This window comes from Thermopirellula anaerolimosa (genome assembly GCF_054657335.1).
In genome coordinates, this window is sequence record NZ_BAAHYX010000004.1 from 54,918 (window position 1) to 170,260 (window position 115,343).

Here is a 115,343-nt window from a genome sequence, read left to right on the forward strand (position 1 = left end):
GCATTCATCTTAACTTCATCAATGGGGAGATATCCGGATTGCAGCAAGCCGTTGAAAAAGCCGACGTTCTGATTGAAGCCTTGCGGTGGATTCGCCAGTTCCGCGGAAAGGTGACCGTCATCAAGCTCGGCGGCAGCGTCTTGGAAGACCCGCGTGCCATGACGCATCTGCTGCTCGATATCCTTTTCATGGAGACGGTCGGGATGCAACCGGTCGTCGTCCACGGCGGCGGGGCAGCGATTTCTCGCGCCATGGAAAAGGCGGGGCTGCAACCCAAGTTCGTCCAAGGTCGTCGCTATACGGATGAGGCGACCCTGGCCATCGTGGAACAGGTATTGGCGGGGGAGTTGGCCCCGCGGCTTGCTCGCGAAATTCAGGACCTAGGCGGTGCCGCCGCCTCTCTGAGCGTGCGGACCAAGAACGTCTTGTTTGGCAAGAAGACCTGCCTGACCGGTCCCGGCGGCGAATCCATCGATCTGGGATTTGTCGGAGAAGTAACGCGAGTCGACGAGGAAACCATCACCGAGCTTTGCCGTCGCGGTGTGGTACCCGTCATCCCTTCGCTCTGCGTTTCCGAGAACGGCGACACGATTCTGAACGTGAATGCCGACCTTGCCGCCATGGCGGTGGCGGTGGCGATGCGGGCGGAGAAGCTGGTCTTTCTCAGCGACGTGAACGGCGTTCGTGCGAACAAGGACGATCCCGACTCTCTCATCGACTCGCTCTCGGCATCGCAAGCCCGAGAGCTGATTCGATCCGGCGCCATTCAAACCGGCATGCTGCCCAAGGTCGAGGCCTGTTTGGATACCCTAGAGAAAGGTGTCAACAAGATTCACATCATCGATGGTCGCATACGTCACTCGCTATTGTTGGAGGTGTATACGACCAAAGGAATTGGGACGGCCATCGGACGGAACGGCGTACCTGAAAACGCCTAAAGGCCCGTCGCAATTCGCGGCCCAATTCCAATTCGTCGCCCGTTCGTGATTCCCGAGGTACATCCGGCCTTCGCATGCACGATCCGAATCGCAAGCTCCCAACCGAGGAGACGATAATCTCGAAACCATGGCAACAACGACCAACCTTTCCACGGACGAAATAATCGGCTTATTCCAGCAGTACGTCATCCCAAATTACCGGCGGTATCCTGTGGTACTTGTGCGGGGCGAGGGCGTGCACGTTTGGGATAGCGAGGGCAAGCAATACTTGGACCTCTTCCCGGGTTGGGGTTGCAATCTGCTGGGCCACTGTCCGGCGCCCGTGGTTGCGGCGGTTCAGGAACAATTGGCGCGGTTGATCCATGTTCCGAATACTTGGTTCACCGAAGCTCAAGGCCGTTGGGCCAAAGCGCTCAGTGAGCGTAGTTTTCACGGCATGGCCTTTTTCTGCAACTCCGGTGCGGAAGCGAATGAGGCGGCCATCAAGCTCGCGCGATTGCACCAGGGGCCGGGACGTTACAAGATCATCGTCTTCGAGGGCGGCTTCCACGGTCGCACGATGGGATCGCTGTCCGCTACAGCCCAACCGAAATACCACGAAGGCCTGCATCCTCTCCTGCCGGGTTTCTCGTACTGCCCTTACGGCGATCTCGACGCCGTTCGAGAGCGGATCGACGGCGAAACGGCGGGTATCATGATCGAGCCGATCCAGGGAGAAGGCGGCGTGGTCCCGCCGCCCGATGGATTTCTGCAAGGTTTGCGAGAATTGGCCGACGAGCATCAACTGCTGCTCATTTTCGACGAAGTCCAGACGGGTTGCGGTCGAACCGGGGAATGGTTTGCCTACCAACGCTTCGGGGTGGTTCCCGACATCATGACGCTTGCCAAGTCGCTGTGCGGGGGACTGCCGGGAGGCGCCATGCTTGCCCGAAAGGAGATCGCTCCATCCCTGCGCGCGGGAATGCACGCCTCCACATTCGGCGGGAACCCCATTGCCGCCGCCGCCGGACTGGCCGCCATCGACATGATCGAAACACAATCATTGCTGGAACGCGCCCAAGTCATCGGAAACCTCTTCCTCGAAAGGTTCCGCGATTTGGCGCAACGCTGTTCGATTGTCCGCGAGGTCCGAGGCGCCGGCCTGATGATTGGACTGGAGTTGGTCGTGGATGGTGCGCCGGTGGTCAACGAATGCTTGCAGCGCGGCCTGCTCATCAATTGCACGCACGGAACCGTGATTCGACTGCTTCCCGCCATGACGATGACGGACGATCAAGTCCGGCAGGGCTGCGACATCTTGTGCAGCGTAATCGAGGATTATGCGCAAGGCGGCCTCGAATCCAAGCCGAAGGCCGAGTAGCATATCGGACTTGCGATGCTAAGTGACGATAGTGCAACCGATCAAGGAACGGAACCGCGATGACGCCCCTTAAGCCCCGCCATCTGCTGACGCTCCGGAGTCTTTCCCGCGCGGAAATCGATCGCATCTTCTCGATATGCGAAGACTTGAAGGCGAAGTACGCGGCGGGCGTGCGCGAACCGCTGTTGCCGCACCGTGTGCTGGCTCTGGTGTTTGAAAAGCCCTCACTGCGGACCCGAGTCAGCTTCGAAGCGGCCATGGCCCATCTGGGAGGCAGTTCGATCTTTTTGGGCGAAGACGCGGGCTTCGGAAAGCGAGAGACGGTCGCCGATTTCGTCCGCGTCCTCAGTTCCTATGTGGATGCCATCGTCTTCCGCGGAAAGCGCCACGCGGTTTTGGAGGAAATGGCCGAACACGCCACGTGCTCCATCATCAACGGATTGACGGACCAATCGCACCCGTGCCAGGCCCTGGCGGACCTGTTTACCATGCGCGAGTTGGCGGGCAGGCCGGCGGGCCACACGCTGGCCTGGATAGGTGACGCGAATAACGTCGCCAGAAGTTTGGCCGAAGGCTGCGCCAAGTTGGGCGTACGATTCGTGATGGCTACCCCCGAAGCATACCGCTTCGAACCGGAATTCCTTCCCGGCTTGAAGGCCGAAAACCCGGGCTTTGAGTTCGAGGTCACCGACGATCCCGCTGAGGCCGTCCGAGATGCCTTGGCGGTGTACACGGATGTCTGGACCAGCATGGGCCAAGAAAGCGAGGCGGAACGTCGACGGCGGGATTTCGCGGCCTTTCAGGTCAACGCGGCCCTCATGTCTCACACGCAAAAAGGTGCCGTCTTCATGCATTGCTTGCCCGCCAAGCGCGGCGAAGAAGTAACGGACGACGTCATCGACGGTCCTCAGAGCGTCGTGATCCGGCAGGCCGCCAATCGAATGCACGTTCAAAAGGCGGTACTGGCGTGGCTGCTAGGTTCGCAGGGTGGTTGAGGGCGCCATAACACCTCGACGTAACCGGAGATTTCGGCTGGGAGCTTTAGCGATGGCGGTCGTCAGGGCGGATGGTCGTCGAGCCGATGAGTTGCGACCCTGCCTCATGCAAAGCGACTTTGTCGGGTCGGCGCTGGGCAGCGTCTTCGTCGCCGCCGGTCGAACCAAGATTCTGTGTACGGTCTCGATCGAGGAACAAGTTCCCGCCTGGCTGGCAGGTTCGGGGAAGGGGTGGCTGACGGCCGAATACAACATGCTGCCGGGCAGCACCCAACCTCGCAAACCGAGAGACCGATTTCGCGCAGACGGCCGCGCCGCGGAAATTCAACGGCTAATCGGCAGAAGCCTCCGCGCCGTCGTCGATCTCACGGCTTTAGGTGAGCGAACCTTGACCGTGGACTGCGACGTCTTGGAGGCGGACGGCGGTACCCGAGTTTGGAGCATCAATGGGGCGTGTGCCGCTTTGATCGCGGGCGTCCGCCGATTTTGGGGGCAGGAAGGACGAGACCGGTTCCCGATCCGAGAGAACGTGGTGTCCGTCAGCGTTGTCCTTCAAGATGGTTCCCTGCTGCTCGATCCGTGTCGCGACGAGGATTCGGCCGCCGCCGTCGATTTCAACATCGTCATGACCGGCAGCGGACGCCTGATCGAGGTTCAAGCGACCGGGGAAAAATCAACTTTTGACGAAGAAACCCTGGCAAAAACCTTGAACCTCGCGAAAGGTGCGGTGCGACGCATCAGCGACGTGCAGCGTGAGTGCCTTGGCGCGGACTGGCCTTGGGATTGACCCGCGGGGCGTTGCCCGCGTTCCAAATTGACTGCATTCACCCCCCAACGGCGCGCACGGCGATGCCAAACAGGTGAAATGGACGAATGTCGCCGGCGTTGAATCTGTAAAATCACCCCTTTCGAGCGTATCCGTGGGTGGCTTCTGAGGTTCGATCCGCGGCGGTAAAATATATCGTTTTAGTTCAAAGGAACGTCCCACGGTCTCCGTCGGGGCGATCCTCGATTCCGGAGAGGGATTGCAATCTTGAAAACAGCCAAACACGAAGAGGATGTCATGGTGAACGCACTCGCAACGCCGGAAAGACCGAACACCAATATCAAACGGGTTGCCATGCTGTTCTCGGGAGGGCCGGCACCTGCCGCCAACGCCGTGATTGGAAGCGCAGCGATCGCCTTCTCCAAGAACGGTATTGAGGTTTTGGGAATCCGACACGGCTATTCCCACCTGATGAAGTACAGGCCCGAAGAGCCCCTCCGTGAAGGCCACGCGTATCGCATCCTCCGCTGGAACGAAATGGAGTTGGTTCGCAGCAGCGCGGGGATCATCATCGGGACGGCCCGCGCGAATCCCGGCAAACTCCTCAAGACTGAGGATGACCTGCAAGACGAACAAAAGACGGCACCCTTGAAGACGGTCTACGAGGCACTTCGTTCCTTGCAGGTCGACGCCTTGATCTCGATCGGCGGCGACGACACGTTGACCACCGCGGCCAAATTCAAATTGTTTCAGGACCGTCTGCCCAAGGATCAGCCCCGCATCGCCGTCGTCCACTTACCCAAGACGATCGACAACGATTATCAGGGCATCGACTTCACGTTCGGCTATTTCACGGCGGTAGAAATGCTGGCCACGCAAGTCCGTAATCTTCTTGCGGATGCAAAGGCTGCGGGAGCGTATTACTTGGTCCAGGTGATGGGCCGAAAAGCGGGTTGGCTTGCATACGGCGCCGCTATCGCCGGAGAGGCGGCCCTCGTCATTAGTCTGGAAGACATTCCGGCCGAATGGTGGAAGAAAGAGGTCACGGTCAACCCCAAGACCGGCAAGGAGGTCATCGATGAAGATTCCGGCAAGCCGCAACTCCGCGACGTGATCGACGTCCGCGCCATGGCGGCGAGAATCGCCGACACCATCGTGGCGAGAAGAAATGAAGGCAAGGCCTACGGCGTGATCGTGTTGGCGGAGGGCATGGGCGAGTATTTCCCCCTTGAGGAATTGCACAAGTGCGTTTCCGAGGACGAGTTCGCCGTCCTGGAGCCTGACTCTTTCGGCCACTTTCCGGTTTCGCAGATCAAGTTTACCGGTCGGGTAGCCCGGTTGGTCAACCAAACCCTGGCCGACCGCGGCGAGAAGCCACTCAAGATCAACGCCCTGCAATTCGGTTACGAGGTCCGCTGCCATCACCCGACGGCCTTCGACATTATCTTGGGCAGCCAACTGGGCGTCGGCGCCTACCGCGCGCTGGCCGAGAAAGGTCTGAACGGCGTGATGGTCTCGGTCGGGGGCGACTTGAATCTTCTCTATCCAACCTTTGAACAACTGATCGACATGTCGAGACTCCGCGCAAAAGAGCGGCTTGTGGCCCCCGAATGCGATTTCCACCAACTGGCGCGCTATTTGGAATATCCGGTCTCCTAGCCTTTGCTGATGCCTGCCTTTCGTCCTCTGCGCCGGTCCGAGGCTTTCAGTCGCGGACCGGCTTTTGTTTGATCGGGCAACTATTTGAGCGTCTCTTTGTTTATCGCGGTTTTCGACATTGAGCCCGAGATTCGTTCCGGCACTCCGGCGCCGCCATCACTTGATCGCCTCGCGGCGATGCCCGCCCAAGCCGAAGACGTCGCGGTGCCGCGTCTTTCATCGATGGGTTTATGCGGTCGGTGACAAAAACAGGGATCATAACCGTCGCAACGCCCGCGCGCATCCCGCAGGAAACGGCGATGCGACTTGCATTCCACGAAGCGCATATCCGAATAACAGGGAAAGAGTACTTACTCGAAAAGGAGCGAACCGTGCCGCAGGCGGACGTCTTTCACCCCGCCGGAATGCCGCCGATCCAGCCCGAACCTGGGTTCCAACGTCGTTTGGAATTCGGAGATTGGCTTGCGCGCGCATTGATCGCCGTCGGCAATTGGAGCACGGTTTATCGCGCCGCCCCCCGCACTTCCCCTACAACCGACACATACGTCCTCAAAGTTCTCCACCCCCACTTGGAGAATGACCCTCTTGCCGTCTCGTTGTTTCGGACGGAAGCGCGGATCGGGCGAACGGTATCCCATCGACACGTCGTCCCCATCTTGTCCGAGCACGTGGACGATCGCCCCTTCTATTTGGTGATGCCGTTCCTATCCGGCCAAACGCTGGACCTGAAAATGCCGCTAGGCGTCGCCCATCCCGTCGTCGAATCCTTGTGGATCATCCGCCAAGCCGCGGAGGCGCTCGAGGCTCTCTGGTCGGCAGGCTGGATGCACGGCGACGTAAAACCCTCCAATCTTATGATTTCCGACGCCGGTCATGTCACATTGCTTGACCTGGGCTTCGCGCGGCGATTGGATGAAAACACCCGCGGCGGCGGACGTCCATGGGTGGCGGGAACCATCAACTATCTGGCCCCGGAATGGATCCTAGGGACGACACCACCTGACATCCGCAGCGACATCTACAGTTTGGGCGTGATTCTTTACCAACTGCTGACGGGAAAGCGCCCGTATCGGGCTCAATCGCCCGGCGACCTCGTCCGGGTTCATCGCGACATCCGTATCCCAGGCCCCCGAACATGGGCACCGTGGATCGGGAGAGAGGTTGCCCGACTGGTTAGCTCCATGCTGTCCGGAGACCCCCTCCGCCGGCCTCAAAACCCGCGAGAGTTGCGTGACCGTCTAATCCGATTGGAGATCGACCACCTCGCCGAGCGATGGACCTAACGCCCGGGTGCGATTCTCGCGCGCCCACGATCGTGGCGGGCTCGCCCTTGATCGCTTTTTGGCCGCCCGATCTTGAAACTGATCTGATTGCATGCGCTATCGCACCCGGCTAGAATTCGGGCGAGTCGCAGTTCCCAAATTGGAACTGCAAGGGGGACATCGCGCGGGCAAAGGAGACAAAACTCCATGTTATATCGCCGCCGATTGGTGCCGGCGTTGTTCTTGATTGTTCCCATGGTCTTCCCGAGCGTTTTGAGTGCCGCTCAGCTTCGCGTCGGATCGGCCCAAATCGACATCACGCCGGACCGACCGACGGCCCTCGACGGACAAATGCACGTGAGGATTGCTCGGGAGGCGGCCACTCCCCTCACCGCCGGCGTTGTCATTATCGAAGCCGCGGAAGAGGGACAAGCCCGGGAACAAGCCGTACTCATCTCCTGCGACTTGGTCCACATTCATCCCGACGTGCTCGCGGCGGTGAGAGAAAAGATCACGTCTCGAATCCCCGATATCGCGTCCGATCGAATCGTCATCACTGCGACGCACACGCACACGGCGCCGGTCACCGGTGAGGGAAAATACGACATTCCGACCGAAGGGGTCATGCAACCGCACGAATACGTACAGTTCCTATCGGATCGGCTCGCAGAAGCCACGGCACAAGCTTGGCAAGCCCGGCGTCCCGCCAAGGTGGGCTGGGGGCAGGGCCACGCCGCAGTGGGACAGAATCGCCGCGCAGTCTATGCCGACGGTTCAGCCCAAATGTACGGCAGCACGCAGGCGGAGCAATTTCGCGGCTTGGAGGCCCGCGAGGAGCATACGGTGGACGTCCTTTTCTTCTGGGATATGGAGGATCGCTTGATCGCCGCGGCGATCGATGTCGCGTGCCCCGCCCAAGAGATGGAATCCCTTTCGGTCATTCACGCGGATTATTGGCATCCCGTTCGACAGACGATCCGCCAAGAATTCGGTGATCAGGTCGTGATCCTCGGCTGGATCGGCGCCGCCGGCGATGTTAGCCCTCATGCGATGTACGAAAAGGCAGCCGACGAGCGGCTTTACAAGTTGCGCGGTACCTCGCGACTGGAGGAACTGGGACGACGGATTGTGCACGCCTTTCGCGAGGCTTACGAAGTTGCTGCACGCGACGTGCGGAACGACGTGCCCTTTCGCCACGCTGTGGAGGAATTGGTTCTGCCGTATCGCATCATCACGGCGGAAGAGGCCGATGCCGCCCGCACGGCGATGGAAAAGGTCGCCGACGATCCGGCGCAACGCTGGAGTTTCCTCTGGCACCAAAGGGTGGTTTTTCGCTTCGAACGACAGCAGGCGGGCATCGAGGACAACTTCAAGATGGAGTTGCACGTCTTGAGGATTGGCGACGTCGCGGTGGCCTTCAACCCGTTTGAATTGTTCGCAGAATACGGCCTGCGAATGAAAGCTCGCAGTCCGGCGGTCCAAACGTTTGTGGTTCAACTCGCCGGGGCGGGCGCGTACTCCGGCGGCTATCTACCCACCGAAAATGCCGTGCGCGGCGGCGGATACAGCGCCGTACCCCAAAGCACCCTCGTCGGTCCGGAGGGGGGCCAAATGCTCGTGGATCGTACGGTCGAGCTGATCGGTCGCTTGTGGGCGGGGCCGTAAATACCACTTCGACACGGCGCGGGCAAAACCGCTTTCGACGACGAGTTCGGCTCCCCAATCGCCACGTTTCTTTCCCCAAATTCGAGCCTCACCATGACTTCCCGATCAGCCAGCCCCTTCAGAATCGGCGCCGTTTCGTCCATCCCGGCGCTGCTGATCTTCGTCCTATCAATTTGGGTGTATTCACCCGGCGCCGTTGCTTCGCCCACCCGCCCCAACATCATCATCGTTCTGGCCGACGACATCGGCTTTTCCGACATTGGGTGTTACGGCGGTGAAATCCAAACGCCGAATCTCGATCGTTTGGGAAGTCGAGGAATTCGTTTTACGCAGTTCTATAACACCGGGCGATGCTGCCCGACTCGGGCGTCGTTACTGACTGGGCTTTATCCGCACCAGGCGGGTATAGGCTGGATGATGACGGATCGCGGGTACGAAGGCTATCGAGGAGATTTGAATCGCCGTTCCGTGACCATCGCAGAGGTCTTGCGGCAAGCGGGCTACGCCACCTACATAGTCGGGAAATGGCACGTCACCAAATACATTCAGCCTGAGGGACCCAAGGACAATTGGCCCCTGCAAAGGGGTTTCATGCGATTCTACGGCACGATTACCGGAGCGGGCAGCTATTTCGATCCGGGGACTCTGGTCCGAGACGATACCATGATCTCTCCCATGGCGGACCCGCAATATCAACCGGAAACCTACTATTACACCCACGCCATCTCGGACCACGCCGACCGCCTCATCCGCGAACATGTCGCGACGCATCCGGAGCAACCGTTCTTTCTCTACGTCGCCTATACCGCGGCACACTGGCCGCTTCACGCGTTGGAAAAAGATATCGCCAAATACCGCGGTAAATATGACGCGGGTTACGCGGCGATTCGCAATGCAAGGTTCGAACGCTTGAAGGCAATGGGACTGATCGACGGCGATTGGGATTTAAGCCCCCAGACCGGCGATTGGGATAGTGTGGAACACAAGGAATGGGAATCCCGTTGCATGGAGGTTTACGCCGCTCAAATCGACAGCATGGATCAAGGCATCGGTCGAATCATGGAGGCTCTCAACGCGACGGGACAGTCCGAAAGGACCGTGTTTTTCTATCTTCAAGACAATGGGGGTTGCCAGGAGGCCATCGGTAGAACCGGGGAGTGGAGACGCCCGGTCGCTTCCACCATGCCGCCCATCCCCCCGGAGGCCATTCGCACGCAAGGGCGCCCCTCTCAAAATAGGGCGGGTGTTCCCACCTTGACGGGCCCCAACATCATGCCGGGTCCCGAGGATACCTACATCTCTTACGGTATCAATTGGGCCAACGTCTCCAACACGCCGTTTCGAGAATACAAGCACTTCGTTCACGAGGGCGGAATCTCGACGCCGCTGATCGTTCATTGGCCCGAGGGAATCGCCCGACCGGGTCGCCTCGAAGCGCAACCGGCGCATCTCATCGACCTGATGCCCACCTGCGTCGAACTGGCGGGCGGCGCATATCCCGCGGAATTCCAAGGCGAGAAAATCAAGCCTATGGAGGGAGTCAGCCTCGTCCCGTTGCTGCGAGGCGAGAAGTTGGACCGGAAGTCGCCTATCTTCTGGGAGCACGAAGGCAACCGGGCGGTCCGCGACGGAAAGTGGAAACTCGTCGCCAAGGAAAACCGACCGTGGGAACTGTACGACATGGAGGCCGATCGTACCGAAATGCACGACTTGGCCGGTGAACATCCGGAAATCGTGAACCAATTATCCGCAGCGTGGGATGCTTGGGCGGAACGAGCGGACGTCTTGCCCCTGGGTGCATGGCGCGCACCGAAAGAGCAGCTCTCCGAGAAACGATCTTTCAATTTGCGGCACGGCGATACGTTGCCCAGGAACGAAGCCCCCAACGTCGTCGGGACAGGGGTCCGCATCGTGGCTCGAATATCGAAAATGGGGCAAGGCGTTGTCCTGGCTCAAGGCGGGTCGTCTCAGGGCTACGCCTTGTATTTCACGGAAGGGCGACCCCGCTTCGCCGTTCGAAAAGGCGGCAAGGCGACGGTGGTTGCGCCCGCATCCGAAGTCTCCTACACCGGTGCAGGCGAGATCACGGTGGATTGGGAGCGTAACGGGCGAGTCACCTTGCGGTGGAACGGAGAGGTGTTGGGCGAACGGGATGGTATTTCCCCGCTCGACGTCATGCCGCAAGACGGCTTAGAGGTTGGGTTTGACGACGGCGGCTTGGTGGGCGATTACGGCGTCGACAACGCGTTTTCCGGTCGCATCGAATCGGTCACGGTGGAGCTTCGCCCATGATGAAGGTTCCAATCCTAAAGCTGATTCGAGACGTCCAATAGGTAATCCAATCGCGAGGTTTTCCATGCTCCTGCGAATCTACAAACGCATCCTTGTTCTCACGGCCGTCACCACGATTGGGCTTTGCCCGCCATCCGCTGGGAAATCCGCGATCTCCTCCGCCGAGCAACCGGGGAAACCCAATGTGATCCTCATCTTGGCGGACGACTTGGGCTACACGGATCTGGGTTGTTACGGCAGTCGCTACTATCAAACCCCCAACATCGACCGCATGGCGGCCGAGGGGTTGCGTTTCACAAGCGGATACACCTGCGGACCGAATTGCCAACCCACTCGGGCCGCGATGATGTCGGGCCAATACGGCCCGCGGACCGGCGTCTACACCGTCGGTAGCATCGAACGGTTCCCATGGCGTACGCGATCACTTCGCCCGGTGGACAACGTCGAGAAACTGCCCACGAACAAGGTGACGTTGGGCCAAGCCATGAAAGCGTGCGGCTACGTGACGGGACTGTTCGGCAAGTGGCACTTGGGCGAGGATGCTGAGCATCACCCCCTGGCAAGAGGATTCGACGAGTCCGTCGTCAGCATGGGAAAACATTTCAACTTCAACACCAACCCGAAAACGGAATATCCCGAGGGCACCTATCTGGCTGACTTTCTGACCGACAAAGCGACCGACTTCATTCGCCGCCACCGTCAGGAGCCGTTCTTTTTGTGTCTCCACCATTTCGCCGTGCATTCACCCTGGGAGGCAAAGGCGGAATGGATACGGAAGTTCCAAGGTCTTCCTGCCGCGGACGGCCATCACGACCCGGTCTACGCCGCCATGATCGCGAGCGTGGACGAGAGCGTGGGGCGGGTTCTGGCGACGCTCGATGAGCTTCATCTCGCCGAAAACACGCTCGTGATATTCACCAGCGACAACGGAGGCGTGGGAGGCTATGCACGCGAAGGCATCGGAGGCACCGACATCACCGACAACGCCCCACTGCGAGGCGGAAAAGGAATGCTGTATGAAGGCGGAATCCGGGTCCCGTACATTTTTCGGCGACCTGGGACGGTTCCCGCCGGGAAAGAGTGCGACGTCCCGATTTGTAGCGTCGACCTGTTCCCTACGCTGCTCGATTTGGCCGGCGGCACTCCGCCCGACGACTATCCATTGGACGGCGTTAGCTACGCATGCATTCTCACAGGACAAAGCGGGGAAGCTCTGAAGGATCGTGCGATATTCTGGCACTTTCCCGGTTACTTGGGCGCAGGCAAAGGAACGTGGCGCGCCACCCCTTTGGGGGCGATACGACAGGGGGACTGGAAGCTTCTTCAATTCTTCGAAGACGGTCGCATTGAGTTGTACAATCTGCGGGAAGATATCGGCGAAAGGCATGATCTCGCGGAGCAACAACCGCAAAAAACCGCCGAGTTGATGGCTCGATTGCGAGCCTGGCAGGCCGAGATTCACGCCCCCATGCCCACACCGCATACCCCGGAAAAGGGCGCCGACGCTCCGCCGCCGACAAGAGCGCGCAATCCCCGGCGCGCGGCAATCCAAGATCCGTGAATTGCCAAGAGACTTTTCGCAAGACTTGTTTTGCGGACTCCGACATCCGGATTCTTGGGAATAGTCTTCTAAGATTGTTGCCCCGCGGGATCCGCTTCATGACACCGCGCGGTTCCTACCACCTGAGCTCAGATTAATCGCCGAAGCGCGGCATCCTTGCGTTCGAGCGTCGCTTCAATGCCGGCTAGCGCCCAGCCCGTGCACCGTGGTATAATCCAGAATTCCATTGATTGGCCCGACCTCGGGAAAGAGCGTCTTTTCCCCCACAAGCTGCTTCCGAGAAAAGACTGCCGCCGCCCGATTTCTCAACATTCGACGGAAGAACCCTTTATGGACTCAGCATTAAGCGAATACTTGGAGGCCGCGAAAGAAGCCGCATGGCGAGGCGGCGAAATCTTGCTCGAAAAGTTGGGAACCGCCGTCGTCCGCGAAAAGGGTTACGCCGATTTCGTTACCGAAGCCGACTTGGCCTGCCAAGAAGCAATCGTCGGCAGACTTTCGGATCAGTTTCCTAACCACCGTTTTCTTTGCGAGGAGGGGACGCTGGCCTCCCGCCCGCAGTCAGCTTCTTATGTCTGGATTCTCGATCCGCTGGACGGCACGACGAACTATGTCCACCAAATTCCGTTCTTCTCGGTATCGTTGGCTCTTGAGATCGACGGCTCGTTGGCGGTGGGGGTGATTTTGGATCCTTCGCTGGGAGAGTTATTCTGGGCGACGACCGGGGGAGGGGCATTCCTCAACGGTCGACCTATCCGAGCGAGCCGATGTCGGGACTTGTCCGACGCTTTGGTATCCGTCGGCCTGCCCGCCCGGATATCACGAGATTCGGTCGACATCGCCGTCATGACGGCCTCAGCGGAGCATTGCCAATCTTTGCGGAGAACAGGCTCCGCCGCCCTGAATCTGGCTTACCTGGCCGCCGGAAGACACGATTTGGCCTGGGCCTTCACCACAAAACCTTGGGATGTGGCTGCCGGCGCCGTCCTTCTTCGCGAGGCGGGCGGCGTGATCACCGCTCCGGATGGCGAAGCCTTGAATCTGCAACAAGAGCGCACGCCCTACGTGGCGGCGGCGACCTCCCAGCTTCAGAGCGCATTTTTGGAATTGATCCGCCCCATCCTGCCGAATCTTTGAACCGGCATGGAATTTAAAACACACCGACACCCCACTTCATGGGGAATGCATTGGCATATCATGGGGGCAAAATTTGGGGGTCGAGTGCATTCAAGATAAAATAGATGTTTGACCGCACCTCCGGTCTGAGCGCGGAACCTCAGCCGTAAACATGTATTCCTTCAAAACTAGGACGGGTGCGATTCCCGGCAACGGACGTCTCCGTGGCGGAAAAGCATCACACGCTTTCGGGGGTTTGGACCCGATGCACGTTTGCATCCAAAGCGGCGCGTCTTAGGCCATGAAGGCAACAACCGCAGTCCGTCGAAAAACCCGCTCGGCCTCGCGGTATCGACCGACCTCAAATCCCATGGGATTTTTATGAATCTGCGGCGTACGAAGATAGGGTTTCGGGCAGAAGTGGGGCACAAGATTCGACTTCCAATTGAATGGGGTAAAGCATGAGAACCGTCAATCGGCGATTCGTTGTCATCTTTACGGTTTCGCTAATACTTCTGGGAATTGCCGTTTATTTCCTCCAGAGATTCCAGGTTCGGCGCAACGCCCGCTTCTTTTACGATCGCGCACTGCAAGCCCAGGCCGAAGGCAAGGTGCCGGATGCCATTCGTAACTTGCAGTGGTACGTGGAATTCGTCCCGACGGACACGGAGGCGGCGGCCCGTCTGGGATCGCTGCTCGTCGATGCCAAGGCCTACGGAGCAGCCTTTTTCCGCTTGGAGAGCGTTTTGCGCCGGGATCCGTCGCGGAGCGACTCGCGGCGATTGCTGGTCGATATCTTGCTGCGGATGGGAAGGTTTCGCGACGCCCAGGAGCACCTGGAACAGTACTTACTGAAGGAGTTTCCCGAGGATGCCGACCTGCTCGCCAAGTGGGCCCGATGTCTGCGAGGCCTTCGGCAGCCTGAGCGTGCTCTTTCGGTGCTCCAGCAGGCGATCGAAAAAGACGCCGCCTTGGAGGACGCCTATCTCCTGGCCGCTGCGATAACGCGGTACGACCTCAAGCGGCCCGAGGAGGGCGACGCCTGGATCGATCGTCTACTGAAGGCCGTCCCGGAATCGCCGACCGCCAAATACGCCGCCGCCGTTTACTTCTACGAACTGAAGGACTACGCCAAGGCCTACGAATTGGTTTCTCAATCGGCTGAGCAATCGCCGCAAGACGTCCAGACCTTGCTTTTGGCGGCGGATACCGCCCTGCGATTGGACAAAGCCGACGAATGCAAGCAATGGGCGGAACGCATATTGCAAATCGAACCGGATAACGCCGACGCTCATGCACTCTTGGCCAATGCGAGCCTGCGACTGGACGGCATCGACGCGGCCATCAAGATACTGGAAGAGAGTATTACTAAAGTCAAGCCGCGAGACCGGGATCGGTTGCTTTGGACGCTTGCGAGCTTGGAATTGGACGTCGGTCGTGCGGACTCGGCTGAGGCCCGCGTGGAGGCTCTGACCAAAAGTGCCTACGATCCGCCTCGCGTGCGATACTTGCGGGGCAGACTCTTGGCCCAAAAAGGTCAGTGGTACGAGGCCGTTCAGACGCTGGAGCAGGCTCGAACCAGTTTGGTCGAGCAACCGGATCTCCTGAAACAGGTCGATTTTTGGCTAGGCGTGTGCTACGGCCAGTTGGGTAATTTCGACCAAAGCTTTGCGTCGTACGCCAAAGCCGTCAATCAGGATCCGCTTTGGCCGCAAGCACGTTTGGGCCGAGCGGCGGCGTTCACCGAATTGGGTCGCGTCGATGAAGCGGTCGCCGAATACCGAACTTTGGTACAAATGAATCAGTTGAGCACCTCCGGCCTGCTCGACTTTGCCAGGCTATTGGTGTTGCAAAACCTGGCGCGCTCGCGTTCGGAGCGTGATTGGACGGAAGTCCGTCAAGTATTGGACGCGGTGGATAAGCAAGTCCCGAATTCGCCCGATACCGCCATCCTGCGAGCCGAGATCGCGGCGGCGGACGGTGACAACGCCGAGGCGGAGAAGACCCTCGAAGACGCGCGAAAAAACGCGCCGGACTCCCTCGACCTTGTGCTGACGCTCACGGCGTTGGCTTACCGTGGCGGTGACGCCTCCAAGGCAGAGCAACTCCTTCAAGAGGCGGAGCAAAAATTCGGAACGACGGCGGGGGTGCTGTCGGCCAAGGCCCGCTTTCTCGTCGGTACGGACGCCGCCCCCGAACAACTGGACGCGGGTCTATCGGAGATCGCGGCCCAAGGAGAATCGCTTCCAGCGGCGGAGCGGCAGCGTCTGCTCAACTCCCTGACGGTCTACGCCATCCAGGCCGATCGCATCGAATTGGCGAAGCGATTTTGTCGTGAACTCTCGTCTCTTGCTCCCAATTCCCTTCGTGTTCGCTTGTTGCTGTTCGATTTGGCGATTCGGGCACAGGACTACCAAACGGTCGAACCGGTCCTCGACGAGATCGCGAAGATCGAAGGGCGCGGGCCGCTCTGGAATTACGGCAGGGCGGTGTACCTCTTCCTCAAATCCAAAGGCGAGGACCGCGCGGCCTTGCGGTCGGCGCTCGGCCACCTCGACCAGGCGGCAGCGCAGCGCCCCAACTGGGCCCGTCTTCAGTCGCTCCGAGGCATCATTTACGAACAGTTGGGCGACGAACCCGCCGCGCTGAACGCCTATCTCGGCGCCGTCGAACTCGGCGATCGCGATCTGACGACCATTCGTCGCGTGATACCCTTGCTGTACAAGCAACAACGATTCCTGGAGGCGGACCGGATCGTCCGTTCCATGGAGGAACGCCAAGTGCCGCTTTCCGCGGACGTGGATCGATTGGCATCCACCATCAATCTTCAATTGGAAAACTACGACCGCGCTCTCGATATGGCGCGTCGCGCCGCCGAAAACAGTTCGGACTATCGCGATCATGCATGGTACGGCACCGTGCTGAGCGTTTTGGCCAATCGCGCCCAAACCTCCGGCCAATCCGCCGACGTCGACCGCACTTTGAAGCTTGCGGAAGCCGAATTTCGCAAGGCCGTGGAACTTTCCCCCAAGACGCCCGAGGCCTGGGTGGCGTTGATGCAGTTCTACGCGCGCTCGGGGCAAAAGGAAAAGGCTGAGGCGGTAATCGAAGAAACTCGCGCTGCTTTGGAAGGCGGTTTGGCCCCCTTGGCGTTGGGTCAGTGCTACGAGACCTTGCAAAACTTGGACGAAGCCGAACGCTACTACCAAGAGGCCCTAACCACTTCCCCTTCCGATCCGCAAGTTATCCGGCAAGTGGCGGAGTTCTACCTGCGAACCGGGCGAACGGAATCGGCGGTCACGCAAATCAGTCGTCTAACGGGCGGCGAGGTGCCGGCCAAACAAGAGGACGTGGCTTGGGGACGCCGCGCCATGGCGCTGCTTCTGGCCAATCGCGGCGGGTACGAGAACCTTCAAAAGGGTCTCTCGCTGATGCAACAGAATCGAACCGGCGGTGTCGGCACGATTCAGGACGCCCGCGCGGAGGCCTTGCTCCTCAGTTCTCACCCGCTGCGGCGTGAGCGAAACAAAGCCCGCGAGATACTGGAGCGGTTGATCGCGGAATCTCCCCAAGTGACGCCCGATGATCGCTTCGTGTTGGCCCAGCTTTACATGGCCGACGGTGACGTCGTCAACGCCGCCCGGCACATGCGATCCTTACTCGCCTCTCATGGAAATGAACCTCGCTATGTGCAAAGATTCGTCTCGTTCCTGATTCAACAGGAGGATTACTCCGAAGCGGAGGTCTGGCAACGCCGCCTGGAAACCCTCGCCCCGGATGCGTTTTCCACGGTTTCGCTGCGTGCCCGACTCCTGGTCGAACAGGGGCAAGACGACGCAGCTTTGAACCTATTGAAGACCTACGCCGAACAGGCTCCCGCCGATAATGTCGACGCCGCGGATGCAGCATCGGAAAAAGGCTCCGAAACGGGCGGCGATGCTTCGGGCGCTCAAACCGCCGACGACGCCAAGACCGCGGAAACGCCAAGCGCCGACGGTTCCGAAAGGCTGCTGCAACTGCGGCGCGCCGTCGTGGGCGATGCCTTGGAGGGCTTGGCCCAAGTGCTCCGCCGCAAAGGACGGCAAGAGTCGGCGGACCGATTCCTTGCCGAGGTCGAATCGGTTTATCGTGACTTCGTCGAAAAGTACCCCCAAGCGACGTTGCTATTGTCGGCTTTCTTAGCGCGGCGGGGTAGAGCCGACGAAGCGCTCGAGCTGTTTCGCCGGCACTGGGCCGAAAGCGATCCCAACATCATGACCGCCGCTGCAACCGTCTTGCTATCGCGCGTTTACGAAGACAAGTCCCGCGCCGCCGATTTGGAGGCCGTGATCCTCGAAGCCCTGGAAAAGCTGGAACGACCGCAAGGCCTCCTGCTCACGCTGGCCGACTTCTACGGCCTGCAAGGCCGGGTGGACGAGGCCGCCGCCCTTTATGAAGAGGTGTTGCGCCGCGATCCGCGCAACCTCTTGGCCTTGAACAACTTGGCTGTGATCTCGGCCCTTGGCCGCAAGAATCTGGACAGGGCTTTACAATGCATCGATCAGGCGCTGGCCATCGCGGGCCCGGTTGCCAATGTCCTCGATTCCAAGGCTATCATCCTAATGGCCCGGGAAAACCCGCAAGAGGCCCTGCGGATCGTGAACGAAGCCATTTCCGATCAACCCACGGGCCTGCTTTATTTCCGGCAAGCCCAAGCCCTGTTGGCGCTCAAGCAGACCTCCGCCGCCAAGAAAGCGTTCGAAGAAGCCTTTGCCATGGGATTCTCTCGCGATGCTCTGCATCCGCTCGAGCGCAACTCGTACGATCGATTGGAGGCCGCTTTGGGGAAGCCGGAGCCTAAGTCTTGACGGTTCCTATGCGAACCAGGGGTGGGGAAATTCCGTCTTGCCGAGGACCAAGCGCGAAGCCTCGCACCTCCGGCGTTGAGCCTGGGTGTAGCCCTTCTTCACCGCTAATTCCGCGGCAATGAATTGGCGTTCGTAAGGCGCTATAATGAGGCAAGCCTTAGGACCACCTCAGAGCACGGGCGGACGTAATCCGAAGGAAGCGGGAACATGATTGTGATCGTCGATTACGGCATGGGCAACTTGCGCAGCGTGCAAAAAGCCGTCGAACGCTGCGGTTCGGAGGCGTTGATCACGGATGACCCCGACGTAGTCGCCCAAGCAAGCAAGGTGATCCTCCCCGGCGTGGGCGCGTTCGGCGATGCCATGACCGAATTGGAACGGCGAAGGATGGTGAAGCCGATTCTCAAGACCATCGAGGCCGGCAAGCCCTTTCTCGGCATATGTCTGGGTCTGCAATTGCTTTTTGAGACCAGCTACGAGAACGGCCAACACAAAGGTTTGGGCATCCTTCGCGGGGAGGTTGTGCGTTTCGATCTACCGAAGGAGTTGGCGGTTCCTCACATGGGCTGGAACCAAGTCCGACTGGAGTGTCCGAATCCCCTCTTTCGTGGAATCGCCGACGAGAAGTACTTCTTTTTCGTTCATTCCTATTATGTCGTGCCGCGGGATACCGAGATCATTGCCGGGACCACGGAATACGGTATTCGCTTTTGTTCCATGGTGCGCCAGGACAAATTGTTCGCCGTGCAATTCCATCCTGAAAAGAGCCAAGCTCTAGGACTGAAGATCATCGAGAATTTCGTCGCTCTCGGTGTTTGAAAGCCTTGCCGCACGCCGGCATGGATTAACCCGGCGGTTTCTTTCGGTCCACTTCCAAAAGCAGCGCGGCCTCAAGCCGTCACAACTGTAATTGGCAACGCGGGTCCCGTCTTGCCCGCGGCACGAAGCAGTCCGGCATCTTGAACGAAAGTCCTAGCTGTGTCATATTACAGGGTTTACTGACCCGTGTTGGCACCGGCGAGGACTCGCGTCGTGCAAATCTGGCCCGCGATCGACCTACGAGGGGGGAGATGCGTACGTCTTCGGCAGGGGGACTACGAACGGGAGACCGTTTTCGGCGATGATCCCGCGGAAATGGCCCGCCGATGGGTATCTTACGGCGCCAAACGCCTCCACTTAGTAGATTTGGATGCCGCCCGCGAAGGAAGCTTAGCAAACCTCGAAGCGGTGCGTCGAATCCGCAGCGCGGTTACCGTCACCATACAACTGGGCGGGGGCGTGCGAACCGAGGAGACGATCCGCAGGTTATTGGACCTTGGCGTGGAGCGGTTGGTCGTCGGTACCGTCGCGATCAAAGATCCCGACTGGTTCCGAGCGATGGCGCGGTTATTCCCCGGCAGGTTGGTTCTGGGCTTGGACGCACGGGAGGGACGACTGGCCACCGATGGCTGGCAACAGACCTCGACGCAGCGTGCCACCGAGTTCGCGGCCCAATTTCAAGACGACCCCATCGCCGGCATCGTCTACACGGATATCAGCCGGGACGGCATGCTGACCGGCCCCAACGTGGACGCAACCGCCGCTATTCAGAGGGCGGTTCGCGTACCCGTCATCGCGTCGGGGGGCGTCTCACGTATCGAGGACGTTCGCGATTTGGCCGAGGCCGGCCTTGCCGGGTGTATCATCGGCAGGGCACTTTACGAAGGCCGCGTTTCGTTGAACGAGGCGATGAAGTTCGAAACGGAGGTGGCCGCGTGATGGAATCGCGTCCGACCCCGTGCGTTCGTCGGCCTGTCGGCGCGGATAACGTCGGTCGCGGTCGAAGACTTTCAACTCAACACGTTAGTTTAACTAACCCATTAAGGACGGTTCGATGACGATGTTTCCTGTAGACAAGATTCGCAATGTGGCGCTTTGCGGGCATGGTTCCGTCGGCAAAACGACGTTGGTGGACCGAATCTTGGGATTCACGGGAATGGTCACTCGACCCGCCAACGTCGATGACGGCACCAGCATTTGCGACTTCGACGAAGAGGAAAAGTCGCACCGCTACACTGTTGAAGCCAAGGTCGCCTACTGCGACTACGAAGGATACCGATTTCATCTCTTCGACACGCCGGGCTACCCCGATTTCATCGGTCAAACCATCGGTGCAATGCGCGGGGCGGATACCGCGGCGATCGTCATCAGCGCGCAGTCGGGTATCGAAGTCAACACGCGCCGGGTATTCAACGAGGCGGAAAAGGCCGGAATCGGGCGTGTTATCATCCTGAATAAACTGGACGCGGAAAACGTTGACTTCGAAGGCGTACTAGGCCAAATCAAGGAGGCGTTCGGCGACCGCTGCATGCTGATCAACGTACCGATCGGCTTGGGCGCCTCGTTCTCGGGCGTGGCCTCCGTTCTCAACGCCGAACAAAACATCGCCGGCGCCGTGGTGGACCCGACCTCGCTCAGCCAAGCCCTCATGGAATCCATCGTCGTGGCCGACGAAGAGGTTTTGAATCGATACTTCGAGGGCCAAATGCCGAGCGAGGATGAAATTGCCCGGCTTATGAGCCGATCGGTCGCCGAGGGGACCGTCATTCCCATTCTGTGCGTCTCCGCGAAAAGTGGGATCGGGCTGAAGGAACTGCTGGACGGACTGCGACTGTGCGGACTGGCTCCCAATACGATCGTGCGCAAGGCCAAGCGACTGGACAACGGCGAAGAAGTCGAGTTGTCAGCCGATCCCAACGGGCCGCTCGTCGCGCAGGTTTTCAAGACGCGAGTCGACCCTTTCGTACAAAAGCTGAGCTTCCTGCGGGTCTTTTCCGGAACGCTGAAGAGCAACAGCACGGTTCCCATGGCGGGCGAGCGCAAGGGAGTCAAGATCACGCAACTGTTCCGAGTCCAAGCCTCCGAGACCGCGCCTATCGAGGAAGCCGGACCGGGCGAAATCGTAGCCGTGGCCAAGGTCGAGGAGCTCCGGACCGGTTCGACCATCGGCGAATACGCGATGCCGGCGATCGAATTCCCCACTCCAATGACCAGCCTCGCCATCACGCCCAAGAGTCGCGGCGACGAGCAAAAGCTTTCGGGCGCCCTGGCCAAGATCTGCCAAGAGGATCCCACCTGCCGCCTGGACCGTGATCCGCAGACCAAGGAATTGGTCATCTCCGGCATGAGCGAGCTTCACCTGCAATTGCTCCGGGAACGGCTCAAACGTCGCGATAAGGTGGAGGTGGACGTCAAGGAACCGAAAATCCCGTACCGCGAAACGATCCAAGCCAAAGCCGAAGGCATGTATCGGCACAAAAAGCAGACGGGCGGCCGAGGACAGTTCGGCGAAGTGCACATCCGCATGCAGCCCTTTCCCCGCGGCACCAAGGTGGAGGAGTTCGCCACCAAGGACCGCTTCCCCGAAATGAAAGAGGTTCACTACCACGAGGAATCCAACTTCCTGTGGATCGATTCGATCGTCGGGGGGACGATCCCCAGCAACTTCATGCCCGCGGTTGAGAAAGGCTTCTTGGAGCGAATCACCAAGGGCGTCATTGCCGGGTATCCCGTCCAGGACGTGTGCGTGGAGGTCTTCTTCGGCAAGCACCATCCCGTGGACAGTTCCGAGCAGGCCTTCAAGACGGCAGGCTCCATGGCGTTCCGCAACGTTTTCCAACAGGCCAAACCCGCCCTTTTGGAGCCTATCGTCAAAATCGAAGTCACCATTCCCAGCGACAAGGTCGGCGACATCAACAGCGACATGTCGGGACGCCGCGGCCGGGTGTTGGGTATGACTTCGGCGGGAGGTAATTTCCAGACCATCTCCGCGGAAGTGCCGCTCGCCGAGGTGATCACATACGGTCGGGCTCTGTCGAGCATCACGGGAGGGCAGGGGAGCTACACCCTAGAGTTCAGCCACTACGACGTCGTGCCCGGCAACGTCCAGAAGGAAATCATCGAGAAGTCGAAAGTGCAAGAGGAAGAAGAAGAGTAGTCGGCTTCCCGTTGGACAGGCGAATTTCGGACGCCCCACCGTGCGATGCTCAAACGCGGCGGGGCGTCCGGAAATGGTTTTGGATCACTCAAGAGCAATCCCAATCCCAGGAATTCTACGGCTTAGCTTAAGCGTGTGCGCTGAGCTTCTCTCGAATGAATTGCTTGGCGCCGGAGAGCGCGTCTTGCAACCTTTCGGGCGACTTGCCTCCGGCCTGAGCCAGGTCCGGACGCCCGCCTCCGCCGCCTTGTACCTGTTTGGCGGCGGCCTTAACCCAGGCTATCGCATCGGCCCCGCGTTGAACCAGGTCCGCCGAAAGCCCGGCAATCAGCGTCACCTTGCCCGCCTCCTTGTCGGCGGTCCCCAGCATGACGGCGACGCCCTTTTGGTTGCGCCGTAACCCGTCGATCGCCTGACGCATCCACTCGGGCCCGACATCCGGGACCTCGGCCACGATCAGCGTCACGCCGTCGAACGTCTCGGCTGATTGTCGCAGTTGTTCCACGCTAATTGTCGCCGCTTGTCCCCCGTGCGCGGCTTGTTTGCGTAATTGACGCAACTCGCGGAGCGCCGCCGAGACCCGCTCGGCGACCGCATGAGGCGGAACGTTCAGCAAGGCGCCGACCTCGCTCAGAGTACGTGCGGTATCGCGTGCAAATTCGTAGGCGCGAAGGCCGGTGTATGCGGTGATGCGACGCGTCCCCGCCGCCACGCTCTCCTCGGCTACGATCTTGAAAAGCCCGATCCTGCCAATTTGCTCCAAATGCGTTCCGCCGCACAATTCTCGACTGTACTCTCCGACTGAAACGACCCTGACGACATCGGGATACTTCTCGCCGAAGAGCATCATCGCGCCGATTTTCCGGGCCTCCGGCAGCGGCATGAAGGCGACCTGCACCGGGGCCCCCTCCAGAATTCGCCGATTGACCTCTCCCTCGATCCGATCCAGTTCCTCTTTGGTGACGGCAGCGTGATGGGAGAAGTCGAATCGCAGCCAATCGTCGTCGACCTTGGAACCCTGCTGCTGAGCGTGCTTGCCCAACACGTTCTGTAGAGCGTAGTGCAGGATGTGGGTCGCGGTATGGGCTCGCCGGATGCCTTCGCGCCGAGGAACATCGATTTCCGCCTTGAGAACTTGCCCGAATCGCAACTCACCCCGGCGCAATACTCCGTAGTGGACCGTATATCCGCTTTCGACTTTGGTGTCTTGAATCTCAAAGAGCGCATCGTCGGAGCTTAGGCGACCGTGATCGCCGACTTGCCCGCCCATTTCGCCGTAAAAGGGAGTTCGATCTAAAACCACCGCGACGGGATCGTCCGAACCGCCCGCTTCGACATGATCGGAGAGTCTGCCCTGGACGATGATGCCGATGACCTTGGCATCCGGTACGACCGCGGCCTCGTAGCCGACGAATTGGCTTTCCAGACCGGCCTTTTTCAACGAGTCCAATGGTCCGGAATAGAAGAGTTCTCTCTTCTGGCCCGCCCCGGATTCGATACCGTGGCGTTCCATCTCTCGGCGGTATCCCTCCCAATCGAAGGCCAGATTCCGTTCGGCGGCCAAGGCTTCCAACAACTCGGGCGGAAATCCGTAGGTTTGATACAGTTCCGCGGCTTCGCTCCCGGAAACGACGCCCCGATGCGATTTTTCCATATCGCGAAACATGCGTTCGATGCGTTCCAGGCCCGTCTCCAAGACCGTCAGGAAGTTCTCCTCCTCCGCCTTGATCACGGCCGAAACGCGTCCTACCGTCTCGCCCAACTCGGGATAGGGGACCTTCATGACTTCGGCAACAACGGGCACCAAGCGATGCAGGAACGGATCTTTCACACCCATGCGATTGCCGTCCAACACCGCCCGTCGCAACAAGCGGCGGATGACGTAGCCTTGCTTGTTCGGCCCCGGCGTCACGTTTTCGTGAATCGCAAACGCGCAAGCCCGAATGTGATCGGCGATGCGCCGCAACCGCCGCCCGAAATCCGATCCCGGATCGTAGCTCGTGGCGCACACTTCGGCCGCGGCATCCACCAAAGGTCGTAGGATGTCGATATGGAAATTCGACTCCACGTTTTGCAAGACGGCGGCGGTACGCTCCAAACCCATTCCGGTATCGATGTTTTTGCTAGGGAGCGGTCGCAGATTATTTGGCGGAGGTCCTACGCGGTTGAATTGGGTAAAAACGAGATTCCAAATCTCGACCTTACCCCAAGGGGTTTCGTAGTAGATTTCGGAACACGGACCGCAAACGCCGTCAGGACCCTGGCTCGGTGCGTTGGCCGGCCAGAAGTTTTCGTCCTCGCCCATGCGAGTCACTTTGGCGGGGGGAAGCCCGATTTCCTCGGTCCATATCGCCGCGGCTTCGTCGTCGTCCACGTAAACGGTTGCCGAAAGTTTCTCGGGGTCCAATCCGAGCCACTGCTTGGAAGTCAGGAATTCCCAAGCCCAATGAATGGCCTCTCGTTTGAAGTAATCTCCGAAGCTGAAATTCCCCAGCATTTCGAAAAACGTGTGGTGATAGGCGGTTCGCCCCACGTTTTCGATATCCCCCGTCCGCAAGCACTTCTGGCAAGTCGTCGCCCGCGTAAACTCCAGCTTGCACCGCCCCAAGAAGTGGTCCTTGAACTGGTTCATGCCCGCCGGCGTGAAAAGCACCGAGGGATCCCACCGCGGAACTAACACATCGCTCGGGCGGCGGACGCAGCCCTTGGATTCAAAAAACGTCAAGTATTTTTCTCGAAGTTCGTCGGTTTTCATCGCACGTTCCAAGCACACAAATTGAAGCGGAGCGTCGGCTCCAAGCGATCCTTTCCAGTTCCGCGCGACCAAAGGTCCATCATATCGGACGCTTGCGAAGCGGAGAAGTCCACTGCCGACGGGGTGCAGGGGAGCACACTAGCGCGAAAGCCCACACCCGACCGCGAAGTAGGCTCAGCCAGCCGCAAAGCAAAGCTGTAAAGAACGCCGGACTCGGCCAGAGCAGCACCAAGACCGTTCGCGTGCAAGCTACGGTCCAATAGGCAATCCAACCTCAACCGGCAAGGAGGAGTCGCGGCACCGATCCTTTATCGGCCGTTTGTCGTCAATCCGCGGAGAAATGGTGAACCGTCACCTCGTGGTACTTCTCACCAGGGCGCAGGACCGTCGAGGGATAATCGGGGCGGTTGGGGGAGTCCGGGAAATGTTGGGTTTCCAAGCATACGGCGCCGTGCTTCGGATAAGACCTTCCCGCCGCTCCCAAGCTGCCGTTCAAACCGTTTGCGGTATAGACTTGCACGCCCGGTTGCGTCGTAAAGACCTCCATCGTCCGACCGCTCTTAGGATCGCGCAAGGCGGCGCAAAACTCCAAGCCGCCGACTTGAGTGCGATTGAGCACGAAACAATGGTCATAGCCGCCGTCCGTACGTCCAATGTCTTTTCCGATCGCTTTCTCTTGCCGGAAATCGAAGGGCGTGCCTTCCACCGAGGACGGCGGACCAAGCGGAATCAACGTTGCATCGACGGGCAAATATCGGTCTGCATTGATCCGCAGCAGGTGGGCCAACACGTCTCCCTCGCCCGCCCCGGCCAAATTCCAGTATGCATGATTCGTCAGATTCACCACGGTGGGCTTATCCGTCTCGGCCTCGTATTCCATGATCAAGCGATTGTCGGGAGTCAGCCGGTACGTCACCGCGACCCTTAACTTGCCGGGATAGCCTTCATCACCGTCGGGACTTTCCAGCGAGAATCGCACTCCAACGTATCCGTCCCCTTCAACGGCCCGGCCCGTCCAGTTCTTTTTATGGAAACCCTCGATGCCGCCGTGAAGATGATTCGGGCCGTTGTTTTGGGCCAATCGGTACTCGACACCGTCCAACACGAAGCGCCCCAGCGCTATTCGATTGGCATATCGGCCGCAAACGGATCCGAAACACGGGTGGCCTTTGACGTACTCTTCCGCCGTCTCCAAATAGAGGGTGACATTATCCCGCTTTCCCGTCCGATCGGGAACTTCGACCGCCGTCAGCGTGGCACCCAAGGTCATCGCTCGAACGACCATGCCGCCGGCGTTCTCCAGGGTGAAAAGCTCGATGGGTGAACCATCTCGCGCAACTCCGAAAACCGATTGAGTCACCTGCATCTCGTGTTTTCCTTCCATTGCCGACGCAAGACCTCCTACCGCGGAGGCCGCGATAACTATAAACAACGGCAGCCAAATTGGGAAGGCACGCATCCGCCGCACGAAACTTCGAAAGCGAATCATGATCGGACCCTTGGAAACCTTGGGCGGTTCAACGCAAACCGTCGAGTAGTTCGCCGTTGAAGCCAAGCTTAGCCCAAGCGAGGCGGCACATGCAAGCGCTGGACGGCCAAGCGTTTCCCTTCCCGGGCGAGCAGAAGGTCCTCTCGACTCTTCACGACGAGAATTCGTCCCGGCGACTCCTCGCGAGAAACATCGCAGTCCGGCGAGGCCTGCGCATTGGCCGCCTCGTTTAATTCCAATCCGAGGCACTCCAGGCCGCGGCAGATGTCGCATCGCAGTCCCGCCGCGTTTTCACCGATTCCGCCGGTGAAAACCAAGGCGTCCACACCGCCCATGGTCACCGCCAGAGAACCGAGCATCGCCCGAACCCGATAAGCGTACATTTCCAAAGCCAATCGCGCCCGATCGTTGCCGCTCTTGGCCGCCTTTTCCACCTTGCGAAAATCGCCGGAGATTCCTGACACGCCCAGCAATCCCGAGTTGCGATGCAGGATATCCTCGATCTCATCCGCCGAGAGTCCCGCGATCTTTTGGACGTACGTGATCAATCCGGGATCGATCGTCCCGGATCGGGTCCCCATCATGAACCCTTCCAGCGGAGTGAAGCCCATCGTATTCGTGACGGCCTTGCCCGCCTGAATTGCCGTCGCCGATGAGCCTTGCCCCAAGTGACAGGTAATAAGCCGAAGTTCGGCGGGAGGTCGCCCCAGCATCTCCGCCGCGCGCTCCATGGCGTAGGCGTGGCTCGTTCCGTGATAACCGAACCGGCGAATCCCCCAACGTTCATACCATTCGTAAGGCACTGGATAGAGGTAGGCGGCCGGCGGAATGTCGGCGAAAAACGCTGTGTCGAACACGCCGGTTTGCAGTGCTTGGGGAAATGCTTCCTCCGCCGCCGCGATGGCTTCCAATCCCGCCGGTATGTGCAATGGCGCCAAAGATGTGAACTGCGAAATGATCTGCTTGACACGATCGTCAATGACGACCGGTTCGCGTAACGATTCTCCACCGTGAATCAGCCGGTGGGCGACGACGGCTACTCCATCGCCGGATCGCAAGAAACCGCGGCTCTCGAGATAGCGGAATGCAGCAACCACACCCTGCCGGTAACCTCGCACCGGCAATTCTTCATCAGTTCGATCGTGCTCCGGCCAAGTGATGCGTATTCGGGCGGAATCGCTCGAACCGTTCAACTCGACGATGCCGCCCGCTTGAAGGGTCAACCGGTCCCAATCGAATGCGGCAAACTTGACGCTGCTAGACCCCGCATTGAGGACGAGTATCTTCGTCATCGCTCAACCGGCCCTTCAAGAGCCGCAACATGGGGTGAACTTGATCTCGGCGTTCGCTTCGCCCGCCGACACCGGGCCGAGGTCAACGTTCCGCCAACGTTTTCACCGCCTGGCTTAACTGCTTACGGACCGCCGGACCGTATTCGATATCCATCCACGCCACTTTTCCTGCGCCGTCGAGCACATATAGGCACGGCGGCTTCTTTGTGGTCAATTGTGTCAAAACCGTATCGTTCGCATCCACCAGAACGGGAAACGTCACCGCTGCGCTTTTCAGCACCTCGTCCAATTGGGGAGAGGCCTCTCCCACGCAAATCCCAAGAACGGCGATCTCCTCGGCCGAGTATTGCGACGCCACGTCGCTCTGAATGTCGAGAAGCAGGTTTTCGGCGCGAAGTCGACTCATCGCGTCGTCGCCGAGTTGAAAGAACACGATGACGGTTCCTTTTCCGCCCAATGAGCCTTGAAGCGAATGCGACTGTCCAGCCACGTCGTTCAGGTCGAAGGACGGAAACGGATCACCGACGAAAACCTTGCAGGCGTTTCGATCGGATGCCGCCATCACAACCCCTGGAAGAGGTGAATCGGCAGCATCGGCGGTGTCGATCTTGGGTTGCTCCCCTATGGGCGGGGAAGGGGTTACCTCCCCGGTCGTGTCGGAGTCGGGGGGAACTGGCTGTCCCGGCGGCGTTTGAGGTGCAACAGGCGACTCAACGCCGCCGTCCATTTGCGACATCTTAGGCCCATCCGTAGCGGGGCGATTGCAACCGACGATCACCAAACTTGCCAGCAGACACCCGTAAGAAAATACTCGCAACGCCGACCCAGCCATTCGCGTATCCTCCTTAAGGGGATATCTCGGTATTTCGCCCTCTGCCGTCGCAATCATTGTAGCCCGACGACTGCACCGGCCATTACCAATCCGCCATTTAATTAACACGATTATAGCCGCATAGGACACCGTCCAACTATGACGGCAACCTCATGCGCCGTTGGCAATCTCTGATCACCGGAAGCGCGCAGGCGCCTTCCCGCGTCGCAACTACTTCTCGATCCGGATGCCCAATTCCTTCAATTGTTTGGGATCCACCTCACCGGGGGCGCCTGTCATCAAATCCACGGCGCGCTGTGTCTTCGGAAAAGCGATGCAGTCGCGAATCGAATCTGCGCCCGAGAATATCGCCACCAAGCGATCGACTCCCAACGCGATCCCCCCGTGCGGCGGAGCACCGTATTGCAGCGCCTCCAACAGAAAGCCGAAGCGGTCTTGGGCCTGCGCAGGATCCAGCCCGATCAAGCGAAATACCTCTTGCTGGAGTTCCTGATCGTGGATTCGCACGGTGCCCCCGCCGACTTCGGAACCGTTCAGGACCAAGTCGTAGGCTTGCGCTCGGCACTTGGCCGGATCGTCCCGCAACAGTTGGCGATCCTGTGGGCGAGGCGATGTGAAGGGATGGTGCATCGCCGTCCACCCGCCCGTCTCTTCGTCGATCGCGAACATGGGGAATTCCACGATCCACGAGAGGTGCATGGTCGCGGGGTCGTAAAGCTTCAACTCCGCACCGAATCGTTTTCGTAATGCGTACAAAGCGCGGCACGTAATTTCAAAGGCATCCGCTACGAAGAGCAACAAATCTCCCGGTCGGGCCTCCAGACGCTCCGCTATTCGTTGCAAGTGCGATTCGCTGAAGTTCTTGGCCGTGGGAGAACTGAGCTTGCCGTCCGCGTCCGCTTTGAACCACACCAAGCCCTTAACCCCGAAATCCTGCTTCAACCACTCGGTCAGATCGTCGAGGTTCTTGCGAGAGTAGCCCGCCGCGGCGCCCTTGGCATTGATGCCGCGTACCCGCTGCCCGTTTTCCGCCGACTCGCGAAAGACGCGAAAATCGCACTCCCGGGCGATGTCCGTGACGTCCGTCAATTCCATTCCGAAGCGAAGGTCGGGCGCGTCGTGGCCGAAACGTTCCATGGCCTCGTCGTAGGTCATCCGCGGTAACGGCAGGGTCAGGGGGATGCCCAACACCTCACCGAAGAGACGCTCCATCAGTCCCTCAACCACCGCCATCACGTCATCCGCCTGCACGAACGACATTTCCAAGTCCAGTTGAGTGAACTCCGGTTGCCGATCCGCGCGGAGATCTTCATCGCGAAAGCAACGAGCGATTTGAACATAGCGGTCGTATCCCGCCACCATCAGTATCTGCTTGTAAAGCTGGGGAGATTGCGGCAAGGCGTAGAAACTTCCCCGTTGAACGCGACTGGGCACCAAATAGTCGCGAGCACCCTCGGGGGTGCTGCGACCCAGCATCGGCGTTTCCACCTCGACGAATCCGTGGACGTCGAAATAGTCACGCATCAGCTTGATCATACGATGGCGGAGAAGAAGCGTCCGCTGCATCTCCGGGCGACGAAGGTCGATATAGCGGTATCGCAGTCGTACCTCCTCGCCGGGCAGGTCTGGAGCGCTCGGCATGAAGGGCGGCGTCAAGCTGCGGTTGAGAATCTGACATTCCAGGGCGCGGACTTCGATTTCGCCCGTCGCCAACTTCGGGTTCTCCGTTCCCGCAGGTCGCCGTTCCACGACACCTTTCACTTGAATCACGAATTCCGACCGCAGCGACCTGGCCGTGTCCATGAGGGCGCCGTCTTGATCGGGCGCATCCGGATTCGGCGAGAAGACGATTTGCGTCTTTCCGTAACGGTCGCGCAGATCGACAAAAAGGACGCCCTTGTGATCGCGGTAGGTATCGACCCAACCACAAACGATCACTTGTTGACCGGAATGTTCCAAACGCAATTCACCACAGTTGTGCGTGCGTAGCAAGGACGGCGCTCCTTTTCCGCAATTCAGACCTCAAAGCGTTTGCGTCCCGAGAAGTCGGCGGCGCCATATCGGCAGGGAACCCGGAACCATTAGCGGTTCCAACAGTCCCTGTCCCCGTCATGCCGCATAGCGTCCCCTGACCGAAAGGGTCGTTATTGCGACTGAACGACTTGGGAATCCTTGATTCTAGGCACGCCGACCGTGCCGTGCCTAGCGGATGCAACGAACCGGACCGATTCTTGTCAGTCGAAAGTGAATATTATGTCGCGTGAACGGGCGGCGGACGATCCTGTAGAGCTTCGCCGACGTCAGCTACGAGAGAGCGGCAAGGTCCGACGCCGTTCCAAGTCCGAACCTTATCCTCCCAAAACGGTCACAATGACGGTCCGCTGACGAGGCCGAACGTCGCACTCCAGATGGAATACCTGTTGCCATTGTCCCAAAAGCAACTCTCGCTCCTCGATGGGTATGGCCACGGACGGCCCCAAAAGCGTCGCCTGCAAGTGCGAGTGCCCGTTGCCGTCGTGCCACATTTGCTCGTGCCCATAGTGCCTGCCGGGGGGGATCAGTCGATCCAAGTTTTCCGGCAAGTCCTTCGCTAAACCCGGTTCCAATTCGATCGTCCCCACGGCGGCAGTACTACCTACCGCAAAGACATGCACGACACCGGCATCGATATCGGAATTACGAACGATTTCCCTGATGTCCGGCGTCAGGTCGCGGATGGCACCGTGCCCCGAGGTCGAAAAGATAATCCGCGTCCGCCGCATCATCCAGTCCACCTCGTCGAAAAAGCCGGCCCGTGCGCCGTTTCCTTGGTCAAGATCGACCGCGATCCCATCACGGTGCCGAAGTCGTCATTTGCGTCCCAACGACCATGTGACCGCGTACAACGAAACCACGGCCCCGGTGGACATCAAACTCCAGGGAACCCAAGGTTTCGGTTCCAAAACGCGCCTTGCACCCGGCGTTGCGTCGCTCGCTGCGGCGACCGGTGGGGCGCTTTCCCGCGTTTTGAGGGTAAAACGCTGAACACCGAGCGTCTGTACCCCCAAAAACACCACGAACAAACCCACGGCGAGAAAAAACGCTCGCATCATTTCCGAGTCCTCCCCAGAAGGCTCCTCGACTGCCGATAGTCCAACATCACCGCTTGCCGAAGAGAGACGCTGTGCTGCTCGACCGACCCTCTTCGCGCAAGCGTCGTTCTTTTCTTCAGCGTGATCTTTTTCCGATTCTGCCGAGCATTGCGACGGCTACTCCCCGGAAGCATGGGAGAGCACATTCGCGGAAATGTTTGCTCCATACCGAAGCCGGCACCGACGACGGCGCCACCGCCTTGTGTTGTCATCGGCGCCGCCCGCCGCACGGATCGCGGAATCCACACGTTTTGACGTTCGAAACGATCGTAGCGGCCCGAAGGACAAAGCTGGGCCGTAATCTTCGCAAGAAGGCATTGAGCCGACTCAATCGTCGGCCACAGTTCTCAATCGAAATCGGCAACTGTGAAAACCGTCGAACCGTTCACATCCACTCCCGTACGTGCTCACGCAGAATCAGCGGCTACGCACACCCCGGCACTCTCCGTCCGAGCGTTGCCCTTGCGAACCGATTGCCATCATTGCCGCAAAGCGACCGGGCGATCCCGATTTTCGCGGCCCTTCATCGCAGTTCTCGAATGACGCTTTCGGCTTCGTTGGCAAGATCGACTGTCGCCGTTAGAATGAGTAAGCGGTCAAGAACCGTCCGCGGCCGAATCGAAGTGTGATGTTTGCGCGATTTCCGCAGGAATGAGCGAAAGCAATCACGGCATCTTTATGGCGGGTTCGGCTAAGCATCAGCTCAAGGTCCCGTCCTATGTTCCCTTCTCCCGAGTCCCCATCGCCTCCGCCGAATCCGTGTTGCGATCAGACCGATTGCCCCACTCACCTTTTGAATGCCCAAACCGCCCCGCCTCAAACCGCCGAGGACTCGGCGTGCCGTCCTTGTCCGGTGCTGGAAGATGTACCGGCAGGATTGGTGATGGTCGATCGCGGTCGCCGGGTGCTTTGGGCGAATCGGCAAGCCGAAGTGTTGTCACAAGCGGAAGCGCCCTTGGTCGGAAAACAGTTCTACCGAGACCTGTTCCCCAATGTCCGCCTTCTGCACGCGGATTTCGCTCCGCTGAGTTTCGCTTTTCGTCAACGCCGTACAACCTCGACCAGCCTCGCCACCCCGGACGGCAAGATTCTGCTCCTGGAGGTCGTTCCTCGCATCGTCGGCGAAGGGCCCCCCTCGTGTGCTCTGGCCGTACTGCGAGACGTCACCGAGGAGCGCGAACCGTGGCAACGACTGAACGTGATCTATGAGGCCGGCCTGCAACTGGCCGAGATCGCACCTCAGGATTTGATCCACCGTACATCCGAGCAGAGGATCGGATTATTAAAAGAACGCTGCTTGAGTTTTTTGCGCGACGTCCTGCATTTCAAGGTGTTCGAGATTCGGCTCGTTACGCCGGAACCTTCGACCGGACGGATGAAACTGGTACAGTTGATTGCGGATGGCATGAGCGACGCGGCCAGCAATCGAACCTTGTACGTCGAATTCTCCGGCAGTGGGATCACGGGCTACGTCGCCGCCTCCGGCCTCTCGTACATCTGCGATGATACCTTGACCGACGGTCTCTACTTGCCGGGTACCGGTACCTCTCGCAGTTCGCTAACGGTTCCTCTCATCAAGTATGAAGCCGGACTGCGGAAAAAGACGGTCATCGGCACCGTCAACGTGGAGAGCGACAAGCCTCGCGACTTCAACGAAAAGGACCGTCTGTTCTTGGAGTTGTTCTCGCGCGATCTCGTGGTGGCGCTCAACGCCTTGGATTTGATCGCGGTCGAGGAACAGCAGGCCCGCAGCAGCATGTTGGAGGCGGTTCACGCCGCGATCGCTCAGCCCGTCGAGACCATTTCCAATACCGCGGCGCGATTGTGGGAACGCTTGGAAACGCCGGAGATGCTCCCGTTGGCGGAAGAGTTGCGGGAAAGATTGCGCAACGAAGTGCGAGAAATCATTCGGGCGGCCCGCGGCATTAAGGAAGTCGTCTGGAAAGTCGGCGAAACGCTCCCGCCCACGGAAGCAACCCCCACGCCGCCGGAAACTCAAGAGTCGCGACGATTGACGGGAAAACGCTTCTTGATCGTCCACGAGAACCCTTCCGTTCGGACCGATGTCGATCGTATCCTTTCGGCGGGCGGCGGTCTGGTCGAAACGGCCGGGCGGGGAGCGGACGGGTTGCGCATGGTTCGAGCCACCGGACCGGAAGGGGATTATGCGGCCATCTTGGTGGCGAATCTCCTGCCCGACATGGGAGGCGCCGACTTCATCCAGAAGGTCAAGGATATTCTTCGCCGAGAGCCGACGCACTGCGTCATGATCATCACTTTCGGCGTCTATGATCCCGATCACAATCAGGTCAAAGCGCGGCGACTCGGTGTGACGCATTTCGTGGGCGACCACGTAGACGCGCCGCGCTTGATGATGGTGATCGACCAACTCTTGTCCGAAGAGGCGAAGTCTAGGACCGCCGAAAGCGGTTCCGCCTCGGCGTGATCGTCCCCGGCAGGCCCCTTTCGAATAGCAATAGGCCGGCGGATGTGAAAGAGTAGCTCGCGCAGTTGCACATTGAGAGAGGAATGAGGCGTGGAGCTTTTGGCACCGGCGGGAGATCCATCGTGCTTGGAAGCGGCGGTAAGGGCGAGGGCCGACTCGGTTTACCTGGGTCTGCGCGACTTCAACGCGCGGAGGCGCGCCCGCAATTTTTCTGCGGAAGAACTTCGAGAAGCCGTATCCTATGCTCATCGGCACGGCACGAAGGTTTATCTGACGCTCAACACCGTGTTCGCCGAGCGCGAGTTGCCGCGGGTTCTGGAGGCGTTTCGCTGCGCTGCGGACGCCGGAGTTGACGCCGTCCTGGTGCGCGATCCTGCCGTTCTCGCGATCCGAAAACATCTTCCTCAGTTGCCCCTCCATCTCAGCACGCAAGCCGGGACGGTCAATTCCGCGGATGTGGCGGCAGCCGCCGAGTTGGGATTCAGTCGCGTGGTGCTTGGGCGTGAAATGTCTCTCGAGGAAATTCGGGCGACCGCAGCGCCCCACCAAATCGAAACCGAAGTCTTCGCCCAAGGCGCTCTCTGCTTTTCCGTCTCCGGCCGATGCCTGATGTCAAGCTGGGTCGGCGGACGAAGCGGCAATCGCGGCACCTGCGCCAGCCCCTGCCGCGTGCCGTGGACGGTCTCAGGCGAACCGGCGGGAAATCCGCTCTCGATGCACGACCTGTGCACGCTGGAGCAAATGACGGCCATCCACCAAGCCGGAGTCACTGCGCTGAAGATTGAAGGACGATTGAAGAACGCCCGCTGGGTCGAGACCGCCGTCTCGCTCTATCGGCGAGCACTGGACGGCGAAGATGCCGGTTATCTTGCCGAGCAGGCCGCGCGCTTGGCCGACTATACGGGGCGCAAGTTGACTGCCGGATTCCTGGAAGGCATGTACTCCGATTTGACCGGCACGGATTCAGGGCGGCTAAGTTCCCGAGAGGACGAGGCGACACCGTTTTCCGATGCGCCGACCGACGGCGATGAGACGCCTTCGCGTGAATCGCCGCCGCAAACCGGTGCAACTGAAAACGGCCGCGGCTTCATCTTCGAAATCCTGTGCGAGCTTTCCGAGATCCGCTGTCGCGTGGAGTGGGGCAAATGGACAGCCGAGTGGCAATACCCCAAGACTCGAATCGTTCGACCTCACAAGGCGATTCCGGTTTCGCAACTCCTGGAAGCCGTTGCCTCCCGTACCTTTCACGGCGTGTCGGCCGAAGCGCTGCGAACCGACCTGCCGGACTATCTCTTGGTACCGCGGACGGCGAACGCCGCCGTGGAGCGATTGGCCGCCGAAATCTTTCGAGCCAAACGCAGCGAAAATCGGCAAGCGGCGTGGCAACCGCCGACGGAAATCGAGGAATGGCTCGGGAAACCCGGCGACAACAACCCCAACAATCGAGCGCTCGGGTCCATGCCCAATCGCGTTCGTCTGGCGGCCGATCAAGTGGCGGCTTTCGTGTCGGAAGTTTCCGGAGTGGACGTGATCGTGGAAAACGCCGATCCGGAACAAATTCCGGAACTTGCGGCGGCGTGTCGCAAGCGTCGTCTGATCATCGCCACGCCTCCGGTGTGCTTTGAACCGTACCTCGATGACATGATTCGGCTCATGGAACGGTGCCGCAAAGCTCGGTGCGGTTTGGAGGTCAATAGCTGGGGAGCATGGCACCTGGCCAGAAAGTCCGGCATGGCATTGGAAGCCGGCCCCGGCTTGGCCGTCCTAAACAGTCTCGCCGCGGGCGTCCTCCGTCGCCTCGGAGCAAGCTGCGTCGCCGTCTCGTGTGAAGCGGATCGCCGACAATTGGAATCCTTGTCCGCTACGTGCCGGGTCCCCATGTCACTGTGCGTTTTCGGCAGACCTCCCTTGGCTTTCAGCCGCGTGGAGCTTCCGCCCGAGTATTTGGAACGAGAATTTGCCGACCGTCGCGGGCTCCGCATGATTCCTCGCCGGGAAGCGGGCATCTGGACGTTCCGCCCCGTGAATCCGTTCGATTGGCGAGACCTGTCCAACGAGAGGATACGTGCACGACACCTGGTCGTCGATCTGACGGCCTCGCCCGATCCCATATCCGAATGGCTCGATCGACGACCGCGATTCCACCGTTTTCGGTTCAATTACGACCGAACACTCCACTAGGCGGGACCATGGGAGTTTTGGGGACGAGAGGTTCGTGGTATGCTGGCGATAACCTTTGTCCCTTCAAGCCCGAGAGGGGCAGCGGCAACCGAACGGTGCCGACGGCAAAAGGTTTTCAATTTTCCGAGCGGGAGGCAACGCGATGCGATCAATGGTTTGGGGGACCTACGCGACCTGGATGCTGATCGGCCTGGCGGCGCTGCCCGTCAACCTTGCGACCGCCGAGAATCATCCCAACGTGGTTGTCATCTTGGCGGACGACCAAGGCTGGGGCGATTTCCGAATCCAAGGAAACACCAATTTGGAGACGCCGAATCTGGACTCCTTGGCGCAACAAGGGGCACGAGTGGAGCGATTCTACGTGTGCCCGGTTTGCTCTCCCACTCGGGCCGAATTCTTGACGGGACGATACCATCCCCGCGTCGGCGTGCGGGACGTGACACGAGGAGGGGAGCGGCTCAACCTGGATGAATACACCGTCGCCCAAGCGTTCCAATCGGCAGGCTACGCAACCGGCCTCTTCGGTAAATGGCACAACGGAACCCAATATCCCTATCACCCGCTGGCCCGCGGCTTCCAGGAGTATTACGGCTTCACCTCGGGTCACTGGGGAATCTACTTCGAACCGCCGCTGGAACACAACGGCGAATGGGTTCGCGGCACGGGATACATTACCGACGATCTCACGGATCATGCCATCCGCTTCATCGAAAAAAACGGCGACCGCCCCTTCTTTTGCCACGTGGCCTACAACACGCCGCACTCGCCGTTTCAGGTCCCGGATCGTTTCTACGACAAATTTCGCGACCGCCCGATCGAAATGAGGCACTCCGGTCCCGAACCGGAGAATATCGAAGTCACGCGCGCCGCTTTGGCGATGTGCGAAAACATCGACTGGAACGTGGGCCGCCTTCTCGAAGCGATCGAAAAACGCGGCATCAGCCGCGATACGATCGTCATCTATTTCTCCGATAACGGCCCGAATTCCTTCCGCTGGAACGGCGGTTTTCGTGGCCGAAAAGGTTCCACGGACGAAGGCGGCGTCCGTTCCGCGTGCTTTATCCGCAGGCCCGGCGTGATTCCGCCCGGTCACAAAGTCACTCAAGTGGCCGCGGCCATCGACCTGTTCCCAACCCTCGTTGATTTGACGGGCATTTCATGCCGTTGCCCAAAACCGTGGGACGGCATGAGCTTGGCTCCCTGGCTGCTTGGCAATCGCGACGATACGGTCGATCGCAAGATATTCTCGCACTGGAACGGACGCGTCAGCGTCCATACGCAGCGATTTATCTTGGATCACCAAGGGCGACTTTACGACTTGGAAAGCGATCCAGGCCAAAAGCTCCCCGTGCAATCCCAATTTCCCGAGGTCGCCGCCGAGCTAAGCCGAGCGGTGGAGGCGTGGCGACGGGAAGTCATGCCCTCTTCGCCGGATGACAGGCCTTTTCCTGTAGGATACCGGGAATACCCTACGACCTATCTACCGGCACGCGACGGCGTTCCCTCCGGGGAAATTCGGCGCAGCGCCCAGGCGCCCAACTGCTCGTTTTTCACCCATTGGAAGAGCCTTTCGGACACTATGACCTGGAACGTCGAAGTCCATACGCCGGGCGAATACGAAGCCGTCCTGCTCTATACCTGCCCCGCAGCGGATGTCGGATCGGTGGTCAAGGTCTCCTTGGGGGCGTCTCAAGTGACGGCAACCATCACCGAACCTTTCGATCCGCCGCTCCGGGGCGCGGAATTCGACCGCGTTCCTCGCTCGGGAGAGTCGTACGTCAAAGACTTCAAGCCCTTGGTTCTGGGTACCCTGCGACTGTCGACCGGGCAGGGAACGTTGACTCTGCAAGCCGAGAAGATCGCCGGGCAACAGGTCGCCGACGTGCGTGCCGTTGTCCTGCGACTGCTGCCCTGAAGCGTCGACGCATACCGCATGCTCTAAGCGCCCGGGTCGGCGCACACTGTGACGAACGCAACGTCTGACTGAATCACTGCGAATCCCGACTTCGTCGACCGAATGCCTCCGCAACATGCCGGCGGCGGGTACTTCCCTCCGAGTATTACCGTGGATCATCGCAAGCGTCTTCGTGAAGATGCGCTCCGGATTTGGCGAACCGGAGTGGAGGCCGTTCAAGCCGACCGACTCGTTCGGCGCAACGTCCGAATCGAGGGTGACTCCCTAGTGTTGGGAGAGTTCGACCCGCTTCGCATACCCTTGGCTTCCATCGGCAGAATTGCCGTCGTGGGGGCGGGAAAGGCCGGAGCGGGCATGGTCGCCGGACTGGAGTCGGTTTTTCGTCCTCCATGGGCGGATAGGTTTCAACTAAGCGGTTGGGTCAACGTCCCCGATGATTGCGTCCAACCCACCCGGCGAATCCACCTCCATCCCGCTCGTCCCCCGGGCATCAACGAGCCGACCGCGCAAGGCGTTCACGGAACCGAGCGGATCCTGACTATCCTGCGCAACTTGACCGATCGCGATTTATGCATTTGTTTGATCTCGGGGGGGGGATCGGCTCTGCTGCCATACCCCGCCCCGGGGATCACCTTGGAAGACAAACTCAACGTCACCAGGCTTCTCAGCGGAGCCGGCGCGAACATCGCCGAACTGAACACGGTACGCAAGGCCCTTAGTCTGGTAAAAGGGGGAGGGCTGCTCCGTGCGTGCGGCGCGGGGACGCTCGTTTCACTCATCATTTCGGACGTGCTGGGCGACCCGCTGGATCTCATTGCGTCCGGTCCGACGGTACCCGACTCCGTCGAACCGCGCGAAGCCTTGGAAGTGTTGCAAAAGTATCCCGAGGTGAAGTCCGCCTTGCCTCCGCATGTGATCGCGCATCTGCAGCGCGGGAAAAAACCGGCGACAGTCCCTTCAGGAACGGGGCCGCGCCAGGTCCATCACTTCGTAATCGGCAACAATGCCGCCGCAGTCGATGCCGCCGCATTGGAGGCCGAGCGACTCGGCTATCGGCACGCCTGTATTAGCAGTCCGCGTCTGGAAGGCCCCGCCGAAGAGATCGGCGCGCAACTCGCCCAGCAAGCGATTTCCATGCGCGACCTGGGATCCGTCGACTGCCTGATCAGCGGCGGAGAACCGACGGTGCGTTTGGCACCGCCCCACATCCGCGGAAAAGGGGGTAGAAACCAACAACTGGTCCTCGCGGCAGCCTTGGCATTATGGGAAGACGCCGCTCACGGTATCGCGCTTTTGTCCGGGGGCACGGACGGCGAAGACGGCCCGACCGACGCTGCCGGGGCCGTTGTGGACGCCGACGTAATCGCGCGCGCCAAGGAGCTGGGACTTCAGCCGGCCTCATTCCTCGAACGCAACGACGCTTACAGCTTTTTCGAACAAACGGGAGGTCTGATAAAAACCGGCCCAACCCACACCAACGTGTGCGATGTCAGAGTGGTCCTCACCCGAAAAGGGTAACCCATTTCGGTCGGCTGAGTGTAGTTCCGCCGCCTGCCACCCGATTGGCTCAGCAGCCAAGCAAGCAGGTTTGTAAAGATTCCCCCACGGCAAGGTCCTTAAAAAGGACGAAGCGCAGGGTGCGACCCAACTCGCCGACGCGAGCGCCGATATGCTCCCCTTGTCATAAGTGCGTAATTGATAGATCATAATGATAATTCGCTCGACAAAGGGGGAGTCTCTGCGCATCCTATTCCGCTCAAGGAGGTTCGCGTAATGCGGCGACCGATCGTAGCCGGTAACTGGAAGATGAATCTGGATCGCGCTTCCGCCGTGGCTTTGACCAAGGCGATAGTGCAAGGGGTCGAGGCATTTCCGGGAGTCGACGTGGCGGTTTGTCCGCCGTTCGTCTACCTTTCGGCGGTGGCGGAAGTGTTGGCCGGTTCTCGGGTAGCGCTTGGCGCCCAAAACCTGTACCCCGAGCCAAAGGGCGCGTTTACCGGCGAAATCAGCCCCCTTATGCTAAAAGACGTCGGCTGTACGTTCGTCATTCTGGGGCACAGCGAGCGCCGCGCGATGGGCGAATCGAGCGATTTCGTCAACGAGAAAGTCTTCGCGGCGCTCGAGGCGGGACTCAAACCGATCGTTTGTGTGGGGGAGACGCTTCGGCAACGGAAGGAAAACAAGACCTCCGCGGTGATTCGTCGCCAAGTCGAAGGCTCCCTGGCGGGTTTGTCGGCCGAACAATTGTCGCACTGCGTCATCGCCTACGAACCGGTCTGGGCGATAGGGACGGGCGAAAACGCCACTCCCGAGCAAGCCGAGGAAGTTCAGGCGGAGATTCGGCATTTGATTTCCGCTCGCTACGGAAAAGACGCAGCCGAAACACTTCGCATCCAGTACGGGGGAAGCGTCACGCCGGCTAACGCGGAGAGCCTCATGAAAATGCCCGACGTGGACGGGGGTTTGATCGGCGGTGCCAGCCTGAAGGCCGACAGTTTTCTCGCCATCGTCGCGGCGGCGCAGACCTGCAAGACGTCTTGAGGATGATCGGCGATTGCCCGTGAACGTTCGGAACCAAGCTCAGGACGACGAATACAACCATGAAAATCATTTTCTTGCTCCTCCTGTCGTTGACCGCCGTGTTTATGGTTTTGCTGGTGCTGATCCAGCGGGGTAGAGGCGGGGGGCTTGCCGGCGCTTTCGGCGGCATGGGCGGTCAAAGCGCCTTCGGTGCCAAAGCCGGCGACACGTTCACCAGGATTACCATCGGCGTGGCAGCGTTTTGGATCGTCCTGTGCGTGTTGGCGCTGGGCTATTTTCGCTGGGGTCAACGATCCCGACTCGACGTCGGCGGTTCGGCGCCTGCGCAGGGTTCCACTCTTCTGCCCGCACAAAGCGAAAGCGATTCCGCGGCAAGCCCCGCTCCGGCGAGCACATCGGGCGCCGAGGTCCCTGGGACTCCTCCGGCCCAATCCGGCGCAGATGGGAGTGGTGGAACTCCATGACGTGTTAAACACGCCGGTACCGGCGCGAAGCCCAGGCGATTCTCAGTCGCCATCCTCCGAGATTCATCGTTGACTTTGTCCCATCTACGTGCATGATTGGCACCGGAGGTCGTTGTCTTGCTCCTCAGCATGACCGGGTTCGGAGAGGCGAGGATCGAGGGGCCGGGATTCGCCGTCCGTGCCGAGGTCCGTGCCGTCAATAATCGGTATTTCAAACTCAGTATCCGTTGCAATGAGAGCCTGACGGCGGCCGCCGAAGCCGAGATCGAGGCCTTGCTCAAGCGCGACGTCCGCCGGGGAACGGTGCAAGTCAATTTGTTCATCGATCGACCGCCCTCATCGGTCGATTTTCGTATCAACCGAGAGGTGCTGTTAGGCTATTGGAACCAACTCACGAGCATCGCGATCGACGCGCATGCGACGCCGCCGAACTCCCTGGACTCCTTCCTCCAATTGCCGGGTGTCATTTCGGACCGTACCGATCCGGCGGGCCAAGTGGAAGAACTCAAACCCATTCTTATGGCGGCACTAGAGCAGGCGGTACAAGAATTCCAACGGATGCGGCAAATCGAAGGTCGCAACATGGCGGACGACCTGCGACGCAATTGTCGCGAACTGTTGGAACTGGTTGCTCAGGTGCGCAGCCGCGCTCCGATCGTCATTGAGAACTATCGGGAGCGTCTGCGCGAGCGTCTCAACCGCTTGTTGGGCGAAGTCGATATTCAGGCGGCCCAAGAGGATATCCTGCGAGAAGTGGGGCTTTTCGCCGAACGATCGGACATCTCTGAGGAATTGGTTCGCTTCCAGAGCCATGTCGAACAATTTCTCCAGGCGTTGGATTCCGCATCCGCCGACGGAATCGGCAGGCGACTGGACTTCATGACGCAGGAAATGGTGCGCGAGATCAACACCCTGGGAGCCAAGGCGAACGACGTAGAGATCAGCGGCTACGTGGTTCAGGCCAAGACGGTGGTCGAGCGGATTCGGGAAATGGTACAAAATGTAGAATGAGGAGACGGTGCGGAAGATTGATGAACCGCTCCCAGGAAGAACAACAAGGAGTGCCGTCACGGACAGCCAAACTGGTCGTCCTTTCAGGGCCTTCCGGCGTCGGGAAGACTACCGTCGCGGAACGTCTGTTGCGCGAGTCGCCCGTGCCGTTGGTGAAAAGCGTCTCCGCAACCACCCGTCCGCCGCGTCCGGGAGAAGTTCATGGAGTCGATTACTTCTTTCTCACGCCGGATGAATTTTTCCGCCGTCGTGAGGCCGGAGAGTTCCTCGAAACCGCGGAAGTGTTCGGGAATGGGATTTGGTACGGTACCCTCCGCGATTCGGTCGTGCGCTTGCTCCAGGACGGAAAGTGGGTATTGTCGGTAATCGATGTGCAAGGTGCGATCGCCGTTCGCAAAGCTTTGCCGGACGCCGTGAGCATTTTTCTTCTGCCTGAAAATCCGACCGTGCTATTGGAGCGACTCCGCGGACGAGGCACCGAAGATGAAGAAACGGTGCGACTTCGACTGCAACGCGCCGAAGAGGAGTTGCGTCTGGCCGATCACTACCGTTATCGCGTAATCAATGACCGGGTAGAGGACACGGTTGCCCGAATTTGCGGAATTCTCGCTTTTGAGGCCGGTTTGACCGGCACTTACGATCAAAAAGGGATCGTCGCCGACGGAGGTTCCAGCCATGTACGATGAACTGAAGGATGACTCGCTCGTAGACAAGGTTGGAGGGCGTTTCAAGCTCTCGACGCTGATTCAGAAGCGCTTGGTAGCCCTGATGAAGGGAGCCCCGCCTTTGGTGGATTTGGACACGAAAGATCGCATGAAGATCGTCCTGCGGGAGATCATGGAGGATAAGATTTATTTGGATCTCCACGACCGCGTGAGGACGGTGGCCGATCTGCCGGAACCGGAAGACCTCGGTTTGACGGGCGGTGGGCTACCACCCGCTTGATCCGCGGGCAACTCGCTGATGACGCGAATCGCGATCATCCAACCACGGGAGCGAAGTGAGGGGGCCGAACGGGAATGGCCGCACGCGAAATCCTGGTCGGTGTGACGGGTGGGATCGCCGCCTACAAGACGGCCTCACTCGTTAGTCGCCTAATGCAAAGCGGCGACTCCGTGACGGTCGTCATGACGGAAGCCGCCACACGCTTGGTGGGCCCGAAGACCTTCGAGGCATTGACGGGGCGCCCCGTCGGCGTCGATATCTGGGCGCCGACGCCGCATCCCCATATCGATTTGGCTCGCCGCGCGGAATTGCTCTGCGTTGCTCCCGCTACCGCCAATTTCCTCGCCAAGGCGGCCTGGGGACTGGCAGACGACCTGCTCACGACGTGCCTCCTGGCGTTTACCGGCCCTGTCGTGGTCGCCCCCGCGATGAACGCCCAAATGTGGGCAAAACCGGCGGTGCAACGCAACTTGCAACGTTTGCGCGACGACGGATTCGTCATCATCGAGCCTGGCGAAGGGCATCTCAGTTGCGGTGAAATCGGAACCGGTCGCATGGCCGAACCGGATGTCATCTTCGCCAAAATCGAGGAAGTCCTCAACCGCCGTATCGTCTGATCGGGCGGGACGGACGCACGAGATTTCTCGTAAAGGTGAGTCGACCGCCACGCGATGTCGGCTTGGAAAGCTCGCCGTTCGGCACGCGGAGATCGGGCCTTGGCTAAAGTGCTGATTACATCGGGTCCCACGCGGGAGTATCTCGATCCCGTTCGCTATCTTTCGAATGCGTCCAGCGGGCGTATGGGAAGCGCCTTGGCCGAGGCCTTCTTGACCGCCGGTCATGAGGTTTGCATCGTCTCGGGCCCCGTCGAAATCCGCTATCCGTCCGCTTGCCGCGTCCATTTCGTCACAACCACGGAGGAAATGTTGTCGGCCGCGAGCGATATGTTTGCGGAGTGCGACGGCGTCATCGGAGCGGCGGCGCCCTGCGACTTTCGCCCCGCCGTTCGAGCTTCCGATAAGATCGCGAAGACCGGCGATGACCTATTCTTGCGACTGGTGGAAACTCCTGATATCTTGGCCGCTTTGGCCGCCCGGAAACAAGGGCGCTGGATCGTCGGATTTGCTTTGGAGACGCGAGACGGGCCGGTTCGAGCCATGCAGAAACTGCAACGCAAGCAATGCGACATGATTGTCCTGAACCATCCTGCGGCCATCCATTCCGATACAACCGAAATCACCGCGTTCACGCCCGACGGCACCGTCCTAGGGACCTTCCTCGGTTCAAAGGCGGAGGCGGCGCGCAGGATTTACCGCTGGGTGGAACAAAGGCTTTTGCATTGATTGACTGCGGCCGACCGTCGCCGCCGGGGGAGAAACCTTGCTGCCGGAGAGCGTAGCCCATGGCGAAAAAACATGAAGTCGTCAGTGCCGGAATCCTGTTTGCCGACGTTGCTTGCGAACCCGTCGATCATCTCCCGCGGGCCGGTGAACTGGTGCCGTCGCCCCGCATTCAACTCGGTCTGGGCGGTTGTGCGGCCAACGTCGCCATGGACCTGGCAAGGCTGGGTGTCGATGTGGGCGTGGCGGGATGCGTGGGTGACGACTCGTTCGGGCGATTCATCGCAGAAACCCTCAGCCAAGCGAACATCGACACCGAGGGTGTGCGGTTCGTACCGGATCGCGGAACCGCCGCTACAATGATCGTCAACGTCAAGAACGAGGATCGCCGTTTCATCAGCACCCCCGGCGCTAACCATGTTTTCTCGGACGAAGACTTGCCGCGAACCTGGTTGGAGAACGTCCGCATCTTCTACGTGGGCGGTTATCTGATGATGCCCGCCCTCGAAACCGATGCATTTCTGGCCACGCTCAAGCGACTTCGCTCTCGAGGCGTCAAGACCGTCCTGGACGTCGTTCTGATGGGGGAACGCGACTACTGGCCGATCATTCGCCGCTTTTTGCCGGAGGTAGACTATTTTCTGCCCAACGACGACGAGGCCGAAATCATCCTGAATGTTTCAGATCCCGTCGAGCAGGCCAAAAGGTTCCACGATGCGGGCGCGGCCAACGTGGTCATCACCTCCGGATCGCGAGGATCGCTTTTTTGGGGCCGCGGCGGCAGGTTTCGGGCCGGCGTCTATCCTGTCGACTTCGTCAGCGGAGCAGGGGCGGGAGACGCCTTCGACGCAGGCTTTATCGCCGGACTGTTGTGGGGAGAAGATCCGGTTGGATGTCTCCGTTGGGGAAGCGCATTGGGCGCCAGTTGCGTCCGCGCCATCGGAACCACCGACAGCGTTTTCACCAAAGAGGAGGCTCTCGCCTTCATTTCCCAAAACTCGTTGCCGATCGAAGAACTACCCTGACCGCGCTGCGTCTTTCTTCTCCTCTTCAAAACGACCGCGTGTTCGAAGCCGCATCCGCCGAAAGCCCTCTGCGATCTTCGTCCGGCAGAGGGATTCGGATCTGACGGATTTCCGCTGCGCTTGCGTACCGAGAAAGCAGTCGTGCTCCGCCCCTTCAACGCCCCGGCCCACTATTGCTTGAGCCTTGGCACCGCGCTACAATCTCAGCGCGTGAAAAGTTGACAGGTCGCGGCGTTGCCCCGCCGGTTCCGCGGATAGCCGATTGCACCCGGCGATTGCGAGCCGATGAGTCGGTACGCCGGATCGATGCTTCGGAGGTTCTCCCTCATGGAGACCCCTTATCGCGAGGAGGCCGCCAGTGCGTCAGCAAGCTTTCCAAGTCCGCGGTCGGGAACGACGTTTCTTTCTGAAAGCCGCCCTGGCGACGACCGGTGCCGGTCTCATCGGACCGGCGATGCCGCAACTCCCGGCCTGGGAACAAGGCACACACTCGGAACAGGACGCCCCCGCGCCGGATGAAGTTTTGCCCACCATCCCTCTAGGATCCCATTGCATCACGCGGCTTGTGGCAGGGTGGAATCCCATCGGCGGTTACTCGCACTCGTCCCCCATCCTGGACCAATACATGCGGGAATACTTCACGCCGGAACGTATCTACGATTTCTTGTGTCGATGCATGCGCCGCGGCATTCGCACCTGGCAGTTCGACCATGAAGCAAGATCCGTTTGGGCCATTCAAAAAGTGCAAGAGTCCGGCGGCGAGATGAACTTCATCTGCTTGCACGCCGAACGGGAGACCGATCCGCCCATGCAACAGGTCATCGACGACACACACTGCATTGCTTTGGTTCATCATGGCGGGGTGACGGATGCCTTGTTTCGTCAAGGAAAAGCCCAACTTGTCAGAGACTATGTCAAAAAGGCGCACGATCACGGCGTGTTGGCGGGGGTTTCGTCGCACAATCCCGATCACATCCGCCGCATTGCCGACGAGGATTGGGAGAACGATTTGTTCATGACCTGTATGTACAAGGTGAACCGACCGCGAGAAGAACAACTCGAATTGCTTGGCCGGGCGATCGTGGGCGAACCCTACTTGGAAACGGATCCGGTGGAGATGACCGCCGTCGTACGAGATGTGCCCAAGCCTTGCCTGGCTTTTAAGATCCTCGCGGCGGGGCGCAAATGTACGGGTGCCAAGGGAATTGAGGAAGCGTTCGCCTTCGCATTCCGTAACATCAAGCCCTGCGACGGCATCATCGTGGGGATGTTCCCCGTTTACTCGGATCAAGTGGCCGCCAACACCGCGCTGGCCCGAAAATACGCCGCCGAAAACGTCGCAAGTTCGTAATCCAAAGGGGTTCGCATGCCTCGCGTACCGTCGCGAGGAAATTTCGCAGCAACAACATCCCGACACAAGTTCGACGAGAGGAATCACCATGCCTGCTCGCCATAGCCCGTCCTCATCAGGCATCTTCCATCGCTGCAACTCAAGTCTCAATCTCCGCGGGATGACGAATCGAATCCGTTTTCGCAGCTTTTGGGGGTTCGCGGCCATGGCCGTCCTGCCGCTCCTGGCAATCGCGCTGGGTCCGTCGCTCATGGCCGAGGACTCAGCCGCGCCGGCGCCGATCCGGCACATGACCGATCTGCCCGGCAATCGATTCTGGTACCTCTCCGAACCTTTTAACCCGTATTACCCTCACACGAACTTTCCACGACTCGTCACCCCGCAATGGGTCGGCGAGGAGGGCGTTCGAGCGGTGGTATTGCTCACGATCGACGACTTGCGTTCGGACCGCAAGACCTTATTCGAAGAATATCTCCGACCGATATTCGAGGAACTCAAGTCGATCGAAGGTAAGGCCGCCGTTACCTTGATGGCCAACAGCGTTGCGGCGGACGACCCCGTTGTGCAACGGTGGTTGGAGGAAGGGGCCGCGATCGGGGCGCATACCGCGGATCACCCCTGCCCGCTTTTGCAAAAGGGCGATTTTTCAGCGGCCAAGGCCACCTACGATCGGGCGGTGGACCAAATCAGTGATGCCCTCGGCCCACACGCACCGCGCGCCTATCGAATGCCGTGCTGCGATTCCATCAACGCCATGAGCCCGCGTTTCTTCGCCGAAATATTCCACGCCGCCACGCCGGACGGGCGCTTTCTGCAAGCGGACTCCTCCATTTTCCATGTTGCGACCGCGACCGACCCGGATATCCCCGCAGAGTGGGCCGCTCCCATCCAGGGCCTCCCCCGATTGGCCCGATACTTGCCAGCCGATCGAGGCTTCGTCAATTACGTTGAGAATTACCCTTATCCTTGGGTTGTGGGATGGGGGTGTTGGGAGATTCCGATGACGCTCCCCGACGACTGGGTCGCGTTCCATTTCCATAATCAGCCTGCCGCTCCGCAAGCCTTGGAGGATATGAAGTGCGCCCTCGATGTCGCGGTGCGGAAGCAAGGGGTGTACGTTCTCACGTTCCATCCCTGGGGGTGGATTCGCAACAATCAAGTGATCGAACTGATCCGTCATGCAACCAAAACCTACGGTCGCGCGGTGAGATTTCTGACGTTGAACGACGTTACGGCTAAACTCAACGCTCAGCTTACCAAGAGCCTCGGTCTGCGTCGGGAAAACGGCGCCGACCAAGGGGTGCGTCTTCTCGATGTGGATGGGGACGGCATGCAGGATGCTGTAATCGCAAATGAGCGCGTTCGCGTCACACGCCGCTGGGATGCATCACGGGGAACTTGGCGCGAAACCGGCTTTCCGGTGCCCATTGCACTGGCGCAGGAAGACGGTTCCGTGATCAACACGGGCGTACAATTCGGCATGTTCGGTTCTCCCGCCCACCCCTGTGTTTTGGTCCGCACTGAGGATTGGGCCGGGCTGTGGCACTTCGAGGGAACCGATTGGACCGAGGTCCCCAACGGGCTTGCCGGCCTGGAATTCCCCGAGGACGGAACCCCCGTGTTTACCGCGAGAAACGGAATCGACCAGGGAGTGCGTCTGTTGGACCTGGACGGCGACGGGCGTTCAGAAGTGGTGGTAGGAAATCCGATTCGCCGCCGAGTGTTCGCCTGGAAAGACGATCGTTGGCAAACCTATCCTACGAATCTCCCCGCCCGGACGATGTTCGTCGATGACCGTGGGCGCGACGCCGGTTTACGCTTCACCCTCCTGGACAACGACAACCGCCCCGACATCGTTTTTTCCGGTCCGACCGGATGTTTAGTCGCTTTACAGTCCTCTTCGGGAGATGGGTGGAATTACGTTTTGCCGCTTAAAACACCGGGAGAGGCGGGGGCCTTACCGCCGTTCGTGCGCGCCGACGGGACGCAAAACGGCGTCTGGATTCGCGGCACAAAGATGATTCTTCACAATGAAGAGACCGGTGGGGCTAATCCGAATCACATCCGGGTTTATGAGCTTGCCGCGCCGTCGCTCAGCGCCGTTTCCCAATGATCGGCTCAATCCTCGGCGATGTCACCGTCATCGGCGTCTTCGCCCGGTGCCTCATCGTAGTCCGTCTGCAACCACGCCTCTTCTTCCTCGGCAAGGCGCGAATCATCGAGTCCTTCCTCCGGCAACTCATCCAAGGCCGGTCGATGCGATTCGCCGCCTTTTCCGCCCGTGCGCCGGCGAAACAATAATCGAATCGGAACTTCCGCAAAGGGAGACTGATCCCGAATCGCGTTGAGAAGGTATCGCCGATATGACGGTGAAAAAGCCTCCGGATCGTTGCAGAAGAGCACGATCGTGGGCGGCGCCGCGCGGACCTGGGCTGCAAAATAGATCTTGGCCCGGCGCCCCGAGTGGAGCGGCGGCGGGTTTCTGACCAGCAGCGTACGGACAATCCGATTCAACACCCCCGTCGTCAATCGGTACCGTGATTGTTTGTAAAGCGATTGAGCGAGGTCGATCAGACGACGCACATTCTTGCCGCTCTTTCCCGTAATAAAGGCCGCCGGCACATACTGCTGCGACGAAAACACATCGCGAAGCCGCTCCACCCAGACGCCCGTGGAAATCTGTTTCGCCAAGAGATCCCATTTGTTGACGACGAAAATGGCGGGCTTGAATGCCTCGAAGACGGCCTGCGCCAGTTGCTTGTCGACTCGCCCGATTTCGCGCGAGGCATCGAAGAATAGCAGAACCACGTCCGCCCGTCGGATACTCTCTCGCACGCGGACCAAACCGTAGAACTCGACGTTTTCGCGAACGCTCTTCCGCCGCATCACGCCGGGCGTGTCGATGGCGATGAAGGCTCTGCCGTCGATCTCAAACCGAACGTCAACGCTGTCGCGAGTGGTGCCGGGAATCTCGCTCACAATCATCCGCTCTTCCCGGGCCAGCGTATTGATAAAGGTGCTCTTGCCCACGTTGCGGCGTCCGACGATCGCCAGTTTCATGACCTCCGGTTCCGGAGTCTCCGGCGTCGGCGGCGGCAGGAGTTCCTCAACGGCCTCGAGCAATTCTTCGCGACCCCGACGCTGCTCGGCGCTGACCGCGACAACGGGCCACCCGAATCGCGTGAACTCGGCGGCCGCCGCATCCCATGAGGCCGCATCCGTCTTGTTGGCCACACAAAGAATAGGGCAGGGGATCGATCGCAGTCGCCTTGCCACCTCCTCGTCCAAGGGCGTGATTCCCGTTCGCGTATCGGTAACGAACAGGATCACATCTGCGCCGCCCATGGCGGCGGCAATCTGGCGCTCCACGTGTTCGGCCAAGTCGCCCTCGTCGACGATGCCGATCCCGCCGGTATCCACCAGTTCTACGTGTCGATCACCGATCGTGATACGCTCGGACACACGATCGCGCGTCACGCCCGCCAAAGCGTCAACGACGGATACTCGTCTGCCCGCCAGCCAATTCAGAATGCTGGACTTGCCGACGTTGGGTCGTCCGACAATCACTACCCGAGGAAAATCCATCGTCGCGTTTGATCCCCCTCGTTTGCCGAGGGCGTATCACGGGAAACACATCGCCAACTAACAAAGCCGCAGAATCGCTGAAAAAACACTCGACGAACGAGATTCCCGACAAAGGAAGGAAATCGATTCTCTTCGTCTTTGTTCGCCGGGCGAAGTTCGATCTATTGCTGATCCGCCGTCCGTTTCGGGCGATATAGGTCCGTTGCGGTGCCGAAATAGACCTCCGCCGCGAAGGCCAAGGTCTCCGAAAGCGTCGGGTGCGGGTGGATCGTTTCGGTAATGTCGCGGAGAACGGCGCCCATCTCGATCGCCAGGACGGCCTCGCTGATAAGATCGCCCGCGTTCGGTCCCACGATGCCGGCCCCCAAAACCCTCTCGGTTTCCGGATCGACCAGCCACTTGGTAAGCCCCTCGGTGCGGCCCACCGCTTGGGCGCGGCCGCTAGCCGCCCAAGGAAAGACCGCAGTTTCGTACGGAATGCCGTTCGCCTTCGCCTGCGTCTCGGTCAAACCCGCCCACGCGATCTCCGGATCGGTGAACACGACGGCGGGAATCGCGCGAGGTTCGAAGGCTACGGCATGACCCAGGATGGCCTCGACCGCGACCTTCCCCTCGTGGGCGGCCTTGTGAGCCAGCATCGGCTGCCCTACGACGTCCCCGATCGCCCAGATTCCCGGATCCGCGGTTCGCATTTGGGCATCGACCACGATATATCCTCGGTCCGAGACTTCGACTTTGGTGTTCTCCAGTCCCAAGCCGTCGCTGTTCGGAGTTCTCCCCACCGATACCAAGACGCGGGAATACGTCTCCGTCTTCGTTCCCCCGGCGTTCTCCAAAGTCACTTGCACTCCCTTATTTGTCTCCTCCAGTTTCACGACCTTGGTTTGCAGGTGAATAGCCTCAAACGTCCGCTCCAACCGCTTGTGCAGGGGCCGCACCAAGTCGCGATCGGCGCCCGGCAGCAAGCCGTCGGTCACTTCCACCACCGAGACCTTGCTTCCCAGTGCGTCGTAAACCGTACCGAGTTCCAAGCCGATGTATCCGCCGCCCACCACCAACAGACGCTCCGGGATATCCTCCAATTCCAGCGCGCCGGTGGAATCCATGACACGTTTTCCGCCCCGCGAGAACGCCGGCAGGACGGTCGGCCGAGATCCCACGGCGATGATGCAGTGCTCGAAAGTCAACGTATCGGCCGGCGGCGACTTCCCATCGACGCCGCCCAGACGAAGTTGACGCGAATTCTCGAACCGTGCTCGCGCTTGTATTACATCCACCCCGCGGTTCTTCGCCAACTGAGCCAAACCGCCGGTCAGCGTGGAGATGACCTTGTTCTTTCGATTTCGCAGAGACGCTACGTCGATCTTGGGCGCATCGTATTGGATGCCCCATTCTCCCATGTGCCGGACTTCCGCCATTCCCTTGGCCACGTGAAGGAGGGCCTTGGAAGGGATACAGCCCCGCAACAGGCACACCCCGCCCAACCGCGGTTCTTGATCCACGAGAGCCACTTTCAAACCCAGATCGGCAGCCAAGAATGCCGCGGCATATCCTCCCGGTCCGCCGCCGATGACGACCAATTGTGTTTCCATGATGGAGCACCCCAACAAAAAGCGTGGAACCTGCTTCTCGGAGAAACGCTACCCATTACGGCGTTTCCACCGGAAGGACGTGTTTCAACGAAAGAGACGGCGCAAGTCGGTGAAAACGGTCTTCAACCGCTAAGCAGCAATTTGCCCGGCGACTGCAACCAGTCGATAACTTCGTTAAGGAATCGGGCTGCTGCGGCGCCGTCCACCAGTCGATGATCGTAAGAAAGCGACAAAGGCAACATAAATCGCGGCACAACGGCGCCGTCTCGAACTGCGGGCAACCATCGCGAGCGACCCACCAGGAGGATCGCCACTTCGGGATAATTGATGATCGGCGTGCTGTAAGTGCCGCCCACGGCCCCCAAATTGCTGATCGTAAAGGTGCCGCCTCGCAAATCCTCGACCGTGAAATCGACGTTTCTGGCTTTTCCGGCCAAACGTGCCAGTTCTTCGGCCAATCGCGGAACGCTGAGCCGTTCAGCGTTGCGTAAGACCGGCACGACGAGGCCGCGCGGCGTATCCACGGCTATTCCCAAGTTCACGTATTCCTTGTAGACGACTTGCTCATTCTCTTCGTCCAAGGAAGCGTTTAGCAGCGGGTGATGCCGCAAGGCCAAGGCCGTGGCGCGTAGGATGAACGGCATCATGGTGAGTTTCAAGCCGGGACCGAGAAAATCCGGCGGAATGCTCTTGCGCAAACTTTCCAGATCGGTCACGTCGGCATCATCGAAATTGGTAACTCGCGGGCACGTAGTCCAGGACCGCGTCATTTGAGCGGCGATCGTTTTGCGTATCTTGCTCATCTTTTCGCGTCGCACGGGCCCCCAACTATCGCGACCGGGTTCCCCAGGGGGAACCACAGGGCCGGGAACGCCGACTTCGCGTGTCGTTTTCGATGCAGCAGCCTGGACGTCCTCCACGGTGATGCGTCCGTGCGATCCCGTGCCTCGGATCGAACGCAAATCCACACCCAGTTCGCGTGCCAAACGACGCGCCGCCGGTCCCGCGGGAAGCGGCAGACGCGAATCGGCGAGAGACGGTGAGTCCGCGCCCGGGAAACCCGCGCGGCCATTCTCCGCCGAGGTTTCCGGTTTGGCAATTGCCGGAGCTTTCGCGACCGTGGCCGATTGATCGGCAACGGCCCCAGTCTTACCCACCGCATTCGCGGATGCGGCGACCGCTACTGCCGATTCCGACGCCGTTTCCGAGGCAGCCTCGGGCGAGGGTGTTTGCGATTTTTCGGCCTCGGCGGAACTGTCGGCCGCCGCGCCACTCTCTACCAACAGAATCGCTTGGCCGACCTTGATGGTGTCGCCCTTCTTCACGAGCACCTTGTCAATGCGTCCGGCGTGAGGGCAGGGGATCTCGACCACGGCCTTGTCCGTCTCCAGTTCCAAGACCGCCTGATTGCCCGCAATGACGTCACCCTCTTGCACTAAGACGTTGACAACGTCTCCGGATGTGACGTTCTCGCCCAAGTTCGGAAGCTTGAACTCAACAGCCATTTCTCTTGCCTTGATTGGAGATTATCAAATCCATCCCGAGCGTGGTCATGATGATTCGCTCGCGATGCCCGTCCTTGCCATCAAATTTGATACGCCTGGATCGCCGGACCCGCTAGCGTCCCAGTCCTGCCACGCCGACCTCTCTCGCCCGCAAGACCGGGTCCGCCGCCAAGGGCAGCTTAACAATGTTGCCCGTCTCCGCGGACTGATATACGGCCATAATCACTTCCACGGAGCGCCTGCCTTCGTAGCCGTCGATTAGCGGTTTGCGTCCTTCTTGGATGGCTTGCACGACATCGGCGAACTGCATGGCGTGGCCGTGGTGACCGATGGCGGCAGGATCGGAAGCACCGCCGCCTCCACTGACTTTTTCCGCCATTTTGCGCCGTATTTCCTCATCTTGGGGCCGAACTTCGGCAAAATCCCATTTGACGATATCCTCTTCCTCCATCACGGCGGAGCCTTTGTCGCCGTGCAGTTCGATTCGTTTCAGATAGCCGGGATACGCCGCCGTCGTGGCTTCGATGACGCCCAGCGCGCCGGATTCGAATCGCAGCAGGGCCATGGCGACATCCTCGACCTCGATACGCTCGTGCGCCAAAAGGGCCGTTCTCGCCGACACCTCCGCGACCGGTCCCATCAGCCAGACCAGCAGATCGACGCTATGAATGGCCTGGTTCATCAAAGCTCCGCCCCCGTCGAGCTTCCACGTCCCCCGCCAGGCGCCGCCGTCGTAATACTGTTGTGTTCGCCACCATTTGACGTACGCATCCCCGATGGTGAGTCGGCCGAATCGCTTTTCCTCGACGGCACCCTTGAGCAATCGGCTCGAACCGTGGAATCGCGAAGGGAAAATCGTGGAAAGCGTCACTTTTGCGTCTTCGCAGGCTCGAATGATCGCGTCGCAGCGCTCCAAAGTAATCTCGAGCGGTTTTTCTACGATGACGTGTTTACCGGCTTTCGCCGCCGCCACGGCGGGTTCCATGTGCGCCCCGCTCGGTGTAGCAACGGTGACGACCTGGACGTTCGGGTCCGCCAACATCGCGTCGAGATCCGAGTAGGCTTTGCACCCGAACTCTTGTCCGATCTTCTCCGCCGCCGCCTGCACGACGTCATAGCAAGCAACCAAACGCGCTCCCGGCACGTCCGCGATGGCCCGGGCGTGAAATTTCGCGATCAGCCCGCATCCGATAATCCCGAACCCCAATTCCATGACCCATTCTCCAAACCTGCTCGAAAGGATCGTCCCTTAGGCGACTCCCGAATTTACGGGAAAGCCGCCGCCCAGCCCGTCAGGTGCCCCCGCACGGGGTATCCACGTCATTATAGACCGTGCCGCAAACCGGCAGAAGTGCGGACTCCCGGTCGCCATTCGGGCCGCAGCGTCTTCGTGTCGGCCTCGCCTGAGCGGTCCCTTCACGAGAATCCCCCGGAAAGCAGAAGCATGGCCGCCAAAGCCAAACTGGTGCCGTTCAGTGCCATGTGAAAAACGATCGCCGGAAGGAGTCGTCCCGTCCGCAGACATAATACCCCCGAGACCAGTCCGAACGGAAACAGCGTCAAGGGATCCACGACAACGCTGTCCGGAGTTATCGCGGAGAGGCCGACTTGAAGACCGTAAATGGGCACGGCCAGCGTCGCGAACCAACGCAGCCCGAGCACCACGTCCGGCCAAAAGGTCTCTCGGGCAAGCCCCCATGTGCCGAGCCTCACTCCTCTCCCCAACGTCAGCCAAAGCACCAAGAGCGGCCAGGCTGCACCGTAGCCGAACAACTGCCGCAGCATAATCGCCAAGATACTATCCGCCGAGGGGACATCGGACGTGGATCGAAAGTGGATCAGCGAAAAGCATACGGCCACCACCAACACCGATACGACGCCAAATTGTTGCGAATGGGCCAGGCTCAGGCTCTCGGCGCCCCGTCTTCGAGACCATCGCCGAGAGTTGTTCAGCCAACGACGAATTTGCCATTCACGAGTCGCCAGCCACCCCTGAAGCAACAATCGGAACAGCGTCTCCTCCATCACCGGCGCAGCGACGACGGCAACGAGAAAGCAAAGAAAGAACATTGCAAAGGTTGGCCGATTCTGCAATAGAATCCACAAACCGTGACTCCGCTTCTGATCGGATTCCGATATTTTTCGCGGCGTTTCATGAGGCTCGGAAGGGACTTGAGAAGCGTCCTGGTTCGCAACGTTGTCGGATCGCGGCGCAACCGAGCGTCGGTCCTCGCCACGCCCGGGCAAGTTCAGCGGCGGAGCATCAATCGCGGCGGAACGATGGTCGTAAGGGTTCGAGACGGCCTGAAAGAGCCACTGGTCCCACGGTAACCCGGCCATCAGCAGAACCAGGACGAATGCCCCCAAGACATCGGCCGCCCCCCACGGCACGCGACGAAATCGAAAGGCCGGCCAAAGCTCGCGCCGCAGATCGGGTCGACTCGCCAAGGTCAACCACCAGGCCACGCTTCCGACCAGCGCACATGCGACAAGAATCACCGGCAAGATCGCATTCACTGTCTTTCGATCTCTGTTCGTCGCTCGTTCTGAACATCTACCTATGGCCTAGTCCACTATCGCGGACCGCTTGGCACCGATGAATCCTCACCGCATCTCCCTAAATGCTCAGATCACACCGCGTAGTCACACGCCTACGAGTTCGGAACCAAGGCTCGATCATGCCACCAGGGCTTCCAGGCATAGGCGCAATAAGCGTCCCTCCGGCGGGAAAGCGACGGTTGCCAAGGTCCGCGATCTCACCAAACCTTCCCGAGATGGGCCGCGGCAATGCGCACGTACTGATATCCGGAGTAAACGGTAACCAGTAATGCGGCGTATGTCAGTACGACAAGGCTGATCCAGCACCACGCAGGCGATCCGGGAGGCTCTTGGTCGAAGGCAAGGTATGCAAATGCTACCACCGCCAAAAGACACTGGAGGGCCATCTTGATTTTCCCCGACCAGCGAGCCGAGAAGTCGATTCGCATCTGCTCGAGGAAACTTCGCAAGCCGGTGATCAAAAGCTCACGCGCAAGGATGACCACGACGATCCACGGATGCAGCCCCCCAGGCGTTTCCAACATACGGGGGGACGCAGCCAGAAAAACAAATGTGCCGCAGACGACCAATTTGTCGGCAAAGGGATCCAGTATTCGCCCCAATTGCGTCACCAAGTGAAACCGCCGCGCCAAATAGCCGTCAAGAAAATCGGTCAGCGACGCCAAGAGAAACAGCCCCAAACCGATCCAATAGGTCGCCGAACTTGGAAAGGAGAGCAGGGCAAAAAGAATGACAGCCAAGACAATCCGCGACAGCGTGAGCAGATTCGGCAGATTCCTCCACCACCATGCTTCTGCCGATCTTCGTGATTCCTGAGGATCGCTCGACATACATTCCCCTACCAAGAAGCGAAGCTATGCGGCGGGACGACCTCGCGGCCAGCCGCCGTGCTGCCCTTTCCAGGCAAGCGACCGGCCGGATCGAGGGAGTAATTTCACGGAATTCCAATCGGGCTTACGATCGCTCCTGTCTTTCTTCGACGCATAGAATACCGCAATTGTAGCAGACGACGGCGTTTCCGAACAACGCGGCGGCAATTCCGCGCGGAGCACAATATCGCCGCTCTGAGTTCTCCGCACGCCTGGACCGGCGGCGAGCAAAGGCCCACAATCAAGAAAACACTCCGCGTCCCGCCGCAAACGTTGGGGCACGTCCATAAACGATCGACCCGGCAAATAGAGAGGACTGGTGATGAGTACTTGGTCCGGCTTCGAAAAGGTGGTCCGGCAAGCGGAAGTGCTGGCGATGCATACCTGGTTGGGACTGGGTGGGCCGGCCCAGTTTTACGCCGAGCCTCGGACGGCGGAAGAATTGGCCGCCCTGATTCGACGTGCCAAGCAAGAGGGCGTACCGGTTCGCGTCCTGGGTGCCGGATCCAATATTCTGGTCCGAGACGAAGGGGTTTCCGGTTTAGTGATCCATCTAGGTTCCCCGGCCTTCATGGACGTGCGATCGCAAGATAACCGCGTCATCGCGGGCGGCGGGGCCGCGTTGACACGCGTCGTCACCTTTGCCGCACACGAGGGATTCGGCGGCCTGGAGACATTGGTGGCCATTCCCGGTACCGTCGGCGGCGCCGTCCAAGGAAACGTCGGCACGCACAGCGGGGATATCGGCGAATGGGTCCGCCGGGTCGATGTCGTCACTCTCTCGGGCACCATGGAAACCAGAACGCACCGCGAAATCCTCTTTAGTCGGCGCAAGAGCACGCTGGACGATTCCGTGATCGTGGAGGTGGAGTTGGAACTAACGCCGGAAGATCCCGCAGACCTAACTCGTCGCCTGCACAAGTTGTGGATCCTGCGCAAAGCCGGCCAGCCTTTGGGACATCAAAATTCCGCCAGGCTTTTTAAGGATCCGCGCGGCGCCTCCGCAGCCGAATTGATCGAAGCCGCAGGTCTAAAGGGAACGCAGGTCGGCGGCGCCACGCTGTGCGATCGCAATGTCAACTTCGTGGTGGCGGAGTCGAATTGTTCGGCCAACGACATTTTGCGAATCATCGATACCGTCCGCACACAGGTTCAAAACCGACTCGGCGTTCAACTCGAACTGGATCTGGAAATCTGGTAAAGTCGGCCTCTTTCGCGATTGAGGCAGGAATTCTTTTCCGCTTGCGAAAAGTTTACCGTGCTGATTGCGGCGGTCATGGCCCCTGCGACGCTCGGATCGGTCGTGTTGGGAAACTTGCCCGGTGTACCAACTTTCTTGCACGGGTGCCGATCAACGAAAAGGAACGACGTCGCAACGTCCGTTTCGACTTCGCGCCGTCTCGTTGCATCAAGCGGGAATTTCCGCCCGGAAAGGATGGGCTCCAGCTTCATGATCGTTCCTGCCATGATCGACGGACCCGGGAAGCGTGGAACAAAAAACCCTTTCGCAATCGCTCGAGGCGCAATCGTTACCGACGGTCACTTGCCGCGGCGAAGAATGGGACGGCCATCGGGCAATTCCGCCGGTCATCGGTTTTTTGAATCGCAACAAATTGGTAACGTTGTCGTGGTCGGGTAGCGCAGTCGAAGATGTCCGCTGAGTCAGCCAAGACCGCTAAGACGCCCGGCGAAAAGCCGAAGCCAATGCGATCGGCCGTATCTCGGTTCGGTCGTGCCGCGGCAGCGCTGGCTCTTGCCGTGCTGGCCCTTCTGGCGTTTTGGAATCTCCTTTGGAAACAGGCCGGTGCTCAACTGGCGATCGATCCGCGATACCGTCTGACCGCTGAGAATCTGGATATTCCCGATTTCCCGGAGTGGATTCATCACGATTTGCGACCGGAGATCTTGGCCTACCTCCGTGAATCCGACCGCATCTCCGTCCTCGACGATAATCTGACGGAGCAAATCTATCGGGCAGCCTCAGCCCACCCTTGGATCGCCGCCGTCAGCGAGGTCCGACTTGCATTCCCCGCTCGCGTCCAAATTGTTTGCGAATACCGCAAACCCGTGGCCATGGTTCGCGTCCCGGAAGGGCTGCTCCCCGTCGATGCCAAAGGCGTCCTGCTTCCCACGCGCGACTTTACGCCGCAAGAGGCCGCACGTTACCCGCGAATCGAGGGAATCGCTACTCCTCCCAGTGACATCGCGGGGCGACCTTGGGGCGATCCTCGGGTCGAGGCCGCCGCCGAACTGGCGGAAATCTTGTCTCCCCATTGGGCGCAATGGCAACTCGCCCGGATCATCCCGTCACAATCGGACTCGCCCGGCAGCGTTCCCATCTCGCTGGAACTACAGACGCGCGGCGGTTCGCAGGTGATTTGGGGATCGCCGCCGAGCGTGGGGCGGGTGGATGAGGCTCCTACGGAATTGAAGATCCGCCGACTCGACATTTACTTCAAGGAACACGGGTCTTTAGAAGGCCTGAACGGCCCTCAACTTTTCGATCTTCGCTCAGCCGACAGCGTGCGAATTACCTCGCGAACGAACGTCGAGCACGCGCCCGCCCCATGACATTTTCGACGATACCTCCGCGTCGCTTGCATCGGCTCTTGTGACCTCCGGCAAGTCGGGCTAACATAACCGGGTAAATCGGAGTCAGGCCGAGGGGAGGGGATTCTCTCGGTCCGTCCACGATCGGTTGTCGTCTCCCAGCCCACTCCCGCTTGAACGAATCGGAGGGATTATGGCCGACTACTCTCAACTCTACGATGCCATCCTCAACGGAGACCACCGCCTAGCGGCGGAGGTCACCCAAGCCGCTTTAGAGGCCAAGGTCGATCCTTCGGAATTGATCGCCAAGTACATGATTCCGGCGATGAACGAAGTGGGCAACCGCTTCGCCTGCAACGAGTATTTCGTCCCCGAATTGCTGATCGCCGCCCGGGCTATGAAGGCGTCGCTTGAGCTATTGACGCCCTTGCTGGCCGCAGGCGGTGCAAAGCGGGCCGGACGCGTGGTGATCGGGACCGTCAAGGGCGATCTCCACGACATCGGCAAGAATCTCGTCGCGTCGATGTTGGAAGGTGCCGGCTTCGAGGTCATCGACCTGGGCGTAGACGTCCCTCCCGAAAAGTTCGTCGAGTCGGCTCGCGAGAAGGAGGGAACCATTGTGGCCATGTCGGCCCTCCTGACCACGACGATGACCAATATGAAATCCGTCATCGAAGGCTTGCAATCGGCCGGGCTTCGGGATAAGGTCCGCGTCATGGTCGGCGGTGCGCCGCTGACGCCGCAATTCGCATCGCAAATCGGGGCGGACGGCTACAGCGAGAACGCGACCGAGGCGGTGGCCCTGGCACGCAAGTTGGCCGCGGAGTTGGCGACGTCCGCATGATCGGCGGTTGCCGATTTCCATCCCATCTCCACGCCGGGCGTCCGCGACTCACCTGACGGCAGCATGCAGTTGTGGGTCGGCGCCGTCCGCCGGCAAACAATTGCCCGGGGACACAGATCCTTGAGCGGTTTCTTCCGGCGAGCCTTTACTTTCGCCGGAGCCAACCCTGCGGAGTAATCCGCCATGATGAGTAGTGAACCGACGCTGCCTGCCGGCGGCCCTGACGGCGTGCGGCATGAACCGGTCCTCCCGGAGGTGCCGCGTACTGAGTTTCGGCGAAGCCTCGAGGGCGAAGCATTCGTCTACGGGGCGGAGATCGTTTCTACGCGGGGCCTGCCGACCGAACCGGAGAGCCTCCCTCCCGCCGTTTTGGCTCGTGAATTAGCCGGTGATTCGCGCATCGCATGGGTATCGATCACCGACAACCCAGGCGGTTCTCCCATGCTGCCGCCGGATAGTCTGGCGACTTTGCTGCCGAACACCCGAGGCAAGGTGGTCATACACCTTACCTGCAAAGATATGAATCGAAGCGGACTGGAGTCGTACGCCTGGAGGTTGGCGACTCAAAGTCTTTGGAATGTCCTGGCGCTGACCGGCGATTACCCCGTCACGGGCTTCGGCGGACGTCCGACGGGAGTGTTTGATCTGGACTCCGTCGGACTGATCAGCCTATTGTCCGCCATGAATCGGGGGCTGGAAATCCCGAACCGCAAGGGCGGCCTGGATAAACTTCAGCCCACGGCATTCTACATCGGTTGCGCCGTTTCGCCGTTCAAGCGACACGAGCACGAGTTGGTGCCGCAGTATTTCAAATTGATCCGAAAGATCGCGTCCGGTGCCCAATGGGTCGTTACCCAGTTGGGCTACGACATGCGAAAGTTTCACGAAGTCAAGTTGTTTCTCCAGGCGAGGGGAATCAGCCATGTGCCGGTGATCGGCAACGTTTACGTCTTGACTAAGGGGATCGCGAAGATATTCCACGACGGTAAGCTTCCGGGGTGCGTCGTCAGCGACGAACTGCTGGCCCTGTGCGAGAAATACGGGAGCGGTCCCGACCGCGGCGCGCAATTCTTTCGCGAATTGGCCGCCAAACAATTGGCTGTATTCAAAGGCTTGGGCTTTGCGGCGGGCTATCTCGGAGGTCTGAATTCCCCTGAGGCCTTTTTCCGGGTCATCGACCTGGCCGAGTCCTTCGCACCTGACGACTGGCGGTTGTTTCTCCCCGAAATTCGATTCTCTTTGCCCGACGAGTTCTTCTTTTTCGAACACGACCCCAAAACCGGATTGAGCACCCCCGATCGCATCAACCGGGAGTATCTGCAATCGCTGGAGCGACCCCGCCGCAATAGGGCCGTGACACTGAGCTATCGCATCTCTCGGATCGTCCATCGGTTGGCTTTCACTCGAGACCGCGGGCTTTGGAAACTGTTGCGAGCACTGTACGCCCGCTGGGACAAACGCCCCTCCGCGCTATCCGCCAAGGCCGTTTACGCGGCCGAGCGTTTCGCCAAGTTTACGATGTACGGATGCCAAGACTGCGGCGATTGCAGCTTGCCCGATTGTGCTTACATTTGCCCCAAGCGATGGTGCTCCAAGTGCAGTCGCAACGGTCCCTGCGGCGGATCGTCGGATGGTCAATGCGAACTGAAAGACAAGGAATGCCTGTGGGCCAAGGTCTATCAACGATTGAAAGCCTACGGAGAAACCGATCGCTTCCTGGAGGGACCGCCCGTCATCTACGACGCCAAGTTGCAGCACACATCATCGTGGGCCAATACGTTCTTGGACCGTGATCACCATGCGTCGCGGACTTGCGAGGAGGACAAGGAGTAACGGGCAAAAGGACTGGAAACATTCGCTCCGCGGCGACCGTTGCGATTGTTGTGCGACGGTTCTTCAAGGCGTTGAGCGGCGTCTCCGCCGTCCCTACGAGGATGGTCCCGTCGCAATTCGCCGACAATCACGCTAAAACATAAACCATGATGCTTTGCGCCGCGTTCGGCCGAAGCCTTGTTGTCTCGTCGCGGGTTGGGTTCAAACGCAATGCCGGGAGTACGCAATATGGCGATCGAGGGTTTGACGATCATCGGCGAATCGATCAACGATTCCGTGCCTTCCACCAAAGCGATGTTCGAGGCGGGAGACATCTCCGGCATTTTGGAATTGGCCCGCAGTCAGGACGCGGGCGGAGCGGCTTACATCGACGTCAACGTAGGGGCCCGGTCTCCCGAATTCATGGCGGACCTGGTAGTCCAAATCCAACAAGCGACGGCGAAACCGTTGTCCCTCGACACGCCCGATCCGGCCATAGCCAAGGCGGGACTTTCGGTTTACCGGGTCGACCGTGCCGGGGGCCAAAAGCCCATTCTCAACTCGATCACGGTAGCCAGGGATCAAATGTGGGATCTCTACACCGTTTGCCCTTTTCGGCCGATTCTCCTTGCTACCGAACTTGCCGCGGACGGCAAACTCATACCGGCGCGAACCGCCGACCAGACTTATCAAGCCGCGAAGGCTTTGGTTGAAACGGCCAGAAACCGCTGCCCGGGCATTACAAACGACGACCTCATCATCGACCCGGGGATCGCTCCGATCGCCGGAGATACCGAGGGCAATTTGAAACGACTTATCGCGGCGATGGACGGAATCCACGCCGATCCCGACCTCGCCGGGGTCCATATGTCGGTCGGCTTGAGTAACTTCACGGTCATGTTGCCCTCCAAACGCAAGGACGGAACGCCTGTCAAGAGCGCTTTGGAAAGCGCTTTCCTAACGATCGCGATGCCGCGGGGGCTGGATATGATCATTGGATCGGTCAAACGGAACTACGAACGATTGTCCGACGATCACCCCGCCATGCAATGCCTTCAGGCCGTCCTTCAGGCCGATGGTTTCGAAGCCTTGATGCATGTGCGGAATTTTTACGCCGGTTAAAGCGCTGAGTCTCACACGAAGGGTGATGCGATCATGTCTGGATGGTTGACGCAGTTGCTGGAAAACCCGCCCGTCATTACGGACGGTGCGTGGGGAACGCAGCTCCAAGAGCGCGGGCTACCCGTCGGGGCCTGCCCTGATGAATGGAATCTTTCGCATCCCGAAGCGGTCCAGTCCGTGGCAAGGGACTATGTCGAAGCCGGCAGCCAAGTGATCCTCACCAATACCTTCGGCGCCAATCGCATTGCCCTGGAGAAACATGGGCTGGCTGATCGCGTGGCGGAGATCAATCGGGCCGGCGTCGAAATTTCTCGTCGCGCGGCGAACGGTCGGGCCAAAGTCTTCGCTTCCATCGGACCGACGGGCATTCTGCTCATGATGGGCGAAAAGACGGCGAAGGACTTGGAGGAGGCCTTCCTAGAGCAGACGCAAGCGTTGGCTCAGGCCGGCGCCGATGCCGTCGTCGTCGAAACCATGTCCGATCCGCAGGAGGCGGTCTTGGCGATTCGCGCTGCCAAAACCGTGGGGATGGTGACCGTTGCCTGCATGTCGTTCGATTCCGGCAAGAATCGCGACCGCACCATGATGGGTACCACCCCGGAGCAGGCGGCGGAGGCGCTCACCCGGGCCGGTGCCGATGTGGTCGGCGCCAATTGCGGTCAAGGAATCGAGGGGTACGTTGCCATCGCTCACCGACTCAAAGCGGCTACCGATCGCCCCATCTGGATCAAGGCCAACGCGGGCATGCCGGAAATCGTTGACGGCAAAGCCGCCTACGTCATGACGCCGGATGAGTTCGCATCGCACCTGCCGCAACTGGTCGAATTGGGCGTTGCTTTCATCGGCGGTTGTTGCGGCACATCCCCGGCATTCATTTCGGCCCTTCGGCGACGACTGCGTCGCTAGTGGGTGCTCTCACCAGGCGAAGTCTGCCGCGGAGTTGCTTCTATCCATGCTGTCTCGTGAACGAGTCCTTTGCGCACTGAATCATCAGGAACCGGATCGCATTCCCATCGATCTGGGCGGCACGCGGCAGTCGGGCATCGCCGCGTCCGCTTATCATCGCCTCAAGCAGCACTTTGGTATCGACACGCCCACCCGCGTCTATGATCTTTATCAAGTGTTGGCGGAGGTGGAACGGCCTATTCTGGAGCGATTCGGTGCCGATGTCATCGGCTTGAATCGCACGGCGGTGGCTTTCGGAATCCGCAACGAAGATTGGAAGCCCTGGCATCTCTTCGACGGCACGCCGGTCGAGGTTCCCGGCGGATTTCACCCGGTCGAAGAAGAGGACGGCAGCCTTACCCTTTACCACCCCGACGGTCGACCCATGGCGCGGATGCCCAAGGACGGATTTTACTTCGACCGTTTGGATAAGTACCCCGGCGCCGCCCACGCGGATCCCGATACGCTGGACTTGCCTTTGCTATCCCAGCAAGAATTGGATGAGCTTCGGGCGGCGGCGGAATCGCTGTACAAGAACACCGACTTCGCCGTCATAGCTCCCATGGGCCCGCCCTACGAACTCTTTTTCGGCCTGGGAACCGGAGACTTTTCGGCCTGGATGATGACACTGGCCCAGGAATCGGACTATGTCGAAGCCCTGTACGAACGCCTCACCGAGGCATGGATCGAGAATCTCCGACGGTTTACGTCTGCTGTGGGAGAGTTCGTTCAAATCGTCCAATTCAACGACGACCTCGGTACACAAGACGCGCCCTTTCTCTCCCCAAGGATGTTCCGACGATTGATCTTCCCCTTTTACAAGCGCGGGCTCGACTGGATTCATGAAAACACCCACTTCAAAGTCTTCATGCACAACGACGGGGCCATCTTCGACTTCATTCCCACTCTGATCGAGATGGGCGTCGATATCCTGAATCCCGTTCAAACCACCGCGCGAGGCATGGATCCGCAACGACTCAAGGAACAGTTCGGCGACCGACTCACGTTCTGGGGCGGTTCGTGCGACTGCCAACGCACGCTTCCTTTCGGCACCCCGGAGCAGGTCGCGGCGGAGGTCGAAGCCCATATCGCGGCCTTGGCGCCGGGAGGCGGATACGTCTTCGCCTCCGTCCACAATATCCAGGCCAATTGTCCGCCCGAGAACATCATTGCCATGTTTGATACAGCCCTAAAGGCCGGACGGTACCCCATCGGGGCCTGATCTGAGGAGAACGACCTTCGCTCAACGACCGGATTAGAGCCTGTTGCCAAGGTGCCAAGACGAGGAAATAACGTCGTGCGTTTACAGGTAATTGCGTGCGAGATCTTTTATCGAGAAGTCTGCGCCGTGGTCGCCCGCTCGGTGAACACCGTGGATGTAACATTCCTGCCCAAAGGGCTTCATGACGTGGGTCCGCAAGTCATGTCGGCCCGACTTCGCGAAGCGGTCGCGGCGGTGGATGAATCCCGGTACGAAGCCATCGTCCTCGCCTATGCCCTCTGCAACAACGGATTGGTCGGCTTACGAGCGCGCACCATTCCGCTGGTGCTGCCGCGCGCCCACGATTGCATTACGCTGTTTCTGGGCGACAAGCAACGTTACTTGGATTATTTTTACGCCAACCCCGGGGCCTATTTTCAAACACCGGGTTGGATCGAACGCGGCGAAGATATTTCGCAACACGGCCCCGACTCAATCGTCCGCAAAATGGGTCTCTTGGAAAGCTACGAAGATTGGGTCCGAAAGTACGGCGAAGAGAATGCCCGGTATCTTCGTGAACAGCTTGGCGACCTGGCACGCAACTACGGTAAGCTGACGTACATTCGCACGGGCACCGAGCAGGATGATCGTTTTGAGAGCCTGACGCGGAAGCGCGCTCGAGCCCGCGGTTGGCGATTCGAATCGTTGGCCGGCAACTTGCGACTCCTTCAGAGCCTTGTGGACGGCAATTGGGATCCCGAGGACTTCCTCGTCGTTCCGCCGGGATCGCAGATTGCGGCCTCATTCGACGCCAAGATCGTACAAGCCGTACCGTCCTCGCCTGACGCGGCGATTCCGTGACTACCCTTTCACATGGTGCAAGGCATCGCTCCGCCGTCCAAGAGGACGATGTGCTCGCCGACGCTAAGACGCCCGCCTTGAGCCGGCCAAAGACCTCCAGTCGCGCCCGCTCTTTCGCACTCATCCGTAATGTCTCCATAAAGCCCTCCTTTCGGAGGGTTGATGGGAACACTTCTTTTCATACAGCAAGGGGGCATTTCTATTCACGGATGACACACGGATGTGGGGTGTACATTGACAAGTTTGCGGTGCCCCCCTACGATGATCGTTTCGTACTCATTCCAAAGTGCCATTCCGAACTTGATTTCGGAAAAGTGCGGTATCCCTGCGGCGGAAGGTTGGATTTATCCACGGTTAGGGGGGCGAGTCAATTTCCAGCCCAGACGCCGTTGGGCCGGTGGTCGGTTTCAAGACAATACGCTGAGCGGTTTGGGCGGGCCACGAGATCGTACAACGCGAAAAATTAAGGGCCGTCTGTCGTTGACGCCGTGTCGGTGCCGGGTGCGAGAGTTGCCTCAAGCAAGACTCGCCGCGGCATGCGAAGGATGGCGGTTAGCATCGTGGAAGGCGAATAGAGGGCGCGGGAGCAATCGCGGCGATTGGTACGCGATCTTACGCAGCGGCAAGAAGCGAGAGATGATATGGCTGTTCCCAAAAGAAGACAGAGCAACGCGAGAACGGGCTCGCGTCGCGCTCACGATCATCTGACGGTTCGCCCGTTGAATTATTGCCCGGAATGTCGTGAACCGGTGCCTACTCATACCGTTTGCCCCAAGTGCGGCTACTACATGGGGAGAACGGTGGTGGATGTTGAGGCAAAGGAAAAGCGGAAAAAGAAATCGCAGTAATCGAAATTCGCATGCGAGGCTGCTTTGGGTAGGATCGCCTTTCTTTTTCCGGGCCAGGGTGCGCAGACCGTCGGTATGGGACGGCGACTTTATGAGTCCGTTCCCGCCGCGCGTGCGCTCTACGATCGCGCGCAAGAGGTCTTGGGTTACGATTTGGCCAAGCTATGCTTCGAAGGACCGGCCGAGGAATTGGATTCCACAGTCGTCAGTCAACCGGCCATCTTCGTGACGAGTTTGGCGGCCCTGGAATCGCTTCGCGCGGACGCCCCCGATATCGTCTTGTCGTGCGAAGCCGCCGCCGGATTGAGCTTGGGCGAATACACCGCGCTGGTATTCGCCGGAGTTCTGTCTTTCGAAGACGGGCTTTGGCTGGTGCAAAAGCGCGGTGAGGCTATGCAAGACGCCGCGGACGCTACCCCGGGCGGTATGGTCAGTATCTTGGGCCTCGAGCGCTGCGAAGTCGATCGTCTGTGCCGCGAGGCGAGACGCGACGAAGTGCTGCAAATCGCGAATCTGTTGTGTCCCGGGAATATCGTGGTCTCGGGTACCACCTCCGCTTGTGAACGTGCCGCGGAATTGGCGCCGACGTTCGGCGCGATGAAGGCGATTCCATTGGCGGTGGCGGGAGCCTTTCACACCGGCATCATGAAGCCCGCCGATTCTCGGCTTGCCGAAGCTCTGACGAAAATCAGACTGCACGAGCCCCGCATTCCGGTCGTCTCCAACGTGGATGCTCGGACGCATGATGATCCGGAGGAAATCCGCCAACTCTTGATCCGCCAGGTGGTCGAACCGGTGCTTTGGGAAGATTCCATGCGATATCTCATTTCCCAGGGATTCGATGCTTTTTACGAGGTCGGCCCGGGGAAAGTCTTGCGGGGATTGATGCGGCGGATCGATCGCGGCGTGTCGTGCCAAAACGTCGAGGTGTGAAGCGGTGCGGCCTTCGTGTTACGCGACGAAGCAATTACCTTGCGTGAGGATCGGTTTTGATCGACGCCGGGCCCCGCAGCGAGAGGGCGATAGGATCAAGGAGTTGATTAGATGACGCAAGCGACGTCGCCGCGGATGACGACCGATTTGGACGGCAAGGTTGCCATTGTCACCGGTGCCGGACGAGGGATCGGACGCTGCATCGCGCGAACCTTGGCGAACTGTAGAGTCGCGGTGGCATGCGTGGATGTCAATGTTGCCGCCGCCGAGGAGACGGTTTCCCTCATCCAGGCCGACGGCGGGCAAGCCGCGGCATTCGCTTGTGATGTGACCGACAGCGAGCAAGTCAATTCGGTCGTGGAATCCGTTATCAAGCAGTACCAAAAGCTGCATATCTTGGTCAACAACGCGGGGATTACGCGGGACGGGCTTCTGCTCCGGATGAAGGACGAGCAATGGGATCTCGTTCTGAATGTGAATTTGCGCGGTACATTCCTGTTCACGCGGGCGGCGGCTCGATATTTGATCAAGGCGGGCGGGGCGCGGATCGTTAATATCGCGAGCATTTCCGGTTTGATGGGAAACCCCGGGCAAGCCAATTATTCGGCGTCCAAGGCGGGTGTCATCGGCTTTACGCGGACGGTGGCACGCGAGTTGGCGTCGCGTCAAGTGACGGTAAACGCCGTAGCGCCCGGCTTCATCGCGACGGAAATGGCCCACGCTCTAGGTGAGGAAACTCTGAAGCAGATCCAAGAGCGAACCCCCCTTGGCCGTTTGGGCGAACCGCAAGACGTCGCGGACGCGGTCTTGTTTTTGGCAAGCCCCGCCGCGGCCTTTATCACCGGGACGGTCATTCGAGTGGATGGCGGCTTGGCGGAGTGACATGTAGTTGATCTAGTTGATCGCACTCCGCAGCCTAGGCCGCACGAGGGGGATGCATTAGCCGTTTCACCTTGGGCGATATGGACAGGATTCGGCGTTTTCGATAACGTAGTAGGATTACCGGCCGGCGCCGCGAGTGCGCGGGCAAGGCGGCGGTTCGGGCACGTGGTGTTAATTTGGGGCGTTGCGTTGTGGAATTCGGTCTCGTCACCAATGTGGGAGACGGGCGGTCGATAACCTGTGCGATGACATGAAACAAAAGAGGAGCAAGACGTGGCGACCATCGAAGAACGCGTGATGAAGATTGTCTCGGAGAGCCTCGGGGTTGGACAAGAACAGATCAACCGCGAGTCTCACTTTGTGAACGATTTGGGCGCGGACTCGCTGGATCAGGCCGAGTTGGTGATGGCGTTGGAAGACGAGTTTGACATCTCGATTCCCGAGGAGGTTGCCTCGCAGATTCAAACCGTGGGACAGGCGATCGACCACATCCAGGAGGCCGTCGCGGAAGCCGAAGGCGGGCAGAACGGCTGAGTTCCGCTTGGAAGCGGCGGCGTCGGAAAGACGGTTGGCTTTCTTCTAACCCTTCGCCTCAACAGCCAGATTCCGAGTATGAGACGACGCGTGGTAGTTACGGGAATGGGTGTGGTCACGCCTCTCGGCTGCAAAGTCGATGAGATGTGGGCCCGCCTTTGTCGCGGTGAGAGCGGCATTCGCCCCATCGAAGGATTTGACGTCTCGATTTTTCGGGTTAGGTTCGGAGGCGAAATCCGCAATTGGAATCCCGTCGAGTACCTCGACAGTAAGGAGCAAAAGCGGATCGATCGTTTTGCTCAGTATGCTCTTGTAGCCGCGACCGACGCCATTCGCGAATCGGGACTGGATTTCTCGCAGGAGGATCCGCGGCGGTGTGCCAGCGTGATCGGTTCCGGGGTGGGCGGCCTCGGGGAGATTGAAGCCCAATTTCGCCGCTTGATGGAAAAGGGCCCGGAGCGTGTCTCGGCCTTTACCATCCCCAAGATGATGTTGAACGCCGCGTCGGGATGCGTTTCGATCCAATTCGGCTTGAAGGGACCGGCCTACGGCGTGGTGACCGCTTGTGCCAGCGCGTCCAACGCCGTCGTGGAGGCCGTCAAGGAAATCGAGTCCGGGGACATCGACGTGGTGATTACAGGCGGTAGTGAGGCCGCCGTGACGCCCCTTGGTATCGCGGGCTTTGCCGCCATGAAGGCCCTTTCGGAACGCAACGATGATCCGGAACGTGCAAGCCGCCCATTCGACCGAGATCGCGACGGATTCGTGTTGAGCGAGGGTGCCGGGATCGTGGTCCTTGAGGAATACGAGCACGCCCGAAAACGCGGCGCTCCGATCTTGGCGGAAATGCTGGGATATGGGGTCTCGTCCGACGCCGGGCACATCACGCAACCGGACGAAAATGGACGAGGCGCGGCAACCGCCATGTCGGATGCCCTCACCTCGGCCAGACTTTCCAAGGATCAAATCGATTACATCAATGCCCACGGGACTAGTACGCCCTTGGGCGATGTCGCCGAAACCATCGCCATCAAGTCGGTATTCGGCGAATTCGCGCGATCGGTCCCCATTTCCAGCACGAAGAGCCAGTTGGGGCATCTCTTGGGGGCCAGCGGCGGGGTGGAATTGGTCATCTCGATCCTGGCAATCCGGAACGGTGTGATTCCTCCTACCATCAACTTGGAGAATCCCGATCCGGCCTGCGATCTCGATTACACGCCGAACGTGGCGAGAGAACGGCGGGTTCGGGTCGCCATGTCGAACAGTTTCGGTTTCGGCGGACACAACGTCTCGTTGATCGTGGGCGAACCGCAAAACGGCGCCGCTTGACCCCGCCGCCGTCACCCTCGGCCATCCGCTTTGGCCTAAGTTTCTTTGCCGGGTTCTTGCCGCGACCGGCATCGGCCCGTGAACACGGTTTGCCTCTGCTTCCCGAGAGACTACTGCTTCGAATGCGCCCGAGGATCGGGGGGAAAGCTCGAAGGACTCAAGGAAGGCGGCTGAATTCGGGCAGAATTTTGACGAGCTCTTCGCGGAGATACGCCCGGATGTCGCGCGCGTTTTCCATCTCCATCACGTGGTTCACGACATCCCGACATTGGGCGAGGGTGACGCTGCGGCAGACCTTCTTAACCTCCGGAATAGCTCCGGCGGTAACGCTGAAGTTGCGCAGTCCCAAGCCGATGAGTAGCATCGTGTAGATGGGGCTGCTGCTCATCTGGCCGCACAGTCCGACCGGGACGCCCCGCTCTTGGGCCGTATCAATCGTTTGAGCCAACAGGCGAATCAAGGCGGGATCGGCCGAACTATACAGAGATACCACGTTGCGATTCGTGCGATCCACGGCCAGGGTGTACTGGAGGAGATCATTCGTCCCGATACTGATAAAATCGACCTCCGGGAGATATCGGTCCAGCATGATCGCGGTGGAAGGCACCTCGACCATGATGCCGATGGGCGTCTCTCTGCGGAAGGGAATGCCGGCCTCCGCCAATTCCTCCATGACATCGGCCACAACGAATTTGGCTTGCCGCAATTCGGCCAGGGTGGAAACCAAGGGGAACATGATTTCCACCTTGCCGATCGCCGATGCCCGCAAGATCGCCCGCAGTTGCGACCGGAACATGGGTAGATGCCGCAGAGCCAAACGGATGCTTCGCAGTCCGAGGCAAGGATTGCTTTCACCATCCCAGCCCATTTGACGAGGCAACCAATCGTGCGGAATCTTGTCGGCTCCCAAGTCGAACGTGCGAATCGTTACGGGACGATCGCCCATCGTTTGAATGACCTGGAGATAGGCCTGGTAGTGTTCCTCCTCGCTGGGCAACGTCGCCCTTCCGAGATAGAGGAACTCGGTCCGATAAAGGCCGATGCCCTCAGCACCCTGTTCCAAACAGGTTTCGGCCTCTTGCGGAAACTCGATATTGCCGAAGAGGTGAATTCGGGTACCGTCCAACGTTTGAGCCGGGAGACCGCGAATATCCCTCAACTCGGCCTGGAGGTTTTCGATGGCCCGGTATTGCTCGCGGTACTCGTGCAGCGTGACCCCGTCGGGATTGACAATGACAAGCCCACGGTCGCCGTCGACGATCACGGTATCGCCACCCGACACTTCACCCAGGAACGGCCCGGTGCCGACGACGGCGGGAATCCCCAAGCCCTGCGCCACGATGGCCGTATGTCCGCCGGGACCTCCGGTTTCCGTCACGAATCCGCGAACGAATCTTCGATCCAGCTTCGCCGTCTCGCTGGGAGTCAGTGCGGCGGCAAGGACGACCACGGGCGAGTTCAGTTGGAAGACTTCGCTGTGCGGTTGCCCCAGCAGGGATCGCAGCAGCAGCTTTTCGATGTCGTAAACGTCGTTGACCCGTTCCGCGAAGTTGGGATTCGGCAGGCGGCGGAAGACGTCGGCGTAACGGCGTAGCACCCGACTTACCGCCCGTTCCGGAGCGTAGTGCCGTTCGAGTATGAGGCTTTCGATATCCTCTCGCAGCTTGGTGTCTTGCAGAATCTCCAAATGAGCGCTGAAGATGGAACCTGAGCGCTGCCCCAACTCGCGAATGACGGCGTCTCTTTGACGGGATAGTTCCTCGACGGCGGTGGACAGAGCACCTCGAAACCGCTCGATTTCCGTCTCGACCGCCGTGCCCTCGATCAGACGATCGGGTACGTCGATTGTCTCGCGTCCCAATACCATCGCCTCGCCGATGGCGATTCCGGAGGAAACGGCGATTCCTTGGAGACGCAACATTCGCTGTTCCTATCCCGACCCACGGCATTGAACTCGCGACGGACTCCACGCAAGGTAAGACCGCGAGAAATCGCTTGCTCGGCTAGACCGCCGGCGATCCTTGTTCGAAGTCCGCGGCGAATTCCTCTTCGAGAAACTTGCGATTGGCAAGAGACTCGAGAGCTTGCAGCAAGTCCTCGGCGTCAGGCCCTTCGGCTTCGGCCAAGAGTTCATCCCCTTGGAGGGCGCATAGACTCAGCATGTCCAACACGCTCGATCCGTCGGCGGCGTCGAATCCGCCCTCAAGGGGGATGGCGTCCTCGGATATCTTTCGCAACACCAACCGGCTTTGGTAGTTCAGGACCAGTTTACGCACCAGCGTCGCCGCGCGCGCGTGCAAACCGGCTTTGTTAATGATTCGGATCTTGCGATGAGCCTTGGATTGCGGCTTTCGCTCCTCCCGTGGATCCGTCTCCATGACCAAAACGCCTGGTGGATAATGCTGAGTTCTTGACATTCCGGGCTTCCCATCTGAATGCGAGCAATAGCGTGATCGGCTTATTAGCCGCTCTTCATTCAGACACGAAAAGCCCGTCCCGATGTTCGCTCGCAACGCTTGCTTTTCGAAAAAGCCGGCCCGCTCATCAACGAGCAAGAGCCACCCTTCGCTGCGGATTTCCATTTTGCCATAGCCGCCGACATGGCACCGACTGCGCACTCACCGCCGCTGAACGACGGCACCGGGCGCGTCCCAGCGGACCGCTAGGCGGCGAACTTACCTTGGTCTGCCTCTTCCAAGAGTTGCCACACCTCATCCGCCGACTTGGCTGTTTTGAGAAATTTCGCAAAGCGATCGTGGTGAAGTTGTCGCGTGATGTATTCAAGCGCCCGCAGGTGCAACCCCGGTTGGTCGAGCGGAGAGACGACCAGAAACAGCGCGTGGACCTTTTCCCCGTCCAAGGCTTCGAAATCCACGCCTTGCGGGCTGATGGCCACCGTGGCGATGAGGCGGTCCAGGCTCGCATGTTTGGTGTGCGGCACCGCGACCCCCTTACCGATTCCGGTACTTCCCTCCTCTTCTCGGCGTACGATCGCTCGAACGACGTCATCCAGTTGATCTTCGCTCAATGCTCCGGCTTCCACCAGTGCTTCACACATGCGTCGAATGATAGCCTCTTTGCCGTCGTCGATGTCGAAGTCCACCAAGATCGCGTCGCGGACGATGAATTCGCTGAATTTCATTCATCCCTCCCCTCGTGAATTGTGGGTACTAAGGGGTTTCGCCAACTTTTCGTCATTGCAATTGGATTCGACGGAATCGCCACGTTGGTTCGTTTTCCGGCGTGGAATTCAGCGTCAAAACAGGCCGTTTAGGCACACAGGCCAAAACCGGCAAATGGAGCGGAAACCGAGGAATCGCCCTCTTTGCAGGGCAAACCCTAAGTGTACCACGTGCCGCGACCTGCCACAATTGGCTGCGTGAACTGTTGGCCGGGGTTGGAAGAAGCGCCTCCTGTTCCGCTGCAACGGTTCGGTGGGCGAGGAAGAAATCGTCGGGGCCGTTCGCGGGATCGTTCGCGTGAACGATACGTTCACGCCAAAGTGTCCATGGCGTCATTCTTACGAAGTGTGAGGCGATTGCACGGAAAAACCACTCTTCGGAAGGGGTCGTTCATGCCGTTTTTGGCACATCTAGTGGAATTGCCACGCTTGATTATTGACAAACGCAATTTTCCGTGTTTATATAATCTGCACAGCCTGCGCAGCGGGTACAAACGGAACAGCCCGCACAATCTGCACGACGCCCGCAGGCGATTCCGTCAATAAACGTCGGTCCGGCAGCAGGAAGTCTTCGTCAGCACGAGGGCAAGCTATTCCCATTTTTCGGGCGTCACGATCGCAATTGTCGCGGGTCGACTCTGTCACCGGCGCAGCGTCCGTCGAGCGTGCGATTCCCAAAAAGGAGATTCTCCCATGAGGCTAAGCAACATCTTTGGTCATCGTCGATTCTTTGGCGAAGGTTCATGGAATACGGCAAAGTCGCACAAGGAAGGACGCACTCGGCGGCGAGCAAGGTCGTTGTTGATGGAACCGCTGGAACAGCGCCATCTGCTTAGTGTCGTGACGATCTCCGCGGATGATCTTGCCGGCAAGGCGTCGAATGACGGGTTGGCCGACGAGTTCCGTTTGGTACGCAATGGAGGGAATCTCGAAGTTTTGATCGACGGCACGCTGTCGCAGAGTCTCGACCTTGCCACGCTGACGGGAGTAGTGGTGCAAGGTTCGTCCGATGTCGACACGCTGATCGTCGATTTGTCGGGCGGAATCTTCAGTTTGCCTACCGGCATCCAGTTCGACGGAGAAGCGCTTGGGGCAAACGTGTCGTCAGGTGATACCCTCGTCCTGACCGGCGACCCGGGAACGGCGATCAATCGAATCTCCTACGGTTCCGGACCGCGATTGGGCTTGGGGCCCAATGACGGCGGGATTTTGATCGATCCCGACGACAGCACCGGTGCAGGCGGCGGATTCCCCACGCTCGCCGGCGCCAACGGCGATGAGGTGTCGATTCAGTTTTTCAATCTTTCGCCTGTCATCGACACCGTACCGGCGGCGCAACTCGACGTTTTCGCGACCAATGCCGCGGAAACCATCTCGATCATCGACGGGCCCATTTCCGGCGGAGACCAAACGGCGACCATCAGCGCGGCCACGTTCGAGGATTATTCCTTCGCCAACAAGACCCGCGTTACCGTGAATGCGCTGGACGGGGCGGATACGTTCGTTTTGAACTACTCGGTGCAAGTGCCGGGCCTGGACCTATTGGACCTTTACGGTAACGAATTGACCGGCGGAACTCTGGAATCGGACGATGCCGCGGGCGAGACCTTCCAGATTCTTGCGACGGGACCGGGAACCACCGCGAACCGAATGTACGGGCAAAACGGTGGGGAGCTTTTCTCGAACAGCGCTACCAAATACCTCGACCCGATCCAGAGTAATGTGCAAATGCATGGGCAGTCGGGCAATTCAATCATTGACTTGTCCGACATCAACGACCCGACGGGCGATGTTATCACGATCGAAGGCAACAAGATCGTTGGAGCGGCGACCGGTGCGATCGAGGTGTTCTTTGCCACGATCGAGGATGTACGATTCGAGGCGACCTCGGGCGACGACGTGATCACGGTGCTGTCCACCTTCGCGCCGTTCAAGTACCGGATTTCCGGCGGTCCCGGTTCGGACGTCTTTCGCGTCGGCTCATACGATCAGGATCCTTCTCCAGCGGTTTCGCTGGCCTGGGCGCCGTACGCCGCCGGTTCGAACACGATCGGACAAATCAAGGGTGAGTTGACCATCGTTCCGGGACCGACCGGTGATACCGGCGTCGATGATCTGTATGTCGATGATTCGGGCGGCTTGGCGGGTTACTTGATTGCTCAGATCGACGACGCCGCGGGCGGTTCCGTGCTGGCCCGGACGACGACGTTGCTCAATTTCGACGCCGCGGCACCCATCAAGTACGAGTACACCCCCGGCGTCTCGGAACTGGAGAACCTGTTCATCCACACGTCACAGGCCTCCGACCATCTGGTCGTCAATGCCACCACAGCGCAGGCGACTCAGATCGATCTTGGTCCCGGGAACGACGATTCCACACTTATCATCGCCGGAGATTACTTGAGCGGTGCGAACGTTTTCCTCGGCAATTCGGGGGCCGATCGTTTCGTGCTGAACATGGTCAACGACTTGGGGGCGTGGAGCGCACTGCCGCTGACGCAACTCCGCATTCAAGGAGACGATCCCGCCGGCACGGTCGGCGGAGACGCCTTATTCGTGAATGACTTCGCGGGCGTCGCGCGGAATATCGACTTTGGTTACTCGGGCAGCGGAGACGTGCTTGTTACGGGTTTTGCCGTCCCGGTGGATGTGCGATCCGTCGAAGTTGTCGACTTTTCCGGCGACGCGGCCAATGACGATGTAATTAGCGTGACGGGCACGCCTGCCGACGATTTGATTACGGTCGCTCCTTTGAGCGGCGATTCGGCAAGGGTCTTTCTCGGCGGTGATCCGTGGGACGGGCCTGCTGCGGACGGTGACTTTTTCGATCAATTTCCGGGTGTGGCAGGAGGCGGCGCTGGGCCGGACCTGCACATTTCCGGCGCGGCCAATCTTGATGTAGATGCTGCGGGCGGGACCTCGAATCGCCTTTACATCTATGCCCCCAGCGAAGACGATCTTACCGACGGTGTACACGTCGTCGTACCGGGATTGGGTTCCGGCAACGCCTTCGATCATGTTTCCGTCACCGATTCCGCGATCACCGTCACGAACAACTCGGCCGGTGCCTTGCTGCCCATATCGTTCAACTCTTCGATGCTGGTGCAAGCGGTGCCGACGGATCGCGGCTTGGTCGTGAACTCGGGGTTCGAGGCCGCGCCGGATGCGGGTGGTTTGGCGGATAACGTTGACGCTACGCCTTCCAACCTTTTCGCCATGATGGTGAACGGCGGCGATCCGGTTCCCGCCTTCGCGCCCGACGGCGATCATTTGCAGATTTTGGGTTGGGGTGACGTGAATGTTTGGGCTGACAAGGACGGCACGGTGAGTCTGTCCGTCAGCGGCCTGGGGACTTTCCCGGTTGATTTCAGTTCCATCGAGAACCTCGCCGTGTGGGTAGGGGGCACGGTAAACCTCTACGGCGACAACAACGATCCTGGCGTCGATCAGAACGACCTGTTCGAGATCGTGGGCACGGGCTACCAGTCGTTCCGGCTTTCGATCAACGGAAACGCCCCGATTGAATTCTTCGGCGTCACCGATCTGAATATCTACGGCGACGATGCGGCGGGCACGCCGAGCAGCGGACCGAACGATGTGGATACGCTCGTGGTGACTCCCTTCGCGGATAATTCGCCGCAAGGTTGGGGCATTAACATCTTCTTCAACGAAGGCAATCCCGCGGACGGTACCGGGGCGGTGCCCGACCCCATCATCTACAACGGCGTGGCGGGCGTCTCGGAGCGGATCGAGTTGGTTCCCACCGGTCCCGGCGATGGGCAGTTGCGCGTCACCAATGCCGCCGGCGGATCGCTGATTACGGTGATCAATTACGTCGCCAATACCGGCTTTATCATCAACGGCAACGACGGTTCGGCGGGCGACACGGATACCTTGATTATCTCCGGCACGGACGACGCGGACGCCTTTGTCGTGCAGGATGCCGACACGGTCGATGTGACCGGTATCTTCACGGTGGACTTTACGAACTTTTCGCTGGTGACTCTGCGCGGTCGGGCCGGGCTGGATAGCTTTACCGTCAATCCCGGCAATCCGCAAGTCGTCATCGACGGCGGAGTACCCGAGGGCAACCTGCAATCCAACGGCGACCTCTTGAGTGTGGTGACGGGCGGGGCCTCGTTCAGCCTGACGCTCGGCCCCGAAGGCGATCAAGGGACGTTCACGGTGTCAGGGCAGAACCCGATTTCCTTCGATCACTTGGAAGCCCTGGAGGTCGACGGCGTGCTGTATACCCTGCCCGACTTGCAGGAACCGAATGACAGTTTGGCGGGCGCATCGGTCTTGGGGTCCATCCCGCATCTCACGATTCGTGATCTGTCGATTCACACCACGCAGGTGGGAACGACCAACGACGACTACTTCCAAGTCACGGCACGCGATACCGGCGCCCTGCTGGTTAACGTGTTGTTCGACCGGGATGCCGTTCCCGGCAATTTGACCTTGGGCGAGTTGGGGCTGGAAGTCTTGGACGGGGCGGGAAACGTGGTCGCGACCGGTGCGGCGACTGCGCTAGGTCTTCAGGTCGCCATTCCCGTAGTTTCTCAGGAGCGCTACTACCTTCGCGTTTTCAGTACCGATAACGACCCCAACACCTACACCTTGGAAATCGAAAACTTCGCCGCGCCCACGCCGACGGCGATCGGACTGCATCCGGCGTACGATACGGGGCGTGACGGCGCCGACGCCATTACCAACGCGGACGATCCAGTCCTTTTGATTCAGGCCTGGCTCTCCGACTTCGCGGCGAAAGGGATTTCCGTTTTGACCGCTGCTCAAGCGGCGGCAGGAACTCCGGGCGTGGCCGTGGAAGTCTTCATCAACGGCGTCAGCGCAGGATTTGCCGATCCGTTCGGGCCGTCGAACAACGTCTTCGCGTTCGCGTTGCCGGCGGGATTGCTTTCGGTCGGTTTGCCGGGCGGGTATCCCGGTTATCCAACGGCTCACGGTTGGATGAACTTCATCAGCGCGGCGGTGCGAGTGCTTGACCCGCAAGTCGTTCAAGTGACCGGCGCCCGAGAATTGGGAACGCCCGCCGTCGTTACGTACGATCCGAACCTGCCCGATGCCGCGGCGATCACGCTCAACCTCAACCCGGCGAGTGACAGCGCCACGCTTGGGGACGGCATTACTAACGTTTCCAGCCCGACGTTCGGGGGACTGGCGGAGGCCAACGCGATCGTCCGTCTGTACGCGAACAATCAATTGGTCGGCCAGGCCGTCGCCGGATCGGATTTGAGCGATGGCGTGGCGGGTAACGGATTGGGAGCGTGGTCCATCGTCAGTCAGCCGCTGACCGATGGTGCGTACACCTTCGCGGTCACCGCGGAGGATAGGGCGGGCAACGTGACCGACATCGCTTTTAGCCCGACTGTCGCACTCACGATCGACGCCACGCCGCCCCAGATTCCGACGATCGATCTGCAAGACGCGGACGACACGGGCCGATCTGACTTGGATAACGTCACGATCGGCGACCCGACGCAAGCTCCCGGGTTTGTGGACTTCGGTGTCACGGGCGAAGTTGGAACCACGGCCGTGATCAAGGATGGCGAGGTCGTGCTCGACACCTTTGTATTTGCCGCACCATTCGAGATACGGACTCTCGCACTTGCCGAAGGCGCTCATCCGTTGACCATCGAAGTCACGGATGCCGCCGGGAATTTCCGGCAATCCGAGCAGTTGCTGTTGACCGTGGATTACACGGCCCCTGTCCCGGCTACCATCGCCCTGGCGCCGTACAGCGATTCCGGAACGCCGGGCGACGGCATCACCAATGTGGCGGCTCCGGCGTTCTACGGCCATGCGGAGGCCAACGCGTTGGTCCGATTGTACGTGGACGACGGCGGCGGTCCCGTCCTCGCCGGTTGGACGTTCGCCCATTCCGATGAAAGCGACGGCGATCCCACCGACGGTTTGGGTGTTTGGGAAATCACTGTGGAACCTCTGGCGGACGGTGACTACACGGTTTGGGTCGAAGTCGAGGACTTGGCGGGCAACATCAGCGGTCCGAGCGGCGACGTGGCGATTTCGATCGACACGTCACTTCCCCAGATTCCGACGATCGACTTGCAAGATGCCGACGACACGGGCCGATTCGACCTGGACAACGTCACGATCGGCGATCCGACACAATCGCCGGGCATCGTGGACGTCCGAATCTCCGCCGAACCGGGGAGTACGGTTTACATCAAGGACGGCAATACGATTGTCGATGTCTTCGTCTTCGATGCGGCCTTCGATCTGTCGGACGGCCTGGCAGACGGTTTCGGCGTGCGGACGATCGACTTCAACCTCAATGAGGTCGTATACAACATCCCCGCCGAGGGACCGCACCCGTTGACCGTCGAATCTATCGATGCCGCGGGCAATGCCCGGCAGTCGGAGCAGCTTCTTGTCACGGTGGACTTTACGGCGCCGTCGGCTTCGGCTCCATCTTTGGCCGACTATGCGGACAGCGGCGTGATCGGCGACGGTATTACCGGCGTGATGCCGCCGGCGTTCGTGGGCACTGCCGAGGCCAATGCTTGGGTGCGATTGTACGTCGACCGTGGATTCGGGGCGGAACTGGCCGGCGAGACTCGCGTCAACGCGGACGAAAGTGACGGCGACGCGACCGACGGCTTAGGCGTCTGGGAAATCACGATCGAACCGTTGGCCGACGGAGTCTACACGGTTTGGGTCGAGATCGAAGACTTGGCCGGGAACATTAGCGACGCCGTTGAGAACCTCCAATTGGCGATCGAAATTACGGTCGACACCACGCCGCCGCAAATTCCGACCATCGACCTCCAGGATCTCGATGATACGGGTTGGGCGGATAAGGACAACGTGACGATCGGTGATCCTACCCAGGTTCCGGGCGTGGCTGACTTCCGCATTTCGGCCGAACTGGGCACCACGGTTCTGGTGAAGGATGGCGAGGTCGTCATCGACACGTTCGTCTTTGACAACGCCTTCGATCTGACTGACGGATTGGCGGACGGGTTCGGCATCCTTACGATCGATTTCAACCTCAACGAAATTTTTTACAACATTCCGGCGGAGGGTCCCCATCCCTTGACCGTCGAAGCCATTGACGCCGCGGCCAATTTCCGGCAATCCGAGCAGTTGCTGGTAACCGTCGACTACACGGCGCCATTCACTCCGAGCACTCCGGACCTGCTGCCGAGTTCGGACAGCGGCGCCTTCGATAACGATAACGTTACCCGGATCAATTCACCGGCCTTCCAAGGATTCGGTGAAGCCAATACGCTGGTTCGCATCTGGGCGGAGGATTCGTTGGGGCAAATTCGGCTGGTCGGTCAGGCCACAGTCGGTTCGGACGAAAGCGATGGGATTCCCACCGACGGGTTTGGGATTTGGGGAGTCACCATCGAACCGCTCGACGATGGGGTGTATCAAATTTATGCGGAACTGGAGGATCAGGCCGGCAATCTGAGCGCTTGGTCCCAGGCCTTGACCATCGAGATCGATACGTACGAACCCAATACTCCTTATCTGGATCTCGTTACGTCGGATGACACGGGGCGAAGCAACGTCGACAACGTTACGCAGGATAACACCCCGATCTTCACGGCGGCCACGAGCGATCCGAACGCATTGATTCATCTCTTCGGGGGCAATCTTCGGTACCGCATATACGACCGCACCGAAGGCAGCGGCGACGTTCTGATCTACGACAGCGGCGCTTTGTTGAACGCCAACTCGATCAACACCGGACCGTTGGGACCGTTGGTCGACGGCGTTCACAACCTCAAGTTGGAAGTCGAGGATCGGGCGGGAAACATCAGTCACGACTTCTTGCTCACGGTGGTTGTGGACACCGTAATTCCGTCCGCGTCTTTCGGCGAACTGGCGATCGCGAATGACGGTCTCCACCCCGACAGCGATAGCGGCGTGGCGGCTTTGCCTGTAACTAGTGCAGATCGGATTACGAACGATACGACGCCGACGCTTTGGGGTCGGGCGGAGGCCGACGCCGTCGTCCGGCTCTACGCCGACACAAACGCGAACGGCGCGGTCGATGCCGGGGATGTGTTCCTAGGCCAGACCACGGCGACGCCGCTGGACGGCAATCAAGCCGAACCCAATGGTTATTGGGAAATCACCTCGGCGGTGGACCTGAACGATCCGGCTTACTTCGCGCGTGACGGTGTTCGTCGCTTGCTGGCACAGGCCACCGATCCCGCCGGTAATAATTCCGTCACCCAGCAACTCAACATCTGGATCGACACGCAAGGGCCGCGGGTGGAAAGCGTGTTCATCACCTCGGCACCCGGCTTCAACCTGTTCAACCCCAAGCCTACCGACGGTCCCACCCCGTTGGTCAACCAATTGTCGATTCGCGTGGCGGATCTTCCGCAACGGGCGGCGGGCTGGTTGTACGAGGCCCTGGCCCGCGACGGCGGACAACCCGAGCTGGCAATCGATCCGGGGCACTTCAGCTTGGTGGGCGACGCCAATGGCGCGATTCCCATTGCCGGCGTGACTTTCCTATCCGACGCCGTCGTGGCCGGACAGCCTGCCCGCGGGACAATCGTTCTGACCTTTGCCGAACCCTTACCCGACGATCGATTCACGCTGACCGTCTCGGATGATCTTCGGGACCCGGCGGGAAATCGCTTGGATGGAGAGTCGAATGCCGTAGAACCGCAAGATCCTCCGCTGTTCCCGACGGGGGACGGATTGCCGGGCGGAAGTTTTTCGGCTCGTTTCACCGTCGATAGTCGACCGGAAGTCGGGGTTTGGGCGGCTGGATCCGTTTGGATCGACACCAACGGCAATTCGGTCTTCGATCCGGACAACTTGGACTACACCAACCGGGACATCATCTACGCACTCGGTTTAACCAGCGACGACGTGTTTGCCGGCAACTTCGCTCAAGCCGCCGGTGACACAACGGATGGCTTTGACAAACTGGCGGCGTACGGACGAGTGAACGGCAGCTTCCGCTGGTTGGTGGATACCGACAACGACGGCGTTCCGAACGTCAATTTGATCGAGCCTGCCGCGGTCAACGGTCTGCCTTTCGCCGGTCGCTTCGACGACAGTGACGCCAACGGCGATGAGGTCGGCGTGGTGACGGCCTTCCCGCCCGCCGGGCAACCTTCCTACTGGTATTTCGATACCAATCATGATTTCCAGGTCGACTACACCCTGACCAGTGAGCTACGGGGCTATCCCGTCGTGGGCGACTTCGACAGCGACGGATTCGACGACCTGGCGACATGGAGGGACGACACATTCTATGTCGATTTGGCGAACGGCGCTCGTCGCGGTTGGGACGGCGTGGTCGATGTTCAGTTCCGCTTCGGCTTTATCGGTACGCAAGAGCGACCCGTGGCCGCCGACATGGATCAAGACGGATTCGACGATCTCGGCCTTTGGGTGCCCAATCGCAGCGGGCAGACCCCGGGCGAGGCCGGAGAGTGGTACTTCCTGGTTTCCGGCGGCGACTCCCTGCTGAACCGAATCGTGGTCGATCCCATCAAGGGGTGGAACATGATCGAGTTTACGCCGACTCCTTTCGGCAGCGATATCTATCAGCAATTCGGCGACGAATTCGCTCTGCCGGTGGTGGGGAATTTCGATCCGCCGGTCGTGCCGCGGACGTCGGAAACCGGGGTGACTCTGAACGGCACCGGTAATGACGATGTGGTCGAAATCTCCGCCGGCGACACCGCCGCCAACTGGACGATCACGATCAACGGCGAGACGCAAGTCCTGGACGGTTCCTTGACGGCCCTGACGGTGAATCTCGGCGGCGGCAACGACCAAGTGGTCTTCACTGGCACGTCGGGGGACGATGTCATAGAGTTGCAACCGGGGACCTTCGTCTTTTCCGGCACCGGCTATTCTATCACGGTCTTGGGCGGCGAGGTGCTGTCGGCCAATGCGGGAAGCGGCAACGATTCGGTCGTGATCCACGATGGGAGCGGCGACGACGTGTTTACGGTTTGGCCGGGCTTGGCGACGCTCCAAGGTCCCGGTTACCGCTTCGTGGTCGAGGGTGCTGAGGACGTCCGCGCCATCGCCGATCAGGGTGGTGCCGACGTGGTCATGCTCTATGATTCTCCCGGTAACGACGTGGCCGAAATCGCTCCCGGCGGCGTCGTTTTGAGCGGGCAAGGATTCCGCTCCGCCGCAGAGGGCTTTGAATTCGCCCACGCCGTGGCAAAGAACGGCGGCACGGACGTTGCACGCTTCGCCGGCAGCGCAGGAACCGACGAATTCGTCGCCCGACCCGATTACAGCACGATGCTTTCCGGCGGCCTGTTCGCTCGCGCCAAGGGCTTCTCGGCGGTGGAGATCGTCGCTCCCGACGGCAACCAGAGCTGGATCAAGATGGTCGACGGGGACGGGGACGATACGTTCACCGGATCGCCCACCGGTTCTACGCTTCAAGGGCCTGGTTATGAAATCTCGGTCTTGGGTGTGGCGTACGTTCACGCCTATGCTCGGGCCGGCGGCAACGACACCGCCGTGCTGACCGGTTCCGACGGCGACGATCGCTTGGTCATCGACGATCGCTTTGCCAAGCTGTTCGGCGACGGGTACTTCCTCCGCGTGAAGTACTTCGAGACGGTAACCGTCGATACGCTGGACGGCAACGACACCGCCAAAGTTTTGGATACGCCGGGCGACGACGTCTTTACAGGCGGCCCGAACCGCTTTGCCTTGCAGACGCGGAAGCAAGTCTTCGAAGGTCGGGGATTGGAGACGATTCAGGCCCTGGCCACGCGCGGCGGCCAAGACACTGCGTATCTGTACGATTCGACCGGCGATGACGTGTTCGCCGGCACGCCCACCCGCGCCTCTTTGACCGGCTCGGCATTCAACTTGCAAGTGTCGGCCTTCGACTACGTGTATGCGTACTCGACCGGCGGACGGGACGTCGCCCGACTGACAGGATCGTCCGGAAACGATTCTTACGTCGGCGACAGGGTGTACGGAAAACTGTCGGGGTCGGGATTCTTCCTGCGTACCAAGAACTTCGCCGAGGTGTATGTCGCTTCCGGCGGCGGTGCGGACACCGGCAGGATTACCGGATCGGCATCGGACGATGCCGTATTCGCCGACGGAGTGGACTTCGTGCTTCAGAACTTGGATTTCGTGCAGAGCCTGAATGGGTTCCGCAATGTCCAAGTGAAAGGCTCGGGCGGCACCGATACGGCGGAGGTTTGGAACGGCCTGATCCGGCATGATATCTTGCCGCTCGACGGTGGGTCCGCGCCGACCGATCCCAATGCCGTCACGGCGGTCTTCCAACAGTTCAGTCAGATCCGCGTTCGCAGCAATCAGCCCGGCGGCAACCAAGATCTCGACAACGTGGACGACATTACCTTCCAGTGGTGATCCACCGTCCGATCGAATCGGATCGAGCGAACCGGATGCCGTTGGGAAACGTTGCGGCGAGAACTTAGCAACGTGCCCACGCAGTCGCCCCCTTGTCCAGCAAGGGGGCTTTTCTTTATGCGGCACCATTTGTCACCGATTTTCCGCTCGTAAGCGCGAGGTCCGTCGTGCGTCGGGACTACCAATCGGTCGCGGAATGCGGTACATTCGGCAATTTGGGTGAAACTGCTTTCGGGGGAAGTCGCGCTCCGGTTTCCCGGTCCCTTTTCCCATAATAGAGATCACAAAAGAGGATCGGCCATGACCTTCGAGGAAAAGCCCGTCCGTTGGAACGCCCCCGTCGATGGACCGCCGACGGAGGGGGATTCGCCCGAGGAAGAGGGCGATGATGAATTTCCATTCGAACTGCCGACGGCCTTTCCCACGCCGCCCGAAAGCGAGGATGGCGAAGGATTCGACGAATTCGATGACGACGACTTCGACGACGACTTCGATGACGATTTCGAATTCGAACCGGAATACGAACAGGAAATCGAGCGGGAATTCGGCGAAGGAGATGCCGTTTCCGACGACGAGCCTGCGGAGATGCCGTTGCCCCTGCCCGAGGAAGAACCGGAACTGCCTGATGATGAGGAGATCGAGGGCGGTGACGGCGATGAAGAGGAATTCGATGACGACTTCTAAGTCGCGGTCGTAGCGGAGGCGATTCGATTCGGGCGTGATCACGAAGGCCCCTGCCTGCCGATGAGTCGGTTGCCGGGGCCAATGGTTTGGTTCGAGGAAATCCCGGGCGGGAGCGGATCGGTTCGCGAGCGAAAAATCAAGGACGTCGGAGTCATGCATGGGGGAACGGAAATGAGTCGGATTGTTCAGGAGATTCAAGCCGCGGTCGAGGTCATTCGAACGCATTGGAAGGAAACGGCGCACGCAGGCATTATCCTGGGAACCGGCTTGGGAAGCGTGGCGAGCGAAATCGAATCGACCGTAGCGATTCCCTACGAATCCATTCCGCATTTTCCCCGTTCTACGACGGTCAGCCATGCCGGACAGTTGGTGTGCGGTACCTTGGCTGGCGTGCCGGTGGTAGCCATGGAGGGGCGTTTTCACGCCTACGAGGGCTACGGATATCAGCAGATCACCTTTCCCGTGCGTGTCATGCGGGCGTTGGGAGCGAGGTTGCTGATCGTCTCCAACGCATGCGGGGGAATGAATCCCCATTATCAGCGCGGCGACATCGTGGTCATCGACGATCACATCAATCTGATGAACGGCAACCCCTTGATCGGCCCCAACGACGACACTCTGGGACCTCGCTTCCCGGATATGTCGCGGCCCTACGATCCGGATCTCATCGGATGTGCCCTGGCCATCGCCCGGCGAGAGGATTTTACCGCTCATCGCGGCGTGTATGTGGCGGTCACCGGGCCGAATTTGGAGACCCGGGCAGAGTACCGATTTCTCCGCGGCATCGGAGCGGACGTGGTCGGCATGTCCACGGTGCCGGAGGTCATCGTCGCCGTGCATTCGGGAATGAGGGTGTTGGGGCTATCCGTTGTGACGGATATGTGCCTGCCGGATGCATTGGAGCCCGCCGTCGTCGAAGAAATCATCGCCGTGGCCGCTTCGGCGGAGCCGAAACTGCGTAAGATCGTCTTGGGTGTGTTGAGCCAAGAGGCGAATCTCCTCCGCGAGTTGAGCGAAGCCGATCGCTAACCGGGGAGGGCTTCGGTGAGAGTTGCTTCCGGTCGCGATCGGCGTCTCGAAAGCACTCTGCGGAATTCAGGACGGGGGCGTCTGCCGCGGCTTGCGAGCGGCGGATTCGTCTCGGTGAACGAGGTGAAGAGGTATCATCAGCGTCAGGTAGATTCCTCCTTTCTGGGCGAAAATGGCAAGATCTATGTTCAATCCGGTGGATCGGAACTTGACGTTTCCAAAACTCGAAGAACGGATCTGCGCGTTTTGGAAGGCGGAGGACATCTATCGGCGTTGCCTCGATCTGCGACGAGACGGCCCCCGCTTCGTCTTTTACGAAGGGCCGCCCACCGCCAACGGCCTGCCGCACCCGGGGCATTGTTTGACCCGTGCCATCAAGGATTTGTTTCCCCGGTATAAGACCATGCGGGGATACTTCTGTGAGCGGCGCGCGGGCTGGGACACGCACGGCCTTCCGGTCGAGGTGGAGGTGTGCAAGGAACTGGGCATCCACTCCAAGCAGGAAATCGAGCAGTTCGGCGTGGAGCCTTTCATCCGCCGCTGCCTGGAAAGCGTCTTCCGCTATACGAAGGAATGGGAGCAACTTACGGAGCGAATCGGTTTTTGGATTCGACTCGACGACGCCTACGTCACGTATCATCAAAGCTATGTCGAGAGCGTATGGTGGGCGCTAAAGGAGTTGTTCCAACGCGGTCTGTTGTACCAAGGCTACAAGATCGTCTGGTGGTGGGCCCAAGGGGGTACTGCGCTCTCTTCGGGTGAGGTGGGCCAAGGATATCGAGAGGTTGCGGACCCCAGCGTCTACGTGCGCTTCCCCCTGCTGGATGAACCGGGCGTTGATCTGGTCGTGTGGACCACGACGCCCTGGACGCTGCCCAGCAACCAATTCGCCGCAGTGCGTCCCGATTTGACGTATCGCCGCGTCCGTTTCGAGGGCGACAAACGAGATTGCATTGCGGCGGCCGCGCTCATTGACGTCCTCGCGCAGAAGTTGGGCAAATCGTACCAAGTGGTGGGCGAATTCGCGGGCGAAGCCTTGGTCGGAAAGCGCTACCGCCCTCCCTTCGACTACTACTGGAAAGAGCAGGGGGAAAAGCAAGGGCGACTGAAGGACGGCGGTCGAGAGTACCTGGCGTGGCGCGTGGTTGCAGCCGACTTCGTCACCATCGACACGGGGACCGGCATCGTTCACCAGGCGCCGGCCTTCGGTGAAGTGGACTACGAAGTGCTCCTGCGCGAGCAAGCGAGGTTTTTGCCGGGCGAGGGGCCGGAATTGATTTGTGCCGTGGCGCCCGACGGAACGTTCACCGCCGATGCCCCGGATTACGAGGGCCGCTGGGTCAAGGATTGCGATCGCGACATTATCCGCCGCATGCGAGGCAACGGAGTCTTGCTGCATTTCGAACAATACGTACACGACTATCCGTTTTGCTGGCGTGCGGAAGAGGACCCCCTCATCCAGTATCCGCGGAAGAGTTGGTTCATTCGCACGACGGCATTTCGTGATGCAATGCTGGCCAATAATCGCCGCATCGGCTGGTTGCCCGAGAATATCCGCGACGGAAGATTCGGCAACTTTTTGGAAAGCAACGTGGATTGGGCCCTTTCGCGAGAGAGGTTTTGGGGCACGCCGCTGCCGATTTGGGTGTGCGAACGGACCGGCAAGATGGAGGCCGTTGGCTCGTACGCGGAACTGCTGGCCAAGCCCGGCGTTCAAGGCACGGAAGTCTGGGAGCAAGCCAAGCAGGCCGCCCCGGACTTGTCGGAGCACCTGAAAGTGCACAAACCGTACATCGACGCCGTGACGTATGCATCGCCGTTTGCTCCCGGTGCGAGGATGCGGCGCGTGCCGGAGGTCATCGACTGTTGGTTCGACTCCGGCGCCATGCCTTTTGCCCAATGGGGCTTTCCGCATCGCCGAGATTCCGCGGCGCGTCTGGCCGAGAACTTTCCCGCCGATTTCATCAGCGAGGCCATCGATCAGACGCGAGGCTGGTTCTACAGTTTGCTCGCCATCAGCACGTTGCTGTTCGGACCTCGTGAAGGGGAGCAGGCGGGCGGCGCGGACGGGTTCGCGGCAGAGGTCACCCCGAAGATCGAGTATCCTCACCCGTTTCGTAACTGCGTGGTCTTGGGACTGATGCTCGGTGAAGACGGGCAGAAAATGTCCAAGAGCAAGCGGAATTATAGGGAGCCGCAAGAGATATTCGATCGTTACGGGGCGGACGCCTTGCGATGGTACTTCTTCGCCAATCAAGCCCCTTGGACGTCGATTCGCTACAACGAGCAGGCGATTCGAGAAAGCGTTCCCGAATTCCTGTTGAGATTGTGGAATGTGTACAGCTTCTTCGTGATCTACGCGAATATCGACGGTTGGGACCCGACCAAGGGCTTGGACGGTGCGGTGGGCGATTTGAAGCCGAACGTCTTGGGCCGGGGCGAAGGGTACCGCCCGCCGCGCGAACGCGGCGAGTTGGATCGCTGGATTCTCAGCGAACTGCATCACACGGCGGCGCACGTGCAGCGGGCGATGGACGCCTATGACAACCTTTCGGCCGCTCAGGCCATCCAATCCTTCGTCGATGCCTTGGCCAATTGGTACGTGCGTCGCAGTCGCGCCCGGTTCTGGTCGGGTACCTGGGACGTCGCGAAGACGGACGCGTATTGGACGCTCTACGAATGTTTGGTCACCACGGTCAAGTTAACCGCTCCCTTCGTGCCGTTCATTTCGGAAGAAATCTGGCGCAATCTGGTTGTGACGCCGTTCGGCGAGCGTGCGAAGATGAGCGTTCACTTGTGCGACTATCCGGAACCCGAACCGGACTACTTGGACCCCGTTCTTTGCGAACGGATGAGCGCCGTGCGCGAATTCGTGTCGCTCGGTCGCTCGGCACGGGCGGCGGCCAAACTGAAGGTCCGCCAACCGCTGTCGCGAGTGGAGATCATTCCGGTCAATCGTGCTCACGAGGCATGGCTCAAGGAACACGCGGACTTGATTTGCGAAGAGTTGAACGTGAAGTCGGTGGACTGGCCCGCCAAGGCCGACGAATATGTCGTTTTTACGGTGCTTCCGGATTTCAAACGGCTTGGACCTCGTTTGGGGCGACGGTTGCCGGCCTTGAAGGCTTGGCTGGCCGCGGCGGACGGCGCGGCCGTGCAACGAGCCTTGGAGGAAACCGGCCGATTAACGGTGGATCTTCCCGATGGAAGCGTGGTGTTGACACCGGAGGATGTGCAAGTCCGCTTGGCAGCCCGACCGGGTTGGACTGCCGCTCATGGGCCGAGAGGCGTCGTGGTCCTGGCGACGGAGTTGACGCCCGATTTGATCGCGGAAGGCTTGATTCGGGATCTGGTGCACGTCATTCAGAATCGGCGAAAAGAATTAGATTTGGATTTCACCGATCGAATCCGGATCGGCATTCAAACCGATTCCGAAGAGTTGTCAACCGCGGTGCGCAATTTTGAAGACTACATCAAGGGAGAAACCCTCGCCGTGCAAGTCGCGGCGGGACCGATTCCGGACGCGGAGGGCGTGCCGCTGAAACTCGGCGATGCCGAAGTCGAGCTTTTCGTGCTGCGGGCGGATGACTGAACGAGTCGGCGGCGACCGAGAGGGTTCACAATCTCGCCGTAGATCTTTCGCAAATCGGGATTGGAAGGGATCGCCTGGAAGTCTCTTCTCTCCCGCCATGTCGGCCATACCGCGCAACAACGATGGAGCAAGCGAGACGCGTGCGGCGGTCGTGGATTCGCATTTTCGGCGGGATGTCACGGTTGCGGCGGAGTCACCGAAGGCGGTTCGAAATCGTCCGGATCGACCCAGCCTGCCTGTAATGCCTCGCCCTTCATGAATCGCTCGTAGAAACCGCGATGGGCTTCGTTCGCGTAGGGATACCGGTCGAAGATGTCGCCCTGACCGCTGATCCGCGGATCGCCTTGCGCCTGAAGTTCCTCCGTCATTCTTGCGGCTAATCGACGTTTGATTTCCCGGTGCTCCGGAGAGTCCGCGAGGTTGTGGATGCAGTCACGATCCGACCGCAAATCGTAAAGCTCTTCCTCGGGTCGTAGTCCGAAGCAGAGTTGCCAGAAATGCGAATCCTCTCCGCTCCGCCGCAAGTGGAGAATCTCCGTTTTCGTCGCGCCACCGTCGCAATTGAGATACCCGGTTTCGGGATTTCCCGCCGGCCAGCGACTCGGCTCGAAGTTCCGCAGGTACAGCCAACCGTCGGCGATGATGCCGCGAATGGGATATCCCCAGTCGTGCGGGCGACCGACGTCGTGTCTTTCCTTGCCCAGCAGGATGTGATCTCGCGTGCGATCCACCATTCCTCCCTGAGGCGATTGAAAAATCGGCACGAGGCTTTTTCCTGCGGCGGGGTGCATGCCGGACTCGTCCCAGGGTATTCCGGCCAGTTCTAGAAACGTCGGTGCGAAATCGGCGAAGCTGACGTAATCTTCGATGGTTCGACCGGGCGCCACGATTCCCCGCTTCCACATGACGGCCAATGGGAGGTGGGCCGACGCCTCGTAGCATTGCCCCTTTTCACGGGGAAACGGCGCCCCGTTGTCCGCCGTTACGATCACGAGGGTGTTTTCCAGAAGTCCCTTCTCCTCGAGCAAGGTCAACATCCTCACAACATGCCGGTCGAAATACTCGATTTCGAACGCATAGTCCAACACATCGGTCCGAACCGTCTCATTGTCCGGCCAGTAGGCGGGAACTTGCGCGACTTGATCGATGGATTTACCCCCTTTGGCAATTCCGGAGCCGAATTCGTATCCGCGATGCGGTTCTACCGATCCGTACCAAAAACACCAAGGCTGCCCTTCCGGCACGTTTGCCAGAAAGTCTGCGAAGTTGGCGGCGTAATCGTTGTTGGAAATCCCGGATGTAGGCGGCGTCGTTTTGCGAGCGTCGAATCCCCTGCCCGCCAAGGGGCGGGGTGCCCCGGCTTCATCCAGCGCGACACCCGGCGCCCAGCCCTTTCCCGTCTTGCCGACGAAATACCCATGCTCGGCGAGAACTTCGGTGTATACCTTGAATTTGGTGGGGAAATAAGGGGCGTGGTTACAGGCCTCTTCGAGTTGCCACGAGTTGCGTCCCGTCAGGATCGTGGCGCGACTAGGGGCGCATTTGGGATTGGGCGTGTAAGCGTTCACAAAGAGCAGACCGTCCCGGGCGACGCGGTCAAAGCCCGGCGTTCGAACCCAGGGACATCCGTAGGCCCCCATGTCCGGAAAAGAAGCATCATCCGCGAGGCAGAGGAGGATGTTTGGGCGGTTTGGTTTCGGATTTTCTTGCGCAAGTAACGCAGGCGTCGAGGGGGCTGGGCAGAAGTACCATGCGAGGCACGCGATACAGGCGAATCGAAGCCCGGAGTACCACTGTCTTAACGCACGGTTCCACGTGTGGGCGAAGCTGGGGTATTCGCCGCCGTTTCCGGTGCGATGTGCGGAACGCATTGTGCGCGGCATCCTAGGCTCTCCCTGATTCGAACGGATTAGGTGAAAGGTTCTTTTAATTGTCTGTCATGAGCCGTTCGGAAATTCCGCTTACGACCGCGTTTACGCAAGGATTTGCATAAAGAGATTGCGGAGGACTTCCTCATCGACGGGTACGGGGGTAAGTTTGCACGCTTCGGGCGTGGCTCGCAGCGCGTGCTGCACCAAACGGTCAAGATAATCGGGCGGAGATTCGGCGGGCGGACTGAATTTTTCCGGCAGGTCTGCCTCACGGAACACCGCGGAAAGGCGGTCCAACAGTTTCTGGATGGCGCCGTCGTCGATGGGTTGACCGCCGCGGCAAAAGTATGCCAATTCTCGCAGAGAATCTGCGGCGGCGCCGGCCATGAAACGAACGGCGACCGGACCCGCGATCGCGACCGCCCGCCCGTGCGGAATATCGAAGATGGCCCCGAGGGCATGGGCCAAGGCATGACCGACGGTCAACCCGGTGACGTCATAGGCGGCGCCGGACATGGTTGCCGCCAAAGCCAGCGACGATTTGGCCTCCATATCGGCGGCATCCGCCATCGCTCTCGGCAAATGGTCGAGAATCAGCCTCGTCGCGTGTCCTCCCAAGACGGCGGAGATGGGGTTGCACATGCGGCTGAGACATGCCTCGATGGCCTGAATCAGGGCGTCGGCGGCGCAGGCTGCCAGAATTTCAGGCGGACTATCGGCGAGCAGATCGGGATCGATGACGGCCACCTTGGGGTGCAATCCTTCGCCCACCATAGCGGCCTTGGCGGGAAAATCCCAACCGGTGACCTCCGGCGCATAATGAAAGACCGCGATGGACGTCACCTCACTGCCCGTTCCCGCCGTCGTGGGCACCGCGATGACCGGGGCCGACTCGGTTATCCTCCGATGAGACTCGTTGGCGTTGGTAAAATCCCAGGGATCGCCGGACAGTTTGACCAGAGCTCCGATGCCTTTGGCAACGTCGATTACGCTGCCTCCTCCTACGGCCACAATCAATTCGGAGCGTGATTTCTTGTAGGCTTCAGCCCCTTCGGTCACCAAAGATTGATCGGGTTCCGGGCCGACTTCCAGAAACGTGTCGGCGTGGACCCGGGCCGATCTCAGAGCCTGCTGCACCTTTCGGTAGACGGTTTCCATTCCCGATGCGTCTTTGTAACCTACCAGCAGGGCCTTCCAGCCGAAGTCTTGGGCCAATTCGCCCAGCTTTCTCACGCTGCCTCGACCGAAGCGTACAACGGTGGGAAGTCGAAAAGTCCAGTTACGCAACATGGGCATTGAATCTCCAGCAAAGCCGGGGTCTCTTCGGCTCCGTCAATCCTTGATCCGCGAAACCGGCGGACGAACTCCCGCTCAGTCGCAAAGATGCTTAGCCGCGGCGATCTTCCCGCAAGGCTATTATGAATCGGTATCGATTACGTTTCGGAGGCTTCCACTCACACCGCCGCGTTGGGATCAGGCTGGTGCGAACGCGCATAATCGGCGAGTGCCGTGACGTTGGCGTGCGGCGTGCCGCGCGGTATTTCACAACCCGCTCCCACAATGTATCGATTGCCGGCCTCCCCGTGACAGCGTCGGATCGCCTCCGTCACATCGGCGGGACTGCCGTTGCGAAGACACTTGACGGGATCGATGTTTCCCAGCAAAACTTGCGTGGGACCCATTTTTTCTCGGCCCGCCGCGAGAGGAACCATGAAATCGAGGTCCACGATTTCGCACCCCAGGCTTCCCATACCCGACAAAATGCGGTTGGTATTGCCGCAGATGTGCAAGCGCACCCTCCCGCCCATCTCGTGAATAGCATCCACCATGCGTTTTTCGTACGGTAGAACGAACTCTTCGTAGATTCGAGGACCGACGAGCGAGGCTGCTGCATCACCGATGCCCAGAATGTCCACGCCCGCCTCGATCTGGGCTTTGGCGAACGACAGTTCCATCTCCAGCACGAACTCGAACAGATCGCGGACGAATTGGGGGTCGTCGTAGAAATCCGTCATGAGGGAATTGATGCCCCGCAGATCGGCCGCCTCTGCGCACGGTCCTTCGATCCAGCCTTCGATGAGCAACTCTCCCCCGACGCGTTTGCGGAAGAGTTCGGCGGCCTTCACGCGGTCCTCCATTCGGCCTCCGCCGAAGGGGTCGGGGATCCGCAGTCGGCTTAGAGTCGTTTTGTCTGAGAGAAGGGCTTTATCTTCGACGATCGCGGGCGGTTGGTCTTCGAAATATTGGATAATGGCACCGCAGTCGGCGGCTTCACGCGCGGGATCGGAGATGCAAGAGACGTAGTCGAAACCGAAGGTCTCGGCCGTCTTGAGTTGGGCATCGACCAATACCCGATAATCCGTAGCGTAGTCGCCGTACGGGACGCCGAGGATGTCCGCGGCGAACATCATGGTGATGGGCATGAGCGGGAGGCGATCGCTTTCGCCCGTCGCAATCATCGCCAGCACTCGCTCGCAACCGTTCATCGTTTCTTCCCCGATTTCAGGCCTGAGTCGTTTCGACGAGGATGGAAGACCGTCGAAAAGAGGGATGGCTGCGCCCGCGGTCCCTCATCCGGGCCATTATCACGCACGTCATCATAGCGTTTCGCGACGAGCGGGATCAAGCAGGCGTTCGTTGCTGTGGTGCAAAGCGTCAACAGATATGCCCCTTTGCGTGCTGAATAGAAATGTCCCTATGAGTCCTCCGAAAGGAGGGCCGTATGGAGACATTACGGATGAGTGCGAAAGAGCGAGCGCGGCTAGAGGTCTCCGGCCGAGTCAAGGCGAGAGATATCACGCTGATGCAGTAAGCGAGATTCTAGGGATGAGCTGTCGCCGAACCAAGCGTTCACGGCAGCGTTATCTCGAGTCGAGGGCAGCGGAGCATCCGTGGCGGGTGTCTCGACTTTGGGAGGCCCAGCGGCCAAGTCCCCGGATTCCGCGGTCAACGGGATGGTTCAATCGGGAGGATTAAGCCCGCCCCGGCAGGGGGAATTCCTTCTATTCGTGAGATTTGGGGGCGTTTCGATTCATGGCTAACAGCACACCCCACATCAGACCAACGCCGCACGCGGAATAGAACTAGCGATTCTCCATTGGAAATAGGCGATGGTTGCAGCCCCACGTAATGCTCGGCCCGATTTCTCGCGAACCGGTTTTCACGATCGCCGGGCCGTTTTCGGTTCAGTCGATTCCGAGATCGGACGGCGTCCGTTTTGATGCTGCGCAAAGGGAAAACGACCGCCTTGCCGTGGCGGCATTCCAATTGTTCCGTATAATTCACTTCCAAGCTGTCGCGTCCCCCAAAACGGTTCTCGCATTACAAAAAATATCGAAGGGTAAATCGCTCCGCATGAACTCCATCAATTCCGCTTACGAGACCTTCTCGCCAAGCGATTCGCTTCAAATGGAACCGGACGAAAGCGGCGCGATCACCGAGGCTCTGCGACGAGCGAGGTCGGCTCAACGCGCCTGGCATGCACTCACGGTCCGCGAGCGTCTCGCTGTCTTGCGGCGATTCCGGGGAATGCTGGCCGTTCAGGCCGATTCTCTGTGCCGATGCATGAACCTGCCCAATCGTTCGCCAAAAGATACCATCGTAGCCGAAATCCTTCCGCTCGCCGACGCGTGTCGTTTTCTGGAAAGCAATGCTGCCCGCATTCTCCGCCCGCGCCGCGAAAAAGATCACGACCGCCCGTGGTGGCTGGGGGCCGTCCGCGTCGAGATACGCCGGGAACCTCGCGGAGTCGTCCTCATCATCGCTCCAAGGAACTACCCCTTGTTCCTGCCGGGGGTGCAGACGCTTCAAGCGTTGACGGCGGGCAATGCCGTGCTTTGGAAACCGGCGCCCGGCGGGTCGCAAGTCGCTATCCGCTACGCCGAATTGCTTGCAGAGGCAGGCTTGCCTTCCGATCTGTTGCATATCCTGCCGGAGGCACCCGAGGCCGCCCGTGCCGCGATGCGGTCCGACGTGGACCTGGTCGTGTTGACGGGTTCGGCGGAAACCGGTCGTCTCGTCTTGTATCAGGCCGCCGACACTCTGACGCCCGCGGTCATGGAACTATCCGGATGCGACGCCGTCTTCGTTCGGGAGGACGCCGATATCGACCTGGTAGTTCAGTCTTTAGTTTTCGGCTTGCGATTCAACGGGAGCGCCACATGCATAGCCCCGCGCCGGGTTTTTGCAGCCCGAAGTTGTTATTCCGCTCTGTGCCGGGGACTGACCGAGGCGGCTTCTCAATTGCCTCCCATCGTGGTGGATTCGCGGATTCGATCGAGAGTCGTCGGTCTGGCTCGCGCCGCGTTGGCAGGCGGTGCGCGGTTGCTGCACGGAGATTTGGACGCCCAGAGCGGCCCGGGTATGACGCCCCTGGTGTTGGCGGACGCGCGGCCGGAGATGGAGATTCTGAATTCCGACATCTTCGCGCCAGTCCTTTGCCTGGTTCCCGTCGATAGCGACGATCAAGCGATTGCGGCGGCGGACGTGTGCCCCTATGCGTTGGGCGCCGCCGTCTTTGGGAAGCGGGAGGGAGCGGAGAGCTTGGCCCGGCGTCTCAATGTCGGCTGTGTCGTCGTCAATGATTTGATCGTTCCGACGGCCGATCCCCGGGTCCCCTTCGCCCCGCGGCGCCAGAGCGGATTCGGCGTAACGCGTGGAGCGGAAGGTCTTCTGGAAATGACCGTGGTCAAAGCCGTCTCTACACGGACAAGAGGGCCGAGACGGCACCTGGAACCGGCCGGCCCGCAAGACTTGCGGATTATCCGCTCGCTTTTGGAGATTTCGCACGGCCCGACGTTGGGCCGCCGCATTCGCGCGGGATTTCTGTTCGCTGCGAGCATCCTGCGGAGGGTGTGGCGAGAATAAGGAGTGGTTGCTCCCTAATCCGACAGCCGAGGCACGATCACAGCAACCCCACCAAAAGGTCGTAAACGGCGTGACTCCCGGCGGCGATACCGAATCCGCGATACAGGAATAGCATTCCGAAGAAGACACCGGCCATCAGCCGGAATATCATGCTGAATACGGCGAAGGGCTCTCCCATCGGCCCGACGTAGTGGGCCGCCGCGAAAACCAGACTGCTCAAACAGACTCCCAGCACGTTCGCCGACCGCGACGGAACCGTCAGCGATTTGAAAACCAGAGCAATCGTCGTAAGAAGAATCAAGCGAAAGACCAATTCTTCGTAGACGCCCGCTCCCACGTAAGCGACGGCCTTCGCAGCAAACTCGGTTGCAGGGGAGGGCCCCGTCGATTGTGCCCAGACGAAACTCATGGGCGCCGTCAGGCCGGCCGGTCCCGTTAGGTGGGAGAAAACCGCCGCTTGAAGTCCCAGCAGCAACCGCAGCACGACGGCCAGCAACACGGATTCCACGGCCATACCCCAAAGCGTCGCGGAACGGACGCACCACGGCCCGCGACTGAAGTGATGCGCCGCCAACAAGATCACTGCGGTAAGAAACGGCAAGACGAAGTATTGCCCAATGCCGAGTGCCAGAAGCAACTGGCGCATCCAGACTTCGGCGCCGTTTCGAATGGCTTCCGGCCCAAGGATCAGAACGCCAAGCTCATAAAAGAGCAACAGCGGCGAGATGAACATCAAGCCGGCGAGAGGAAGCTGAGACTCTCTCCAATACTGCTCCGAGAGAGAGCCTGCCGGACTCGAGATGACCGGTGACTCCTTGACGGAGTTCTTGCGCCTCCGAATTGGACGGTCGGCTTCAGACATGCAATCGGGAACAGAGTCTTCGCTACCGAGAACTGACGATTTCCGAGACGCTCACAAGGTACAGTGGGGACCGATGCAGCCACGTCCACCGGGTCACCGCAACATGGTCGGACGACTCCATTCCAAGATGATTTGCTGCGGGCGTTCCACCGGTTGAGGATACCCCAAACGATTGACCTGGGGATCGGTCGGAGTCGCGGCGGCAACCCCCATCGATTGAGCGTCCCGCTGTTCTCGACTCTCTCCCGCAAACGGTCCCACGCCATCTTCTTTACTCGCAGGCCGCCACCCACCGAAATCAACATCCGCCGCCGGAGTGCCCGGCCTCGGTAACCAGTCGCCCACGGTCGGTGATCCCTCAGAATCCGTTGGCACGGCCGGATGCCCTTTTGCGGATGCCGTCAGGTAGATCGAAGAATTATCGCCGACGGTGCTCTGCGGCCCCGGCGCCGCTTCTCCGGCGACCATATTCTGCGGATTGTCCGTTGGGGCTGTTTGGGTTCCTTGCTGCGTCCCGGCAAGCCCGACCGGCAATGTTCGCGGCCGACGGTCCGGGTAGCCCTGTCCGACCCAAGCGACCCATTGAGTCTGAAGGTCGCCTAGCTCTTCATACCCATAGTACTTGCGCACGGTCGCGTGCCAATCCCCACCGGCCAATCCGTCTTCCAAGAACTGCACGAACCGCCGATGGCCGCCCTCTTGGATGAGATAGTCGGCTAGAGCAAACCCCTGGGCGTACAGCGGCATGATGTCGCGCGGGTATTCCTCCATGGCGAACATGCGATTGAAGGGAATCCCGCGTCGACCTCGTAAAAAGTGGATCAGCATGCGGCGATGCTTCTCGCGCTCCGATGCGTGTTCCACGCTCGTGGCGGCGCCTTCGTCGGCCCACCGCGGAAGAGGACGCCGGAAATGACTCGCCAAGATCATGTGGGTGATTTCGTGCGGCAACACGGAGTCCAAAAGCCGCTCCCGGGAGCCTTGAATGGCCATTTCCCAACCGTAGACTTCGCCGCGATCGAAAATGAAGGTAGTTTGACCGCCTGCTCCCAGTCCCGGGCCGTCTTGTACCGTTACCGGACAAGGACGCGACCAATTGGGCAGTTCCTCGCCCAGCCAGAGCACGGCCAATTGTTTGCGGTACGCTTCCGCGGCCTGGCCCATCTGCTGCGCGAACTGAGGGTCCGGATTGTGGATGACAAAATTGGCGGATCGATACTCGGCCCCACAACAAAAGAAGGTCGCCGCCACCAAGAACGCAGCGCGAAGGGTACGAGCTTCCATGCTCTCTCCATCCTCCGTGATAAAGTCGCGCAGTCGTCGGTGCCCGCTGTGATGATTCCCGCCCACCTTGGCGGGAGACACCGTCGAGCGTTCCGCCCCTCGTCGCGACAATCTATCACCTAGGAGTCAAACTGCAAACCCCGATTTGGCCGCCCAGACAGCCTAAAAAGATCAAAATCAAACCTTGACACCGCCGTCCGTATCTCGACAATGACGTCAGGCAAGCCGCGGACGGTCGCCGCCGGTTCATTCAGAATTCGGACGCGCACACCGTCCGCGCCGCGGATCATCATCGAACCGGGAGAGTACAGGAACGAAGGGAAAAGGGGGATACCATGCGATTGCCCGTCGAATCGGCATGTCACTGTTGCGTCAATCGTCGGCGTTTTTTGGGAGGTTGTGCCGCCTGCGGAGCGGCAGCCTTGATTCCGACCGGGTCACCGTCTCGTGTGCGGGCCGAGCAACCCGCCCGCGAACCTAAACCGCGAGTCCGATTGGTTTTCGCCTGCTGGGCCCTGGTGCAAGACCGTCCCACTTGGCCGCACATCGGCCACGACATGCGACCGGAAATCGAGCGGGTCACGAATGCTCTTCAAAACGGATGTCCCGAAATCGATTTCCTGCCCGTCGCTGCCCACGGACCGCAGGATGTCGATCGCCTCCTGGCCTCCGATGAACAGGATGGCATCGACGGCTACATCGTATATCAAATGAACAATTGGGTTCAGGTCTTCCCGAAAATCGTCGCGTCCGGAAAGCCGACCATCGTGGCCGACTTTCTCTTTGCGGGAAGCGGCGGCTTTCTGCGATACTCGGCCGGACTCCGTCGAGAGCACCGCAACTTCTCGGTCGTAAGTTCCTCCCGCATCGAAGATTTGGTAGAGGCCGCCCGCTGCTTCGCCTCGATCAAGACGTCGGGGACGGACGCCTTCGTGGCGGCATGCGATCGCTTGCGTCAAGAGCGCACCGCTCCGCCTAAGCCGGCGGACTGCGTCGAGGACCGCGTCTCCGCCATCTCGCCCGGCCAGTGCCTCGAATCGCTGAAGCAGGCCAAAATTCTTTCCGTGGGCGGCGGCAGCCGATCCATTGCCGAAGCATTGCACGAGAATTTCGGCATCACCGTGGAATTCACCCCCTTCGAAGAGTTGGCGGCGATGTGCGACGCCGTGGAAGAGGCGGATGCGGAACGCGTCGCGGAAACTTGGCGAAAGGGCGCGCAGCAGGTTTCCATCGAAGAACCGGACCAGACGCTCTTAGAATCCGCGCGTAATTACCTGGGCCAGAAGAAACTCTTGGAATCTAAGGGCGCCGAAGCCATCACCATCAACTGCTTGGGCGGCTTTTACAGCGGAAAGCTGCAAGCCTACCCGTGCCTGGGGTTCGTGGAGTTGCTCAACGGCGGGCACATCGGGGCATGCGAGGCCGATCTGCTTTCGACGGGCACCATGGTGGCGATTCGACATCTTGCCGGTCGGCCCGGATATATTTCCGATCCCGTTCTGGATACGTCCCAGCGGCGGATCATTTACGCCCATTGCGTGGCCATGACCAAACCGTTGGGCCCCGACGGTCCCGCCAACGCCTACGAAATCCTCAGCCATTCGGAAGATCGTCGCGGCGCCTCGGTCCGGTCGTTTCTGCCCCTAGGTTATCGCGTCAGCACGATGGAAATTCACCCCGTGCGCAAGGAGATTCTATTCCACCAGGGTCGGGCGGAGGAAAACGTAATCCAGGATCGCGCGTGCCGCACTAAGCTGGCCTGCCATGTGGAGGGGGATTTCGAAAAACTATTTCTTTACTGGGACACCTACGGTTGGCACCGAGTGAGTTTCTACGGCGACCTCCGCGAACCGACTCGGGAACTGGCCGCCGCGGTGGGATTCCAATTCGTCGAAGAAGCGTAGCCCGACCTTGAGGGAAACCGTTCCCGCTCCACTCCGGCGAGGGCGAATGGATAAGTCCCGGTTTGTCCGCGGACGCCGGACAAAGTATCCTCTTAATTAGGGATTGAAAGCACGATCGACGCCCTCGTTGCGCCGTCGCGTCGAGGGCGTGGCGGTGTTGCTGTGTCCCTCTTTTCGAGAACAGGGGAACGCCGGAACTTGAACGCGGAGGAGAGGATGATGTCCCAGCCGACTGCTGCGCCTGCCGCGCAGATGTCTCCCGAAGAAGCCGTCCGCCGTATCGGTCAAGCGAAGGAACTGCTGCACAAGGAGGTGCACAAGGTCATCATCGGTCAAGACGAAATGATCGAGCAAATGATGATCTGCATCTTCGCGCGCGGCCACTGCTTGACAATCGGCGTGCCGGGATTGGCGAAGACCCTGACGGTGTCCACGCTGGCCAAGGCCCTTCACCTCAAATTCAGCCGCATCCAATTCACCCCTGACTTGATGCCCAGCGACATCACGGGAACCGAAATCATCGACGTGGACCCGGCTACCGGAAAGCGGACGTTCCGATTCGTGCAAGGCCCGGTCTTCGCCAACATCGTCTTGGCGGACGAGATCAACCGAACGCCGCCGAAGACTCAGGCGGCCCTCCTCCAGGCCATGCAGGAATATGAAGTGACGTCGGCAGGGAAAACCTATCCGTTGGAACTGCCCTTCTTCGTGATGGCGACGCAGAACCCGATCGAGCAAGAGGGGACTTATCCCCTCCCCGAGGCCCAATTGGACCGCTTCATGCTCTCGATCAATATCGGTTATCCCACGCGAAACGAAGAGCGTGAGATCGTGATGGCCACGACCCAAACCGTGCGTCACGAGATTCAGCCGGTCCTGACCGGTCGGGACATTCTGTGGATTCAGCAGTTGGTGCGGCAGGTGCCGGCCTCGCAACACATGATTGACTACGCCGTGGATTTGGTCCGCGCCACTCGTCCCAAAGAGCCTCCCAGCCCCGATTTCGTAAAAAACTGGCTGGCTTGGGGCGCCGGTCCCCGTGCCGCACAAAACCTGATCCTGACCGCGAAGGCTCGAGCGCTGCTCCATGGACGGTACGCGGTAACGGCGGACGACATCCGGGCCACGGCCTTTCCCGTCCTTCGGCATCGAATCTTCACCAATTTCAATGCCGACGCCGAGGGAGTGGACGTTGATCAGGTCATCGAGCGGCTTTTGGAAACCATTCCCGAACCGACGTACGGAGAACCCGTCTCCGCGAAGCCGCGTGCCGCCAAGAGAGCGTCCGTATCCCGAGGCCCGACCGTTCCGCCGGCACCGGAACCGATCCCTGAGCCGGTGCCGCGAGATGCCCCCGTCGTATCTCCCGACGCCGACGTTTCGAGTGTGGTGCAACCGATGCCGCCCCCCGCGGCCCGGCCCATCGTCCAACCTACCCCGCCCCCGGCGGCCAAACCGCAACCGCGGTCCGGTTGAATCCGTTCGGAATCCCGCCGCTCGCTTTGGGGCTTTGATATGCGTCGGGCCTCCCATCCGCCGTTTTCCATCGCGGCGGCACAGGCGAATTGGGTGAGACGACCGCGTCGAATGGGCGGCCGACGGCGGCTTTCAGCCTTTACGGGCGGGAATCATTCTCAATCAGCATACTCCGGATAGCCGGAGTAATATCCAATCCGCCTTGCGCCCAAACCACGTCGCGATTGACGTAGGCCAAGACCTCCTGCGGATTTGCTGCGTTGGCCGGTTGCCCCGTACTCCGGAGAACGATCGCAATCTTGTGTTCCGCACAGTACTTGCCCACGGCCGCGTTCAGGCGAGCATAAGCTTCCATCAGGGCCTTCCCCTCGCGGGCCAGCAATTCACGTTGCTGCAATTGAATCTCGGCCTGGAACTGCTCCAACTCCCGCCCCAACTTCTCCATTTCTTCGCGAAGGGCCGGATCTTCGGCGGTTTTGCCTTGCAACTCTTGCCGCCGCTGCATCAGTTCCTGCTGCCGTTTTTGAAACTGAGCCTGCGCACGTTGGAAATCGGATTGAATGGCGGCCCGCGTTTCGCGTAACTCGGGCATCTCATTCATCACCGCCGTGACATCCAAGATTGCCACCAGGCTCGGGGAGGCCGGGACTGATTCCGCCGCCGTCTGAGAAACTCGGGCGTCGTCCGGACCGTCGCTCGTGGTCCCAAATCCGCGGATCGCCAATCCTACCACCAGAAGGCACGTCGCCAAGCCCCCGATCCCGATCCCCCTTTTTCCGAAACCGTCCATATGGTGCGTCTCCTACTTACGGCAAATCACAGTCTCAATAACCGGCGTGGCTGGTGCTCAACGGCCAAACATCCGAGTTTACCCGCCGACAACGCTCTCATTGTGTATCCGGCGGAAACACGGAGCAAGCTGCGTCGCGCTTTATCATTTGCAACGACATCTTCCATTCCATAAAGCACGTTGGAAGCCATACCCTCTTGGCGTCTTCCTATCCGGTAAACGCCTCGGCGATATCCCGCCGTTCGCGTTCGAGCATCTCGCTTTCGATTGCGATGTCACAATTCCCGCAGTATCATCACACCTGTCGGAGGCACGATGTCGAATGCGCGATTCGACCGATTCGTGCCGAAGGTTCTGTGAAGCCAACCGTGAGCGACAAACGCGGACAAGAGAGATCGGCCATGAAGCGATTGATTTGCTTGTCCGTGCCATGCATGCTGGTGGGCTTGATGATCGGCCATTCGGCATCCCTTCAAGCCGGCACTCGAACGGACTCTGCGACCGCGTTGCCGAACTTCCTTATCATCATCGCCGATGATATGGCTTGCGAAGACTGCGGCGCCTACGGTCACCCGCATATCCGCACCCCGAACATCGATCGCTTGGCAAAGGAGGGCATCCGCTTCGATCAAGCATTTCTCACTTGCAGTTCATGCAGTCCCAGTCGAGCCAGCATCATGACGGGCCGATATCCGCACGCCACAGGGGCGCCGGAGTTGCATCAACCGTTGCCGGCCTCGCAGGTCCTGCTGACCACGCCCCTGCGGCAAGCCGGTTACTACACCATGGCTGCGGGCAAATGGCATTTGGGCAACGCCGTCAAGCCGCAGTTCGACGTGGTTCGAGAGGGCGGCGGCGACGGGGCCTACGGCTTTTGGCTGCCTGTTCTGCGGGACCGCGACAGGAGTCGTCCATTCTTCGCCTGGTTGGCCACCACGGACCCTCACCGCGATTATGCGACGGGAACGCTGGATCCTTCGCACCGTGAGAGCGACGGCGTCGTGCCGCCCTATCTACCCGATGTCCCGGATACAAGACGCGACCTAGCGATGTATTACGACGAAATCGGGCGACTCGATCAATGGGTGGGTAAAGTTCGCGAGGAATTAGAGGCTCAAGGAGTCTGGGACAACACGGTGGTCATCTTCCTATCGGACAACGGGCGTCCCTTCCCTCGATGCAAAACCACCGTTTTCGATAGCGGGGTGCGAACGCCGCTGATCATCCGCCTGCCGCGGAATCTTCACGCGGGCGCCGTGTGCAAGGCGTTGGTCAGTTCCATCGATTTGGCACCCACCCTTACGGCAATGGCGGGCGTCGACCCGCTACCCACCTTTCAAGGCGTCAGTATGTTGCCGCTCCTGGATAATCCGCAAGCCAAGATTCGCGACTACGTCTTCTCGGAACACAATTGGCACGATTACCGCGCCTTTGAGCGGTCGGTGAGAACCGAGCGGTATCTTCTTATCCGAAATTGGGTCACGGACGTACCGCGGACGCCCCCCGCCGATGCCGTGCGCAGCCCCACCTTTCAGGCCATGCGCCGACTCCGAGACGCCGGACAACTGACGCCCGAACAGATGCAATGCTTCGTCCTTCCGACTTCCGAGATCGAGTTGTATGATACTCAAGTGGATTTTCACAATTTGCACAACCTCGCCGACAAACCGGAAATGCGCGAGATAGGCGATAAATTGCAAACCGTGCTGAGCGAGTGGATGCAACGGACGAACGACGCCGTGCCCCCGCAATTGACTCCGGATCGATTCGATCGCGAGACGGGGCTGCCGATCTCCAAGTAGTTTTTCGAGCGCTCGGTAGCCGCACGGAATCGCCCAGCCGGACCTAACCGATTGAGCCGCGGCGACCGGCATTGAAACGGACTTACCGGGAGGGGAATCATGAGAATCGTGACGGTTTCGGGTGCATTCCGCATCGGTCGCGGTCCGTCCGCGCGTAAATCTCCGGGGCAAGTGCGCTTTTGTACGCTTTTCGTGGGAATGGCAATTACGCTCCTCGCCTCGACGAGCGCGGCTTCCGAATCCGCGACCGCCGACGTTCCCGCTTGGGAAGAGAAAACCATCAGCGAAGAAATGCTGACTCGCGATTGGCTACGGCAGGCGGAACTGCGAAGCGGCACGGACACACGCATTTTGCCCGTGAAACCGGAGGATGACGCCCGCGGCGCATGCGACGGCGTCAAGGACGGCAAGTGGGGCTTTCACACGCAGAGGGAGGTTCAGCCTTGGTGGCAGGTGGATCTGGGCCGGATCGAACAGATTGGTCACTTGCTGATCTTCAACCGCTGCGATGGGGGAACCGCGTCGCGCGCCGCCAAGTTGTGCGTGCTGATCTCGGATGACGGCACTGCCTGGCGGGAAGTCTATCGGCACGACGGATCGCCGTTCCAGGGCGCGCCTGACGGCAAGCCTCTTCGTGTCGCAATGAACGGCCTTGCCGGCCGGTTCGTAAGGCTCCAACTCGCCGATACGCAATACTTTCACCTGGACGAGGTGGAAATCTACGGTCCCGGCGAGGCTTCGGCCGTCAACCTTGCTTTGGGAAAGCCCGCCCTTCAAAGCAGCGTCAGCCCGTGGTCCGTGCAACATCCAATGCCGGGAACCGCTGAATCCGAGCCTGATTATCCGGTGGATTTGTGGGTGGAACGCGGAGAAAAACTCGCCGGGGCGCTGTTGGAAATGAATTTGTCGCCCGAGGCGGAAAAGCGAGTTCGCCGCGAACTCCGAACGATCCAGGAAGCCAAACGCAGCGTCGCGGTGGATCCGGCCATGCCGCGGGAAGCCCAGCGCGAGCTTTTCTTTTGCGTGTGCGCCGCAATACGCCGGATGAGCCGCGCCAACCCATTGCTGGACTTCGACCGTCTGGTTTTCGTGAAGCGTGCGCCGCCCGCGTTCCACCACATGTCCGACCAATTTTACGGATGGTGGTGCCGTCCCAACGGCGGACTATACGTCATGGATCAATGGAAGACCGACCATCCCCGCTTGCGGTGTCTCACGGCCTCATTGCCCTCCGGTTCGGCAATACGCCCCGATGTCTCCTACGACGGCACGAAGATCCTCTTCTCTTACTCACGGTACTACCCCGGCTTGCATGAGGAACCGAACAAACTGGACAAGGGCAACGTCCCCGAGGATGCCTTCTTCCATGTTTACGAAGTGAACGCCGACGGCACGGGATTGCGCCAATTGACCGCGGGCAAGTATGACGACATGGACGCCCGTTACCTCCCGGACGGCCGGATCGTTTTTCTCTCCACACGCCGGGGCGTCAGTACTCAAGTGTTACCGACGGTCCAGTCGACGGGCAGCGTGAACGGTCCGGACTGCTACGTGCGCTGCGGCGGCGGTCCTGAGAGGCCGGTCGCGATCTACACGTTGCACGTGATGGACGCCGACGGGAGCAACATCCACCCGATCTCGGCATTCGAGAGTTTCGAGTGGCACCCTTGCGTCGATTGGAGCGGTCGCGTTCTTTACGCCCGCTGGGATTACGTGGATCGCCATAATCAGCCCTACATGGGGTTATGGGCGACGTTTCCCGACGGCACCGGCGTTCAAGCGGTATACGGCAATTTCACGCGAAACCCGCTCTCCATCTTCGAAGCCCGGCCCATCCCCGGTTCGCATAAGCTGGTCTTTACGGCCTCGGCCCACCACTCCATCACCGGGGGCAGCCTTTGCCTCTTGGATACCCGAAAGGGATTGGACGATGAACCGCCTCTGACTCGACTGACCCCGGAAGTATGCTTCCCCGAGAGTGAGGGCTGGCCGAAGCACTACTTCGCCAATCCCTATCCTTTGTCGGAGGAGCACTTCCTGGTATCGTGGTCGGACGGTCCATTGGCGGACCACGGCCAAAAGATGGAGGATGCCGGCGCGGGCATCTATCTGTTCGACGCCTTCGGCAACCTGAACCTTATCTACCGCGACGAAACCATCGGCTGCGAGTGCCCCGTCCCGCTGCGACCCCGCCGCCGAGAAATCTCCAGTATGGGGTTGGTGGATTCCGCTCCGACCGAGCGCGAGGGATCGCTGCTGGTGGCGGACATTTACGAGGGGATGCCCGGCATTCCCCGCGGGGCCGTTCGCGAACTTCGCGTGGTGGGAATCCCCGTCAAGACGCACCCAACCATGAACTATCCCAACCTGGGCTTGACGCGCGAAGATCCCGGGAAATTCGTGATCGGAAGCGCCCCCGTGGAAAGCGACGGATCGGCCTATTTCCGCGTGCCGGCGGGCGTCTCCTTGTTTCTCCAGGCCGTCGATGAACATGGCATGGCGCTGCGAACCATGCGGACGGCCATTTACGTTCAGCCCGGACAAACGGCTTCCTGCGTGGGTTGCCACGAACCCCGGACGCAAGCGCCGCCTGCGCGACCGATTGCCGCCATGTATCGACAACCTTCGCGTCTACGGGTGGGGCCGCCGGGGTCTTGGCCCTTGGACTATGAAGTATTGGTCCAACCCGTCCTCAATCACCGCTGCGTGGAATGCCATCAAGCCGGCAAGTCGGGAGAGAAATGGGACCTTTCCGCGGGCCGTTCCTTTGATGTACTTACCCACTACGGTTCCCCGAGCCTGGCTCAAACAGTGGCGGCCGCATATCAACGCGGTCGTTCCTTACCCGGCGAAGGACATGCGCGCATGAATCCTTTGTGGGCCGTGCTGGACCAAGGCCACTTCGACGTACAATTGACCGGGGACGAGCGCGAACAACTCGCCTTGTGGATGGACCTCTACGGGCAACATCGCGGCAGTTTCGACGCCCGCCAGGAAGAGGAGTTGCGGGAATTGTTGCAGACATGGAATCCTCTTCTCGTCCAGGAGAAGCCATGATCGACCCACGGGAAGATCGAACCTGCGAAGTCATTTCAATCGGCGACGAGATCGTCAACGGTCGCCTTCTGGATACTAACAGCCAGTGGATCAGCCAACGCCTGGAAGACCTCGGTGCGCGCGTGCTCTACCACACATCCGTGGGCGACGACCTTCCCGCGATGACCGCCGTATTTCGCCAGGCGATCGAGCGGTCCGACTACGTCATCACGACGGGCGGTCTCGGCCCCACCGCCGATGATCTCACGCGACCGGCCCTGGCCGAGGCAGCGGGCGTGACGCTGGTCGAGTACCCCAAGGCCGTACAAGCGATCGAAGCCTTCTTTCGCCGCCGGAATCGAGAAATGCCGGAGCGGAATCGCGTTCAGGCGCTGTTTCCCGCAGGCAGCAAGATGATCGTCAATCCTCGCGGCACCGCTCCCGGGATCGATCTCGAGATTCCCCGCCCCGGTCGCACAGCCTGCCGATTCCTTTGCTTTCCCGGCGTCCCCGTCGAACTGTACGAAATGTGGCCCGACGTCGAATCGCGTCTTCGAGATAGCGGCATGGGAAAGGCTTACATTCTCCATCAGGATGTGAAATGCTTTGGGGCCGGCGAAAGCCAGGTCGAAGCGATGCTCCCCGACCTCATCCGTCGGGGACGCGATCCCTTGGTCGGAATCAACGCCTCGCAAAACACCATCATTCTGCGGATAACCACTCGCGGTGCCGATCGAGAGGCCTGCCAAGTCAAGGTCGATCCGGTCCTGCGGACCATTCGCGAATGCCTTGGGAATCTGATCTTCAGCGAAGACGGTCGCGATTTGCAAGATGTCGTCGCCGAAATGCTGGACCGGCGCGGTCTCAAGCTGGCAATTCTCGAATCGGATACCGGAGGCTTGGTGACCGACTGGATGACGCAGGCCCCGTTAGGACCTTCCGTCCTTTCCGCGTCGTTGGTCGTGCCGGCGACGCAACCTTGGCATGAGGAATTGGGCCCATTCGGCGACAAAGACGGCGAATCCCGAGCTGCGAGGGAGTTGATTCAGCGCCTTGGCATGATCGCGCCCGCGGACATCGTCCTCGCTTGCCCGCCCGCGGAGTCCGAAGACGGAGAGACCTGGAAGCTGAGCGTAGCCGTCTTCTCGCTGCACCCTTCCGGAATGAGCGTCCGCCGAATCCCCTTCAGTTCTCACCCGGTCTACCGCCGCATCACCATAGGCAAACACATGTTGAACACGCTGCGACTGTGGCTTTTGGAAACGGAAGCCCCGTCGTGAAGCGGCGAGCGTCCCGCCTCGGTCGCATTCCGCGGCGATCATCGACCATCCAAAACGCCGCAGAGCGTCACGGACCGATCGGATTCGTCGGTTCGCGCGACAGATCCCCCTGATAGCGTCGCCAGGCGCCCATGGAAGCGGCAAGGTGCTCCGCGGCGTCGCCCGGGATGCCGTAACATTGCAAGCCGATCGGCCCCGCGTACCCGATTTCGCGCAGCGCTCGTAGGAATCGCAACACGTCGAACGATCCCTCGCCCAAGGGTTGAATGTACTCGCTCCAATCCGGCTTGTCGGATTGCTCATCCGCGCCGTTGATGGATACCGCACGCAGCCAGGGTCGGCAAAGCCGCAGAACACGTTCAAAATCTCGGTCCGAACCGACTCGCAGCCAATGGCACAGATTGAACATGACGCCCAAGTTCGGTCGATCGACCTTCTCCGCCACACGCACGGCGTGTTCGACCGCTTGCACCCAATCACCGGTGTGCGGATAGAGGACCAACTCCACCTGATTCTCTGCGGCAAGATCCGCCAATTCCCACAAAATGGACACCGCTCGGGGATCGCCGGACGGATCGCCCGGCGGCAAACCGTGAAGTGTCAAAGCCACTTGAGTACCCCGCCCTTTAAGGAGCGAGAAGCACTCGATCAGACGAGGATCGTAGGCTTCGCCGCTCGGGCCGACGTTGATCCGGACGTAGATCTGAAACAATCTTAATCCGGCCTGATCCAGCGTGCGCAAACGCTCCCGGACCCCGTCCAAACCGATGTGTCCGGCACCGTCGTAGCCCAGTTCCTTGAGCATCCTCGCCTGCTGTTGCAAATCCCGCTTCTCGGCGTCATGGGTGTCCATGCACAGGGCGAAAAACGGCGGGGCGGAATCGCGTCGCGGTCCTTCGGTACCTGCCTTCCCCAGGCCCGTCAAAATCCCCATCCAACCTGCCACCGAAAGGCAAATCCAAACTCGAAGTCGCGCCATGAAATGATCTCCCCTTGTTTAGCAACCTCGCGGCGCGTGAATTTCCGCCCCGTCGTGGGTCGAACCTGCGACTCGCCTCGGCTCATGCTGCCGAGAACTCGATTCGAAAGTAGTTCCCGCTACCACACTCGGCAAATGAAGCACTTGAGATAATTCGTTTCCTTGCAGGTCACCAAAGTCGGATGGTCCGGCGCCGCGCTGCGCATTTCCAAGATTTGAAGTTCTCGTCGCGTTTGCTGGGCCACCCCGAACAACATGCTGAAAAAATCCTCCCGAGTCACATAACCGGAGCAACTGCATGTGACCAAAATACCGCCCGCCTCGAGCAGTTCAACCCCTAACCGGTTGAGCGAATGATAGGCGCGGAGGGCGTCGGGGACCGATGATTTACCGCCGGCAAACTTGGGGGGATCGAGGACGACCATGCCGAATCGCTCTCCCTCCTTTCGGAGTTTCCCCAGCGTCTGGAAGGCATCGCCCACCGCAAAGTGCACATTGGTCGCTCCGTTGTAACGTGCGTTGGCCTGCGCGAGCGTCACCGCCCGCTCACTGCCGTCAAACCCCAAGACCTCCGCGGCCTTGCCGACTTTGGCGCAGGCGAGGGCGAATCCGCCCGTGTAACAGAACATATCGAGGACGCGTCTTCCCTCGGCGTACCTCGCCGCCGCCAAGCGATTCTCGCGTTGATCCAGATAGAAACCGGTCTTCTGCCCCTCCATCAAATCGACGCCGAACTTGAGTCCGTGTTCTTCGATCACGATCGGCCCCGAGGGAGGATCGCCCGTCAACACGCCGTTCTGATAGGCCTCGCCCTGGGATTTCCGCAATTCCGGTTCCACGCGCACCAGCATGGCCGCCGGTCGCACGAAATCGCCGATCGCCGCGGACAGGATCGGTACGCGTTGAGCCATGCCGACCGACCCCACTTGGATCACCACGTAGTCGCGGTACCGATCGACGATCAGACCGCTCAGGCCGTCAGCCTCGCTGAAAACCAGTCGGCACGCCTCGGACGGTCGCATCAAGCCCAGCATTTCGCGAAGCATGACCGCCTGTCGAATCCGTTCCCGCCAAAAGGAGGCGTCCAATCGCTGCCGCAAATCCCACGCGTACAAGCGAACGCGGATGCCGCCGCGGCCTTCGTAGATGCCGCGTGCCATGACTCGGTCGCCTTTGCCCACCAGATCGACGACCTGCCCGTCGCCGGGATTGCCTTCGATCCGATCGATCGAGGTGGCTCGCACCCAGGGATGCCGCTCCAAGAAGGGCCGCGCCCGATCGCCGCGTACAAATACTCGGCCCGCCGTTGATTCCCAATCCATGCTTCGCCCTCTCTCCCTTCCGACCGTTGCTTCCGGTCGATTGATGCGGTCCCTCAACGCGACCGACGACAGTCGCCTAGCCGCCGTCGGAACTAATCGGCGATCGCGTCCGATGTGCGGCACGCCGTCCGAATCGGGGGCCGCGCGGAACCTCGCCGGCATGCCGGGCGGTCAAGAGTCGGCCCGATCCACCGCCGCGTGTACCAAATCGTCAAAATCGCGGAGATCTCGCAGTTCCTCGCTGATCCGCGGGGCGGCGAAAATCCTCACACGCTTGACATAGTCGTCGAATTGCTGCTGGGCCAAGGCCCGCACCACCGGCGACACTTGCCCGAGGGGCCGATAGCGCTGCTCCTTGGGGAAGAATACGTCCACCTGAAACTCGATTTCCTTGTGGACGGGCGGGGCATCGACCAGGACCTCGAAGGGCGCTACCACCTTCTTGATCTTCGCAGACAACAGTGCCGCCAACTCCTCTCCACAGGCCGCCAACCACGGATACGGTCGCCTCGCCAGGCGACGATACAAGTCTTCGTTCTCGATGGCGCTGAATTGCGCCACGCGCTTGAACAGGCATCGCTGCGTACCGAATACGCCTTCGAGCAAGACTCCCGCCGCCCCCTTGCCCGCGATGTCGCGAAGCGTCCGCACGAAATCCCATTCGCTTTGGCGGAATAAGACGTCGAGGTCGAGGCGTGAGTAAAGCTGATAGAACGCCCGCTGCAACATGGCCGTGGCCGATCGGACCGCGTGATGCCAATAGACTTCACTGAACATCACGTAGCGAGCGAACAGCATCAACTCGGCCGCCGTCTTGCCTTTTTCCGTAATGGCCAGACCGTCGCCCGCCTCATTCACGCACAAGCTTTTCACCAATCGCTGCTGATCGAAGTTCCGTCCGTAGGGTACACCCGCGTGCACGCTGTCCCGGTACAAATAATCCATCTTGTCGATGTCGATCGGCCCCGACAGGATGCCCGCCAGCAACCTCTCGCCCGGTTCTTGTGAGCTTCCGCCATGCAGCAAATGGACGACGTCCCTCGGGTTGATGTTCCACTCGTTGCGTAAGATGTCGCCGATTTCGCTTTCCAACAGGAAGCTACTGACGAACATCTCGTGGCGAGGCACCCCCGGCAATTGCAAGTCCTCGATGGCGTGGCAGAACGGCCAGTGCCCCAAATCGTGGAGCAGTGCCGCGACTATCAAAAGCTCGGCCTCTTCCGGTCGGACGATGCGTCGAAATCGCTCGTCGCTCTCCAGACGTTTGAGGAACAGAAGCGCGAGGCGATAGACGCCCAAAGAGTGCTCGAATCGCGTGTGGTTGGCGGCGGGATACACCAACGCAACCAGCCCCAACTGCGTGATCCTGGCCAGTCTGCGAAACTCCACCGTGTCGATCAGACGTTTGATCCGATCTGTCAAGGGCACGTCCAATTCCGGCGGAATTCGTACCAGTTGCCGCTGTTCGTCGCACGCCCGCAGTTCGGGTATGTCCAAAATGGCGTACATGAAGGGACCGTGACTCGTTCCGACAATAACTTTGGACCGTGAGGTACGCAGGGAATCGGTCCGTTACGCGAGAGGGATTTCCGTCGTGGGAATGTCCCACACCCAGCCGATATTGGCCGCCCAACGCAGCAACACCGTGACAAGCACGAAGAGCGCGAAATGCAGCAGTCCGTTGCCGTAGTCCAAATCCATCGTCAAATAGGCGACGAACCCGCCCAACACAAAAAGGGGGGAGGCGAATACCACCCAGGTCCAAATCTCGGGCGTGATCAAAACCCCTCTCATCCATTCGAATCCCGCCCAGATGGCCAAGTACCCTGCCGCGCACAGCGCGGCCCTCACGTACAACCGGCGGCCCTGGAGGGGGAAGAGGTCATCTTCGCTGTGGAGAAAGGCGTATCCGCCCGCCGCCAATGCCGGCGTCACAACGACTAGCCCGACGATCCGCATGATGGGGTTGTCAAAGGCGGACGCGCGCCCTAGCACGAAAGTCCCCACCGCAACCACCAGGATCGCCCCGATGACCGCGAATGCGGCTACCGCGTTGATCTGCACACTCGGCCGAGCAATAGGCTTGGTAGCCAATTTGCCGGACTGTGTGCGACCTCCGGAGGCAAACTGCTCCGGCTCGTGAATGACGACCTGTTCAGTGATCTTCGGTATCTGGATGAGTGTCTTGCATTTGGGACACGGCCCCGTCTTGCCCGCGAACTTGTCGCTGACATTGAATCGCGTCCTACACCCGGGACATACCACAAAGATCGCCATGACAATCCCCCAACTCTCTCGCCTCGCGCGGCACTATTGCGCTTTTTGGGAAATCGCAGTCCCTAAAGCTTACCGGATTGAGGGGGCTTTGGCGAAGACCTACCCACGCGATTCCGGGCGGGAGATGCTCGCGCGGCGCGCACCGCTGAACCTCATCCGGACGGAATCTCTGATTCGGCTGTCAGAAGACAAAGTCGCCGGCGACACGATTACCGACAAACCGCAACACCGATCGCTGCCCCCGTCGTTTGCCGCAATCCTTGCCGGGGGATCGGCAACCGGGACCAAACCGTCGCGTCGAATCGCGCGCAACGTCAATTTTAGCACGCACCCAATAGGGAACCGGAAGCGTTTTTTCGGGCCGAACTCGCCCTATTCAGTGAGCTACATTATGGAAGAACCGAATCGAAACACGTTTCCCGGCAGACATGCGCGGCGGAATCGAATCGCATGCCCGTGGGAAATTGCTTTGGCGTGCACCTTGCGGCGAGTAAACATGCAGCGATGAAGCCGTTTTCCTTCCTAGCTCGGCGTCCGGTCTTGGCGTTAGCTATTGCGCTAATCATCATCAGCGGGGGCGGCCTGGGCTGGTGGTTGGTCTTCGAT

At 60.0% G+C, this 115,343-nt stretch carries 75 protein-coding genes and 2 pseudogenes; 51 read left to right on the forward strand and 26 right to left on the reverse strand.

Annotated elements, in window-relative coordinates; all coding sequences use genetic code 11:
* The first annotated feature begins 38 nt into the window (after positions 1-38).
* From argB to ACYQ6J_RS01010, 14 genes are all read left to right on the forward strand, one after another.
* Positions 39-938: an acetylglutamate kinase gene (gene argB, locus ACYQ6J_RS00945; protein WP_460182315.1), complete on the forward strand. Its 900-nt coding sequence runs from the start codon at positions 39-41 to the stop codon at positions 936-938.
* Positions 939-1,065: 127 nt separating this feature from the next.
* Positions 1,066-2,298, forward strand: a complete 1,233-nt coding sequence (locus ACYQ6J_RS00950; RefSeq protein WP_460182316.1) for an aspartate aminotransferase family protein — start codon at positions 1,066-1,068, stop codon at positions 2,296-2,298.
* Between the two features lie 59 nt (positions 2,299-2,357).
* Positions 2,358-3,293, forward strand: coding sequence for an ornithine carbamoyltransferase (gene argF / locus ACYQ6J_RS00955; RefSeq protein WP_460182317.1), 936 nt, complete (start codon positions 2,358-2,360; stop codon positions 3,291-3,293).
* A gap of 52 nt (positions 3,294-3,345) precedes the next feature.
* Positions 3,346-4,080, forward strand: coding sequence for a ribonuclease PH (gene rph, locus ACYQ6J_RS00960; protein ID WP_460182318.1), 735 nt, complete (start codon positions 3,346-3,348; stop codon positions 4,078-4,080).
* A gap of 246 nt (positions 4,081-4,326) precedes the next feature.
* Positions 4,327-5,718, forward strand: coding sequence for a 6-phosphofructokinase (locus tag ACYQ6J_RS00965; protein ID WP_460182319.1), 1,392 nt, complete (start codon positions 4,327-4,329; stop codon positions 5,716-5,718).
* 299 nt (positions 5,719-6,017) lie between these two features.
* Positions 6,018-7,001, forward strand: coding sequence for a serine/threonine-protein kinase (locus ACYQ6J_RS00970; RefSeq protein ID WP_460182320.1), 984 nt, complete (start codon positions 6,018-6,020; stop codon positions 6,999-7,001).
* Between the two features lie 186 nt (positions 7,002-7,187).
* A complete protein-coding gene (locus ACYQ6J_RS00975) occupies positions 7,188-8,645 on the forward strand; it encodes a hypothetical protein (RefSeq protein ID WP_460182321.1) in 1,458 nt (485 codons plus the stop codon).
* A gap of 93 nt (positions 8,646-8,738) precedes the next feature.
* Positions 8,739-10,937: an arylsulfatase gene (locus ACYQ6J_RS00980; protein ID WP_460182322.1), complete on the forward strand. Its 2,199-nt coding sequence runs from the start codon at positions 8,739-8,741 to the stop codon at positions 10,935-10,937.
* A gap of 64 nt (positions 10,938-11,001) precedes the next feature.
* Positions 11,002-12,498, forward strand: a complete 1,497-nt coding sequence (locus ACYQ6J_RS00985; protein WP_460182323.1) for a sulfatase — start codon at positions 11,002-11,004, stop codon at positions 12,496-12,498.
* A 330-nt stretch (positions 12,499-12,828) separates the two neighbouring features.
* On the forward strand, positions 12,829-13,635 hold the full coding sequence (locus ACYQ6J_RS00990; protein ID WP_460182324.1) for an inositol monophosphatase family protein: 807 nt from the start codon (positions 12,829-12,831) through the stop codon (positions 13,633-13,635).
* A gap of 440 nt (positions 13,636-14,075) precedes the next feature.
* Complete coding sequence (locus tag ACYQ6J_RS00995; RefSeq protein WP_460182325.1) at positions 14,076-18,461, forward strand: tetratricopeptide repeat protein; 4,386 nt, start codon at positions 14,076-14,078, stop codon at positions 18,459-18,461.
* A 207-nt stretch (positions 18,462-18,668) separates the two neighbouring features.
* Positions 18,669-19,280 carry an imidazole glycerol phosphate synthase subunit HisH gene (gene hisH / locus ACYQ6J_RS01000; RefSeq protein ID WP_460182326.1) on the forward strand — a complete coding sequence of 204 codons (612 nt, stop codon included), beginning with the start codon at positions 18,669-18,671 and terminating at the stop codon, positions 19,278-19,280.
* Positions 19,281-19,493: 213 nt separating this feature from the next.
* On the forward strand, positions 19,494-20,219 hold the full coding sequence (gene hisA, locus ACYQ6J_RS01005) for a 1-(5-phosphoribosyl)-5-[(5-phosphoribosylamino)methylideneamino]imidazole-4-carboxamide isomerase (RefSeq protein ID WP_460182327.1): 726 nt from the start codon (positions 19,494-19,496) through the stop codon (positions 20,217-20,219).
* A 115-nt stretch (positions 20,220-20,334) separates the two neighbouring features.
* Entirely contained in the window at positions 20,335-22,437 is a 2,103-nt protein-coding gene (locus tag ACYQ6J_RS01010; protein WP_460182328.1) for an elongation factor G, read from the forward strand.
* A gap of 127 nt (positions 22,438-22,564) precedes the next feature.
* Here ACYQ6J_RS01010 and alaS read toward each other — a convergent pair whose 3' ends face one another.
* The 7 genes from alaS to ACYQ6J_RS01045 all read right to left on the reverse strand — a co-directional run bounded on the left by alaS (position 22,565) and on the right by ACYQ6J_RS01045 (position 31,897).
* Positions 22,565-25,192, reverse strand: coding sequence for an alanine--tRNA ligase (gene alaS / locus ACYQ6J_RS01015; protein WP_460182329.1), 2,628 nt, complete (start codon positions 25,190-25,192; stop codon positions 22,565-22,567).
* A 325-nt stretch (positions 25,193-25,517) separates the two neighbouring features.
* The gene (locus tag ACYQ6J_RS01020; protein ID WP_460182330.1) at positions 25,518-26,576 is read right to left on the reverse strand and encodes an aldose epimerase family protein; all 1,059 of its coding nucleotides are present in this window, start codon (positions 26,574-26,576) and stop codon (positions 25,518-25,520) included.
* Positions 26,577-26,749: 173 nt separating this feature from the next.
* Positions 26,750-27,973 carry an acetate/propionate family kinase gene (locus tag ACYQ6J_RS01025; RefSeq protein WP_460182331.1) on the reverse strand — a complete coding sequence of 408 codons (1,224 nt, stop codon included), beginning with the start codon at positions 27,971-27,973 and terminating at the stop codon, positions 26,750-26,752.
* 82 nt (positions 27,974-28,055) lie between these two features.
* Entirely contained in the window at positions 28,056-28,805 is a 750-nt protein-coding gene (locus tag ACYQ6J_RS01030) for a TlpA family protein disulfide reductase (protein ID WP_460182332.1), read from the reverse strand.
* Positions 28,806-29,015: 210 nt separating this feature from the next.
* Positions 29,016-30,797: an aspartate--tRNA ligase gene (gene aspS, locus ACYQ6J_RS01035; RefSeq protein WP_460182333.1), complete on the reverse strand. Its 1,782-nt coding sequence runs from the start codon at positions 30,795-30,797 to the stop codon at positions 29,016-29,018.
* 356 nt (positions 30,798-31,153) lie between these two features.
* Entirely contained in the window at positions 31,154-31,570 is a 417-nt protein-coding gene (locus ACYQ6J_RS01040; RefSeq protein WP_460182334.1) for a secondary thiamine-phosphate synthase enzyme YjbQ, read from the reverse strand.
* 84 nt (positions 31,571-31,654) lie between these two features.
* Entirely contained in the window at positions 31,655-31,897 is a 243-nt protein-coding gene (locus tag ACYQ6J_RS01045) for a hypothetical protein (protein ID WP_460182335.1), read from the reverse strand.
* A gap of 757 nt (positions 31,898-32,654) precedes the next feature.
* Here ACYQ6J_RS01045 and ACYQ6J_RS01050 point away from each other — a divergent pair.
* From ACYQ6J_RS01050 to ACYQ6J_RS01115, 14 genes are all read left to right on the forward strand, one after another.
* On the forward strand, positions 32,655-34,382 hold the full coding sequence (locus tag ACYQ6J_RS01050; protein ID WP_460182336.1) for a GAF domain-containing protein: 1,728 nt from the start codon (positions 32,655-32,657) through the stop codon (positions 34,380-34,382).
* 90 nt (positions 34,383-34,472) lie between these two features.
* Positions 34,473-36,563: a peptidase U32 family protein gene (locus ACYQ6J_RS01055; protein ID WP_460182337.1), complete on the forward strand. Its 2,091-nt coding sequence runs from the start codon at positions 34,473-34,475 to the stop codon at positions 36,561-36,563.
* A 142-nt stretch (positions 36,564-36,705) separates the two neighbouring features.
* The gene (locus ACYQ6J_RS01060; RefSeq protein ID WP_460182338.1) at positions 36,706-38,478 is read left to right on the forward strand and encodes an arylsulfatase; all 1,773 of its coding nucleotides are present in this window, start codon (positions 36,706-36,708) and stop codon (positions 38,476-38,478) included.
* 150 nt (positions 38,479-38,628) lie between these two features.
* Positions 38,629-39,996 carry a glycerate kinase type-2 family protein gene (locus ACYQ6J_RS01065; RefSeq protein ID WP_460182339.1) on the forward strand — a complete coding sequence of 456 codons (1,368 nt, stop codon included), beginning with the start codon at positions 38,629-38,631 and terminating at the stop codon, positions 39,994-39,996.
* Positions 39,997-40,251: 255 nt separating this feature from the next.
* Positions 40,252-41,019 (forward strand): triose-phosphate isomerase, encoded by a 768-nt coding sequence (tpiA, locus tag ACYQ6J_RS01070; RefSeq protein WP_460182340.1) that lies wholly within the window; start codon positions 40,252-40,254, stop codon positions 41,017-41,019.
* 59 nt (positions 41,020-41,078) lie between these two features.
* Entirely contained in the window at positions 41,079-41,483 is a 405-nt protein-coding gene (gene secG, locus ACYQ6J_RS01075) for a preprotein translocase subunit SecG (protein ID WP_460182341.1), read from the forward strand.
* Between the two features lie 117 nt (positions 41,484-41,600).
* Entirely contained in the window at positions 41,601-42,494 is an 894-nt protein-coding gene (locus ACYQ6J_RS01080; RefSeq protein ID WP_460182342.1) for a YicC/YloC family endoribonuclease, read from the forward strand.
* Positions 42,495-42,514: 20 nt separating this feature from the next.
* A complete protein-coding gene (gmk, locus tag ACYQ6J_RS01085) occupies positions 42,515-43,180 on the forward strand; it encodes a guanylate kinase (RefSeq protein ID WP_460182343.1) in 666 nt (221 codons plus the stop codon).
* Positions 43,170-43,439, forward strand: a complete 270-nt coding sequence (locus tag ACYQ6J_RS01090) for a DNA-directed RNA polymerase subunit omega (RefSeq protein WP_460182344.1) — start codon at positions 43,170-43,172, stop codon at positions 43,437-43,439. Before gmk ends, ACYQ6J_RS01090 begins: the two co-directional genes overlap by 11 nt.
* Before the next feature lie 74 nt (positions 43,440-43,513).
* Positions 43,514-44,056 carry a flavoprotein gene (locus tag ACYQ6J_RS01095; protein ID WP_460182345.1) on the forward strand — a complete coding sequence of 181 codons (543 nt, stop codon included), beginning with the start codon at positions 43,514-43,516 and terminating at the stop codon, positions 44,054-44,056.
* Between the two features lie 108 nt (positions 44,057-44,164).
* Positions 44,165-44,782, forward strand: a complete 618-nt coding sequence (locus ACYQ6J_RS01100; RefSeq protein ID WP_460183295.1) for a phosphopantothenoylcysteine decarboxylase domain-containing protein — start codon at positions 44,165-44,167, stop codon at positions 44,780-44,782.
* 59 nt (positions 44,783-44,841) lie between these two features.
* Complete coding sequence (locus ACYQ6J_RS01105) at positions 44,842-45,804, forward strand: carbohydrate kinase family protein (protein WP_460182346.1); 963 nt, start codon at positions 44,842-44,844, stop codon at positions 45,802-45,804.
* A gap of 358 nt (positions 45,805-46,162) precedes the next feature.
* Positions 46,163-47,155 (forward strand): hypothetical protein, encoded by a 993-nt coding sequence (locus ACYQ6J_RS01110; protein WP_460182347.1) that lies wholly within the window; start codon positions 46,163-46,165, stop codon positions 47,153-47,155.
* Positions 47,156-47,243: 88 nt separating this feature from the next.
* Positions 47,244-49,268: a polysaccharide deacetylase family protein gene (locus tag ACYQ6J_RS01115; protein ID WP_460182348.1), complete on the forward strand. Its 2,025-nt coding sequence runs from the start codon at positions 47,244-47,246 to the stop codon at positions 49,266-49,268.
* A gap of 5 nt (positions 49,269-49,273) precedes the next feature.
* Here ACYQ6J_RS01115 and der read toward each other — a convergent pair whose 3' ends face one another.
* The 6 genes from der to pgsA form a co-directional block, all read right to left on the reverse strand.
* Positions 49,274-50,740, reverse strand: coding sequence for a ribosome biogenesis GTPase Der (gene der, locus ACYQ6J_RS01120; RefSeq protein ID WP_460182349.1), 1,467 nt, complete (start codon positions 50,738-50,740; stop codon positions 49,274-49,276).
* 161 nt (positions 50,741-50,901) lie between these two features.
* Positions 50,902-52,332, reverse strand: coding sequence for a dihydrolipoyl dehydrogenase (lpdA, locus tag ACYQ6J_RS01125; protein WP_460182350.1), 1,431 nt, complete (start codon positions 52,330-52,332; stop codon positions 50,902-50,904).
* A gap of 122 nt (positions 52,333-52,454) precedes the next feature.
* Positions 52,455-53,837 (reverse strand): dihydrolipoamide acetyltransferase family protein, encoded by a 1,383-nt coding sequence (locus ACYQ6J_RS01130; RefSeq protein WP_460182351.1) that lies wholly within the window; start codon positions 53,835-53,837, stop codon positions 52,455-52,457.
* Positions 53,838-53,949: 112 nt separating this feature from the next.
* Entirely contained in the window at positions 53,950-55,050 is a 1,101-nt protein-coding gene (locus ACYQ6J_RS01135; protein WP_460182352.1) for a Gfo/Idh/MocA family protein, read from the reverse strand.
* A 203-nt stretch (positions 55,051-55,253) separates the two neighbouring features.
* Positions 55,254-56,354 (reverse strand): CPBP family glutamic-type intramembrane protease, encoded by a 1,101-nt coding sequence (locus ACYQ6J_RS01140; RefSeq protein WP_460182353.1) that lies wholly within the window; start codon positions 56,352-56,354, stop codon positions 55,254-55,256.
* A 239-nt stretch (positions 56,355-56,593) separates the two neighbouring features.
* Positions 56,594-57,226 (reverse strand): CDP-diacylglycerol--glycerol-3-phosphate 3-phosphatidyltransferase, encoded by a 633-nt coding sequence (pgsA, locus tag ACYQ6J_RS01145; RefSeq protein WP_460182354.1) that lies wholly within the window; start codon positions 57,224-57,226, stop codon positions 56,594-56,596.
* 361 nt (positions 57,227-57,587) lie between these two features.
* On the opposite strand from pgsA, the gene murB reads away from it, so the two are divergent.
* The 13 genes and pseudogenes from murB (at position 57,588) to fabF (ending at position 71,126) form a co-directional block, all read left to right on the forward strand.
* On the forward strand, positions 57,588-58,466 hold the full coding sequence (gene murB, locus ACYQ6J_RS01150; protein WP_460182355.1) for a UDP-N-acetylmuramate dehydrogenase: 879 nt from the start codon (positions 57,588-57,590) through the stop codon (positions 58,464-58,466).
* Positions 58,467-58,915: 449 nt separating this feature from the next.
* Positions 58,916-59,836: a cell division protein FtsQ/DivIB gene (locus tag ACYQ6J_RS01155; protein ID WP_460182356.1), complete on the forward strand. Its 921-nt coding sequence runs from the start codon at positions 58,916-58,918 to the stop codon at positions 59,834-59,836.
* 172 nt (positions 59,837-60,008) lie between these two features.
* On the forward strand, positions 60,009-60,659 hold the full coding sequence (locus ACYQ6J_RS01160) for a corrinoid protein (RefSeq protein WP_460182357.1): 651 nt from the start codon (positions 60,009-60,011) through the stop codon (positions 60,657-60,659).
* Between the two features lie 183 nt (positions 60,660-60,842).
* On the forward strand, positions 60,843-62,492 hold the full coding sequence (locus ACYQ6J_RS01165; RefSeq protein WP_460182358.1) for a methylenetetrahydrofolate reductase C-terminal domain-containing protein: 1,650 nt from the start codon (positions 60,843-60,845) through the stop codon (positions 62,490-62,492).
* Positions 62,493-62,720: 228 nt separating this feature from the next.
* Complete coding sequence (locus ACYQ6J_RS01170; protein WP_460182359.1) at positions 62,721-63,593, forward strand: dihydropteroate synthase; 873 nt, start codon at positions 62,721-62,723, stop codon at positions 63,591-63,593.
* Positions 63,594-63,626: 33 nt separating this feature from the next.
* Positions 63,627-64,499, forward strand: a complete 873-nt coding sequence (locus ACYQ6J_RS01175) for a homocysteine S-methyltransferase family protein (RefSeq protein ID WP_460182360.1) — start codon at positions 63,627-63,629, stop codon at positions 64,497-64,499.
* 46 nt (positions 64,500-64,545) lie between these two features.
* A complete protein-coding gene (locus ACYQ6J_RS01180) occupies positions 64,546-65,760 on the forward strand; it encodes a uroporphyrinogen decarboxylase family protein (protein WP_460182361.1) in 1,215 nt (404 codons plus the stop codon).
* A 75-nt stretch (positions 65,761-65,835) separates the two neighbouring features.
* Complete coding sequence (locus tag ACYQ6J_RS01185) at positions 65,836-66,600, forward strand: DUF1638 domain-containing protein (protein ID WP_460182362.1); 765 nt, start codon at positions 65,836-65,838, stop codon at positions 66,598-66,600.
* Positions 66,601-67,241: 641 nt separating this feature from the next.
* A complete protein-coding gene (gene rpmF, locus ACYQ6J_RS01190) occupies positions 67,242-67,448 on the forward strand; it encodes a 50S ribosomal protein L32 (protein WP_460182363.1) in 207 nt (68 codons plus the stop codon).
* A gap of 24 nt (positions 67,449-67,472) precedes the next feature.
* Entirely contained in the window at positions 67,473-68,381 is a 909-nt protein-coding gene (fabD, locus tag ACYQ6J_RS01195) for an ACP S-malonyltransferase (RefSeq protein ID WP_460182364.1), read from the forward strand.
* Between the two features lie 111 nt (positions 68,382-68,492).
* Positions 68,493-69,263 carry a 3-oxoacyl-[acyl-carrier-protein] reductase gene (fabG, locus tag ACYQ6J_RS01200; RefSeq protein ID WP_460182365.1) on the forward strand — a complete coding sequence of 257 codons (771 nt, stop codon included), beginning with the start codon at positions 68,493-68,495 and terminating at the stop codon, positions 69,261-69,263.
* Between the two features lie 267 nt (positions 69,264-69,530).
* A pseudogene (acpP, locus tag ACYQ6J_RS01205) lies at positions 69,531-69,797 on the forward strand (acyl carrier protein); the annotation flags it as partial.
* Between the two features lie 78 nt (positions 69,798-69,875).
* Complete coding sequence (gene fabF / locus ACYQ6J_RS01210; protein WP_460182366.1) at positions 69,876-71,126, forward strand: beta-ketoacyl-ACP synthase II; 1,251 nt, start codon at positions 69,876-69,878, stop codon at positions 71,124-71,126.
* A gap of 157 nt (positions 71,127-71,283) precedes the next feature.
* Here fabF and ptsP read toward each other — a convergent pair whose 3' ends face one another.
* From ptsP to ACYQ6J_RS01225, 3 genes are all read right to left on the reverse strand, one after another.
* Positions 71,284-73,047 (reverse strand): phosphoenolpyruvate--protein phosphotransferase, encoded by a 1,764-nt coding sequence (ptsP, locus tag ACYQ6J_RS01215; RefSeq protein WP_460182367.1) that lies wholly within the window; start codon positions 73,045-73,047, stop codon positions 71,284-71,286.
* Positions 73,048-73,129: 82 nt separating this feature from the next.
* Positions 73,130-73,543 carry an HPr family phosphocarrier protein gene (locus tag ACYQ6J_RS01220; RefSeq protein WP_460182368.1) on the reverse strand — a complete coding sequence of 138 codons (414 nt, stop codon included), beginning with the start codon at positions 73,541-73,543 and terminating at the stop codon, positions 73,130-73,132.
* Positions 73,544-73,788: 245 nt separating this feature from the next.
* The gene (locus ACYQ6J_RS01225) at positions 73,789-74,268 is read right to left on the reverse strand and encodes a PTS sugar transporter subunit IIA (protein WP_460182369.1); all 480 of its coding nucleotides are present in this window, start codon (positions 74,266-74,268) and stop codon (positions 73,789-73,791) included.
* A 732-nt stretch (positions 74,269-75,000) separates the two neighbouring features.
* Here ACYQ6J_RS01225 and ACYQ6J_RS01230 point away from each other — a divergent pair.
* The 4 genes from ACYQ6J_RS01230 (at position 75,001) to ACYQ6J_RS01245 (ending at position 90,988) form a co-directional block, all read left to right on the forward strand.
* A complete protein-coding gene (locus tag ACYQ6J_RS01230; RefSeq protein WP_460182370.1) occupies positions 75,001-85,683 on the forward strand; it encodes an Ig-like domain-containing protein in 10,683 nt (3,560 codons plus the stop codon).
* Positions 85,684-85,983: 300 nt separating this feature from the next.
* Complete coding sequence (locus tag ACYQ6J_RS01235) at positions 85,984-86,367, forward strand: hypothetical protein (RefSeq protein ID WP_460182371.1); 384 nt, start codon at positions 85,984-85,986, stop codon at positions 86,365-86,367.
* 171 nt (positions 86,368-86,538) lie between these two features.
* Positions 86,539-87,396, forward strand: a complete 858-nt coding sequence (locus ACYQ6J_RS01240) for a purine-nucleoside phosphorylase (protein WP_460182372.1) — start codon at positions 86,539-86,541, stop codon at positions 87,394-87,396.
* A gap of 184 nt (positions 87,397-87,580) precedes the next feature.
* A complete protein-coding gene (locus ACYQ6J_RS01245) occupies positions 87,581-90,988 on the forward strand; it encodes an isoleucine--tRNA ligase (RefSeq protein ID WP_460183296.1) in 3,408 nt (1,135 codons plus the stop codon).
* A gap of 176 nt (positions 90,989-91,164) precedes the next feature.
* Here ACYQ6J_RS01245 and ACYQ6J_RS01250 read toward each other — a convergent pair whose 3' ends face one another.
* The 3 genes from ACYQ6J_RS01250 to ACYQ6J_RS01260 all read right to left on the reverse strand — a co-directional run bounded on the left by ACYQ6J_RS01250 (position 91,165) and on the right by ACYQ6J_RS01260 (position 95,345).
* Positions 91,165-92,871, reverse strand: a complete 1,707-nt coding sequence (locus ACYQ6J_RS01250; protein ID WP_460182373.1) for a sulfatase family protein — start codon at positions 92,869-92,871, stop codon at positions 91,165-91,167.
* Between the two features lie 90 nt (positions 92,872-92,961).
* Complete coding sequence (locus ACYQ6J_RS01255; protein WP_460182374.1) at positions 92,962-94,149, reverse strand: iron-containing alcohol dehydrogenase family protein; 1,188 nt, start codon at positions 94,147-94,149, stop codon at positions 92,962-92,964.
* 164 nt (positions 94,150-94,313) lie between these two features.
* Positions 94,314-95,345, reverse strand: coding sequence for a uroporphyrinogen decarboxylase family protein (locus tag ACYQ6J_RS01260; RefSeq protein WP_460182375.1), 1,032 nt, complete (start codon positions 95,343-95,345; stop codon positions 94,314-94,316).
* An 868-nt stretch (positions 95,346-96,213) separates the two neighbouring features.
* On the opposite strand from ACYQ6J_RS01260, the gene ACYQ6J_RS01265 reads away from it, so the two are divergent.
* Entirely contained in the window at positions 96,214-97,725 is a 1,512-nt protein-coding gene (locus ACYQ6J_RS01265; RefSeq protein WP_460182376.1) for an aldehyde dehydrogenase family protein, read from the forward strand.
* A gap of 37 nt (positions 97,726-97,762) precedes the next feature.
* Here the strand turns inward: ACYQ6J_RS01265 and ACYQ6J_RS01270 are convergent, their stop codons facing one another.
* Entirely contained in the window at positions 97,763-98,587 is an 825-nt protein-coding gene (locus tag ACYQ6J_RS01270; RefSeq protein WP_460182377.1) for a CPBP family intramembrane glutamic endopeptidase, read from the reverse strand.
* Between the two features lie 93 nt (positions 98,588-98,680).
* Positions 98,681-99,871, reverse strand: a complete 1,191-nt coding sequence (locus ACYQ6J_RS01275; protein WP_460182378.1) for a gluzincin family metallopeptidase — start codon at positions 99,869-99,871, stop codon at positions 98,681-98,683.
* Positions 99,872-100,206: 335 nt separating this feature from the next.
* On the opposite strand from ACYQ6J_RS01275, the gene ACYQ6J_RS01280 reads away from it, so the two are divergent.
* Positions 100,207-101,775 carry a twin-arginine translocation signal domain-containing protein gene (locus ACYQ6J_RS01280; protein ID WP_460182379.1) on the forward strand — a complete coding sequence of 523 codons (1,569 nt, stop codon included), beginning with the start codon at positions 100,207-100,209 and terminating at the stop codon, positions 101,773-101,775.
* Positions 101,776-101,994: 219 nt separating this feature from the next.
* Positions 101,995-102,996 (forward strand): annotated as a pseudogene (locus ACYQ6J_RS01285) (AAA family ATPase); the annotation flags it as partial.
* Positions 102,997-103,390: 394 nt separating this feature from the next.
* Here ACYQ6J_RS01285 and ACYQ6J_RS01290 read toward each other — a convergent pair.
* Entirely contained in the window at positions 103,391-104,041 is a 651-nt protein-coding gene (locus ACYQ6J_RS01290; RefSeq protein WP_460182380.1) for an OmpH/Skp family outer membrane protein, read from the reverse strand.
* 401 nt (positions 104,042-104,442) lie between these two features.
* On the opposite strand from ACYQ6J_RS01290, the gene ACYQ6J_RS01295 reads away from it, so the two are divergent.
* From ACYQ6J_RS01295 to ACYQ6J_RS01305, 3 genes are all read left to right on the forward strand, one after another.
* Complete coding sequence (locus tag ACYQ6J_RS01295; protein ID WP_460182381.1) at positions 104,443-105,843, forward strand: sulfatase family protein; 1,401 nt, start codon at positions 104,443-104,445, stop codon at positions 105,841-105,843.
* Between the two features lie 99 nt (positions 105,844-105,942).
* Complete coding sequence (locus ACYQ6J_RS01300) at positions 105,943-108,900, forward strand: HzsA-related protein (RefSeq protein WP_460182382.1); 2,958 nt, start codon at positions 105,943-105,945, stop codon at positions 108,898-108,900.
* A complete protein-coding gene (locus ACYQ6J_RS01305) occupies positions 108,897-110,159 on the forward strand; it encodes a competence/damage-inducible protein A (protein ID WP_460182383.1) in 1,263 nt (420 codons plus the stop codon). Before ACYQ6J_RS01300 ends, ACYQ6J_RS01305 begins: the two co-directional genes overlap by 4 nt.
* A 67-nt stretch (positions 110,160-110,226) precedes the next feature.
* On the opposite strand, the gene ACYQ6J_RS01310 is transcribed toward ACYQ6J_RS01305, so the two are convergent.
* The 4 genes from ACYQ6J_RS01310 to ACYQ6J_RS01325 all read right to left on the reverse strand — a co-directional run bounded on the left by ACYQ6J_RS01310 (position 110,227) and on the right by ACYQ6J_RS01325 (position 114,737).
* The gene (locus ACYQ6J_RS01310; RefSeq protein WP_460182384.1) at positions 110,227-111,138 is read right to left on the reverse strand and encodes a sugar phosphate isomerase/epimerase family protein; all 912 of its coding nucleotides are present in this window, start codon (positions 111,136-111,138) and stop codon (positions 110,227-110,229) included.
* 119 nt (positions 111,139-111,257) lie between these two features.
* Complete coding sequence (locus ACYQ6J_RS01315) at positions 111,258-112,460, reverse strand: class I SAM-dependent rRNA methyltransferase (protein WP_460182385.1); 1,203 nt, start codon at positions 112,458-112,460, stop codon at positions 111,258-111,260.
* 171 nt (positions 112,461-112,631) lie between these two features.
* Positions 112,632-113,969 (reverse strand): HD domain-containing protein, encoded by a 1,338-nt coding sequence (locus tag ACYQ6J_RS01320; RefSeq protein WP_460182386.1) that lies wholly within the window; start codon positions 113,967-113,969, stop codon positions 112,632-112,634.
* 63 nt (positions 113,970-114,032) lie between these two features.
* Positions 114,033-114,737, reverse strand: coding sequence for a zinc ribbon domain-containing protein (locus ACYQ6J_RS01325; protein ID WP_460182387.1), 705 nt, complete (start codon positions 114,735-114,737; stop codon positions 114,033-114,035).
* Positions 114,738-115,343: the final 606 nt, after the last annotated feature.

What these genes read in the sequence shown, in the direction of transcription:
- ACYQ6J_RS00950 (WP_460182316.1), top strand. Translation starts at nt 1,066, where the DNA reads ATGGCAACAACGACCAACCTTTCCACGGACGAAATAATCGGCTTATTC.
- argF (WP_460182317.1), top strand. Translation starts at nt 2,358, where the DNA reads ATGACGCCCCTTAAGCCCCGCCATCTGCTGACGCTCCGGAGTCTTTCC.
- rph (WP_460182318.1), top strand. Translation starts at nt 3,346, where the DNA reads ATGGCGGTCGTCAGGGCGGATGGTCGTCGAGCCGATGAGTTGCGACCC.
- ACYQ6J_RS00970 (WP_460182320.1), top strand. Translation starts at nt 6,018, where the DNA reads ATGCGACTTGCATTCCACGAAGCGCATATCCGAATAACAGGGAAAGAG.
- ACYQ6J_RS00975 (WP_460182321.1), top strand. Translation starts at nt 7,188, where the DNA reads ATGTTATATCGCCGCCGATTGGTGCCGGCGTTGTTCTTGATTGTTCCC.
- ACYQ6J_RS00980 (WP_460182322.1), top strand. Translation starts at nt 8,739, where the DNA reads ATGACTTCCCGATCAGCCAGCCCCTTCAGAATCGGCGCCGTTTCGTCC.
- ACYQ6J_RS00985 (WP_460182323.1), top strand. Translation starts at nt 11,002, where the DNA reads ATGCTCCTGCGAATCTACAAACGCATCCTTGTTCTCACGGCCGTCACC.
- ACYQ6J_RS00990 (WP_460182324.1), top strand. Translation starts at nt 12,829, where the DNA reads ATGGACTCAGCATTAAGCGAATACTTGGAGGCCGCGAAAGAAGCCGCA.
- ACYQ6J_RS00995 (WP_460182325.1), top strand. Translation starts at nt 14,076, where the DNA reads ATGAGAACCGTCAATCGGCGATTCGTTGTCATCTTTACGGTTTCGCTA.
- hisH (WP_460182326.1), top strand. Translation starts at nt 18,669, where the DNA reads ATGATTGTGATCGTCGATTACGGCATGGGCAACTTGCGCAGCGTGCAA.
- ACYQ6J_RS01010 (WP_460182328.1), top strand. Translation starts at nt 20,335, where the DNA reads ATGACGATGTTTCCTGTAGACAAGATTCGCAATGTGGCGCTTTGCGGG.
- alaS (WP_460182329.1), bottom strand. Translation starts at nt 25,192, where the DNA reads ATGAAAACCGACGAACTTCGAGAAAAATACTTGACGTTTTTTGAATCC.
- ACYQ6J_RS01020 (WP_460182330.1), bottom strand. Translation starts at nt 26,576, where the DNA reads ATGGAAGGAAAACACGAGATGCAGGTGACTCAATCGGTTTTCGGAGTT.
- ACYQ6J_RS01025 (WP_460182331.1), bottom strand. Translation starts at nt 27,973, where the DNA reads ATGACGAAGATACTCGTCCTCAATGCGGGGTCTAGCAGCGTCAAGTTT.
- ACYQ6J_RS01030 (WP_460182332.1), bottom strand. Translation starts at nt 28,805, where the DNA reads ATGGCTGGGTCGGCGTTGCGAGTATTTTCTTACGGGTGTCTGCTGGCA.
- ACYQ6J_RS01040 (WP_460182334.1), bottom strand. Translation starts at nt 31,570, where the DNA reads ATGATGCGGCGGACGCGGATTATCTTTTCGACCTCGGGGCACGGTGCC.
- ACYQ6J_RS01045 (WP_460182335.1), bottom strand. Translation starts at nt 31,897, where the DNA reads ATGATGCGAGCGTTTTTTCTCGCCGTGGGTTTGTTCGTGGTGTTTTTG.
- ACYQ6J_RS01050 (WP_460182336.1), top strand. Translation starts at nt 32,655, where the DNA reads ATGTTCCCTTCTCCCGAGTCCCCATCGCCTCCGCCGAATCCGTGTTGC.
- ACYQ6J_RS01060 (WP_460182338.1), top strand. Translation starts at nt 36,706, where the DNA reads ATGCGATCAATGGTTTGGGGGACCTACGCGACCTGGATGCTGATCGGC.
- tpiA (WP_460182340.1), top strand. Translation starts at nt 40,252, where the DNA reads ATGCGGCGACCGATCGTAGCCGGTAACTGGAAGATGAATCTGGATCGC.
- secG (WP_460182341.1), top strand. Translation starts at nt 41,079, where the DNA reads ATGAAAATCATTTTCTTGCTCCTCCTGTCGTTGACCGCCGTGTTTATG.
- gmk (WP_460182343.1), top strand. Translation starts at nt 42,515, where the DNA reads ATGAACCGCTCCCAGGAAGAACAACAAGGAGTGCCGTCACGGACAGCC.
- ACYQ6J_RS01090 (WP_460182344.1), top strand. Translation starts at nt 43,170, where the DNA reads ATGTACGATGAACTGAAGGATGACTCGCTCGTAGACAAGGTTGGAGGG.
- ACYQ6J_RS01095 (WP_460182345.1), top strand. Translation starts at nt 43,514, where the DNA reads ATGGCCGCACGCGAAATCCTGGTCGGTGTGACGGGTGGGATCGCCGCC.
- ACYQ6J_RS01105 (WP_460182346.1), top strand. Translation starts at nt 44,842, where the DNA reads ATGGCGAAAAAACATGAAGTCGTCAGTGCCGGAATCCTGTTTGCCGAC.
- ACYQ6J_RS01115 (WP_460182348.1), top strand. Translation starts at nt 47,244, where the DNA reads ATGCCTGCTCGCCATAGCCCGTCCTCATCAGGCATCTTCCATCGCTGC.
- der (WP_460182349.1), bottom strand. Translation starts at nt 50,740, where the DNA reads ATGGATTTTCCTCGGGTAGTGATTGTCGGACGACCCAACGTCGGCAAG.
- lpdA (WP_460182350.1), bottom strand. Translation starts at nt 52,332, where the DNA reads ATGGAAACACAATTGGTCGTCATCGGCGGCGGACCGGGAGGATATGCC.
- ACYQ6J_RS01130 (WP_460182351.1), bottom strand. Translation starts at nt 53,837, where the DNA reads ATGGCTGTTGAGTTCAAGCTTCCGAACTTGGGCGAGAACGTCACATCC.
- ACYQ6J_RS01135 (WP_460182352.1), bottom strand. Translation starts at nt 55,050, where the DNA reads ATGGAATTGGGGTTCGGGATTATCGGATGCGGGCTGATCGCGAAATTT.
- pgsA (WP_460182354.1), bottom strand. Translation starts at nt 57,226, where the DNA reads ATGTCGAGCGATCCTCAGGAATCACGAAGATCGGCAGAAGCATGGTGG.
- murB (WP_460182355.1), top strand. Translation starts at nt 57,588, where the DNA reads ATGAGTACTTGGTCCGGCTTCGAAAAGGTGGTCCGGCAAGCGGAAGTG.
- ACYQ6J_RS01155 (WP_460182356.1), top strand. Translation starts at nt 58,916, where the DNA reads ATGTCCGCTGAGTCAGCCAAGACCGCTAAGACGCCCGGCGAAAAGCCG.
- ACYQ6J_RS01160 (WP_460182357.1), top strand. Translation starts at nt 60,009, where the DNA reads ATGGCCGACTACTCTCAACTCTACGATGCCATCCTCAACGGAGACCAC.
- ACYQ6J_RS01165 (WP_460182358.1), top strand. Translation starts at nt 60,843, where the DNA reads ATGATGAGTAGTGAACCGACGCTGCCTGCCGGCGGCCCTGACGGCGTG.
- ACYQ6J_RS01170 (WP_460182359.1), top strand. Translation starts at nt 62,721, where the DNA reads ATGGCGATCGAGGGTTTGACGATCATCGGCGAATCGATCAACGATTCC.
- ACYQ6J_RS01175 (WP_460182360.1), top strand. Translation starts at nt 63,627, where the DNA reads ATGTCTGGATGGTTGACGCAGTTGCTGGAAAACCCGCCCGTCATTACG.
- ACYQ6J_RS01180 (WP_460182361.1), top strand. Translation starts at nt 64,546, where the DNA reads ATGCTGTCTCGTGAACGAGTCCTTTGCGCACTGAATCATCAGGAACCG.
- rpmF (WP_460182363.1), top strand. Translation starts at nt 67,242, where the DNA reads ATGGCTGTTCCCAAAAGAAGACAGAGCAACGCGAGAACGGGCTCGCGT.
- fabG (WP_460182365.1), top strand. Translation starts at nt 68,493, where the DNA reads ATGACGCAAGCGACGTCGCCGCGGATGACGACCGATTTGGACGGCAAG.
- fabF (WP_460182366.1), top strand. Translation starts at nt 69,876, where the DNA reads ATGAGACGACGCGTGGTAGTTACGGGAATGGGTGTGGTCACGCCTCTC.
- ptsP (WP_460182367.1), bottom strand. Translation starts at nt 73,047, where the DNA reads ATGTTGCGTCTCCAAGGAATCGCCGTTTCCTCCGGAATCGCCATCGGC.
- ACYQ6J_RS01220 (WP_460182368.1), bottom strand. Translation starts at nt 73,543, where the DNA reads ATGTCAAGAACTCAGCATTATCCACCAGGCGTTTTGGTCATGGAGACG.
- ACYQ6J_RS01225 (WP_460182369.1), bottom strand. Translation starts at nt 74,268, where the DNA reads ATGAAATTCAGCGAATTCATCGTCCGCGACGCGATCTTGGTGGACTTC.
- ACYQ6J_RS01230 (WP_460182370.1), top strand. Translation starts at nt 75,001, where the DNA reads ATGAGGCTAAGCAACATCTTTGGTCATCGTCGATTCTTTGGCGAAGGT.
- ACYQ6J_RS01235 (WP_460182371.1), top strand. Translation starts at nt 85,984, where the DNA reads ATGACCTTCGAGGAAAAGCCCGTCCGTTGGAACGCCCCCGTCGATGGA.
- ACYQ6J_RS01240 (WP_460182372.1), top strand. Translation starts at nt 86,539, where the DNA reads ATGAGTCGGATTGTTCAGGAGATTCAAGCCGCGGTCGAGGTCATTCGA.
- ACYQ6J_RS01245 (WP_460183296.1), top strand. Translation starts at nt 87,581, where the DNA reads ATGTTCAATCCGGTGGATCGGAACTTGACGTTTCCAAAACTCGAAGAA.
- ACYQ6J_RS01250 (WP_460182373.1), bottom strand. Translation starts at nt 92,871, where the DNA reads ATGCCGCGCACAATGCGTTCCGCACATCGCACCGGAAACGGCGGCGAA.
- ACYQ6J_RS01255 (WP_460182374.1), bottom strand. Translation starts at nt 94,149, where the DNA reads ATGTTGCGTAACTGGACTTTTCGACTTCCCACCGTTGTACGCTTCGGT.
- ACYQ6J_RS01260 (WP_460182375.1), bottom strand. Translation starts at nt 95,345, where the DNA reads ATGAACGGTTGCGAGCGAGTGCTGGCGATGATTGCGACGGGCGAAAGC.
- ACYQ6J_RS01265 (WP_460182376.1), top strand. Translation starts at nt 96,214, where the DNA reads ATGAACTCCATCAATTCCGCTTACGAGACCTTCTCGCCAAGCGATTCG.
- ACYQ6J_RS01270 (WP_460182377.1), bottom strand. Translation starts at nt 98,587, where the DNA reads ATGTCTGAAGCCGACCGTCCAATTCGGAGGCGCAAGAACTCCGTCAAG.
- ACYQ6J_RS01275 (WP_460182378.1), bottom strand. Translation starts at nt 99,871, where the DNA reads ATGGAAGCTCGTACCCTTCGCGCTGCGTTCTTGGTGGCGGCGACCTTC.
- ACYQ6J_RS01280 (WP_460182379.1), top strand. Translation starts at nt 100,207, where the DNA reads ATGCGATTGCCCGTCGAATCGGCATGTCACTGTTGCGTCAATCGTCGG.
- ACYQ6J_RS01290 (WP_460182380.1), bottom strand. Translation starts at nt 104,041, where the DNA reads ATGGACGGTTTCGGAAAAAGGGGGATCGGGATCGGGGGCTTGGCGACG.
- ACYQ6J_RS01295 (WP_460182381.1), top strand. Translation starts at nt 104,443, where the DNA reads ATGAAGCGATTGATTTGCTTGTCCGTGCCATGCATGCTGGTGGGCTTG.
- ACYQ6J_RS01300 (WP_460182382.1), top strand. Translation starts at nt 105,943, where the DNA reads ATGAGAATCGTGACGGTTTCGGGTGCATTCCGCATCGGTCGCGGTCCG.
- ACYQ6J_RS01305 (WP_460182383.1), top strand. Translation starts at nt 108,897, where the DNA reads ATGATCGACCCACGGGAAGATCGAACCTGCGAAGTCATTTCAATCGGC.
- ACYQ6J_RS01310 (WP_460182384.1), bottom strand. Translation starts at nt 111,138, where the DNA reads ATGGCGCGACTTCGAGTTTGGATTTGCCTTTCGGTGGCAGGTTGGATG.
- ACYQ6J_RS01315 (WP_460182385.1), bottom strand. Translation starts at nt 112,460, where the DNA reads ATGGATTGGGAATCAACGGCGGGCCGAGTATTTGTACGCGGCGATCGG.
- ACYQ6J_RS01320 (WP_460182386.1), bottom strand. Translation starts at nt 113,969, where the DNA reads ATGTACGCCATTTTGGACATACCCGAACTGCGGGCGTGCGACGAACAG.
- ACYQ6J_RS01325 (WP_460182387.1), bottom strand. Translation starts at nt 114,737, where the DNA reads ATGGCGATCTTTGTGGTATGTCCCGGGTGTAGGACGCGATTCAATGTC.